At 57.5% G+C, this 110818-nt stretch carries 113 protein-coding genes and 1 pseudogene; 46 read left to right on the top strand and 68 right to left on the bottom strand.

Annotated features, from left to right (window positions below; genetic code table 11):
• Positions 1–77 precede the first annotated feature (77 nt).
• Entirely contained in the window at positions 78–743 is a 666-nt protein-coding gene (locus MT962_RS06740) for a MarC family NAAT transporter (protein WP_024561285.1), read from the bottom strand.
• Positions 744–1050: 307 nt separating this feature from the next.
• Here MT962_RS06740 and marR point away from each other — a divergent pair, with 307 nt between their 5' ends.
• The 3 genes from marR to marB all read left to right on the top strand — a co-directional run bounded on the left by marR (position 1051) and on the right by marB (position 2158).
• Positions 1051–1485 carry a multiple antibiotic resistance transcriptional regulator MarR gene (gene marR / locus MT962_RS06735; protein WP_024558376.1) on the top strand — a complete coding sequence of 145 codons (435 nt, stop codon included), beginning with the start codon at positions 1051–1053 and terminating at the stop codon, positions 1483–1485.
• Positions 1486–1503: 18 nt separating this feature from the next.
• The gene (gene marA / locus MT962_RS06730; protein ID WP_024555053.1) at positions 1504–1878 is read left to right on the top strand and encodes an MDR efflux pump AcrAB transcriptional activator MarA; all 375 of its coding nucleotides are present in this window, start codon (positions 1504–1506) and stop codon (positions 1876–1878) included.
• A gap of 64 nt (positions 1879–1942) precedes the next feature.
• Complete coding sequence (gene marB / locus MT962_RS06725; protein WP_024558375.1) at positions 1943–2158, top strand: multiple antibiotic resistance protein MarB; 216 nt, start codon at positions 1943–1945, stop codon at positions 2156–2158.
• 36 nt (positions 2159–2194) lie between these two features.
• On the opposite strand, the gene eamA is transcribed toward marB, so the two are convergent.
• A complete protein-coding gene (eamA, locus tag MT962_RS06720; protein WP_024561286.1) occupies positions 2195–3088 on the bottom strand; it encodes an O-acetylserine/cysteine exporter in 894 nt (297 codons plus the stop codon).
• 208 nt (positions 3089–3296) lie between these two features.
• On the opposite strand from eamA, the gene ydeE reads away from it, so the two are divergent.
• Positions 3297–4490, top strand: coding sequence for an efflux MFS transporter YdeE (gene ydeE, locus MT962_RS06715; protein WP_048887878.1), 1194 nt, complete (start codon positions 3297–3299; stop codon positions 4488–4490).
• Here the strand turns inward: ydeE and MT962_RS06710 are convergent.
• From MT962_RS06710 to MT962_RS06620, 19 genes are all read right to left on the bottom strand, one after another.
• A complete protein-coding gene (locus MT962_RS06710; RefSeq protein WP_188723479.1) occupies positions 4487–4771 on the bottom strand; it encodes a type II toxin-antitoxin system RelE/ParE family toxin in 285 nt (94 codons plus the stop codon). The genes ydeE and MT962_RS06710 overlap by 4 nt on opposite strands.
• A complete protein-coding gene (locus MT962_RS06705) occupies positions 4761–5009 on the bottom strand; it encodes a type II toxin-antitoxin system Phd/YefM family antitoxin (RefSeq protein WP_024558371.1) in 249 nt (82 codons plus the stop codon). The genes MT962_RS06710 and MT962_RS06705 overlap by 11 nt, the downstream gene beginning before the upstream one ends.
• A gap of 61 nt (positions 5010–5070) precedes the next feature.
• Entirely contained in the window at positions 5071–5769 is a 699-nt protein-coding gene (urtE, locus tag MT962_RS06700; protein WP_048887877.1) for an urea ABC transporter ATP-binding subunit UrtE, read from the bottom strand.
• 9 nt (positions 5770–5778) lie between these two features.
• The gene (gene urtD, locus MT962_RS06695) at positions 5779–6576 is read right to left on the bottom strand and encodes an urea ABC transporter ATP-binding protein UrtD (RefSeq protein WP_024558369.1); all 798 of its coding nucleotides are present in this window, start codon (positions 6574–6576) and stop codon (positions 5779–5781) included.
• Complete coding sequence (urtC, locus tag MT962_RS06690; RefSeq protein ID WP_024558368.1) at positions 6576–7649, bottom strand: urea ABC transporter permease subunit UrtC; 1074 nt, start codon at positions 7647–7649, stop codon at positions 6576–6578. Before urtC ends, urtD begins: the two co-directional genes overlap by 1 nt.
• A complete protein-coding gene (gene urtB / locus MT962_RS06685) occupies positions 7649–9214 on the bottom strand; it encodes an urea ABC transporter permease subunit UrtB (protein ID WP_247365225.1) in 1566 nt (521 codons plus the stop codon). Before urtB ends, urtC begins: the two co-directional genes overlap by 1 nt.
• 234 nt (positions 9215–9448) lie before the next feature.
• The gene (gene urtA, locus MT962_RS06680; protein ID WP_024558366.1) at positions 9449–10720 is read right to left on the bottom strand and encodes an urea ABC transporter substrate-binding protein; all 1272 of its coding nucleotides are present in this window, start codon (positions 10718–10720) and stop codon (positions 9449–9451) included.
• Between the two features lie 35 nt (positions 10721–10755).
• Positions 10756–11469, bottom strand: a complete 714-nt coding sequence (locus MT962_RS06675; RefSeq protein WP_024558365.1) for a GntR family transcriptional regulator — start codon at positions 11467–11469, stop codon at positions 10756–10758.
• A gap of 69 nt (positions 11470–11538) precedes the next feature.
• A complete protein-coding gene (gene uca, locus MT962_RS06670) occupies positions 11539–15162 on the bottom strand; it encodes an urea carboxylase (RefSeq protein WP_247365223.1) in 3624 nt (1207 codons plus the stop codon).
• A gap of 9 nt (positions 15163–15171) precedes the next feature.
• Positions 15172–16989: an allophanate hydrolase gene (gene atzF / locus MT962_RS06665; protein WP_247365221.1), complete on the bottom strand. Its 1818-nt coding sequence runs from the start codon at positions 16987–16989 to the stop codon at positions 15172–15174.
• A 561-nt stretch (positions 16990–17550) separates the two neighbouring features.
• Positions 17551–18741 (bottom strand): cytochrome c biogenesis protein/redoxin, encoded by a 1191-nt coding sequence (locus MT962_RS06660; protein ID WP_247365220.1) that lies wholly within the window; start codon positions 18739–18741, stop codon positions 17551–17553.
• A 10-nt stretch (positions 18742–18751) separates the two neighbouring features.
• Positions 18752–19507 carry an alpha/beta hydrolase gene (locus MT962_RS06655; RefSeq protein ID WP_024558362.1) on the bottom strand — a complete coding sequence of 252 codons (756 nt, stop codon included), beginning with the start codon at positions 19505–19507 and terminating at the stop codon, positions 18752–18754.
• A gap of 138 nt (positions 19508–19645) precedes the next feature.
• Positions 19646–20956 (bottom strand): ATP-binding protein, encoded by a 1311-nt coding sequence (locus tag MT962_RS06650; RefSeq protein ID WP_247365219.1) that lies wholly within the window; start codon positions 20954–20956, stop codon positions 19646–19648.
• Positions 20953–21693 carry a response regulator gene (locus tag MT962_RS06645; protein ID WP_024560323.1) on the bottom strand — a complete coding sequence of 247 codons (741 nt, stop codon included), beginning with the start codon at positions 21691–21693 and terminating at the stop codon, positions 20953–20955. Before MT962_RS06645 ends, MT962_RS06650 begins: the two co-directional genes overlap by 4 nt.
• A gap of 77 nt (positions 21694–21770) precedes the next feature.
• Positions 21771–22766 (bottom strand): alpha/beta hydrolase, encoded by a 996-nt coding sequence (locus tag MT962_RS06640; protein ID WP_247365218.1) that lies wholly within the window; start codon positions 22764–22766, stop codon positions 21771–21773.
• 18 nt (positions 22767–22784) lie between these two features.
• Positions 22785–23213, bottom strand: coding sequence for a DUF6130 family protein (locus MT962_RS06635; protein WP_229701832.1), 429 nt, complete (start codon positions 23211–23213; stop codon positions 22785–22787).
• Between the two features lie 430 nt (positions 23214–23643).
• The gene (locus MT962_RS06630) at positions 23644–24747 is read right to left on the bottom strand and encodes a cobalamin-independent methionine synthase II family protein (protein ID WP_024560325.1); all 1104 of its coding nucleotides are present in this window, start codon (positions 24745–24747) and stop codon (positions 23644–23646) included.
• Positions 24748–24951: 204 nt separating this feature from the next.
• Positions 24952–25719 carry an OBAP family protein gene (locus MT962_RS06625; protein ID WP_247365217.1) on the bottom strand — a complete coding sequence of 256 codons (768 nt, stop codon included), beginning with the start codon at positions 25717–25719 and terminating at the stop codon, positions 24952–24954.
• Between the two features lie 106 nt (positions 25720–25825).
• A complete protein-coding gene (locus MT962_RS06620; RefSeq protein WP_024554979.1) occupies positions 25826–25996 on the bottom strand; it encodes a general stress protein in 171 nt (56 codons plus the stop codon).
• Between the two features lie 309 nt (positions 25997–26305).
• Here MT962_RS06620 and MT962_RS06615 point away from each other — a divergent pair, with 309 nt between their 5' ends.
• The 3 genes from MT962_RS06615 to MT962_RS06605 all read left to right on the top strand — a co-directional run bounded on the left by MT962_RS06615 (position 26306) and on the right by MT962_RS06605 (position 28457).
• Positions 26306–26470 (top strand): hypothetical protein, encoded by a 165-nt coding sequence (locus MT962_RS06615; protein WP_167541511.1) that lies wholly within the window; start codon positions 26306–26308, stop codon positions 26468–26470.
• A 90-nt stretch (positions 26471–26560) separates the two neighbouring features.
• Positions 26561–27478: a bestrophin family ion channel gene (locus MT962_RS06610; protein WP_247365216.1), complete on the top strand. Its 918-nt coding sequence runs from the start codon at positions 26561–26563 to the stop codon at positions 27476–27478.
• Positions 27479–27656: 178 nt separating this feature from the next.
• Entirely contained in the window at positions 27657–28457 is an 801-nt protein-coding gene (locus MT962_RS06605) for a MerR family transcriptional regulator (protein WP_024558354.1), read from the top strand.
• On the opposite strand, the gene MT962_RS06600 is transcribed toward MT962_RS06605, so the two are convergent.
• On the bottom strand, positions 28443–28859 hold the full coding sequence (locus MT962_RS06600) for a rhodanese-like domain-containing protein (RefSeq protein WP_024558353.1): 417 nt from the start codon (positions 28857–28859) through the stop codon (positions 28443–28445). The genes MT962_RS06605 and MT962_RS06600 overlap by 15 nt on opposite strands.
• Before the next feature lie 98 nt (positions 28860–28957).
• Here MT962_RS06600 and ftrA point away from each other — a divergent pair, with 98 nt between their 5' ends.
• Positions 28958–29926, top strand: a complete 969-nt coding sequence (gene ftrA, locus MT962_RS06595) for a transcriptional regulator FtrA (protein WP_247365215.1) — start codon at positions 28958–28960, stop codon at positions 29924–29926.
• Between the two features lie 167 nt (positions 29927–30093).
• Positions 30094–30852: a trans-aconitate 2-methyltransferase gene (gene tam, locus MT962_RS06590; RefSeq protein WP_024558351.1), complete on the top strand. Its 759-nt coding sequence runs from the start codon at positions 30094–30096 to the stop codon at positions 30850–30852.
• 97 nt (positions 30853–30949) lie between these two features.
• Here the strand turns inward: tam and MT962_RS06585 are convergent, their stop codons facing one another.
• Positions 30950–31111 carry a hypothetical protein gene (locus MT962_RS06585; RefSeq protein WP_162531812.1) on the bottom strand — a complete coding sequence of 54 codons (162 nt, stop codon included), beginning with the start codon at positions 31109–31111 and terminating at the stop codon, positions 30950–30952.
• Between the two features lie 102 nt (positions 31112–31213).
• The gene (locus MT962_RS06580) at positions 31214–32092 is read right to left on the bottom strand and encodes a manganese catalase family protein (RefSeq protein WP_024558350.1); all 879 of its coding nucleotides are present in this window, start codon (positions 32090–32092) and stop codon (positions 31214–31216) included.
• Between the two features lie 479 nt (positions 32093–32571).
• On the opposite strand from MT962_RS06580, the gene MT962_RS22215 reads away from it, so the two are divergent.
• Complete coding sequence (locus MT962_RS22215; protein WP_268237248.1) at positions 32572–32697, top strand: hypothetical protein; 126 nt, start codon at positions 32572–32574, stop codon at positions 32695–32697.
• A gap of 4 nt (positions 32698–32701) precedes the next feature.
• Here MT962_RS22215 and MT962_RS06575 read toward each other — a convergent pair whose 3' ends face one another.
• Positions 32702–32896, bottom strand: a complete 195-nt coding sequence (locus MT962_RS06575; RefSeq protein ID WP_247365214.1) for a hypothetical protein — start codon at positions 32894–32896, stop codon at positions 32702–32704.
• Between the two features lie 404 nt (positions 32897–33300).
• A complete protein-coding gene (locus tag MT962_RS06570; RefSeq protein WP_024558349.1) occupies positions 33301–33474 on the bottom strand; it encodes an addiction module toxin, GnsA/GnsB family in 174 nt (57 codons plus the stop codon).
• 339 nt (positions 33475–33813) lie between these two features.
• Here MT962_RS06570 and MT962_RS06565 point away from each other — a divergent pair, with 339 nt between their 5' ends.
• Complete coding sequence (locus MT962_RS06565) at positions 33814–34017, top strand: glycogen synthesis protein GlgS (protein WP_071788501.1); 204 nt, start codon at positions 33814–33816, stop codon at positions 34015–34017.
• Between the two features lie 47 nt (positions 34018–34064).
• On the opposite strand, the gene MT962_RS06560 is transcribed toward MT962_RS06565, so the two are convergent.
• From MT962_RS06560 to guaD, 7 genes are all read right to left on the bottom strand, one after another.
• Complete coding sequence (locus MT962_RS06560) at positions 34065–34340, bottom strand: hypothetical protein (protein ID WP_024558348.1); 276 nt, start codon at positions 34338–34340, stop codon at positions 34065–34067.
• 723 nt (positions 34341–35063) lie between these two features.
• Entirely contained in the window at positions 35064–35513 is a 450-nt protein-coding gene (locus MT962_RS06555; RefSeq protein ID WP_247365212.1) for a hypothetical protein, read from the bottom strand.
• A 348-nt stretch (positions 35514–35861) separates the two neighbouring features.
• The gene (gene dcp / locus MT962_RS06550; RefSeq protein WP_247365210.1) at positions 35862–37907 is read right to left on the bottom strand and encodes a peptidyl-dipeptidase Dcp; all 2046 of its coding nucleotides are present in this window, start codon (positions 37905–37907) and stop codon (positions 35862–35864) included.
• A gap of 36 nt (positions 37908–37943) precedes the next feature.
• On the bottom strand, positions 37944–38717 hold the full coding sequence (gene xdhC, locus MT962_RS06545; protein WP_247365208.1) for a xanthine dehydrogenase accessory protein XdhC: 774 nt from the start codon (positions 38715–38717) through the stop codon (positions 37944–37946).
• Positions 38707–41070: a xanthine dehydrogenase molybdopterin binding subunit gene (xdhB, locus tag MT962_RS06540; RefSeq protein ID WP_247365207.1), complete on the bottom strand. Its 2364-nt coding sequence runs from the start codon at positions 41068–41070 to the stop codon at positions 38707–38709. The genes xdhC and xdhB overlap by 11 nt, the downstream gene beginning before the upstream one ends.
• Positions 41060–42493: a xanthine dehydrogenase small subunit gene (gene xdhA / locus MT962_RS06535; protein ID WP_247365206.1), complete on the bottom strand. Its 1434-nt coding sequence runs from the start codon at positions 42491–42493 to the stop codon at positions 41060–41062. The genes xdhB and xdhA overlap by 11 nt, the downstream gene beginning before the upstream one ends.
• On the bottom strand, positions 42490–43821 hold the full coding sequence (gene guaD / locus MT962_RS06530; protein WP_024561092.1) for a guanine deaminase: 1332 nt from the start codon (positions 43819–43821) through the stop codon (positions 42490–42492). The genes xdhA and guaD overlap by 4 nt, the downstream gene beginning before the upstream one ends.
• Positions 43822–44178: 357 nt before the next feature.
• Here guaD and ydfG point away from each other — a divergent pair, with 357 nt between their 5' ends.
• The 3 genes from ydfG to ydfZ all read left to right on the top strand — a co-directional run bounded on the left by ydfG (position 44179) and on the right by ydfZ (position 46034).
• Positions 44179–44928, top strand: coding sequence for a bifunctional NADP-dependent 3-hydroxy acid dehydrogenase/3-hydroxypropionate dehydrogenase YdfG (gene ydfG, locus MT962_RS06525; RefSeq protein ID WP_024557088.1), 750 nt, complete (start codon positions 44179–44181; stop codon positions 44926–44928).
• 95 nt (positions 44929–45023) lie between these two features.
• Positions 45024–45710 (top strand): GntR family transcriptional regulator, encoded by a 687-nt coding sequence (locus MT962_RS06520; RefSeq protein WP_024557089.1) that lies wholly within the window; start codon positions 45024–45026, stop codon positions 45708–45710.
• Between the two features lie 120 nt (positions 45711–45830).
• Positions 45831–46034: a putative selenium delivery protein YdfZ gene (ydfZ, locus tag MT962_RS06515; RefSeq protein WP_024557090.1), complete on the top strand. Its 204-nt coding sequence runs from the start codon at positions 45831–45833 to the stop codon at positions 46032–46034.
• A gap of 160 nt (positions 46035–46194) precedes the next feature.
• Here the strand turns inward: ydfZ and MT962_RS06510 are convergent, their stop codons facing one another.
• The 4 genes from MT962_RS06510 to MT962_RS06495 form a co-directional block, all read right to left on the bottom strand.
• Positions 46195–47661 (bottom strand): fructuronate reductase, encoded by a 1467-nt coding sequence (locus tag MT962_RS06510; protein ID WP_247365205.1) that lies wholly within the window; start codon positions 47659–47661, stop codon positions 46195–46197.
• Positions 47662–47877: 216 nt separating this feature from the next.
• Entirely contained in the window at positions 47878–49209 is a 1332-nt protein-coding gene (locus MT962_RS06505) for an MFS transporter (RefSeq protein WP_024557092.1), read from the bottom strand.
• A 53-nt stretch (positions 49210–49262) separates the two neighbouring features.
• Positions 49263–50477 carry a D-mannonate dehydratase ManD gene (manD, locus tag MT962_RS06500; protein WP_024561095.1) on the bottom strand — a complete coding sequence of 405 codons (1215 nt, stop codon included), beginning with the start codon at positions 50475–50477 and terminating at the stop codon, positions 49263–49265.
• 159 nt (positions 50478–50636) lie between these two features.
• The gene (locus MT962_RS06495; RefSeq protein ID WP_024557094.1) at positions 50637–50963 is read right to left on the bottom strand and encodes a YnfA family protein; all 327 of its coding nucleotides are present in this window, start codon (positions 50961–50963) and stop codon (positions 50637–50639) included.
• 121 nt (positions 50964–51084) lie between these two features.
• Between MT962_RS06495 and MT962_RS06490 the strand changes: the two genes are divergently transcribed.
• The gene (locus MT962_RS06490; RefSeq protein WP_024557095.1) at positions 51085–51420 is read left to right on the top strand and encodes a DUF1283 family protein; all 336 of its coding nucleotides are present in this window, start codon (positions 51085–51087) and stop codon (positions 51418–51420) included.
• Between the two features lie 57 nt (positions 51421–51477).
• Entirely contained in the window at positions 51478–52035 is a 558-nt protein-coding gene (gene speG, locus MT962_RS06485) for a spermidine N1-acetyltransferase (protein WP_024557096.1), read from the top strand.
• A gap of 99 nt (positions 52036–52134) precedes the next feature.
• Here speG and MT962_RS06480 read toward each other — a convergent pair whose 3' ends face one another.
• Positions 52135–52842 carry a YnfC family lipoprotein gene (locus MT962_RS06480; RefSeq protein ID WP_024557097.1) on the bottom strand — a complete coding sequence of 236 codons (708 nt, stop codon included), beginning with the start codon at positions 52840–52842 and terminating at the stop codon, positions 52135–52137.
• 106 nt (positions 52843–52948) lie between these two features.
• Between MT962_RS06480 and MT962_RS06475 the strand changes: the two genes are divergently transcribed.
• From MT962_RS06475 to dmsD, 5 genes are all read left to right on the top strand, one after another.
• Entirely contained in the window at positions 52949–53248 is a 300-nt protein-coding gene (locus MT962_RS06475) for a DUF1161 domain-containing protein (RefSeq protein ID WP_024557098.1), read from the top strand.
• Between the two features lie 175 nt (positions 53249–53423).
• Complete coding sequence (gene dmsA / locus MT962_RS06470) at positions 53424–55856, top strand: dimethylsulfoxide reductase subunit A (protein ID WP_247365204.1); 2433 nt, start codon at positions 53424–53426, stop codon at positions 55854–55856.
• A gap of 10 nt (positions 55857–55866) precedes the next feature.
• Entirely contained in the window at positions 55867–56484 is a 618-nt protein-coding gene (locus MT962_RS06465) for a DMSO/selenate family reductase complex B subunit (RefSeq protein ID WP_024557100.1), read from the top strand.
• Between the two features lies 1 nt (position 56485).
• Positions 56486–57343, top strand: a complete 858-nt coding sequence (locus MT962_RS06460; RefSeq protein ID WP_247365203.1) for a DmsC/YnfH family molybdoenzyme membrane anchor subunit — start codon at positions 56486–56488, stop codon at positions 57341–57343.
• Between the two features lie 44 nt (positions 57344–57387).
• Complete coding sequence (gene dmsD / locus MT962_RS06455) at positions 57388–57993, top strand: Tat proofreading chaperone DmsD (RefSeq protein WP_247365202.1); 606 nt, start codon at positions 57388–57390, stop codon at positions 57991–57993.
• A 26-nt stretch (positions 57994–58019) separates the two neighbouring features.
• Here dmsD and MT962_RS06450 read toward each other — a convergent pair whose 3' ends face one another.
• Entirely contained in the window at positions 58020–58355 is a 336-nt protein-coding gene (locus tag MT962_RS06450) for a GlpM family protein (RefSeq protein WP_188723458.1), read from the bottom strand.
• Between the two features lie 400 nt (positions 58356–58755).
• On the opposite strand from MT962_RS06450, the gene MT962_RS06445 reads away from it, so the two are divergent.
• Genes MT962_RS06445 through osmV form a run of 4 tightly spaced genes read left to right on the top strand, consistent with a single transcriptional unit; the run spans position 58756 to position 62187 of the window.
• A complete protein-coding gene (locus MT962_RS06445) occupies positions 58756–59469 on the top strand; it encodes an ABC transporter permease (protein WP_024557104.1) in 714 nt (237 codons plus the stop codon).
• A 55-nt stretch (positions 59470–59524) separates the two neighbouring features.
• Positions 59525–60385: a glycine betaine ABC transporter substrate-binding protein gene (osmX, locus tag MT962_RS06440; protein ID WP_235147550.1), complete on the top strand. Its 861-nt coding sequence runs from the start codon at positions 59525–59527 to the stop codon at positions 60383–60385.
• Between the two features lie 9 nt (positions 60386–60394).
• The gene (osmW, locus tag MT962_RS06435; protein WP_024557106.1) at positions 60395–61042 is read left to right on the top strand and encodes an osmoprotectant ABC transporter permease OsmW; all 648 of its coding nucleotides are present in this window, start codon (positions 60395–60397) and stop codon (positions 61040–61042) included.
• Positions 61042–62187: an osmoprotectant ABC transporter ATP-binding protein OsmV gene (gene osmV, locus MT962_RS06430; RefSeq protein ID WP_024561032.1), complete on the top strand. Its 1146-nt coding sequence runs from the start codon at positions 61042–61044 to the stop codon at positions 62185–62187. Before osmW ends, osmV begins: the two co-directional genes overlap by 1 nt.
• A gap of 61 nt (positions 62188–62248) precedes the next feature.
• On the opposite strand, the gene bioD is transcribed toward osmV, so the two are convergent.
• The 3 genes from bioD to MT962_RS06415 all read right to left on the bottom strand — a co-directional run bounded on the left by bioD (position 62249) and on the right by MT962_RS06415 (position 65306).
• On the bottom strand, positions 62249–62938 hold the full coding sequence (gene bioD / locus MT962_RS06425) for a dethiobiotin synthase (protein WP_024561031.1): 690 nt from the start codon (positions 62936–62938) through the stop codon (positions 62249–62251).
• A gap of 123 nt (positions 62939–63061) precedes the next feature.
• Positions 63062–64279, bottom strand: coding sequence for a sugar metabolism global transcriptional regulator Mlc (gene mlc / locus MT962_RS06420; protein WP_024557109.1), 1218 nt, complete (start codon positions 64277–64279; stop codon positions 63062–63064).
• A gap of 94 nt (positions 64280–64373) precedes the next feature.
• Entirely contained in the window at positions 64374–65306 is a 933-nt protein-coding gene (locus tag MT962_RS06415; protein ID WP_024557110.1) for a LysR family transcriptional regulator, read from the bottom strand.
• Between the two features lie 223 nt (positions 65307–65529).
• On the opposite strand from MT962_RS06415, the gene MT962_RS06410 reads away from it, so the two are divergent.
• Entirely contained in the window at positions 65530–66678 is a 1149-nt protein-coding gene (locus MT962_RS06410; RefSeq protein WP_229701830.1) for an MFS transporter, read from the top strand.
• 72 nt (positions 66679–66750) lie between these two features.
• Entirely contained in the window at positions 66751–68235 is a 1485-nt protein-coding gene (locus MT962_RS06405; protein ID WP_247365200.1) for a carboxypeptidase M32, read from the top strand.
• A gap of 167 nt (positions 68236–68402) precedes the next feature.
• On the opposite strand, the gene MT962_RS06400 is transcribed toward MT962_RS06405, so the two are convergent.
• Together MT962_RS06400 and MT962_RS06395 are read right to left on the bottom strand one after the other, a co-directional pair.
• Positions 68403–69860, bottom strand: a complete 1458-nt coding sequence (locus tag MT962_RS06400) for an MFS transporter (protein ID WP_247365198.1) — start codon at positions 69858–69860, stop codon at positions 68403–68405.
• Positions 69861–69997: 137 nt separating this feature from the next.
• Positions 69998–70744 (bottom strand): glucose 1-dehydrogenase, encoded by a 747-nt coding sequence (locus MT962_RS06395; protein WP_024557114.1) that lies wholly within the window; start codon positions 70742–70744, stop codon positions 69998–70000.
• 128 nt (positions 70745–70872) lie between these two features.
• On the opposite strand from MT962_RS06395, the gene MT962_RS06390 reads away from it, so the two are divergent.
• Positions 70873–71748, top strand: coding sequence for a LysR family transcriptional regulator (locus MT962_RS06390; RefSeq protein WP_247365197.1), 876 nt, complete (start codon positions 70873–70875; stop codon positions 71746–71748).
• Here MT962_RS06390 and MT962_RS06385 read toward each other — a convergent pair.
• The 4 genes from MT962_RS06385 to MT962_RS06370 all read right to left on the bottom strand — a co-directional run bounded on the left by MT962_RS06385 (position 71745) and on the right by MT962_RS06370 (position 74761).
• The gene (locus MT962_RS06385) at positions 71745–72284 is read right to left on the bottom strand and encodes a cytochrome b/b6 domain-containing protein (protein WP_247365196.1); all 540 of its coding nucleotides are present in this window, start codon (positions 72282–72284) and stop codon (positions 71745–71747) included. The genes MT962_RS06390 and MT962_RS06385 overlap by 4 nt on opposite strands.
• Positions 72281–73336, bottom strand: a complete 1056-nt coding sequence (locus MT962_RS06380) for a catalase family peroxidase (protein ID WP_247365195.1) — start codon at positions 73334–73336, stop codon at positions 72281–72283. The genes MT962_RS06385 and MT962_RS06380 overlap by 4 nt, the downstream gene beginning before the upstream one ends.
• A gap of 73 nt (positions 73337–73409) precedes the next feature.
• Positions 73410–73982, bottom strand: a complete 573-nt coding sequence (locus MT962_RS06375; protein WP_188723449.1) for a DUF308 domain-containing protein — start codon at positions 73980–73982, stop codon at positions 73410–73412.
• A 194-nt stretch (positions 73983–74176) separates the two neighbouring features.
• On the bottom strand, positions 74177–74761 hold the full coding sequence (locus MT962_RS06370; RefSeq protein ID WP_024557119.1) for a TetR/AcrR family transcriptional regulator: 585 nt from the start codon (positions 74759–74761) through the stop codon (positions 74177–74179).
• 344 nt (positions 74762–75105) lie between these two features.
• Here MT962_RS06370 and MT962_RS06365 point away from each other — a divergent pair, with 344 nt between their 5' ends.
• A complete protein-coding gene (locus MT962_RS06365; protein WP_247365194.1) occupies positions 75106–75387 on the top strand; it encodes a hypothetical protein in 282 nt (93 codons plus the stop codon).
• Between the two features lie 43 nt (positions 75388–75430).
• On the opposite strand, the gene MT962_RS06360 is transcribed toward MT962_RS06365, so the two are convergent.
• Complete coding sequence (locus MT962_RS06360; RefSeq protein WP_024557121.1) at positions 75431–76351, bottom strand: AraC family transcriptional regulator; 921 nt, start codon at positions 76349–76351, stop codon at positions 75431–75433.
• Positions 76352–76455: 104 nt separating this feature from the next.
• Between MT962_RS06360 and MT962_RS06355 the strand changes: the two genes are divergently transcribed.
• Positions 76456–77289 (top strand): oxidoreductase, encoded by an 834-nt coding sequence (locus MT962_RS06355; RefSeq protein ID WP_247365193.1) that lies wholly within the window; start codon positions 76456–76458, stop codon positions 77287–77289.
• 76 nt (positions 77290–77365) lie between these two features.
• Here MT962_RS06355 and MT962_RS06350 read toward each other — a convergent pair whose 3' ends face one another.
• Complete coding sequence (locus MT962_RS06350; RefSeq protein ID WP_024560813.1) at positions 77366–78097, bottom strand: SDR family oxidoreductase; 732 nt, start codon at positions 78095–78097, stop codon at positions 77366–77368.
• A 100-nt stretch (positions 78098–78197) separates the two neighbouring features.
• Between MT962_RS06350 and MT962_RS06345 the strand changes: the two genes are divergently transcribed.
• The gene (locus tag MT962_RS06345; RefSeq protein WP_024557124.1) at positions 78198–78593 is read left to right on the top strand and encodes a helix-turn-helix domain-containing protein; all 396 of its coding nucleotides are present in this window, start codon (positions 78198–78200) and stop codon (positions 78591–78593) included.
• Between the two features lie 491 nt (positions 78594–79084).
• On the opposite strand, the gene MT962_RS06340 is transcribed toward MT962_RS06345, so the two are convergent.
• Entirely contained in the window at positions 79085–79663 is a 579-nt protein-coding gene (locus MT962_RS06340) for a DUF4142 domain-containing protein (RefSeq protein ID WP_247365191.1), read from the bottom strand.
• A gap of 353 nt (positions 79664–80016) precedes the next feature.
• Between MT962_RS06340 and MT962_RS06335 the strand changes: the two genes are divergently transcribed.
• Positions 80017–80187, top strand: a complete 171-nt coding sequence (locus MT962_RS06335; RefSeq protein WP_217490491.1) for a YnfU family zinc-binding protein — start codon at positions 80017–80019, stop codon at positions 80185–80187.
• A gap of 323 nt (positions 80188–80510) precedes the next feature.
• Here the strand turns inward: MT962_RS06335 and pgaB are convergent, their stop codons facing one another.
• Both pgaB and MT962_RS06325 read right to left on the bottom strand, forming a co-directional pair.
• Positions 80511–82547 carry a poly-beta-1,6-N-acetyl-D-glucosamine N-deacetylase PgaB gene (pgaB, locus tag MT962_RS06330; RefSeq protein WP_281732648.1) on the bottom strand — a complete coding sequence of 679 codons (2037 nt, stop codon included), beginning with the start codon at positions 82545–82547 and terminating at the stop codon, positions 80511–80513.
• 660 nt (positions 82548–83207) lie between these two features.
• Positions 83208–83945, bottom strand: a complete 738-nt coding sequence (locus tag MT962_RS06325) for an alpha/beta hydrolase (protein WP_247365190.1) — start codon at positions 83943–83945, stop codon at positions 83208–83210.
• A 2-nt stretch (positions 83946–83947) separates the two neighbouring features.
• On the opposite strand from MT962_RS06325, the gene MT962_RS06320 reads away from it, so the two are divergent.
• The 3 genes from MT962_RS06320 (at position 83948) to MT962_RS06310 (ending at position 85861) form a co-directional block, all read left to right on the top strand.
• The gene (locus MT962_RS06320; RefSeq protein ID WP_247365189.1) at positions 83948–84241 is read left to right on the top strand and encodes an EamA family transporter; all 294 of its coding nucleotides are present in this window, start codon (positions 83948–83950) and stop codon (positions 84239–84241) included.
• 20 nt (positions 84242–84261) lie between these two features.
• Entirely contained in the window at positions 84262–85149 is an 888-nt protein-coding gene (locus MT962_RS06315) for an oxidoreductase (protein ID WP_247365188.1), read from the top strand.
• Between the two features lie 91 nt (positions 85150–85240).
• Complete coding sequence (locus MT962_RS06310) at positions 85241–85861, top strand: hypothetical protein (RefSeq protein WP_247365187.1); 621 nt, start codon at positions 85241–85243, stop codon at positions 85859–85861.
• Positions 85862–85902: 41 nt separating this feature from the next.
• On the opposite strand, the gene MT962_RS06305 is transcribed toward MT962_RS06310, so the two are convergent.
• From MT962_RS06305 to MT962_RS06295, 3 genes are all read right to left on the bottom strand, one after another.
• On the bottom strand, positions 85903–86313 hold the full coding sequence (locus tag MT962_RS06305) for a hypothetical protein (RefSeq protein WP_247365186.1): 411 nt from the start codon (positions 86311–86313) through the stop codon (positions 85903–85905).
• A 175-nt stretch (positions 86314–86488) separates the two neighbouring features.
• Positions 86489–86890, bottom strand: coding sequence for a hypothetical protein (locus MT962_RS06300; RefSeq protein ID WP_024559266.1), 402 nt, complete (start codon positions 86888–86890; stop codon positions 86489–86491).
• Complete coding sequence (locus MT962_RS06295) at positions 86887–87591, bottom strand: hypothetical protein (RefSeq protein WP_247365185.1); 705 nt, start codon at positions 87589–87591, stop codon at positions 86887–86889. Before MT962_RS06295 ends, MT962_RS06300 begins: the two co-directional genes overlap by 4 nt.
• Positions 87592–87755: 164 nt before the next feature.
• Here MT962_RS06295 and MT962_RS06290 point away from each other — a divergent pair.
• Positions 87756–88196 (top strand): annotated as a pseudogene (locus MT962_RS06290) (HlyD family efflux transporter periplasmic adaptor subunit); the annotation flags it as partial.
• Positions 88197–88339: 143 nt separating this feature from the next.
• Here MT962_RS06290 and MT962_RS06285 read toward each other — a convergent pair.
• Entirely contained in the window at positions 88340–88999 is a 660-nt protein-coding gene (locus MT962_RS06285; protein ID WP_048887835.1) for a YecA family protein, read from the bottom strand.
• A 436-nt stretch (positions 89000–89435) separates the two neighbouring features.
• Between MT962_RS06285 and MT962_RS06280 the strand changes: the two genes are divergently transcribed.
• A complete protein-coding gene (locus tag MT962_RS06280; protein ID WP_024560824.1) occupies positions 89436–90254 on the top strand; it encodes a serine protease in 819 nt (272 codons plus the stop codon).
• On the opposite strand, the gene MT962_RS06275 is transcribed toward MT962_RS06280, so the two are convergent.
• From MT962_RS06275 to mdtJ, 3 genes are all read right to left on the bottom strand, one after another.
• Positions 90207–92420: a bifunctional diguanylate cyclase/phosphodiesterase gene (locus MT962_RS06275; RefSeq protein WP_024560825.1), complete on the bottom strand. Its 2214-nt coding sequence runs from the start codon at positions 92418–92420 to the stop codon at positions 90207–90209. The genes MT962_RS06280 and MT962_RS06275 overlap by 48 nt on opposite strands.
• A 132-nt stretch (positions 92421–92552) precedes the next feature.
• Positions 92553–92879, bottom strand: a complete 327-nt coding sequence (gene mdtI, locus MT962_RS06270) for a multidrug/spermidine efflux SMR transporter subunit MdtI (RefSeq protein ID WP_024555451.1) — start codon at positions 92877–92879, stop codon at positions 92553–92555.
• On the bottom strand, positions 92869–93222 hold the full coding sequence (mdtJ, locus tag MT962_RS06265; protein ID WP_024555450.1) for a multidrug/spermidine efflux SMR transporter subunit MdtJ: 354 nt from the start codon (positions 93220–93222) through the stop codon (positions 92869–92871). The genes mdtI and mdtJ overlap by 11 nt, the downstream gene beginning before the upstream one ends.
• 589 nt (positions 93223–93811) lie before the next feature.
• Here mdtJ and MT962_RS06260 point away from each other — a divergent pair.
• Complete coding sequence (locus MT962_RS06260) at positions 93812–94729, top strand: SDR family NAD(P)-dependent oxidoreductase (RefSeq protein ID WP_024555449.1); 918 nt, start codon at positions 93812–93814, stop codon at positions 94727–94729.
• Positions 94730–95151: 422 nt separating this feature from the next.
• Positions 95152–95586, top strand: coding sequence for a translesion error-prone DNA polymerase V autoproteolytic subunit (gene umuD, locus MT962_RS06255; RefSeq protein WP_024555448.1), 435 nt, complete (start codon positions 95152–95154; stop codon positions 95584–95586).
• Positions 95587–95678: 92 nt separating this feature from the next.
• Here the strand turns inward: umuD and MT962_RS06250 are convergent, their stop codons facing one another.
• Positions 95679–96440 (bottom strand): DeoR/GlpR family DNA-binding transcription regulator, encoded by a 762-nt coding sequence (locus MT962_RS06250; protein ID WP_024555447.1) that lies wholly within the window; start codon positions 96438–96440, stop codon positions 95679–95681.
• 201 nt (positions 96441–96641) lie between these two features.
• Between MT962_RS06250 and MT962_RS06245 the strand changes: the two genes are divergently transcribed.
• The 3 genes from MT962_RS06245 to MT962_RS06235 are packed head-to-tail and all read left to right on the top strand — an operon-like array spanning position 96642 to position 100017.
• A complete protein-coding gene (locus tag MT962_RS06245; protein ID WP_024560982.1) occupies positions 96642–97655 on the top strand; it encodes an SIS domain-containing protein in 1014 nt (337 codons plus the stop codon).
• A complete protein-coding gene (locus MT962_RS06240) occupies positions 97652–98572 on the top strand; it encodes an ROK family protein (protein WP_024560983.1) in 921 nt (306 codons plus the stop codon). Before MT962_RS06245 ends, MT962_RS06240 begins: the two co-directional genes overlap by 4 nt.
• A gap of 32 nt (positions 98573–98604) precedes the next feature.
• A complete protein-coding gene (locus MT962_RS06235) occupies positions 98605–100017 on the top strand; it encodes a sugar porter family MFS transporter (protein ID WP_048887833.1) in 1413 nt (470 codons plus the stop codon).
• A gap of 188 nt (positions 100018–100205) precedes the next feature.
• Here the strand turns inward: MT962_RS06235 and MT962_RS06230 are convergent, their stop codons facing one another.
• Complete coding sequence (locus MT962_RS06230; protein WP_024555443.1) at positions 100206–100685, bottom strand: GNAT family N-acetyltransferase; 480 nt, start codon at positions 100683–100685, stop codon at positions 100206–100208.
• A gap of 84 nt (positions 100686–100769) precedes the next feature.
• On the opposite strand from MT962_RS06230, the gene MT962_RS06225 reads away from it, so the two are divergent.
• Both MT962_RS06225 and MT962_RS06220 read left to right on the top strand, forming a co-directional pair.
• Positions 100770–101681 carry a LysR family transcriptional regulator gene (locus MT962_RS06225; protein ID WP_247365183.1) on the top strand — a complete coding sequence of 304 codons (912 nt, stop codon included), beginning with the start codon at positions 100770–100772 and terminating at the stop codon, positions 101679–101681.
• Positions 101682–101842: 161 nt separating this feature from the next.
• Entirely contained in the window at positions 101843–102463 is a 621-nt protein-coding gene (locus tag MT962_RS06220; RefSeq protein WP_247365181.1) for a GNAT family N-acetyltransferase, read from the top strand.
• Positions 102464–102507: 44 nt separating this feature from the next.
• Here the strand turns inward: MT962_RS06220 and MT962_RS06215 are convergent, their stop codons facing one another.
• On the bottom strand, positions 102508–103269 hold the full coding sequence (locus MT962_RS06215) for a class I SAM-dependent methyltransferase (protein WP_188723433.1): 762 nt from the start codon (positions 103267–103269) through the stop codon (positions 102508–102510).
• Positions 103270–103374: 105 nt separating this feature from the next.
• Between MT962_RS06215 and MT962_RS06210 the strand changes: the two genes are divergently transcribed.
• Positions 103375–104169, top strand: a complete 795-nt coding sequence (locus tag MT962_RS06210; RefSeq protein ID WP_247365179.1) for a helix-turn-helix transcriptional regulator — start codon at positions 103375–103377, stop codon at positions 104167–104169.
• Between the two features lie 60 nt (positions 104170–104229).
• Here MT962_RS06210 and MT962_RS06205 read toward each other — a convergent pair whose 3' ends face one another.
• The gene (locus MT962_RS06205; RefSeq protein ID WP_188723735.1) at positions 104230–105198 is read right to left on the bottom strand and encodes a sensor domain-containing diguanylate cyclase; all 969 of its coding nucleotides are present in this window, start codon (positions 105196–105198) and stop codon (positions 104230–104232) included.
• Positions 105199–105712: 514 nt separating this feature from the next.
• On the opposite strand from MT962_RS06205, the gene MT962_RS06200 reads away from it, so the two are divergent.
• Complete coding sequence (locus MT962_RS06200) at positions 105713–106093, top strand: anti-adapter protein iraM (RefSeq protein ID WP_247365177.1); 381 nt, start codon at positions 105713–105715, stop codon at positions 106091–106093.
• A gap of 182 nt (positions 106094–106275) precedes the next feature.
• Here the strand turns inward: MT962_RS06200 and MT962_RS06195 are convergent, their stop codons facing one another.
• The 4 genes from MT962_RS06195 to MT962_RS06180 are packed head-to-tail and all read right to left on the bottom strand — an operon-like array spanning position 106276 to position 110778.
• Entirely contained in the window at positions 106276–107907 is a 1632-nt protein-coding gene (locus MT962_RS06195) for an FGGY-family carbohydrate kinase (protein WP_247365175.1), read from the bottom strand.
• Positions 107908–107949: 42 nt separating this feature from the next.
• Positions 107950–108678: an SDR family oxidoreductase gene (locus tag MT962_RS06190; RefSeq protein WP_029592845.1), complete on the bottom strand. Its 729-nt coding sequence runs from the start codon at positions 108676–108678 to the stop codon at positions 107950–107952.
• Between the two features lie 19 nt (positions 108679–108697).
• The gene (locus MT962_RS06185; protein WP_024560992.1) at positions 108698–109963 is read right to left on the bottom strand and encodes an ABC transporter permease; all 1266 of its coding nucleotides are present in this window, start codon (positions 109961–109963) and stop codon (positions 108698–108700) included.
• Entirely contained in the window at positions 109960–110778 is an 819-nt protein-coding gene (locus MT962_RS06180; RefSeq protein ID WP_024560993.1) for an ATP-binding cassette domain-containing protein, read from the bottom strand. Before MT962_RS06180 ends, MT962_RS06185 begins: the two co-directional genes overlap by 4 nt.
• Positions 110779–110818: the final 40 nt, after the last annotated feature.

Raw genomic sequence — 110818 nt, 5'->3', positions numbered from 1 at the left:
TTATCGACAATCCAGCCGCGAGTTTGCGGCTGATACCCCGCCAGAAAAACCCGGGTCAGGCTTCGCCTCTTCGCGCCTTAATGATACGTGGAGATAAGCTCCAGCACGCCGTTAATAATGAACTGCACGCCCATGCAGACCAGCAGGAACCCCATCAGCCTTGAGATAGCCTCGATGCCGCCCTTGCCTACCAGCCGCATTACGCCGCCGGAGCTGCGCAGGCAGATCCACAAAATGAGGCTCACCACGAGGAAAATCAGCGGCGGCGCGACGCTAATCACCCAGGCGGGAAACCCTTCGCCGTGGCGCACGGTGGAGGCGGAGCTGATTATCATGGCGATGGTGCCAGGGCCTGCGGTGCTCGGCATCGCCAGCGGCACAAACGCGATGCTCGCTTCAGGCTCCCGGGCCAGCTCTTCCGATTTGCTCTGCACTTCCGGCGCATGGTGCCCTTTCTGCGGCGGAAAGAGCATACGAAAGCCGATAAAGGCTACAATCAACCCGCCGGCGATACGCAGCCCCGGAATGGAAATGCCGAACGTGTCCATGACCAGCTGGCCGGCGTACCATGCCACCATCATGATGATGAAGACATAAAACGAGGCCATTTTCGCTTCACGGTTACGCTCTTCACGGCTCATGTTGCCTGCCAGCCCAAGGAAAAGCGCGACCGTCGTCAGCGGGTTCGCCAGCGGCAGAAGCACCACCAGCCCAAGCCCGAGCGCCTTAAATAAATCCACCATGGTTATTCTCCTCTTCTTCTTTTTGCAGTGTTGAGCTTGCGAAGCCACCGCAGGCCGCACCCCGTTTTCACCCGCCTGACTTCACAGCGATATTCCACTGCTTAAACCTATCACAACGATACAGCAAACCCATTAAAGCCGTGAATTTCAGTGAATAAGCCTCACTTTTCTTACGGCAGCAGCAGCAAAACGGCGACAAATTGAGTCGTTTTAACAGATCGTGTGATCGGCAATTTCATTCATTTGACTTATGCTTGCCTGGGCAATAATATCTGCCGTGACTAATCTACTTGCCTGAGCAACTATCGTGAAAAACACCAGCGATCTGTTTAACGACATTATCCCTCTTGGGCGTCTGATTCACATGGTGAACCAGAAGAAGGATCGCTTGCTCAACGATTATCTCTCTCCGCTGGATGTGACCGCGACGCAATTTAAAGTGTTGTGCTCCATTCGCTGCGAAGTCTGCATCACGCCGGTAGAGCTGAAAAAAGTCTTATCCGTGGACTTAGGGGCGCTCACCCGCATGCTGGATCGTCTGGCGTGCAAGGGCTGGATAGAGCGCCTGCCCAACCCCAATGACAAGCGCGGCGTGCTGATTAAGCTTACGCCGGAAGGCGCATCGCTGTGCGAAACCTGTCATCAACTGGTTGGGCTTAACCTGCATCAAGAATTAACAAAAAACCTGACGGCAGAAGAAGTGGCAACCCTTGAATACCTGCTCAAAAAGGTACTGCCTTAACAAAAAAGAGGTATGACGATGTCCAGACGCAATAATGATGCCATTACTATTCATAGCATTTTGGACTGGATCGAAGAGAATCTGGAAACCCCGCTGTCGCTGGAGAAAGTCTCCCAGCGCTCCGGCTATTCCAAATGGCACCTGCAAAGAATGTTCAAGAAAGAGACCGGCCATTCGCTCGGTCAGTACATTCGTAACCGCAAACTGACGGAAATCGCCCGTAAGCTTAAGCAGAGCAACGAGCCGATACTTTATCTGGCGGAACGCTATGGGTTTGAGTCGCAGCAGACGCTGACCCGGACGTTTAAAAACTATTTCTCCGTGCCGCCGCATAAGTATCGCGTGACTAATATGCCGGGCGAAGCGAAGTATCTGCATCCGCTAAATCATTAACAGCGACAGGCGTGAGCCTGCCGGTTTTAGTATCGCCGTCTGAGAAGACGTAACCGAGGAAATCATGAAACGTATTGCAAGCGCTACTCTGTTTTTGCTGGCGCTGGCCTCTGCTGGCGCTATGGCGGATCAAAACACCGCGCTGAGCCATAAAACGGACCGCGATGCGATGGTCCTGCCTTCCGCCACCAACCAGTCGCCCTTTGATTTTAACCACCGGGGCGCCGGCAGCGATAAATCCGACGAGTTAGGCGTTCCCTATTACAACGCCTCTCGCTAAACCTCTTGCCCGGCTGTCGCCGGGCTTTTTTTATCCTTACGCCCGCGCCGCCCGCCGGACGCGAAAGCCGAACACATTGATGTACAGCCCCGCCATAATCAGCAACGCGCCCAGCAACTGCAAAACGCTTAGCGTTTCGCCAAGCAGCAGCGCCGCGCTGGCAAGCCCCACGACAGGCACCAACAGCGAGAGTGGCGCCACGCGCCAGGTTTCATAGCGTCCGAGCAGCGTGCCCCAGATGCCGTAGCCCACAATGGTGGCGATAAACGCCAGGTAGACCAGCGAAAGCACCGTGGTGACATCCAGCGACACCAGGCTTTGCAGCATCACCGCCGGACCGTCGAAAATCAGGCTGGCGACGAAAAACGGGACGATGGGCACCAGCGCGCTCCAGACCACCAGCGACATGATGGCTGGCGGTTGCGGCAACTGCATAATTTTCTTGTTGAAGATATTGCCGCAGGCCCAGCTCAGCGCGGCGGCGAGCGTCAGCATAAAGCCGAGCAGCGCCACATGCTGGCCGCTCAGGCTGCCTTCAACCAGCACCAGCACGCCAAACACCGCAAGCGTTATCCCCGCCACCTGCTTCAGCTGCAGTCGCTCCCGGAAGACAAATGCGCCAAGAATGATGGTGAAGAACGCCTGCGCCTGTAATACCAGCGAAGCGAGTCCGGCAGGCATACCGAAGTTAATGGCGCAGAAGAGAAACGCGAATTGCCCGAAGCTGATGGTCAGGCCATAGCCCAGCAGCAAAGAGAGCGGCACTTTCGGGCGCGCCACAACGAGCAGCGCAGGAAACGCCACCAGCAGAAAACGCAGCCCCGCCAGCATCAGCGGCGGCATCGAGTGCAGACCCACTTTTATTACAACGAAATTCAACCCCCATGCCACCACCACCAGCAACGCCAGCAGCCCGTCTTTACGCGTCATACCCCTGCCCCTGTCTTTATTAAAATTTTGTTAATACTTCACCATACCGGAATCGGATGATGAGAGACAGATCACTAATTTATGGGAGGCAAAAAGGCGCGGCAGAACGCGTTTTGGAGTGTACAGCCTTTAAAGCGCATGTTATTGCTTAAAAAAACGAATCATGGCTTCTGCAGCCGCTCTCTCCTCCCGTTAAAAAGATAAGAAAATGCTCTCGAAAAAGAATAAATCGACCGCCACGCTGCTTTTCTCTTCTCTGTTGCTGACTATTGGACGCGGCGCCACGCTGCCCTTTATGGCGATTTATCTGTCGAAGGCTTATCAGATGTCTGTTGATGGCGTGGGTGCGGCATTGAGCCTCGCCATGACGCTTGGCGTGCTGTTCAGCTTAGGCTTCGGCGTGCTGGCGGACCGTTTTGATAAAAAGCGCTATATGCTGATAGCCATCGCGATATTTATCGCAGGCTTCGCCGCCATTCCGCTTGCGGGCAACGCCACGCTGGTAGTCCTGCTCTTTGCGACCATCAACTGCGCTTACTCGGTGTTCTCCACCGTGCTGAAAAGCTATTTTTCCGACACCCTGAGCGTGAGCGCCCGGGCGCGGATTTTTTCCCTTAACTACACCTTCGTCAACATCGGCTGGACCATCGGCCCGCCGATAGCCACCTGGCTTGTGCTTTACGGGTTGAATATGCCTTTCTGGCTGGCTGCGTTCACCGCAACGATGGCGTTAGTGATGATCTTGCTGTTTGTCCTGCGCGTCTCCTCGATGGCGGGCGCCGGCTCGGCGCCTGCGGCTGCGCCGCCGCTTTCTCTACTGTGGCGCGACCAGCGGCTGCTCTGGTTTACCGGCTCGGCGTTTCTGGGGTCGCTGGTGGCGGGGTCGTTCGCTATCTGTATTTCCCAGTACGTTTTAACCTTTTCCGACAGCGCGCTGGCCCAGCAGGTGGTCGCCGTGGTGCTGCCCGTTAACGCCGTTCTGGTGGTTTCGCTGCAGTACTTCGTGGGCAAGCACATTCGCGCCGATAACATTCGTCGGCTGATGTTTTACGGCACGCTCTGCTTCATGCTGGGGCTGGCCGGGTTTCTCTTTTCCGGCACGTCGCTCTGGATGTGGGGGCTGGCGGCAGCCATCTTCACCGTGGGCGAAGTGATTTATGTGCCGGGCGAATACATGCTTATCGACAATATCGCGCCGCCGGGCCTGAAAGCGGGCTACTTCTCGGTACAGTCGCTCGGCTGGCTGGGGGCGGCGTGTAATCCGCTCTTTACCGGCGTGATGCTGACCAACTTTCCCGCCTGGTCGCTGTTTGCGGCGCTGATGGTCTGCTCGTTAATCGCGTATCTGATGATGCTGAAAGGCATGCGCGTGAAGCCGGTGGGGGTAATGCAGGCGGGCTAGATCCGTTTATCAATTTGATTATAAACGGCATTACGTTCTCTTTTACCAACACTGAGTACCAGTACGGTAATGGTTTCATCCTTAACCTGATAAACCAGCCGATAGCCTGAGGCGCGTTGTTTGATTTTGTAGCAATCTTTGTAGCCATGCAGGCGGGCGGCAGGAACACGGGGATGTTCCAGCCGCTTCGCCAGCGCTTTTTTAAACTCTTCGCGGACGTTATGCCCAAGCTTCTTCCACTCCGCCAGGGCATGCACTTCAAAAAATAACTTATAAGTCATCCAGGTTGACCTCAACCGTATCGCCGTTTTTACGCGCCTCGACAATTTTCGCCAGTTCCGCGTCTTCAGCTAGCTCCATCAAATACGCGTAGAGCGCGGGCGGCACGCAATAAAAGGCAGGCTCATTACGGTTAAGGATAACCACAGCATCGCCGTCCCCTTCCTGCACTGTACCCATTGGGTTTCGCTTGAGATCGGTGATGCTGGCGGCGGTATGGGCCAGAATTCGAAAAGGCATAGTCACTCTCCTCTTAAAGCACTCAATATAACACTTTAAGAGAGGCTTCAAAAAGCACCTTTTAAATCGCCACCAGCCCTCGCACCCCGTCGGTTTCCATATTTTCACCCTGCCCGCGCTGGACTATCGCGCCGCGGGACATCACCAGATAGTTATCGGCAAGGCCGGCGGCGAAATCATAAAACTGCTCTACCAGCAAAATAGCCATATCGCCCCGTGAGGCGAGCTGGCGGATAACCGCGCCAATCTCTTTAATAACCGAAGGCTGGATCCCTTCGGTTGGCTCATCAAGGATTAACAGTTGCGGACGACAGGCGAGCGCGCGACCGATGGCGAGCTGCTGTTGCTGACCGCCGGAGAGATCGCCGCCCCGGCGCTGCTTCATCTCTTTAAGCACCGGGAACAGCGCGTAAATCTCCTCCGGCACCGCTTTCGCCTGCGCGCCGTTAAAGCGCGACAGCCCCATCAGCAGGTTCTCCTCCACCGTCAGGCGCGGGAAAATCTCGCGCCCCTGCGGCACATAAGCAATGCCTGCCTGCACGCGCTGGTGCGGCTTGTATCGCGTAATGGCTTTGCCCTGCCAGTTCACCGCGCCGGTGCGCGCCGGCACGAGCCCCATCAAACATTTCAGCAGCGTGCTTTTACCCACGCCGTTGCGCCCGAGCAGGCAGGTTACTTCGCCGATACGAGCCTCAAACGAGACGCCGCGAAGGATATGGCTACCGCCGTAGTACTGGTTTATTTCACTCACTTCTAACATCGCGGCTCCTTAGCGTCCGAGATAGACCTCAATCACCTGCTCGTTCTGCTGCACCTCTTTGAGCGAGCCTTCCGCCAGCACCTGCCCCTGATGCAGCACCGTCACCCGGTCGGCAATGGTTTCCACAAAACCCATATCGTGCTCCACCACCATCAGCGAGTGTTTGCCGGCCAGCTCGCGAAACAGCTCAGCGGTGTATTCGGTTTCCGCATCCGTCATGCCTGCCGCGGGCTCGTCCAGCAACAGCAGGTGCGGATCCTGAATCAGCAGCATGCCGATTTCCAGAAACTGCTTCTGGCCGTGGGAAAGCGCCCCCGCCTGTCGGCCCCGCTCCGCGCCAAGGCGAAGCGTGGCGAGCATGGCGTCGATACGGTCACGCTGTTCACAGCCAAGCTTTGCCCGCAGGCTCGCCCAGACCGACTTGTCGCCCTTTTGCGCAATCTCCAGGTTTTCAAACACCGTGAGCGCTTCAAACACTGTCGGCTTCTGAAATTTTCGCCCGATGCCTTTCTGCGCGATGGTGATAGGGTCGAGCGAGGTTAAATCGCTGGACTGATCGTAAATCGCCCTGCCGCTTTGCGGCCGCGTTTTCCCGGTGATGACATCCATCAGCGTGGTTTTCCCCGCGCCGTTCGGGCCTATCACACAGCGCAGTTCCCCTACGCCGATGTTCAGCGTTAAGTTCGTCAGCGCCTGAAAACCGTCGAAGTTGACGTTGATGTTCTCAAGCTGCAACACCGGGTCGGTCTGTTCCCGGAAGCGATCCGTCAGGTGCTGACGGGTAAAAAGCCCTTCATCCGGCTGCATTATTTTTCTCCTCTACGAAGCAAGCCAATCACCCCGCGCGGCAAAAAGAGCGTGACGAGAATAAAAATCAGCCCGAGAAAGAGCTGCCAGTACTCCGGCATCAGCACGGTGAAAAAACTCTTCGCGCCGTTAACCGCCAGCGCGCCGATTACCGGCCCCACCAGCGAGCCGCGCCCGCCGAGCGCCACCCAGATGGCGGCTTCGATAGAGTTGGTTGGCGACATCTCGCCGGGGTTGATTATCCCCACCTGCGGCACATAGAGCGCGCCCGCAAGCCCGCAGAGCACGGCGGAGAGCGTCCAGACCAGCAGCTTAAAGCCGCGCGGGTCGTAGCCGCAGAACATCAGCCTGTTTTCCGCGTCGCGCACCGCCGTCAACACGCGGCCAAACTTGCTGCGCGCAAGCGTAAACCCCAACGCCAGGCTCAGCAGCAACAGCAGCACGGTGGCGATAAACAGCGCGATGCGCGTGCCGGTCGCGGTAATGGAAAAGCCAAGCAGCGTGGTGAAGCCGGTAAAGCCGTTATTGCCGCCAAAGCCGGTCTCATTGCGAAAGAACAGCAGCATGCCGGCAAAGGTCAGCGCCTGGGTCATGATGGAGAAATAGACCCCTTTGATTTTGGAGCGAAAGGCGAACCAGCCGAAAAGCAGCGCCAGCCCGCCCGGAATGAGCACCACCAGCGCCATCGCCCAGGCAAAGTGTTGCGTACCCCACCAGAACCAGGGCAGCTCGCTCCAGGAGAGAAACGACATAAATGCAGGCAACCCTTCGCCCGCCGCCTGGCGCATCAGGTACATGCCCATCGCATAGCCGCCGAGCGCGAAGAAAAGCCCGTGGCCGAGCGACAGCATGCCGGCGTAGCCCCAGACCAGATCCAGCGCCACCGCGACGGTGGCGTAGCAGAGCATTTTGCCAAGCAGCGTCAGCGTATAGGTGGAGAGGCTCAGCGGATGGCTTGCAGGCAGCAGCGCCAGAAATGGCAGCAGCAACAGCGCCGCCAGCAGCAGGCCGCCAAGCCACAGGCTCAGGCGCGGCGCCTTACGCGCAAGTGTTAACGTAAGTGGCTGGCTCATTAGTCGATGACCCTCCCTTTCAGGGCGAACAGCCCCTGCGGACGCTTCTGAATAAACAGCACGATCAGCACCAGAATCAGGATCTTGCCAAGCACGGCGCCGGTCTGCGGTTCGAGAATTTTATTGAAGATGCCAAGGCCGAAGGCGGCGGCCACGCTGCCGGCAAGCTGGCCGACGCCGCCCAGCACCACCACCAGGAACGAGTCGATGATATACCCCTGGCCGAGCTCCGGCCCGACGTTGCCAAGCTGCGAGAGCGCCACGCCGCCGAGGCCCGCAATGCCGGAGCCAAGGCCAAAGGCCAGCATATCGACGCGCCCGGTAGGTACGCCGCAGCAGGCAGCCATGGACCGGTTTTGCGTCACCGCGCGCACGTTCATGCCAAGGCGGGTTTTGTTGAGGATGAGCCAGGTAAAAAAGAGCACCAGCAGCACAAAACCAATCACCACCACGCGGTTCCAGGGCAGGATGAGGTTAGGCAACAGCTGCACGCCGCCCGAAAGCCACGCCGGGTTCGCCACCTCGACGTTCTGCGCGCCAAAGGCCATCCGCACCAGCTGAATCAGCATCAGGCTGATGCCCCAGGTGGCGAGCAGCGTCTCCAGCGGGCGGCCATAGAGATGGCGAATAACGGTGCGCTCAAGCATCATGCCTACCCCGGCAGTGACCAGAAAAGCGACCGGCAGAGCGAAAACCGGATAAAGAAAAAGCCACTGCGGGGCAAGCTGCGCAACGGCGTTCTGAACAAGCCAGGTGGAGTAAGCGCCGAGCATGAGCATCTCGCCATGCGCCATGTTAATGACCCCAAGCAGGCCATACGTGATGGCAAGCCCCAGCGCCGCCAGCAGCAAAATGGAGCCGAGCGAAAGCCCCATAAACGCCTGGCCGAGCAGTTCCCCCAGCCACAGCCGGTGCTGGATGATGCGCAGGCTTTCCGTCGCCGCGTCGCGCACGCGGGCGTCCGGCTCGTGGCTGGCGTCGGTAAAGGGTTGCAGCCGCGCCTGGGTTTCCGGGTCGGCCGACTCTCCCAGCAGCGTGACGGCATTAAGGCGCACCGCGGCGTCGGGGCTTGCCAGCTGGAGCGCGGCAAGCGCGCTTGCCAGCGCCGATTTCACACGCGCATCGGGTTCTGTTTTGTAGCGCGCCGCCAGCAATGGCAGCATATCAGGCGTCGCATCGCGACCCAGCGCCTGTGCGGCCCGCAATCTTTGCGTGACGTTGTCACTTACCAGTCGGTGGCTTGCCAGCGCGCCCGCTACCAGATTGCGCAGACGATTTGTCAGACGCAGCTTTTTAACCTCGCCCTGCGGCGCTTGCGCCGAACCAAGCGGCGTTAATGCATCGCCGGTTTGCGCGAAAGGGTGTTTTTCGCCATCCAGCACCACGCTCTCCTGCGCCAGCGCGGCGAGCAGCGGGATACGGGCGGCATCCGGCGCGGCGGCCCAACGCTCCAGCAGCACCGTTTGCTGCGAACGGCTGGCGGCGGCGAAGGCGTCGGCGTCCGCGGCGTTGGCCAGACAGGGCAGCAGCCAGACGGCCATTATCAGCCAGCGTATCAGTTTCATAATGGTCTCCTTGTGAGCCCGTATAACGTGCAGGGCCTGTGGTGGGCGAGCTTTGCTTACCCGTCCACTGGCGCGGCGGCGTGAAAATGGCCGTTCACCCCGGTCCTCTCCCCAAAGGGGCGAGGGAGAAAAACGAGCAGGCCAGGGCCGTCCCGCCCCTCCTGCGTCGACCGCTTCCCTCTCCCCGCTGGGGAGAGGGTCAGGGTGCGAAGAAGCCGACCTGTAAACGGCAAATTAGTTGCTGGCGGTCTTGATCGGCTGGTCCGATTTTTTATCGTTGCCCGGAATGTACGGGCTCCAGGGCTGGGCGCGAACCGGCTCGTCGGTCTGCCACACCACGTTAAACTGACCGTTGCTTTCAATTTCGCCAATCATGACCGGCTTGTGCAGATGATGGTTGGTGGCGTCCATGGTCAGGGTAAAGCCCGAAGGCGCTTTGAAGGATTGCCCCGCCATCGCCGCGCGCACCTTGTCCACATCCGTCGTGCCCGCTTTTTCCACCGCCTGCGCCCACATATGGATGCCGACATACGTCGCCTCCATCGGGTCGTTGGTCACCACGGTATCGGCGTTCGGCAGCTTGTGCGCTTTCGCGTAAGCCTTGTAATCCGCCACAAACTTCTGGTTCGCCGGGTTATCCACTGACTCGAAGTAGTTCCAGGCCGCGAGGTTGCCGACCAGCGGTTTGGCGTCGATGCCGCGCAGCTCCTCTTCGCCGACCGAGAAGGCCACTACCGGCACGTCGGTCGCCTTCAGCCCCTGGTTGGCCAGCTCTTTGTAGAACGGCACGTTAGAGTCGCCGTTAATAGTGGAAACCACGGCGGTTTTGCCGCCTGCGGAGAATTTCTTGATATTGGCGACGATGGTCTGGTAGTCGCTGTAGCCAAACGGCGTATAGACCTCTTCAATGTCTTTATCCTGAACCCCTTTGGAATGCAGGAAGGCGCGCAGGATTTTATTGGTGGTGCGGGGGTAGACATAGTCGGTGCCGAGCAGGAAGAAGCGCTTCGCGCTGCCGCCATCTTCGCTCATCAGGTATTCCACCGCCGGGATAGCCTGCTGGTTCGGCGCGGCGCCGGTATAAAAGACGTTGGGCGACATCTCCTCGCCTTCATACTGCACCGGGTAGAACAGTAAGCCATTGAGCTCTTCAAACACCGGCAACACCGATTTGCGGGAAACGGAGGTCCAGCAGCCGAAGACGGCGGCGACTTTATCCTGCGTCAGCAGCTGGCGGGCTTTTTCGGCGAACAGCGGCCAGTTGGAGGCCGGGTCGACCACCACCGGCTCGAGCTTTTTGCCCAGCACCCCGCCTTTGGCGTTGATCTCATCGATGGTCATCAGCGCCACGTCTTTGAGCGGCGTTTCGGAGATGGCCATGGTGCCGGACAGCGAATGCATAATGCCGACTTTAATGGTTTCGGCGGCCTGCGCGCTGAAGGCGAACCCCATGCTGACCACCGACGCGGAAAGGGCAAAAGCTTTTAACAAGGTACGACGATGCATAACGATGACTCCCATAGTGTGTGCTGTGTGTACGGTTAATCTCGCGTCTCCCGCCGCGCCTGGTGCAGCGCGTGGAGCGTAATTTTGCGAACCTCTTTCTGGCTTTGGGCGATATGGTCGTGCAGCCGGGCGCGGGCCTCCTTCAGATTGCGTTCGAGAATGGCGAGCAGGATCTGGCCGTGCTCGGCGTAAGTGGCGCTGATGCGCGACGCCTGGGTGAAATCCATGCGGCGCACGATGCGAATTTTCTCGGTCACGTCGCGATGAACCCGCGCCATCTCCGGGTTGCCCGCCGCATCCAGCAGCGTCATATGAAACTGCTCGTCAAAACTCGCGACGGTCGCCCAGTCGGCGAGCGGCGGGCTCTCTATCCAGATGTGCCTGAGCATCTGCAGCGGCAGCGGACGCACGTCGGCGGGCAGCGCGCAAAGCCGCCCGACCGCCTCCATTTCCAGCACCACGCGCAGGTCGTAGAGCGCCTCAAGATGGTCGAAATCAATGGGCCGCACCTGCCAGCCGCTGCGCGGCTGCACGTCGAGATAGCCTTCCTGTTCGAGCCGGTGCAGCGCCTGACGCACCGGCGTGCGGCTCGCGCCCATCCGCGCCGCGAGGTCGTTTTCGCTGAAGCGATCGCCCGGCAGCAGCAGGAACTCGAAAATCTCCTGTTTCAGCAGTCGGTAGATACGCTCGCCCTGTCCCTCCGCGCGGCGTTGACCGGGTTGTTCTGACGTTTGCCAGGTTGGCTGCATGTGCGTTCTCTCTGTTTGCGCGGGCGGCGCGTTGCCCGCCCGCGGCCTGTTCGGGCTCAGGGTTCACTATCAGCTTGCGATATCGAGCCACAGCAGCGCGTCGCCGGGACCCACGGGCCGCCCCTGCTGGCAACTGATGCGCGAGACGGTGCCGTCGCAAGGCGCATGGACCATCAGCTCCATTTTCATCGCCTCCACGACCACCAGCGGCTCGCCCTGACGCACGCTCTGGCCCGGCTCGACGAGGATCTTCCAGATGTTGCCGTTGAGATCGGCGCTCACCAGATGACCGGTCTGATCCTCTTCGATCACTTCCTCGGCCTGCAGCGCCCGCTCTACCGCCGCGCTCTCCTGCGCCTGCCAGTGCGCCACTTCGGCGCTGAAGGCCGCCTGCTGGCGTTCGCGGAACGCGGCGATGTCGTCAGCGTTTTCATCAAGGAAACGGCGGTAAGCGGCGAAATCGAACTCGCTCTCTTCAATGCGGATCTGCGCGCGGCCTTCGCGGAAAGCGTCGCGCAGCGCCGTCAGCTCCGCCTCGCTCACCGGGTAGAAGCGCACCTGGTCGAAAAACGTCAGCAGCCACGGCGCCTCGCCAAACTGGGCGTTTTTCAGGAACTTGTTCCAGATAGGCAGCGTGCGCCCCACCAACTGATAGCCGCCGGGGGAGTCCATGCCGTAAATGCACATATACATGCCGCCAATGCCCACGGTGCCTTCGGCAGTCCAGGTGCGCGCCGGGTTATATTTCGAACTGAGCAGGCGGTGGCGCGGGTCAACCGGCACCGCGCAGGGCGCGCCGAGATAAACGTCGCCAAGCCCCAGAACAAGATAGCTCGCGTCGAAAATGATCCGCTGCACCTCATCACGGCTGGAAAGCCCGTTGGCGCGGCAGATGAAATCGGCGTTGTTCGGCAGCCACGGCGCTTCGCTTCTCACCGTTTGCTGATAACGCTCCACGGCGGCAAGGGTCGCGCTGTCTTCAAAGGCCATCGGCAGATGGACGATGCGCGACGGAATTTTCAGCTCGCTGACGTCGCCGAGCTGTTTCTCAAGGCCAAGCAGCAGCGTCATCAGCTGCGTTTGCGAAATGCGCTGGCTGTCGTAGCGCACCTGTAAAGAACGCACGCCCGGTGAAAGCTCCTCGACGCCCGCCACGCCGCTTGCGCGGATCGCCTGCATCAGCAGATGCACCCGCAGGCGCAGCGCCAGATCCATCACGTTGTCGCCATACTCGATCAGGATGTAGTTATCGCCCGCCTGTCGCCACACCGCGGCAGGGAGCCCGTTCTGCGCGGGCACTTCGGCTAAAATCGCCGCGCTCGAGGTGGCGCTGGGGGCAGTGGAAACACGGCCATCCGGCAGCGCGCCCACGGCGCAGAGGTTGGTTACCGCCACCTGCTGCGCTATCTCCAGCGACTGGGCGTGCTCAAAGCTGACGGGATGAAAGCGAATGCGGTCGCCAGGCTTTACCTGCCCCACCTTCCACAGCTCCGCTTTCGCGATAGTCACCGGGCAGACGAAGCCGCCGAGGCTTGGGCCGTCACGGGTGAGGATCACCGGGAAATCGCCGGTGAAGTTAATCGCCCCGATGGCGTATTCGCAGTCATGCACGTTTGAGGGGTGCAGCCCCGCTTCGCCGCCATCCGCCCGGGTCCACTCCGGTTTCGGCCCCACCAGCCGCACGCCAAGGCGGTTAGAGTTGTAGTGCACCTGCCATTCGGCGTCGAAAAAGGCGTTCATCGATGCCGGGGTGAAGAAATCCGGCGCGCCGTGCGGCCCGTAAAGCACGCCGATATCCCACACCTCGCCATAGTGTGGCAGCAGCGCCGGCTCCGGCTTTTGCGGCAGCGCGATGGGCGGCGGCGTGGTGCAGGCGGCGAGTTCCGGGCGCGAGATAGCCAGAATGTCCGCCACCTTCAGCGTGCGTCCGGCGTGGCCGCCGAACTGCCCAAGGGCGAAGGTGGAACGGCTGCCGAGGTATACCGGCACGTCAATGCCGTTGCGCACCGCAAGATAGGTGCGACAGCCCGCGCGGGCGCGACCGAGCGTCAGCGTCTGCCCCGCTTTCACCACCACCGGCTGCCAGTACTCCACCGGTTCGTCATCCAGCGTCGCCGGGCAATCGGCGCCCGTCAGCGCGATGGTGGCGTCGCTGTGAAAACGCAGCGTCGGCCCCTGCAGGGTAAATTCCAGCCCGGCGGCGTCCGGATGGTTGCCGACAATGCGGTTGGCCAGTCGAAAGGCGAAATCGTCCATCGGCCCTGAAGGCGGCACGCCGATGTCCCAGTAACCGGTACGGCCCGGATAATCCTGCACGCTGCTCCAGGTGCCCGGCTCCAGCACTTCGATGGCGTGAGCCTCATAGCTCACCTCATCAAGCAGCCGCGTCCACATAACGCCCGCGTTGAACTCCGGCAGCGTCACAATCTGGCGCAGGTAATCGAGGTTGGTGGCGATGCCGTGCAGGCGGGTGGCGTTAAGCGCGGCGTTGAGTTTTTCAAGCGCCTGCTGACGGTCTTCGCCGTGCACGATGATTTTGGCGATCATCGGATCGTAAAAGGCGCTCACCTCCGAACCGGTTGATACCCAGCCGTCCACCCGCACATCGGACGGGAAAGAGACATCAGTCAGAACGCCTGGGCTTGGCTGAAAGTTTTTCAGCGGATCTTCTGCATACAGGCGCACTTCAATGGCCGCCCCCTGCGGCGCGCGGTCGAGCGCCGCCCACGCCAGCGGTTCGCCCGCCGCGACGTTAACCATGCACTCGATAAGATCCAGTCCGGTAACGCATTCGGTCACCGGGTGCTCTACCTGTAAACGGGTATTGACCTCAAGGAACCAGAACTCATCGCTGCGGGCGTCGTAAATAAACTCCACGGTGCCTGCGCTGCGGTAGTTGACCGATTCGCCAAGGGCGACCGCCGCCGCGTGCAGCGCGTCGCGCGTCGCCTGCGGCAGGTTGGGCGCCGGGGTCTCCTCCACCACTTTCTGGTTGCGGCGCTGCAGCGAACAGTCGCGCTCGCCGAGCGCCGCCACGCGTCCTTTGCCGTCGCCTAAAATCTGCACCTCAAGATGACGGGCGCGATCGACGAAGCGCTCCAGGAAGACGCCGTCATCGCTGAAAAACTGTTGCCCCTGGCGCTTCACGCTTTCCCACGCTTCCCGCAGCGCAACGTCGTCGGCGCAGCGGGTCAGGCCGATGCCGCCGCCACCGGCGGTGGTCTTCAGCATCACCGGATAACCTATCTCCGCCGCCGCAAGGCAGGCTTCTTCCAGCGTCTGTAAAAGCCCCGTGCCGGGCGTCATCGGCACCCCGGCTTTGCTGGCAAGCGCGCGGGCGCTGTGCTTCAAGCCAAAGTCGGCAATCTGTTGCGGGGTGGGGCCGATAAAGACCAGCCCGGCCGCCTCGCAGGCGGCGGCGAACTCCGCCCGTTCAGAGAGAAAACCGTAGCCGGGGAAAATCGCCTGCGCCCCGCTCGCTTTCGCGGCGCTGAGGATTTTATCGACGTCGAGATAGCTTTCGCTCGCCTTCTCGCCGCCCAGCGCGATGGCGATATCGGCATCGGTAACGTGCTGCGCGTTGCGGTCCGCATCGGAATAGACCGCGACGCTTTTAATACCCATTTTCTTCAGGGTGCGAATGGCGCGACAGGCGATTTCGCCCCGGTTGGCGATTAAGACGGTGGTAAACATAGGCTCTCCTCAGGCGCTCTGGTGACGGGCGAGCCAGGCTTTCCAGCCGCCCCAGGGGGTGATATCCGCGGCGTCAGTCAGCGCCTGCGGCTCGCAAATAAACCCTTTCACCAGGCGCCCGTCGGCAAGCGTGAGCGTGCCGATGCCGAGCGGCGCGGGGATCTCCGCCACAAATTCCCCAAAACGGGCGAGCGGGATGTCCCACAGCTCCACCGCAATCGGCGCTCCCCCGGACATGCGCGCAAGGCCAGGCTTCGGCGGCGTGGTATTGGCAAGCGCATAGAGCCGGTAGCTGGCGTCGGTGGTGGTCTCTTCAATAAAGACCGCGTCGCGGGTGGTGAGCTGGAAATTAAGCGGCATGCCGCGCAGGTGCGCGCCGACCACCGCCAGGCGGACATGCGCGTCGCTGCGCAAGGCGGGCTGCGGCGCAGGCAGCGCTTTGTTCGTCGCGCCGAGCGGCAGCATCACGGCCTGCTGCCAGAGCACGCCAAAATGGGCCAGCGCTGCATCACGCCAGGCAGGGGCAATCAGCGTGATGCCCGCCGGCAGGCCGTCGTCGCGGAAATCGCCCGGCAGCGCCAGCGCGCAGAGGTCGGCAAGGTTGGTGAAGTTGGTGTAGTAGCCAAAGTGCGAGTTGTAGCGCACAGGCTCCTCTTTCATCTCTTCGAGCGTATGAATGGTTGGCGATGTCGGCACCACCAGCGCATCGAAATCAGCAAGTTGCGACTGGATAAGGCGTGAAAGCGCCGCACGGGCGTACTCGGCCCGCCAGGCGTCGCAGGCGCTAAAGCGCAACCCGCTTTCCACAATGCCGCGCACCGTCGGGTCCATCGCCTCCGGCTGACTTTGCAGGATAGCGCCTACCGCCACGGTGCGCTCCGCGACCCATGCGCCGGCGTAAAGCTGCTCCGCCAGTTCGCGAAACGGCGTGAAATCAATTGGCACCAGCTGTGCGCCAAGCGCCTGCAGACGCGCCACGCTTTTCTCAAACGCCGTCTGACTCTGGCTGTCGCCGTAGAACTCCAGCGTATCCGGGATGGCGAGACGGGGCGTCGCGGCGAAACGGGCGGGCGCAGTGTGCGGGTTGGCACGGGAATAGGCATCCTGCTCGTCGTAACCGCCCGCAATGCGCGCCACGGTATAAGCATCTTCAACGGTCAGCGCAAAGACCGAAACGCAGTCGTTCAGGCGGCAGGCGGGCACCACGCCGTGGGTGGAGAGCCAGCCTTTGGTGGGCTTCAGCCCGACAATATTGTTAAAGCCCGCCGGAACGCGCCCGGAACCGGCGGTATCGGTGCCCAGCGCGAACGCCGCAAGGCCGCGGGCGACGACCGAGGCGGAGCCGGAACTGGAGCCGCCGCTGACGTAGTCCGCATTAAACGTATTCGGCACCGCGCCATAAGGCGAACGGGTGCCCACCAGCCCGGTTGCGAACTGATCGAGGTTGGTTTTGCCAATGGCGATGGCGCCTGCGGCCTTGAGCTTCGCCACGACGGTCGCGTCCTGCTCCGCCAACCGGGTAAAGGCGGGACAAGCCGCGCTGGTGGGCATCTGCGCCACATCGATATTATCTTTCACCGCGAAGGGCACGCCGAAGAGCGGGAAATCCTCCAGCGTTTTTTCACCCGACGCCAGCGCCGTTAACAGGCGCTCAATCTGGCTTACGATAAGCGGCTGGGTGGCTTTGAAGATCCACGCCGGATCGTTATTTTCTTCGGTTGTATTAAACGCGGCGTAGATTTCCGTAATACGTTTCGGGTCGTTAAGAAATTCCCTGCGCCATTCAGTAAGGGTTAATGGCGAAAAAAGCGGTTGCGCGATTGTCATCTGCTGGCATCCCATCTGGTATACAAGATGAGATAGCTTTAGCAATTACAATGCCATAATTAATAAAATTATATTTTTCAAACAGATATTTAAAAATGATGGAAGCGTAGATTTATTTATTTTTATTACAAAGCATGAATAAAAAGGAATCGGGTGCGGCAATAGTGCAAAGGTGCTTCATAAATGTGCAAGGCCATGCCGCATAATTAAATAAGATGGAGGAGCAGGCTGGGAATAATCATTTCTTATAGGTTCAGGGCTGGCGGAAATAGTAAAGAGAGCGTCCCATGAACGGGCCAGGTAACGGCAATCCCACCGACCTGTAGCCAGATGACAGAACGAAAGATTTGTCCGGCAAGGGGCGCTTTTGCGAGCCGGGATGGCTAAAAGGGCTGCGGCGAGCCCTCTTAGCAGGTTTACGGGAAAGAAGGAGGCGCAGGTCGCCAATGCCCGGATGAACGAAACCCTTTACCGCCCTGCCACTCTCCCCAGCCTGGCGAAGATGCTGGCGGAGGGTTTATCCGCCCTACGTCAACCTGACATGCGGGCCGCCTGGTCTCCTCATGCCCGCCCTTCTTTCAACAATTGCTGAATCACCCTTTCCTGTTCCGCATAATTCCCTTCGCCAAACGCGGTATAGCGTAGCTGCCCGTGCGCATCAAAAAGATAATGCGCAGGCCAGTACTGGTTGCCGAAGCGGTTCCAGATGTTGTAGTGGTTGTCCGCCACCACCGCGTAGGGCAATTGCCACTGTGCGATGGCGCGCTTCACGGCATTGACGTCACGCTCCCACGGATATTCTGGCGTATGCACGCCGACCACCACCAACCCCTCAGCCTTATACTTATTGGCCCACTCTCTTACGTGCGGCAAGGTGTGCTGGCAATTAATGCAGTCGTAAGTCCAGAAATCCACCAGCACCACTTTGCCTTTGAGCGCATCGCGGTTCAACGGCGCGCCGTTCAGCCAGGCGGTGCCGCCATCGAGCGAGGGTAAGGCGCTGGAGGTTTGCGGCATCACCACCGGTTCGAGGCGAACCTTTGTCGTCGGCTCAGGCGCCCACTGGCTCAGGCGCTGTTCCAGGCGCTGCACAAACACCGGTCCATTTTGCAGCAGGTTTTGCGAACCGCTGGCTATCAACGCCACCGAGGCCAGCATCAGCACGCCCGCGACCTGCCGCAAACGGGCGGTGAAGGCCAGACCAGGGCGCAGACGGGCGGTCAGCCCACGGCCGGCGAAAGAGAGCAAAGCCAGCATCAGCGCCGCGCCGCTGCCGTACGCCGCCAGCAACACGCCCACTGCAAGCGGTTTTTCTCCTGTCGCCGCCAGGCTCAGAATCGCTCCCAGCACCGGTCCGGCGCAGGGCGACCACAGCATGCCCGTGGCTATCCCCGCGAGCAGCGCAGCCGGTAAGCCGCCACGGCGCTGGCTGGCGTCATTTATCTGGTTGCCAAGCGCAATGAACGGCCGGGCGGCGAGTTGCGCTATGCGCGGCGACAACAGCGTCAACGCAGTAACGGCAAGAAACGCCAGCGCGACCCAGCGCCCCACCGCAGTGATGCGGACTACCCAGTGGCTGGCTACGGACACCAGCAGCGCGACGACGGTAAACATCAGCACCATGCCGCCCAGCAACGCCAGCAGTTGCGCCTTGCTCCCACGTGCGCTGGCGAAAACAAACGGAATCACTGGTAACGTGCAGGGGCTGAGCAGCGTCAACATCCCCGCCAGGAATGCAATTGTCAGTGTCATAAAGGCCTCCTTATTTTGCCTGGCCGACAGCAGCGAGAATGATATTCGCCACGCTATCGGGCTGGCTCAGCATCGACACATGGCTGGCCGCCACCTCACGAGTTTGCGCATGGATTTTTTTCGCCATTGCCCGTTCGAGGTCCGGGTTAATCATTCGATCCTGCGTACTCACCAGATACCAGCTCGGCTTTTGCGCCCAGGCGGCGTGCGTCACCTTATCGCTAAAGGCGGCGGCGCGAATCGGCCCCTGCGTTACTGGCAGCAGGCGCTGCTGCGCTGAAGGGAGATCGGGCGCGAAATCCCGCGCCAGCGCCGGTGCAGGAAGGTAAAGAAAACCGTCGGACGTCGTAGCCAGCGCCGCGCTGCCCGGCGGCGCCGGATAGCTGCTGGCCAGTTCGCCAGTAGACTGACCTTTGTCAGGGGCGAACGCGGCGACGTAGACCAGGGCTTTCACTTTCGCGTTATCGCCGGCCTCGGTGATGACCGTCCCGCCCCAGGAGTGGCCGACCAGCACCACATCGCCGTGCGCCCGGGCAATGGCGCGCTGCGTAGCGGCGACATCGTCACGTAACGACGTAAGCGGCAGCTGGACGGCGATAACCTCATCGTTTTTGGCTTGCAGCTTCGCGATGACGCGTTCCCAGCTGCTGCCATCGGCGAAAGCGCCGTGCACCAGCACCACAGAGTGGGGAGACTGCGCGTGAACGGCCTGTGCGGCGCAGAGCGCCAACAGGCTGGCGGAGAAGAGTCTGGCAAATGCTTTCATAGTGAACCTCATAACGGTGGATTAACGACTGCGCTTGCTGGCAGTCCGCCCATTTAACCCACCGCATGTGTTCAGGCTGTTTCCGGTTGCGCCCGTTTTGTCAGGTTGTATATGTCACGGCGTCGGAGATACAAAAGGCTACAAATCGTTTTGCCGCAAAATGATGAGCGCCTCGAGCCCGCCTTCGGGGCGATTGGTTAGCCGCAGCGAGCCGGCCATCTGGCTTACCAGCTGTGCGGCTATCGCAAGCCCCAACCCTGTGCCGCCGGTGTGGCGATTACGGGAGCTTTCCACGCGATAGAACGGTTCCAGCACCGCCTGCAGTTCATTTTCCGCAATGCCCGGCCCGTTATCCCGCACGCTAATCGCCACGCAGTCGGCCTGCGGAAAATCAAGCTGAATTTCCGCCTTATCACCAAACTTAAGCGCGTTATCGAGCAAGTTCGTCATGATGCGGCGCAGCGCCTGCGGCCGTACGGCGAAAATATCGCGGCCGTTGCAGGGAACAAACGTCACCGCTTTTCCAACGTCCTGATAATCGCAAGCCACGCTGTCAAGGAAGGCGTTAAGGCTTACGCTCTGGCGCTCCTCCTGCGGCACCTGCGCCGATCGCGCATAGGCGATCCCCTCGCGAACCAACCGGCTCATGTTATCAAGATCCCCCAGCAGCTTATCGCGCAACTCCGGTTGATCCGTCATTTCAACGCGCAGCTTCATGCGGGTGATCGGGGTTTGCAGGTCGTGGGAGATTGCCGCCAGGATCTGCGCGCGCTCCCGGAGATGATCCTGAATGCGCGTCTGCATCGCATTAAACGCGCGCGCCGCCTGCTGCACCTCCGCCGGTCCCGTTTCAGGCATGATCTGCGCGCTGGCGGCAGCGGGCTTAAGCGCATCGACCGCCCGGGTAAAGCGCATAAACGGCCGTACCACCTGACGCACCGCCAGCCATGCGCAGCCCAGCAGCAGCAAAAGCTGCGCCGCCAGCACCAGCGGCAGCCAGCGCGCAATGGCTGGCATGCGCGGCCAGAGATCGAGTGTCAGCGGTGCGCCATCGTGCAGCGTTAAATGCACCTGGATATGTTCGCGCGGATCGGGGATCGCATGAATGCTCATCTGATACTTTCCGCCGAGCGTCTCCTGCAGTGAACGCACCGCGTCGCGCGCACGCCAGCTGGTGGGATAAGGCCCCGGCTCCCCCTGTGACAGTTCGTAGCGATAGTTGCCGCGCTCAAGTTTCGCAAGCCACGCCGGCCGTTCTGCGGCGGGAAGACGATCGAGGATCGCCACGCTGGTCGCTACGTCATATTCAAGATTACCGAGCATCACGGTTCTGGCGCTGCTCATGCGCTCGATCATCAGGCTGGCGAGTGTGGCGGCATTCGCGAGCAACATGCCGCCAAGAACGATGATCAGCAGGCGCGACAGTAGCGATCGCGGCCAGAGGGTCATGCGTTCGCCTCTTTGATGATGACGGGCGCGGCCAGCACGTAGCCTTCGCTGCGCACCGTTTTGATATAAACAGGTTCACGCGCATCTTCGCGCAACCGCTGACGCAGGCGACTCACCAGCAGGTCGATGGAACGCTCAAACAGTTCGGCGTCACGGCCCTGGGTCAGGTTCAGCAGTTGATCGCGATTAAGCACGCGCTGCGGATGGTCGAGAAATACGCGCAACAGACGGTATTCCGCGCCGCTCAGCGCAACAATCACCCCTTCTTTGTCAATCAGGTGACGCGCCGAAGTATCGAGCTGCCAGTCGCCAAACGCGATTAGACGTCCGGCTTCGGTGATTTGCAGGTTTGGCGGCAATGCGCGGGTACGACGCAAAATCGCCTTAATTCGCGCCAGCAGCTCGCGCGCGACGAAGGGCTTAATGAGGTAGTCGTCGGCACCCATTTCCAGCCCGAGGATGCGGTCAGTCTCTTCGCTGCGAGCGGTGAGCATGAGCACCGGCAGGTTGCGCTGGGTGTCGTTGCGCAGCTGGCGACACAGCGTCAGGCCATCATCGCCCGGCATCATGATATCCAGCACCACCAAATCGACGTGGGCTGAGGAGAGGATCGCACGCATTTCGCGACCGTTGGCGGCGCCGGTAGCGCGGTAGCCAGATTTAATCAGATAATCCGTCACCAGTTCCCGAATATCCCGGTCATCATCCACCACAAGGATGTGATCAATATGTTCCAAAACAACCTCCCCTCTGCGACCTGCACAAAAAAGACCGGCGCGCCATGGCCGGTCCGGAACGGGTGGCGCTTCGCCTGCTACAGCGAGGCGGCATCCACCACGGCTTTGACGAATTCCTGCGGCGCTTCTGCCGGCGGGTTGTGTCCGATATTGCCGGTGAAGGTGCGATGCTCATATTTGCCGCTGAATTTCGCGCGATACGCTTGCGGCGCCGGATGCGGCGCGCCGTTGTTATCCCCCTCAATGGTGATAGTCGGCACGCTAATAACCGGCAATGCGGCTAACTTTTTCTCATAAGCATCATACTTTTGCTCGCCTTTTTCCAGGCCAAGCCGCCAGCGGTAGTTGCTAATGGTGATGGCAGTCTGGTCCGGGTTATCCAGCGCTTTAGCGCTCTGGTTAAACATCGCGTCGCTGAATTTCCAGCCGGGCGAGGCCTGCTGCCAGATAAGCCGGGCGAAATCATGGGTATTGTTGGCATACCCCTGACGGCCTCGCTCGGTAGCAAAATAAAATTGATACCACCATTGCAGTTCGGCCTGCGGCGGCAGCGGCTTGCGGCCTGCTTCCTGGCTGCTTATCAGATAGCCACTGACCGACACCAGCGCTTTTACCCGTTCCGGCCATAACGCCGCCACGATATCGGCGGTGCGCGCGCCCCAGTCAAAGCCGCCAAACACCGCCTGCTTAATATTAAGCGCATCCATCAGCGCCACCACATCTGACGCCATCGCCGAGGGTTGACCGTTACGCGGCGTTTGATCAGACAAAAAGCGCGTGCTGCCGTAGCCGCGCAGATAGGGCACGATGACACGATAGCCTTTGGCCGCAAGCTCCGGCGCAACGCTTACGTAGCTTTGAATGTCATAAGGCCAGCCGTGCAGCAGGATCACCGCCTGCCCATCGCGCGGCCCGATATCAACATACCCGACGTTGAGCACTCCGGCTTTTATCTGATGAATATGGCTGAATTCGGCGGCGTAGCTGGCGGCGGATTCTGTGGCGGCGACGGCGGAATTCACCGCGGTTAAGGCCAGTGCGGCCAGTAATGATGAGCGGAAGAGGGTTTTCATGGCGTTCTCCTTAGCGCGTTAGTGATGTGCGCCCTGGGCTGGTACGGTGAAGGCAATAGTCTTGCTGTCGAGCGGTTTGTGAGTGGGATCGGCGAGGATAATGGTCACCTTGTGCTTCCCTGCGGGTAGCCCGACCAGAATTACCGGTTCGCCGCTGGCGTCCGCCCAGTGCCATGGATTGTCATCGACGATCACATGAATATGGCCGATACGCGGCGTGACCTTTAGCGCATCCGGTCCAAACACCGGTTCGATGCGCAAGTTCTCGGCGCGGTACTGGATGAACACCGCGCCTTTGCGCAGCGGCCCCGCCAGCGGCGCATCGACGATCAATCTGGCTGGCGGCTGGGGATGCTCCAGCGGCGCCACGGCGGCAGGCCCCAGCACATCCGCAGCGCTGAGTCCGTCCAGCCGTTCTGCCCATGCGCAGGTCGCCGAAGCGCCCATCAGGAAAGATGAAATCAACACTCGGGTTAACATTTACGCGATCTCCTCATCGTTAAGTGATGCCTACAGGAGACCATGGCGATGTACAGGGGATATTTGCAAAACAGCGCGTTATGCAACGGGGTGTAAGAGATTGGCAGGTTGATACAGTGCGATACAAAAAGAGGCGGGCCTCTGACAAATAACGGTGGGCGTACGCGCCAGCGTATTCTGCGCCCCGGGCCGCCTGATTCCCTTATTCTCCTTTTCCCAACGGGAAAAAGAAGAAAACCCCGGCAGGCGACGCTGCGCGATTTTCTCCTGCGATACTCGCTCTGTACAACAGTCCAGGCCAGTCAGCGCCAACCGCCATAAACAAAAAAGGCGAATAGCTCACGCTATCCGCCCTGCAAAACGCCTTATCTCATCCTCCCGCGGGAGAACAAACCGCTTACCAGACTTCGCTCGCGATGCCGGTCACCAGGCGTACTTTATCCCACTGCTGCTCAACGCTCAGGCTGTTGCCCTCTTCGGTGGAGGCAAAGCCGCACTGCGGGCTCAGGCACAGCTGGTTGATGTCCACATACTGCGCCGCTTCTTTCAGACGCGCCTTCACCAGTTCCGGGTTCTCCAGCTCGCCGTTTTTGGTGGTAATAAGTCCCAGCACCACCTGCTGCTTGCCCGGACGGATAAAGCGCAGCGGCGCGAAATCGCCGGAACGGTCGTTATCGTACTCAAGGAAGAAAGCATCAATGTTCACTGTGCCGAACAGCACTTCCGCCACCGGCTCGTAGCCGCCTTCGGAGATCCAGCTTGAACGGAAGTTGCCGCGACAAACGTGCAGGCCGATGGTTAAATCTTCCGGTTTGCCCTCCAGCGCCTTATTGAGCACGCGGGCGTAAATCTTCATCAGCTCGTCCGGGTCTTCGCCGCGTTCGCGAACTTTGGCGCGCTGCTCATCAGAGCAAAGGTACGCCCAGACGGTGTCGTCCAGTTGCAGGTAGCGGCAGCCCGCGTCATAGAACGCGCGGATGGCGTCGCGCCAGGTGGTGGCGAGGTCGTCGAAATAGTCGTTGAGATCCGGGTAAACGGTGCGGTCGATGGCTTTCGCGCCGCCGCGGAAATGCAGCACGCTCGGGCTCGGGATGGTCATTTTCGGTTCAGCATTGCCGCTTACGCTCTTCAGATAACGGAAATCTTCCAGCATCGGGTGGTTGCCAAAACCGACCTTGCCCACCACGCGCACGCTTTGCGCTTTGGTCTGAATGCCATTGAACTGAATGCCCTGCTCCACCTCATAAAGCTCCACGCCCTGAAGTGCTGCGAAGAAATCCATGTGCCACCAGGCGCGGCGGAACTCGCCGTCGGTCACCACGTGCAGGCCGCAGGCGCACTGCTGGGCCACGCTTTCACGGATAGCCTCATCTTCAACTTTACGCAGCGCAGCGGCGTCAATCTGGCCGGCGGCGAACTGCTGGCGCGCCTGTTTGATGGCGTCCGGGCGCAGAAAACTGCCGACTACATCGGCGCGAAACGGGGCGTGTTGACGTTGCATTTTTTTCTCCCAACCCTGCTTGATTAGTAACGCAGGGTGATAGTTGACTGTTTGAACTTTTGGCCGTCTGGATGGCTATATGTCCAGAGAATGGCATGAGCGGCGCTCATGAGCAAACGAGGAAATTTCATGGGTGTTGAAAAAAATTCATCTAAAAAAAATCCCCACCGAAGTGGGGAAAAAGAAGGCACATAACGAGAGAAATTAAGGGTTAGTTTTGGCATCGCTGTCGGTTACGCCGGGTATGGGCTGCGTCGGGCGCTTGTACTGGCCGTTCAGGGCGTCGACACCGCTCTGCGGTTTCGCGAGTTCCCGTAAGTCTTCACGAGATTTGCGGATCTCCTGAGTATTAACGTTGAGCTTTTTGTCGCGCTCGCTGACCAGTTCCGGCTTCGCTTCACCGTCGCGGCTAAAAGACCAGGCAAGCATCGGCGGACCCAGCGGCAGCGCCGTACCCTGTTCGCCAGATGCGCCGGTATGCCAGACGTGCCAGGTTTTGCCGTAGCTGTTCATTTTATCTTTCATCAAGCGGTGCTCGGCCATTTTTGGGATGCCTGGCGCGATAAGCTGCCCGCTGAGAATTTCGCCATTATGCGGGTGCCAGTACTGGCGCTCTTCCTGCGGCAAGGTCGCGAAAAGTTTTTCCGAGATAATATATTCCACGCCGGTCATATTGGCGTCTTTGGTATTGCCGTCAAATAAAACGCACTGGGCGAAATCCTGATTCACCTGATGGCAATAATGATGCGCTTCCATTTGATTTTCAGGGTTATCTTTCATGGGATGAAAACCCACCAGATAAATATCGAAATCGCTTAGCGGCGATTTACTTTGCAGCAGCGCTGCCCCGCTTTCCAGTACATGGGTGGTGGTGCTTTTATTTTCACCCGGCGGTGAGGTTTTTTCTGCGAACCCGGAAAAGGAAACGGCAAATAAAGTTAACGCACCGTACAGAGGTAAATAAGTTTTCATCGTTATCACTGTCTGTATAAGTAAGGGGCTGCTGAACGTAAACGGCCTCCGGTATGGGCAGACCCATACCGGAGGAACGTTAAGCCAGTCCAGACCGGCTCAGGCTTCAGGATGAAGAACGGCTGCTGTTCTTACCACCTTTACGGCCTGCTTCCGCGGCGCGCTCGCGGTCGTTTTTAAAATTCCCGCCGCTATTCTGCCCGCCTTTACGGCCTGCTGCAGATGCACGCTCACGATCTTGCGCAAAATTACCTGAACCACCACGATGCTGAGTCATAATATCTCCTCCTGGATCATCAGAATTAAATTCGCGTAAGCACTATTGCGTAACGCAGAAATAACTATAGGTAGGCCTCCCCGTTTCGCAAGTTACATAAGCAAGCGAAATCTTTTTCCAGGACTTTTCCCTAATACCGGCACCATAATCTGTTTCATGGCTCATGATAAATAACGAAATTTCGCATACTCTTTACTTAAATTAAGATTGTTCCTAAAAGCAAATCTTAATTATCTGCCGCTTCTCTTACTGGCTATTATTAATGCCGACGTCATCTCGTTGCGTTAATTCCCGTGAAAGGAGCGATTAATGAAACAGAAATGGTATTGTTGCCCCGCATTGCGTCGCAAAGACTGTTTTATGGTGATGGCTATGGGTCAGGATGTTTTTCTGCTGTTTAAGAGGGGTGGTTCGCTACGCCGCTCCCGCGAATGGCTATCGCGGGTTAAGGAGAAGTTTATCCGGGTGGGTTAAACGACACGGATAACCCTGCTTTATGCGGGGTTGCAGGCAAAAGCGCTATCTCGTTTAATGCATAGCGCTTTTGTTAACTCAGTGACTATTATGATCGTTCGTCCCCACCAGCACTGGTTTACCCGCCTTTTTGTCTGGCATGGTTCCGTACTGGCTAAAATTTCCACCCGCCTGCTGCTTAATGTTGCGCTTTCCGTCACCGTTATCTTTTTTCTGCCCTGGTATGAAGCCCTTGACATTAAGCTCACCATTGCGCCTTTCAGCATTCTTGGCGTAGCTATCGCCATTTTTCTCGGCTTTCGCAACAGCGCCTGCTATGCGCGCTATACCGAAGCGCGCCTGATCTGGGGGCAATTAGTGATCCAGAGCCGTTCGCTGTTGCGCGTATCCCGCACGCTGCTGACCGCCCACCCGCAGGAAATTCGCCATCTGGTTAACCTGCAGATCGCTTTTTGCCACTGTCTGCGTCTGACGCTGCGGCGCAAAAAGCTCGATAACGTGCTGGATCGCTACTTAAGCCAGGCGGAACTGAATGCCGTGTTGCACAGCCACTCCCCCTGCAACCGCATCATTCTGCTGATGGGTGAATGGCTGGCCGCCCAACGCGCCCGCGGCGCGCTGTCGGATATTCTGTTCCAGAGCCTGGATAACCACCTGAACGAGCTTTCCGGCATTCTGGCTGGCTGCGAGCGCATCGCCAATACGCCGCTGCCCTTCGCCTATTCGCTTATCGTGCACCGTACGGTCTATCTGTTCTGCATTCTGCTGCCTTTCGCGCTGGTGACCGACCTGCACTTCATGACGCCGTTTGTCTCGGTCTTTATCTCGTATACCTTCCTTTCGCTCGATACCCTGGCGGAGGAGCTGGAAGATCCCTTTGGTATGGAAGATAACGATCTGCCGCTCGATGCGCTGTGCAATGGCATAGAGATAGATTTGCGCGAAATGATCAACGACGAGCACAAGCCGGAAAAAATGCGCCCCGACCGGCGCTACCTGCTCACCTGATTCATAACGGTAAACAATTAGTTGCCAGCATTTATAGTTAGTAAGTTATAAATTCTGTGCTACTTTCCCTGTTCGCTTCCTGAGAAGTTGTCTGTGAACCCCGCCCTCCTGGCGCCGCAAAGGCCGGCGCAAGGAGATATTGCTTCTTCATGATTTTTCGGTCGTTAAAGGAATAGCCATGTCACATTTCACTATTGAAATGTTGTCCGATCAGTGCGGTGTCACTACGCCCAACCTGCGAGCCTGGCAGCGTCACGGCCTGCTTAAGCCCACCCGGGCCAGCAATGGGAAACGTTATTACGACTACAGTCATCTGCTGCGTATCCAGCTTATTCTCAAGTGGCTTAATGAAGGCGTGCCGATAACAGAGCTGGCGCGCCTGCTGAAAGGCGAACACGCTACGCTGAGTAGCCAGTGGGAGCTCTATCAGGAACAGCTGCTTTCCGCGCTGGAGAATCCCAGAACGGATAAGTTGCGCGCCCTGTTGCGCCGCTATGGCCGGGAATTGCCCGCAGGCGCGCTGCTGGATAAGGTGATTTGCCCGTTGCGCCTCTGGCTGCGCGAAGGCGCCAACGCCACGCAGATGACCCGCCGCGCGCGGTTTGATACACAACTGGTGGAATACGCCGCCTTTGTATTGCAGGGATTGCGCAAGCGCCCGGCGGATACGCTGGTGATGATCCCGCTGAATATGGAAGACCCGCTCGCTATCTGGCTGGAGGCGATTCGCTTCTCCGGCGAAGGCTTTCGCATTGACCTGCTCGCTCACCCGGTCGCCCAACCGGATCTTGATGAGTTTCAGGCCGAACACTATCTTCTGTGGAGCGATGCGCCGCTCACGCCGCTACAGCAGGTGCTTTACCAGCAGTGGCAGAATGAAGGGCGCCCGCTCTTTACCGCGGGCGTCGGGTTTAGCGCCCCGACGCCTGCCGAAGCGCCCGTCAGCGAAGCGCAAGCGGATATGTCAGACGCAGGCTGACAACGTCTCCTCGCCGGCGAAGGCATACCCTTCGTCGGCCCAGCCCGTAAGCCCGCCAATCATTATTTTTACCGGCAGCCCAAGCCGCGCCAGCCGCAGCGCCGCACGGTCAGCTCCGTTGCAGTGCGGGCCTGCGCAGTAAACCACAAACAGCGTCCCTTCCGGCCATTCAGCCATACGTTCCGCCGTCATCTCTCCCCACGGCAGGTGTTCTGCGCCAGGAATATGTTTACGGGCAAAGCCCGCCTCGCTGCCTACGACATGCAACAGGACAAAATCTTTTTCGCCCATGCGCATCGCCGCATGCACATCGGCACAGTCGGTCTCTACGCTAAGCCTTGCCAAAAAATGGGCTTCGGCACTGGCGGAAGGGGCGGCGGGAAACTCGGTTACATAGCTCATTGTCTGCTCCTGCTGGTTTGTGTTAACAATACCTTAACTCGCAGGCGCGACGATGACCGCCCTGCCCGCTGCCAGAAATCGCAAGGATTTTGACAATCATGCATCAACCTTTAACCAACCCGCTGGTTGTGGCGCTCGCCTATGACGGACTTTGTACGTTTGAATTCGGCGTAGCCGTGGAGATTTTCGGTCTGCCGCGTCCGGAGATGGGGCCGCAGTGGTATCGGTTTGCGGTGGCGAGCGTTGATGACGGCCCGCTTCGCGCCACGGGCGGCGTGAAAATCATGACCGACGGCGGGCTGGAGCTGCTGGCGCAAGCGGGAACCATCGTCATTCCCGGCTGGCGCGGCAGCGAAGCGCCGGTGCCGCAGGCCTTGTGCGACGCGCTGCAGCAGGCGCACAGTCGCGGCTGCCGGATTATCTCTATCTGCTCCGGCGTGTTTGTGCTGGCGGCAAGCGGGTTGCTTAACGGTCGTAAAGCGACCACCCACTGGCGTTATCTCGACGCGCTCGCCCGCCGTTACCCGCAAACCGACGTGGTGCCGGATGTGCTCTATCTCGACCAGGGGGATGTGCTCACCTCCGCAGGCAGCGCGGCGGGCATCGATCTCTGTCTGCATCTGGTGCGGCGCGACTTCGGACGCGAGGCGGCGAACAGCGTGGCGCGACGCTTAGTGGTGCAGCCGCATCGCGACGGCGGCCAAACGCAACATCTGGAACGCCCGGTGCCGCGCGCCCGCGAAAGCCAGCGGCTCGGCCTGCTGTTTGATTTTCTCCACCAGCAATTAGCGCACAACCACACGGTGGCGGCGCTGGCGGAAAAAGCAGGAATGAGTCCGCGCACCTTTTTACGCCGTTTCCAGGAGGCGACCGGCACCACGCCAGGCCGCTGGCTGCTTAACGAACGCCTGCTGCGCGCCCGGGAGCTGCTGGAAACCACCCGCTTCTCGCTTGAGCAGATTGCAGGCGAAGTGGGGTTTGGCAGCGCAACCACCCTGCGCTACCACTTCCAGCGCCAGTTCGCGCTTTCCCCGATGGGCTACCGTAAGCGATTTGCCGCCCGTTAAAGCAAAAAAAAAACCGCCAGCGAAACTGGCGGCAATGCTTGCATGGATAAATTTATTATTACCGTGTGCATGAATCGGCTACGGTTTGAGGTAACGATCTCACCTCTGGATCTTCACTCTGACACAACTTTCCTTAACCGCAGTTAAACGAACCCGACGGAGGCACCATGCAGGACTGGAACCCCGAGCTTTATATGCAGTTTTCAGCCGAGCGCACCCGTCCGGCCCAGGAGCTGGTGGCGCGCATCGCCGCGCGGCTCAACGTAAAGCAGGCATACGATCTGGGCTGCGGGCCTGGCAACAGTACAGAACTGCTGCGCAAAGCCTGGCCGCAGGCGAACATTACCGGCGTCGACACCTCGCCCGCGATGCTTGCGAAAGCCCGTCGGGCGTTGCCGGATTGCCACTTCGTCGAACAGGATGTGCTGCGCTGGCGGCCCGACGAGCCGGCTGACCTTATCTATGCGAATGCTTCGCTGCAATGGCTGCCCGATCACGCCTCGCTGTTTCCCCGGCTCGCCAGCCTGCTGGCGCCGCAGGGCGTACTGGCAGCGCAGATGCCCGACAACTGGCAGGAGCCTACCCATGCCGCTATGCGGACCGTCGCAAAGGCGATGGGGATGACGGTAAAAGAGCGCGAGCCCCTGCTTGCCGTGGAAGCCTATTATGATTTGCTGAGCCAGGCGGGTTGCGAGCTGGATATCTGGCGCACCACCTATTTTCATCTGATGCCCTCGGTCGACGCGATAGTAGAGTGGCTGCGCGCCACCGGCCTGCGCCCTTTCCTGGACGCGCTGGATGAAACAGGACAGCAACACTTCCTTGACCGCTATCGCCTGCTGCTCTCTCAGCACTATTTGCCGCGCGGCGATGGCCGGTTATTGCTCGCTTTCCCGCGGCTGTTTATCGTCGCCCATAAGAAATAGCCTGTTGTTCAGTCAATAAAAAAGACCCCGCAGGGTCTGCTTTTTCCTTTTCGGTTTCGGTGCGCGTCGGCGCACCGTTACGTAAAGCCGCTGTGGGTTAACCGTGTTTATACGGGTCCACTTCATCATCTTTACTGTCGTCCCGTTTACGCGGAATTTCCCCTTCCTGGCCGGGGTTATCCCGCGTTTTCTTCACCGATTCGGGAGCGGACGGCGCCTTCTCTTTATCTCCTTGCGGGGAGTTCGCACGTTCAACCATAAACACCTCCTGACTCTTTATGTTGTCCTGTAAGTGTAGGACATACTTACCGCTTATGCGGCCAGGCGTCAGGCGCTGTAGAAAAGAAGGCAGCGCTCAGGCTTATGAGCCCGTTACGGAATCATTGCCAGAGCTGGTGGTGGATGACATCGACGTGCCTATCTGTTCAGCCTGCGCGCCGGACCCCGGACGGGCTTTGCCGAGCATCGGCTCTTCGCCCAGCAGGTCTGGCTGCTCTTTGGCGGTGAACTGGCCTTTGCCGTCAAAAGATGGGCCATCGCACCAGCGGCCCTGCGGCAGCGGTTTGTCCAGCGAGGTGTTAAGGCAGTAATAGGAATGCTCATTTGCTTCCTGTTCCTGCGGGAAGCTGTTCGGAATAGGCAGCGAAGCAGAAAGCCCGCCCATATCCTCAATGACCGCCAGCCACTGCTGCTGGTGCATGGTGTCGCGGGCTATCAGGAAGGAGAGAAAATCTTTCATCCCTTTATCTTCCGTCAGGTTGTACAGCCGCGTCGCCAGCACGCGCCCTGTTGCTTCCGCGGTCACGTTGGCCAACATATCCGCCGCCACGTTGCCGGATGCGTAAACATGGCTCATATCAAACGGCACGCCGTTGGCGTTAACCGGCAACGCGGCAAGTCCTGACGAGAGTACATGGCGCGGGTTCATGCCGCCCAGAATGGCGTTGACCACCGGATCTTTGGCTGACGCTTCCTGATAAGAGAGCGGCGCGCCTTCCAGGTTCAGCGCGACCGCGTGGCCGAGCATTTCAATGTGCGCCAGCTCTTCGGTCGCGGTCGAGATCAGCAAGTCTTTGATGCGAGCGTCACCGCGGGCGCCCATCGCCTGAAAGAAATACTGCATGGCGACGCGAATCTCCCCTTCAACGCCACCGATAGCCTGCTGCAACAGCATGGCGAATTCCGGATCGGGTTTTTCCACGCGAACGGGATACTGAAGTTTCGAAGAGTGATGAAACATACTACCTCCTGTCTGTGGTTATTGATTTTGAGAAACAACTCCACAAGCCTGGAAGCGCCCTTATGAATTAGCAAACAAAGATGAGAATTATTTTCATTAACGAGGCGGTGGGGCGTCACGCTTTAACCGGGCGTCGCTATGCGTTTTTTTGCTGATAGTTAACAGATTTTTTTGAAACGAAACGCTTAAAAATTTAGTAACAAAAAAGAGGCAAGCTCATTGCGAAACAACAGCCGAAACAGCAGTTTTCGTTATGTTTTTGTGCCTGTAGCGCAGAAATTACGCGCTGTACAGCTGAATCACAGTTGCGCCTGAATGTCACCGGCTCGCGCCATTTTTGAGCAAAATTCCTAAAGCAGAGCGGCATTCTGTGACCAAGACTTATTACTACAAAACGAAGAGCAGGCAGCAAACGACATGAACTGATGCAATGTGACCCGTGGATTCCGGCAGGATCCCGCCAATGGTGGAGGTGAAGAATGGTGAACCAACATCTGATGAAAAAAGCCCGTCGCGCCGCGCGTGAAGCGATAACGAAACGTAACTCCCGCAAGTGGGATGAGGCGAATCGTATGATGCGCCAGGCCGCCGCCGGCGCTTTCTGAAGCCTCAAAAATGAAACGCTGAAGGGCGGCGCTCTGCAAAATACGATTGAGGCGATACGCGCCTGTCGCTTGCAGAGAATGAAAGCATAAAAACCGGGCTGCACGCCCGGTTTTGCTTTATCTGCTTCTTTTTTAATACTTTTGGCGGATATCCGAGATTTGCCGGTGCGGTAAAGTGGCCTTCGTAGCGATTTTGCATTTGCATACCCCGGAGCCGGCGGATTTCACTGCTCCGGGGCCTTTTCTCTCACTTATTTTGCGATATCGCGGCCCTGCTTCGCAGGCATAAAAAAACCCGCCTGTCAGCGGGTTTGAGGTTTTACCCCTCCCGGCGCTTATCTCCGGCACTCACTTAAGTGGCTTAGCTCTGTAAGGGGTAAAGCAAGAGTGCCACATCAGATTTATCCGAACAACGCTCATGTTTTCGTATTACTATCTGGATCACGCTTCATACTGCAAACAGCATGCGTCACTTCAGTAAAAAGCGTTTTATGCGATGAAATTGGATTAGGTAAGCAGACTCGTGCGATTACAGAAAGCATGCAGAGTAACACAGGCATGAAAAAGCCACCCGAAGGTGGCCGTTTTGCTCTCGGGTAAGGGTTAAATCAATTTTATTTTGACGTCATAACCTGCAAGGCCAGTCATCGTCTCACGCGGGATCAACTCTATTTCGGCGACCTCTTTTTCAGAATGCTTACGCAGCTCGGCTATTTTCTCGGTAATCAGCGCCGAGATCTCCTCTTCAGCCTGCCGTTTAAGTTCGTCAATATTCATTTTGACCTCGTCTGGTTATTCATCAGAATCAATGCGCCAGTACGGTGTAGATTCCTTTATCTCTTAAAATGCAACCGCTTATAAAGTATAGACGATTGCCAGGGGTGCTGTTTGCCAAAGGCTCGCCTGGCGCAGGATAAATCTTTTTTGCGCGATAAAACCGCTGCCGCCTGCGGGATTTCCTTAACAGTTTCAGGCGTTGAGGGTACGGGTGAGCGAGAGCGCCACGCTTGCTGACGGTAACTTAAGCATATTCTGTAAGCCGTATTGCTGCTTGTGAACCATACTTAATGCAAACGGCATATTTCCTTTTCACCCATTTTAACGAAGGAGGAAGGTATGCAGTCTGTGAAACAACAAGATGTGATGTCATTGCAAAATTTCGATTTTCTGGCGTTAAGCTTCGCCCAAATGCAGTCTCAAGGGAGACGTGTTGATACGGAGGCCATAACAGGCAACATGGACAGGGATGGAAAAACGTGGTTTCTGAAGCGTTACAATTACTATCTCAACCACTTACGTAACGAAGCGCTGACGGAATAACACCTGGCGGGTAGCGAAAGCTGCCCGTTTTTATGTCCGACGCCCGCTCACTCATCCCCTTCAATAAGAAAACCCGCCTGCCGTATCGCCGTTTTACAATCACTGACGCCAGCGGCATACCCCGCCTCGATTTCACATACCGGGCTTGCGCTGATGAAAGGCAGCTTAACGGGCGTCATCAGTTGTTTCTCAAGCGCGGCTATTTGCCGTCTCGCCTTTAGCAACTCTGCTGCCATCACCGCATAGTCAGCGAGGCCTGGCGCGACGGCGTCTGGCTTCGCATCAGCTACCGCTTGCAAACGTTCATCACTTAAAGCAGTCATCGTCACGGCCTTTGCGTGTGGGTAGGTTTTACTGCGTAACGGCCTACGTATTTGTCAGCTTCCCCGTAAGCGCGTCTTTTTGTCCTGTATGGGCGGAGGCGGCATAGGCATCCAGTGCGTCACTTCAAGCCCGTAATAGTTCAAACCGCCTATCAGTATAGGATCGCAGAAGCCGCTTCTGGGGTTATATTTCGCCACGCCGACCCCTTCAGTAGTGTTTACTATATAGCTGAGAATGTGTTCCGAAACGTCAGGCAATCTGTGCTTTACCGGTGTCCACTGCATGGCCTCACCCCCGTCATTTCTGGCTCAGAGGGAAGTATAAAATTGCATTCCGGTCCGCCCGATTCATCCGTTTGTATTAGTTCTGCTAACCTGTGAGTCGTATCGCTTAACCGGGGTAATTATTGCATTCCTGCATAATAAGCCTGAAAGCAATTTTTATAGCGACACCGTGACCCGCGTCGTTTTCGTTGCCAGAGCATGGGGTTTAATCGCTCCGGGGAACGGACAAATCGGCCTCAGCCGCCCTGGAATGAATACATGTGGAGGTGGTTATTATGCGTTATTTTTAACAACGGTAACGTTATATCAATGCGAATAACTCTGACGTAAATACCAGGGTATTGCTGCCGATTTCACTTAGCAACGCTATTATGGCGCTGAGTGTAAAATATCACCCTCTTTTCGTTATAAAGATCCGCAACGGATATTTTAAAAATGTCAGAAAGGCGAACCCATGCCGTATCTCGGCGTTCTTATATTACTCGCCAGAACTTTAATATCCTTTTGCAGCAGGATATAAGCGTTGGTGTTGAGTTTTTTTACCAGTGAGTTTACGCACCCTGCGTCTCCGACAAGGAAGTGTTCTATTTTATCTGCCCCTTGTTGTGAACACACATATCGGGAAGGAATTTGCCGCCTGTCAACCTCAAGCTGGATTGGCTCTGCCGGGCATTTGCCTGATGATAGATAAGAGATGGTAAGGTTTGCAGCCTTAAATCCGGGCTGTGAGATACTTACCATAACCGGGCTACCGTCAGCTCTTTGGGTAATATTATATAAAACGGCATCTTTTTCATACCATACGTTATATTCATGTTGTTGTGCTGTAGCGTTAAAAGTGTGGCTTAACAACAAGACAAAGCCAAACAGTTTAAATAAATTTATCATTCTTTTATAATTGCAGTTTTAGATCTGCTAATCATTAAAAAAGCACTGCTAACATTCAAGCGAGATAAGACTACCCCTACCATTTTTTGTAGCTTTCTATGCCTGATAATTGTTCCAGAACAAATATTAAGCCTTACTGCTTGAGATTATGCTGGAATGCAGGCTGGAAAGTAGGGTTAACGGTTTTATAAGGTGAGTGTTACAAGGCGCCCGGTAAAGACAAAATCTACCTTTATTCTTTTTTCCTCTGATTTAACATTAATAGACTTTCTTACTTGCTGATTATTGCGCTAACAGATAAAAAAACCGGGCCTGCTGCCCGGTTTTAATTTTACAGGGGAACGCGGCTTACTCACTTAACCCACGGTTTTTCAGCATCGGCTCGATAAGCGGATCGTGGCCGCGCCAGTCGCGATAAAGCGCCTCTAAATCCGTACTGTTGCCGCGGGATAAAATCGCATCGCGGAACCGCTGGCCGTTCTCAGGCGTTAATCCGCCCTGTTCCACAAACCACTGGTAGCCATCGTCCGCCAGCATTTGCGTCCAGAGATAGGCGTAATAGCCCGCCGCATAACCGCCGCCGAAGATATGCGCGAAATAGCTGCTGCGATAGCGCGGCGGGACGGCGGGCAGCGCCACCTGCTCTTTTTCAAGCGCGGCAGCTTCAAAACGCGCTACATCGCCCACCTTTGTTTGCGGCGCAATGCTGTGCCAGTTCATATCGAGCAGCGCGGCGGCCAGCAGCTCGGTCATATCGTAGCCCTTGTTGAACTGCGCGGCGCGCAAGAGTTTTTCCCGCAGCGCCTCGGGCATCGGCTCGCCGGTCTGGTAATGACGGGCATAGCGGGCAAAGACCTGCGGATGACTCGCCCAGTGCTCGTTGATTTGCGACGGAAACTCGACAAAATCCCGCGGCGTGTTGGTGCCCGAGAGCGTGGCATAGCGCTGGCGGGCAAACAGCCCGTGCAGCGTGTGGCCAAACTCATGGAACAGCGTAATAACATCATCCCAGGAGATAAGCGCAGGCTGCCCCGCAGCCGGTTTCTGGTAATTACAGACGTTGTAGATCACCGGTCGGGTAGCGAACAGGGTGGATTGTTCGACAAAGTTGCCCATCCACGCCCCGCCGCTTTTGCTGTCGCGGGCAAAGAAATCGCCGTAAAAGAGCGCCAGCCCCTCGCCGCTTTTATCGAAAATCTCCCAGACCCGCACGTCCGGATGATAGGGCGGAATGTCGAAACGCTCGGTGAAGGTGATGCCGAACAGATCGCTTGCCGTGCGAAACACCCCTTCGGTGAGCACGCGGTTCAGCTCGAAGTAAGGCTTAATCTTCGCTTCATCGAGATCGTATTTCGCAAGGCGCACCTGCTCAGCATAAAAGGCCCAGTCCCAGGCCTGCGCCTGAAAACCGCCCTGCTGCTCATCAATCACCTGCTGAATATCCGCCAGCTCCTGGCGGGCGCGGGCCGTGGCGGCAGGCACGATGCCGCGCATAAAGCGCAGCGCCGCTTCCGGCGTTTTGGCCATCTGGTCGGCGATTTTCCAGCTGGCGAAATCGTCGAAGCCCAGCAGTTGAGCCTGCGCGGCGCGCAGTTCGGCAAGGCGGGAAACGATCGCCCGGGTGTCGTTAGCGTCATTTTTTTCGCTGCGCGACCAGCCCGCCTTAAACAGCGCTTCGCGCGTCGCGCGGTTTGCCAGCGACTGCAGCGCGGGCTGCTGGGTCGTATTTAGCAAGGGAATGAGCCATTTATCTTCCAGCCCTTTCTCTTTCGCCGCCTCCCGGGCCGCGAGTATTTCCGCCTCGCTTAAGCCCGTCAGCGCCTGCGCATCGTCCACTATCAGTCCGCCCGCTTTGGTGGCGGCAAGCAGGCGATTATTGAACTGGCTGGTGAGCTGCGCCGCTTCTTTATTAAGCGCCTTTAGCTGTGTTTTTTGCTCCTCGCCAAGCGTGGCGCCCGCGAGCATAAACTGCTGCCAGACGACCTCCAGCAGACGACGCGATTCCGCATCCAGACCCAGCTCCTGCCGCTGCTGGTAAACCGCATCAAGGCGGGAAAAAAGGTGGGCGTTAAGGTGAATGTCATCGGCGAGCTCCGCCAGCTCGGCGGAAAACTCCTCATCCAGCTTTTGCAGGTAGTCGTTGGTGTGCGCCGAGGTCATGGCGAAAAAGGTGCTGCTGACACGCCCGAGCATGCCGCCGCTCTTCTCAAGCGCCAGGCAGGTGTTTTCAAATGTCGGGGCATGCGGGTTCGCGGCGATAGCGGCGACCTCCTGGCGCTTGCGCCGCACCGCCTCATCAAACGCCGGGCGGTAGTGCTGATCGGTTATCACATCGAAACGCGGCGCTTCATAAGGCAGCGTGCTTGTTTCAAAAAAAGGGTTTTGCTCCAGCATGGTCACTCCCGTTTATGCAGTGAGGATTACGCTAGCTTATGCATCCCCCTGATAAACAGCAATGATTTCTCCGGCGATAGCGACGGCTATCTCCGCCGGCAGCTTGCCCTTAATATCCGGGAGCCCCACCGGGCAGCGCAGCTGTGCAAGCTGCGCCTCGCTGAGTCCTTTGCCGACGAGGCGATAATCGAAACGCTGGCGCTTCGTCTGCGAGCCGATAAGCCCGACATATTTCGCGTCGCCGCGTTTCAGTATGGCCTCGGTGAGTTCCAGATCGCGCGGGTGAGAATGGGTCATCACCACGTAATAACTGCCCGCCGCGCTTTGCGTTACCGCATCAACAGGCTCCTCCATCTGGCGCGTCGCCACGCCAGCGGGAATATGGCTGAACTGTCCTTCACGCTCGTCCACCCAGGTGATGCAAAGCGGCAAGGTGGCGAGCAGGCTCACCAGCGCCTGGCCGACGTGGCCTGCGCCAAAAACGATAACCTCGGGTTGCGGGCGCAGCAGCGGTTCGAACAGCACTGTAGTCATGCCGCCGCAACACTGCCCCGCCCGGGCGCCAAGCTGGAACGGCTCGCAGCGCGGACGCGTTTCGCGGTTCGTCAACATTTCGCGGGCAATCTGCACGCACTGGTGCTCCAGATTGCCGCCGCCGATGGTTAAAAAGCAGCCGTCGCGGGTAACCACCATTTTGGTGCCGCCGCTGCGCGGCACCGAGCCTTTCTCGTCCAGCAGCGTGAGTAAAACACACGGCTCGCGTTTTTTTCGCAGGTCGGCCAGCACCTCCAGCCAGTCGTCAAAATGCATCTGTCCCCTCCCGCTGCGCCTGCACAGCCCAGAAGACGCGCTCCGGGGTCGCCGGGGTATCCAGATGAGGATGTATGTTGTAACTACTCACGCTTGCTATCGCGTCCTGTATCGCGCACCAGACAGAAATCCCCAGCATAAACGGCGGCTCGCCCACCGCCTTCGAGCGGTAAACCGTCTGCTGGGCGTTAGCATGGCGCGCCAGCAGTTGCACATTCAACACAGGCGGCACGTCGCTGATGGCGGGGATTTTGTAGCTCATCGGGCTGTCCGTCACCAGTCTGCCCGTATCGTCCCATACCAGCTCCTCGGTAGTGAGCCAGCCCGCGCCCTGCACAAATCCGCCCTCAATCTGGCCGATGTCGATAGCCGGGTTCAACGAGTTGCCCACATCGTGAAGGATGTCGGTGCGCAGCAGCCGGTACTCGCCGGTCAGGGTGTCGATAAGCACCTCCGAACAGGCCGCGCCCCAGGAGAAGTAATAGAATGGCTCGCCCCGCCCCGCCTGGCGGTCGTAATGAATGCCCGGCACCTTGTAAAACCCGGTGGCGGAGAGCGGCACCTGGTTGAGCCAGGCAAGGTTCGCCACCTCCGCAAAGCTGAAATAACGCCCCGCCGCGCTCACTACGCCGTTGCTGAAATGCACCTCCTGCGGCTCGCAGCTATGCAGGCGGCAGAGCATCTCCACCAGCCGGGTTTTCAGCGTCAACGCGGCTATCTCCGCCGCCTTGCCGTTGAGATCGGCGCCTGAAGAGGCCGCCGTAGGCGACGTATTGGGCACTTTGCCGGTGCTGGCGGCGGTCACCTGAATGTTTTCCAGCGGCAGTTGCAGCACATCCGCCACGACCTGCGCCACTTTGGTGTTCAGCCCCTGCCCCATTTCAGTGCCGCCGTGGTTAAGCTGTACGGTGCCGTCGGTATAGATAAGGATCAGCGCCCCGGCCTGGTTGAGAAAACTGGAGGTAAACGAGATGCCGAATTTCACTGGCGTGAGCGCCAGCCCACGCTTCAACACCGGGCTGTGGGCGTTAAACGCGGCGATGCGCTCGCGGCGCGTAACGTAATCGGCAGATTGCATAAGCTGCCCGGTGATCGTCTGCAGTAAATTTTGCCGCACCGTCTGGCCGTAGTGGGTCACGTCACGGCCCTCGCCCCCGTAATAGTTGCGCTGGCGCACCGTTAACGGGTCAAGACGCAGCTTACGGGCGATGCTGTCCATAATCTGTTCAATCGCCACCATGCCCTGCGGCCCGCCGAAGCCGCGATAGGCGGTATTGGAGGCGAGGTTGGTTTTACAACGGTAGCCCGTCACTTTCGCATCGCCCAGATAGTAAGCGTTATCGGCATGAAACATGGCCCGGTCGCAAATAGAGCCGGAGAGATCGAGCGAGTAACCACAGTTGGCGGCAAGCTCGATTTTCACGCCGTGCAGCACCCCTTCGTCAGTAAAACCGACATCGTAGCGAACAAAAAACGGGTGGCGCTTGCCGGTGATGCGCATGTCGTCACGCCGGGCGAGCCGCAGCTTTGCCGGCCTGCCGGTAAGCGCCGCCGCCAGCGCCGCGTGACAGGCGATACCCGCCGCCTGGGTCTCCTTGCCGCCGAAGCCGCCGCCCATACGGCGCATATCGACCGTTATCTTATTCATGGTAAGGCCCAGCACCGAGGCCACCAGCTTTTGTACCTCCGTCGGGTGTTGCGTGGAGGAGAAAACCTGCACGGCGCCGTCTTCGCCGGGCAGCGCCATGGCAATTTGCCCTTCCAGATAAAAATGCTCCTGGCCGCCGATATGAAACGCGCCCTGAAGGCGGTGCGGCGCACGGGCCAGCGCGCTGTCAGCGTCGCCGCGCTGCTGAACATGCGGCGCCTCTACATAGCTTTCCCGCGCCAGCGCGGTTTCAACATCCAGCACCGCCTCAAGCGGCTCGTAATCAATCACCGCGGCCTGCGCCGCCGCTCTGGCCGCCTGCGGGGTTTGCGCGGCCACCATTAACACCACCTGCCCGTGGTACTCCACTTTCTCTCTGGCGAACAGCGGGTCGCCGGGCGCCAGCGGGCCGATATCCAGCTCGCCCGGCACATCCTGCCAGCTAAACACCCGCACCACGCCCGAAACGGCGTAACAAGGCGCCGTGTCCACATGCAAAATTTTGGCGTGGGCATGCGGGCTCAGCACCGGGCACAGGTGCAGCAGACCCGGCGGCGCAAGCTTATCGTCGATATACTCCGCCTGGCCGCACACTTGTTTATCCGCGCTTTCATGCTTGCGGCTGCGCCCGACGCCGCCCGCCAGCTCGCGCCGGAACTGTTCGATAAGCGCCTGTTCCGAAAGCCGCACAGGGTTAGTAGACATAAGAGACCTCCAGCGCAGCGGGTTGCGTTTGTTGCAGGTAAAAGCGTCTGAGCAGGTTTTGGGCGACGGCCAGGCGGTAAGCGCCGCTGCCGCGAAAATCGGTTAGCGGCTGGTAATCAAGACTCAGCGCACGCCCGGCGGCGGCAAGAGATTCATGCGTGAAGGGCTGGCCGATAAGCGCCGTTTCGGCGTTCAGCGCCCGGGCGGGCACGGCGGCCATCCCGCCAAAGGCAAGCCGCGCGGCAGTAATCACGCCCTCTTCGATATGAATGTTGAACGCCGCAGAGACGGTGGAAATATCATCTTCATGCCGCTTAGAGACTTTCCAGGCGGCAAACAAAGGTGACACTGTCACCAAAGGAATAATGATCGCTTCAATAAACTCGCCAGCCTGCAAGGCGGTTTTGCGGTAACCCAGGAAGAAATCATCCAGCGGCAAACGACGCTGCGTCTCGCCGCAACGCAATATCAGAGTGGCGTTGAGCGCCAGCAGCAGCGGCGCGATGTCGCCGATGGGTGAGGCGTTCGCCAGGTTGCCGCCTGCGGTGCCCTGATTGCGCACTGGCTGAGAAGCAAAACGTTCCAGCAGCTGACTAAAAGCCGGAATGATATCGCCAAGCCGTTCGCGGCAGGCGTTGAGGCTTGCCGCAGCGCCGATAACAACCCGCTCATCGTCAACATCGATGCGCCTGAGTTCCGCCACCTCGCCCAGAGAAATCATGAGCGGCAGCGTCTGGTGCTGCTGCGTAATGGCGAGCGCCAGGTCGGTGCCGCCTGCCAGCAGACGGGCCTGCGGATGGCGTTGACAGAGCGATGCCAGCTCGTCCACCGTTTTGGGCGCAAGTACGCGGTTGCGCCAGGCCAGTTCATCGGTGGCGTGAGACGCTAAGGCTTGTAGCCGCGCCACGGTCTGCGCCTCCTGCTGCGTAAAGATATCGGGCTCGCTGAGCGCGCATGCGCGCTGCGCGGCTTCGATAATCGGCCGGTAGCCGGTGCAGCGGCAGAGGTTGCCGCCGAGGTGCTGCTCTACGGTGCGACGGTCGCTCCCCGCCCCTGACTTTTGCAGCGCAAAGGCGGACATCACAAAGCCCGGCGTGCAGAAGCCGCACTGCGAGGCGTGATTATCGGCAAAATGCTGCTGAACCGGATGCAGCGCGCCGTTGTGCGCCAGGTCTTCCACCGTCAGCAGCTGTTTGCCGTTGAGCTGGCTTACCAGCAGCAGGCAGCTGTTGGCGGTTTCATAGCGCATCCGTCCCGCTTCCACGCGCCCGAGCGCCACGGTGCACGCGCCGCAGTCGCCTGAGGCGCAGCCCTCTTTGGTGCCGCTGCGCCGGGCGGTTTCCCGCAGCCAGTTGAGCACGGTGGTATTCGGGTCAGTCTCTTCCAGCGTAACGAGCGTCTGGTTTTGCAGAAAACGGATCATGCCGCCACCTCCAGCGCGTCACGCTGCCAGACGCATTTGCCGTTCACCCAGGTGCGCCAGATGTTGCGGTCGTCGCCAAGCGTCATCAGGACGAAGAGCTTCTCGTAAATGTCGCGGCTGTTGTTAAAGCGCAGCGTTTGCAGCGGCGTGACGGCCGGGTCGAGCACCACGAAATCCGCTTCTTTGCCAGGCTGGAAATTGCCGATTTTGTCATCCAGATCCAGCGCATGCGCCCCGCCGAGAGTGGCATGATAAAACGCTTCGCTGGCGCAGAGCCGGTAGCTTTGCAGCTGCGCTACTTTGTAGGCTTCGCCAAGCGTTTGCAGCATGCTGAACGTCGTGCCTGCGCCGACATCGGTGCCGATGCCCATACGCACCCGCTTTTGCTGACAGGTCTGGAGGCGAAACAGCCCGCTGCCTAAAAAGAGATTGGAGGTGGGACAGAACGCCACCGAAGAGTCCGTGTTGCGCAGGCACTCCCACTCCTGCTCCGCTAAATGAATGGCGTGGGCGAAGACGCTGCGTTTGCCGGTGAGCTGGTAATGATGGTAGACGCCAAGGTAGCTTTCATGCTCCGGCCACAGCGCCTGCACCCAGGCGACTTCGTCCAGGTTTTCGCTAAGATGAGTATGCAGCCAGGTGTCGGGGTACGCTTCGCGCAACGCCTGGACCGCCGCCAGCAGCTGCGGCGACGACGTGGGCGCAAAGCGCGGCGTCAGCGCATAGCCAAGCCGTCCGTTATTGTGCCAGCGCTCGATAAGTTCACGCGTTTGCTGGTAACTCTGCTCCACGCTTTCCGTGAGATAGTCCGGCGCGTTGCGGTCCATCATCACTTTGCCGGCGATAAGGCGCATCTCAAGCCTCTGCGCGGCGCTGAACAGCGCATCCACCGATTGCGGATGCACGGTGCCAAAGACCAGCGCGGTCGTCGTGCCGTTCGCCAGCAGTTGATTCAGGAAAAAAGCGGACATCCGCGCCGCGTGATCCGGGCTGTGATACTGCCCTTCGACCGGAAACGTGTAATTCTCAAGCCATGTCAGCAGTTGCTCGCCGTAGGCGCCAATCATTTCGGTCTGCGGGTAGTGGATATGGCTGTCGACAAACCCCGGGACAATCAGCTTGCCGCGATAGTCGAGATAATCCTGCTCATGGCGCAGTTGCGCGCGCCCCTCTTCCCAGGGCAACAGGCTGACGATGCGCCCTTCGTCGAGCAGCAGCAGGCCATCCTCTATATTGCGGGCGCGTTGCGCAATCGCCTCCGCCCCCTCCGCTACGGCGGTAATATCGAAAAAGTGGCCGCGAATGGCCGTGGTCCAGGGCATCGCCATAGCAATTCCTCATCGTATGCGTTTTATGTGTACGTCGCAGGTGACTTGATAAGAAAGCTTTTGCAAAGTCGATGCCAGTTTTGTTTTTTATTAATCTCCTTATATAACAGCAAGATGCGTGATTTTAAGTCTCGTTGCGCAACAAACCCCAGCAATTAAAGGGTGGCAAACGGTTGCTAAAATAAGCAATCGATTTCGATTTAACATGGCGCGCTGACGCTGCACCATTGCTCTGCGCGTTAAGCGCGCATTTGCACCATCGCAAGGCAAGACGTGGGGAAACTTAAACTTCCTTGACCGACAGCGGAATGGGCGTGCTAAGGTAATACGACACAAAAAGCGTTGAGGAACAGAGAGATGATTATTCTGGTTACCGGTGCGACGGCAGGTTTTGGTGAGTGCATTACCCGTCGTTTTATTCAAAATGGTCATAAAGTCATCGCCACGGGGCGCCGCCAGGAGCGGTTAAAGGAGCTCAAAGATGAGCTTGGCGATAACCTCTTTACCGCGCAGCTCGACGTGCGCAACCGCGCCGCCATCGAAGAGATGCTGAGCAGCCTGCCGCTGGAGTGGCGCGAAATCGACGTGCTGGTTAACAACGCGGGCCTGGCGCTGGGTCTGGAACCCGCTCATAAAGCGAGCGTGGAAGACTGGGAAACCATGATCGATACCAACAACAAGGGGCTGGTCTATATGACCCGCGCGGTGCTGCCGGGCATGGTAGAGCGCAACCGCGGTCACATTATCAACCTGGGCTCAACGGCGGGCAGCTGGCCTTATGCAGGCGGGAATGTCTATGGCGCGACCAAAGCGTTTGTTCGCCAGTTCAGCCTTAACCTGCGCACCGACCTGCATGGCACGGCGGTTCGCGTGACCGATATCGAGCCGGGTCTCGTGGGCGGCACCGAGTTCTCTAACGTACGCTTTAAAGGCGACGATGATAAAGCGGGCAAAACCTATGAAAATACCAACGCCCTGACGCCGGAAGATGTAACCGAGGCGGTCTGGTGGGTCGCCACCCTGCCTGCGCACGTTAACATCAACACGCTGGAGATGATGCCGGTCAGCCAGACTTACGCCGGGCTTAGCGTTCACCGCAAAGCATAAATCGCTTTCCCTCCCCGGCCGCCCGGGCCGGGTATGGGCGAGGTAATAAAAAAATGGTAAATTGAATCGGTTACTCGCTGAAAAAGTAGAAATCGATGGCCGCTGAAACCCCGCTTAACCCCACCCAACCGGTGAACCAACAGATCTATCGCATTCTGCGTCGCGATATCGTCCACTGCCTTATTCCCCCTGGTACGCCGCTTTCGGAAAAAGAGGTTTCGGTGCGCTTTGATGTTTCGCGCCAGCCGGTGCGTGAAGCGTTCATTAAGCTTGCGGAAAACGGCCTGATTCAAATTCGCCCGCAACGCGGCAGTTTTGTGAATAAAATCTCGCTCTCCCAGGTGCGCAACGGCTGTTTTGTCCGCCAGGCGATTGAGCGCGCGGTCGTGCAGCGCGCCGCCACCATGATTACCGATGCTGACCTCTACCAGCTGGAGCAAAATCTCAACCAGCAACGCACCGCCATTGACCGCAAACAGCTTAACGATTTCTTCCTGCTTGACGACGAGTTTCACCATAAGCTCGCCCAGATGGCGGACTGTCAGCTCGCCTGGGATACGGTGGAAAACATCAAAGCGGCGATCGACCGGGTGCGCTACATGAGCCTTGACCATGTTTCCCCGCCGGAAATGCTGTTGCGCCAGCACGCCGATATTTTTCACGCTCTGGAAAAACGCGACCCGCAGGCCGCAGATGACGCCATGCGCGTACATTTGCAGGAGATAAGCGAGTCGGTGCAGCTAATCCGTCAGGAAAACCGCGACTGGTTCAGCGAAGAGTAACGCCTGTGATATTCATCACACAAATGCGTCGGTTTTGATCGAGATTAACGTTTTTCACCGCTCGCTTTTTAAAATGGGGCTCGTCTGAATTGCCGACAATCGTTCAGAGGAGAAACCACAATGATGACATACGATCGTAACCGCAATGCAATCACTACCGGCAGCCGCGTCATGGTAAGCGGCACCGGGCAGACCGGCGTGATTACCGCCATTCACAGCGAAGGCCTGAGCGCCGAGCAGGTTCGCCGCGCCAAAACGGTGGAAGTGGAAGGTTGCGAAGGTAAATTTGAACCGGTTGAGCTGATTCGTCTCGGTTTGCATTAATCGTGGTGAATGCCGCTGCGGCGGCATTTTTTCTCACGCTCCCCGCTCTTTTTTATCCGCCATTTTCGGGTGTTGGCCTTACGCTGTTTTAGACGCTGAAAGAGATGAAGCAGCGCGGTGCAGCATACAATGCCGCCCAAAGACGGCATTGCCAACGGCCTCAGGAAAGCGCTTTCGCGTACTGCGCCACCGTGGTTTTCGCCCCTTTCTCCAGCAGTAACTTATATGCTTCGCTGACCTGCGCGACAAACTCCGGCTGCGTCGCCAGATCGTCGCCGAAAATAGCCTTCAACCCCAGCAGCGCCTTAACGCGCGCGTCGCCCTCCTCGCTGTTGCGTACCGCCTGCTGAATGGCGTCAAGCAGCGGATCGCAGACGTCGATCGCGTCTCCCTGCTCATCCACGCCGCCGACGTAGCGCATCCAGCCCGCCACGCCGAGCGTCAGCAGATCGTGGCGGCTGCCGTTCGCCCGGTGCCAACGAATGGAATCGAGCCAGCGCTGTGGCAGCTTCTGGCTGCCGTCCATGGCGATTTGCCAGGTGCGGTGGCGCAGCGCCGGGTTGCTGTAACGTTCAATCAGCAGACGGGCGTAGTGTGCCAGATCCACGTCCTGCACGTTTAATGTCGGCGCCTGCTCTTTCAGCATTAGCGCGTGCGCGGCGCGGCGGAAATTCTCATCTTCCATGCACGTATTAATGTGCTGATAACCCGCCAGGTAGCCGAGGTAAGCCAGGAATGAGTGGCTGCCGTTGAGCATGCGCAGCTTCATCTCTTCAAACGGCACGACATCACTAACCAGCTCCGCGCCGGCTTTTTCCCACGCCGGACGGCCCGCCACAAAGTTATCTTCAATCACCCACTGGCGGAACGGCTCGCAGGCAACGCCCGCCGGGTCGCGCACGCCGGTGAGCTGTTCGATTTTATCCAGCGTTTCGGTTGTGACGGCGGGAACAATGCGGTCCACCATCGTGGAGGGGAACGTGACGTTCTGCGCAATCCATTCTGCTAGATCCGCATCCAGCGCGCGGGCATAAGCCAGCACCACGTTGCGGGTGACATGACCGTTTTCCGGCATGTTGTCACATGACATAACGCTAAAAGGCGCAAGGCCCATCTTCCTGCGCGCCGCCAGCGCGGCGACGATGACGCCCGGCGCAGATTTCGGCTGCTGCGGATTTTTAAGATCGGCGGCAATCAGCGGATTATCCAGCATCAGTTGCCCCGTTGCCGGCGCGTGGCAATAACCCTTTTCGGTAATGGTCAGTGAGATGATAGCGACCTGCGGTTCGCACAGCGCGTCCATGACGCGCGCAAACCCGTCGACCTGCGCATGCAGCGCTGTTTTTACCACGCCGACGACGCGGGCGCGCCAGGCGTCGGCCGACATCTCCGCCACGGTATACAGACACTGTTGATGATTGAGATCCGCAATCTGCTGTTCGCCGCCGATTAAATTGACCTCGCAATAGCCCCAGTCGCTGTTGTGCTCCGCCGCGAGAATATCGGTGTAAACACCCTGATGGGCGCGATGAAATGCGCCAAAGCCGAGGTGCACAATGCGGGTTGTCAAACGGTTGCGGTTATAGGCAGGCAGAATAGCCTTTGCCGTTAAGAGACTCTTTTCCATTTTATAATCCAGGGTGAATGAAAAGACCAGGTCAGATTACATCTTGTATGGTTGTAGACTTTGATTTGTATTAACCTTTGCTCGATTGGTACAACATCATAAAAAGTTGTGTGACAGCTTTTACGGGATGAGCTTATCCAATGAACGCGCGGGTTCTGGCTGGCTGCCGGGATGCGGGCGCATCCCGGTGATTTATGAAACGCCGTCTCCTGGTAACTAGTGTTCCCAGCGCTGGTATTCACCCTTACGCCGCTTCGGGGCGGTTTCCGGCATGGTAAGCAAACCAATGATGGAGACAATGCCCAGCACAATGACATATGCCGCCATGCCGTAGTAATGCCCACCGGTCATTTGCAGAATTTTAACCGCCACCAGGCCAAGCACCCCACTCCCCACCAGCGAGCCAATTTGCCAGATAAGCGCAATACCGCTACAGCGAATATGCGTAGGAAAGAGTTCCGGAAAGTAAGACGCTTGCGGCGCATAACACATGCTATGGCCAAGCGTAATAACGACAATCATCGCCATTTGCGTCAGCCAGTAAACATCCTGATTGATAGCCATAAAGAAAGGAATAATGGCTATGACCTGGAGTAACGCGCCAGCAATATAGACAGGTTTACGCCCTATTTTATCGCTTAACGCGCCCATTGCCGGAATAGCAAAAATTTCCAGCAGGACTGCAACAATCATGCTGTCCATGAGAATAGTGGCGTTCAGATTATTTGCTTTACCGTAAGCCAGTACGATTACGGTAAACATAGCGAACGTGCAGGCTTCGATTAATTTTGCGCAGACGCCTTTTGTGACAATACCGGGATAATTACGGATAACCTCAATAACCGGTCGTGATTCCGCGGCTTTGGTTTCTCTTATTTGGGCAAACACGGGGGATTCATCAATGCGCAACCGAATAAACAACCCGACAATGACCAGCAAAGCGCTGAGTAAAAACGGAATACGCCAGCCGTAATCCATCATAGCGTCCGGCGAGAGAAAACTGTTCAACAAGGCGAACAACGCCATAGGTAAAAGGAAGCCTGCCGGCGCGCCAATCTGTACCCAGCTTGAAAAAAAGCCGCGCCGCGCCGGCATGGAATATTCGGCAGTCATCAGTACCGCGCCCGCCTGCTCGCCGCCCACGCCAAAACCTTGTAATACCCTTATTAAAATCAATAACACAGGCGCCCATATACCGATCTTTTCATAGGTCGGCAGCAGGCCAATACAAAATGTGCCCAGCCCGACGATAAGGATAGTAATAACCAGCGCTTTTTTACGCCCGACTTTATCGCCAATATGGCCGAAGACAATACCGCCTAAAGGACGGGCTAAAAAACCGACGGCATAAGTGGCAAAGGCGGCAAGCGTACTAATAAGCGGATCGCTGCTCGGGAAAAAAAGGTGGCCAAAAAAGAGCACCGCTGCGGTGCCATAAGCAAAAAAATCGTAATATTCCGCAGCGGTGCCTATGGCAGAGGCAGAAGCAACCCGTTTTATTATTGGGGTATTATCAACATTATTCTTAATATCTGTTGTGCTAACCATAATGTTCTACCTGTGTCAGATTAAAAATTAATTCCGGCGTAGGGTTGATTGATTTACCAGTTCCACAGCGTGCCGTCTTCAAGGCGGGCGACTGGCAGATAAGCCGGATCGTAGGGGTATTTTGCCGCCCGCTTTTCGTCGAATTCGATCCCCAGGCCCGGCTTCTCGCCCGGATGCATATAGCCGTTGTCGAAGCGCCAGCTGTGCGGGAAGACTTCCAGCATTTGCTCGGAATAACCCATGTACTCCTGTACGCCAAAATTCGGCACCCAGAGATCGAAATGGAGCGCAGCGGCATGGCAAATCGGCGACAGATCGGATGGGCCGTGCGAGCCGGTGCGCACCTGGTAAAGCGAGGCAAAATCGGCGATGCGTCGCATGCCGGTAATCCCCCCTGCGTGGGTAATGGTGGTGCGAATGTAGTCGATAAGCTGCTCTTCAATCAGTTGCTTGCAGTCCCAGATGCTATTGAAAACTTCACCTACCGCAATCGGCGTGACCGTATGCTGGCGAATCAGGCGGAAGCAGGCCTGGTTTTCCGCAGGCGTCGGGTCTTCCATCCAGAACAGGCGGTAATCTTCAATGCTTTTGCCAAAACGCGCGGCTTCAATCGGCGTCAGGCGGTGGTGCATATCGTGAAGCAGGTGCTCATGGAAGCCGAATTTGTCGCGCACCGCGGCGAAGAGCTTCGGCGTAAAGTCGAGGTATTTTTCGCTGGACCAGAGCTGCTCTTCCGGCCACTCGCCTTTCGTGGCGGGCTCGTACGCCAGCCCCTTGCCTTTCGCCATGCCGTAGGTGGTTTTCATTCCCGGCACGCCGCACTGCACGCGAATCGCTTTGAATCCCATCTCTTTGTGGCGCGCGTAGTCATCCAGCACTTCATCAATGCTGTGGCCGGTGGTGTGGCAGTAAACCATTACGCCCTCACGCGAAGCGCCGCCGAGCAATTGATAAAGCGGCATATTGGCGGCTTTGGCTTTGATGTCCCACAGCGCCATATCAATGGCGGAAATAGCCGACATCGTCACGGGCCCGCGACGCCAGTAAGCGCCCTTATAAAAAAACTGCCAGATATCCTCAATGCGCTGCGCATCGCGCCCCACCAGCTGCGGACAGAGATGATCGCGCAGGTAGCTTGCGACAGACAGCTCGCGCCCGTTAAGCGTCGCGTCGCCAAGCCCAGTCAGGCCATCTTCGGTCGTGATTTTCAATGTGACGAAGTTGCGGCCCGGGCAAGTGACAAAGACTTCAGCCTTGCTGATTTTCATGAATACCTCCTTCTGAATGGCGCATTCAGGCCTCTTCTGAATACGCAATGACCAACTGACCTAACTACCATACAAGTTATATTACAAAAAGAATGCGTCCCGGCTCACAAAGCAACAAGGCGGACGACGCGCAGAGGCACTCCCCGCTGCGCCTTATTTTCAGGCTCGCCCCCAGCCTGCGACGATAATCAGCATGCCGCAAAGCGCCACGCCTGCACCCAGCCAGTCGTAAACGCTGAGCCTGACGCCGTCCACGACGCGCAGCCATAACAGCGCGGTCATGACATAAACGCCGCCGTAGGCCGCATAGACTCGTCCACTCGCCGCCGGATGGAGCGTAAGCAGCCAGACAAACAGCGCAAGAGAGAGCGCGGCAGGCAGCAAAAGCCACGACGACGCGCCCTTTTTCAGCCACAGCCAGGGCAAAAAGCAGCCGACGATTTCCGCCAGCGCGGTGACGAAAAAAAGCAGCGTTGTTTTGATCATATTGAGGTCCATCGTGGATAATTATCACTGTCGCCGGGCGCTGTGCGCGCTAAAAAGGCGGTGATATAGTAAAGCCTGCCGGTTAACCGGCAAGTGTTGCTTCATATAAAAGGAAACCGCAATGAAAACTCTCCTTCGCCACTCCCTGCTGATGGCGCTGGTGGCCGGCGCGTTCAGCCTGGCGTTACCGGCGCAGGCGGAAACCAGCAAGCTGATTATCGAATCTGGTGACAGCGCGCAGAGCCGTCAGAACGCCGCGATGGACAAAGAGCAATGGAATGACACCCGTTCTTTACGCCACAAAGTGAATACCCGCGCCGAAAAAGAGTGGGATAAAGCCGATGTCGCGTTTGATAGTCGCGACAAGTGCGAGCAGAGCGCCAACCTCAACGCCTACTGGGAGCCTAACACCCTGCGTTGTCTTGACCGCCGTACCGGTCGCCCGCTCGCGCCCTGACGCCAACGCCAAAGGCTTCCGCCCGGAAGCCTTTCTCTTCGCTAAAAAGGATTTGTCATGTCTGAACTGACTGTGAAACTGCGCCCGCTTGAGCGCGAAGATCTTCGCTTCGTCCATCAGCTTGATAACAATGCGAGCGTGATGCGCTACTGGTTTGAAGAGCCGTACGAGGCCTTTGTCGAACTCTCCGATCTCTACGATAAACATATCCACGACCAGAGCGAACGGCGGTTTGTGGTGGAGTGCAACGGCGAGAAAGCGGGTCTGGTGGAGCTGGTTGAAATCAACCACGTTCACCGCCGTGCGGAGTTTCAGATAATTATCTCTCCCGACCACCAGGGCCGCGGGCTTGCTTCGCGCGCCGCGAAGCTTGCCATGGATTACGGCTTTACGGTGCTCAATCTCTATAAGCTGTACCTGATTGTCGATAAAGAGAACGAGAAAGCGATTCATATCTATCGCAAGCTGGGTTTTCAGGTGGAGGGCGAACTTATCGATGAATTTTTTATCAACGGCGAATACCGCACCACTATTCGCATGTGCATTTTCCAGCACCACTATCTGGCGAAGCATAAAACGCCCGGCAGCAGCCTGCTGAAGCCCACCGCGCAATAAAGCCTGCCGCGTTGCGGTGGGTGGCGTTTCGCTTTATCGCCCTACGCGGGTTTCGAGGCGCGGGCAAGTAGAGCGTCACCCGCCCGCGAGACGCCGTTCTCAATAATAATCAATGGTGTTTTCGATGGTGTACTTATGGTGCACCGGCGGGGTGGCGCTCTCGTCAGTAATCTCCAGCTCGCAGCTCACCGGATTGAAATGGTTGTCATAATCGCAAGTCTGCTTTACGCGCCCCATGGTCTTATCGTTAAGCGTGCTGACAGCGGTGTAATCGAGCTTTTTACGGTTATCGGCAACGGTCGAAGCCACCGTCAGCCTGAGTTTATCCGCCACGGTCGTTTTGCCGAGTGGGTAGCCTTCCGCATCGTAACGGTAATCGATGGTTGTGCCTTTACCGCGCGCCTTCACCACAAAGCCGCTGTCGTTAGTGTCGTAAACGACGCCCGCCGCGGGCAATTCCGCCAGCTGGCATTTACCCTGCAGTTTTACCCGCTTCTCCTGCGAGGCGGCGTCGAGGTAGTAGTTCGCGTTCAGCACCAGCGCCGCGCCGGAGTTATCTTCAAGGTTATGAAACTCGAGCGTGTCGAAGCACCCCTCCTGCGAGAGCGTGCCGGTTACCCGCTTCGCCACCTCGCCTTTTTCATTCATGAGCGTCTGGCTGAAATCTTTAACCGGGCCGCGCAGGGGATCAAAGTCAAATTCATTCGAAAAGCTCGCCATTTCCGGCGTAAAGGCCTGCGGGGTGGAAGCACCGTCGCAGCCTGCCAGCAGCCAGAGGGCTGAAAGCGTCATCAGGGCTCGTTTCACGCTAATATCCATTCGTCCTGTCAGGGGGTTACATACACGTTAATACAAGGATTTACGTTCTGTCTGCTATGCTTAGTTTAACCGCTTTGCACAGAAGGAGCGCAATATGAAACGTCACGTTCTGGCCAGCACTATTCTGCTTATCGCCGCCGCGCCTGCGCTGGCGCAGCAAAATTCTTGCGAACGGGTCAGAGATGAAATCCAACAGCGAATCATCAATAACGGCGTGCCGGAGTCGGGTTTCACCCTTTCCATTGTGCCTAACGATCAGGCCGATAAGCCCGATGCGCAGGTCGTGGGCCACTGCGCTAATGATACACAAAAGATCCTCTACACGCGCACCAGCAGCGGCAACACAACAAACGCCGCGCCAGCCCAGGAAGGCGCCCCCAGCGAACCGCAATAACTTTCCGGGCGCATAAGCGCCCTTTTTGTTTTTTATTCCCCTTCTTTGACCATCGTTAATACCCCCTACCTCATAATGGTTAATACTCCCGCCGCGCGTCACAGATGATGACGTCGTTAATAACGCTAAAAACGCCTTCACACCTTCCTTTTGCAGGAAGCACTAAGGAGTGAGCATGTCGAACGTTCAACACCCCGGCGGGATAAGCCGCCGTACCCTTGTAAAAACCACTGCCCTCGGCGGCCTTGCCCTTGCCGCTGGCGGATTTCCACTTCCCTTTATCCCCAAAAGCCTTGCGGCGCAGACCAGCCTGCCGCCTTCGTCGCCCGAGCGTATTATCTGGAGCGCTTGCACAGTCAACTGCGGCAGCCGCTGCCCGCTGCGCATGCATGTTGTTGATGGCGAAATACGCTACGTTGAAACGGACAACACCGGCGACGACAACTATGACGGCTTACATCAGGTGCGCGCCTGTCTGCGCGGTCGTTCGATGCGCCGCCGGGTTTATAACCCCGATCGTCTGAAATACCCGATGAAACGGGTGGGTAAACGCGGTGAAGGCAAGTTTGTCCGCATCAGCTGGGAGGAGGCTTTCGATACGCTCGCCAGAGAAATGCAGCGTATTATAAAGACTTATGGCAACGAGGCCATTTACCTGAACTACGGTACCGGGACGCTCGGCGGCACAATGACCCGCTCCTGGCCGCCCGGTAAGACGCTGATAGCGCGCCTGATGAACTGCTGCGGCGGCTATCTGAATCATTATGGCGACTACTCTACCGCGCAGATTGCCGCCGGGTTGAATTACACCTACGGCGGCTGGGCGGAAGGCAACAGCCCCTCTGATATTGAAAACAGCCAGTTAGTGGTTCTGTTCGGCAACAACCCCGGCGAAACGCGCATGAGCGGCGGCGGCGTGACTTATTACCTTGAACAGGCGCGTGAGAAATCCAACGCCCGCATGATAATCATCGACCCACGGTACACCGACACCGGCGCCGGGCGTGAAGATGAGTGGATCCCCATTCGCCCGGGCACCGACGCCGCGCTGGTTTCAGGGCTCGCCTGGGTGATGATTACCGAGAATCTCGTCGACCAGGCATTTCTTGATACGTACTGCGTTGGCTACGACGGAAAAACGCTGCCTGCGGGCGCGCCCGCCAATGGCCATTACAAAGCCTATATTCTCGGCCAGGGCGACGACGGTATCGCGAAAACGCCGCAGTGGGCCGCCGCAATTACCGGCATACCGGCCGCGCGGATCGTGAAGCTTGCACGGGAAATAGCCTCCGCGAAACCCGCTTTTATCTCTCAGGGCTGGGGCCCTCAGCGCCACTCAAATGGCGAACTGGTCTCGCGCGCTATCGCCATGTTGCCTCTTCTCACCGGCAACGTCGGCATTCACGGCGGCAACAGCGGCGCGCGGGAAGGCGCTTACGCCATGCCGTTTGAACGGATGCCGACGCTGGAAAACCCGGTGCAAGCCAGCATTTCGATGTTCATGTGGACAGACGCCATTGTACGGGGACCGGAAATGACCGCCCTGCGCGATGGCGTTCGCGGTAAAGCGAAGCTGGATGTGCCGATTAAAATGATTTGGAACTACGCCAGCAATTGCCTGATTAACCAGCATTCGCAAATCAATCGCACCCATGAGATTTTGCAGGACGACAATCTGTGCGAACTGATTGTGGTTATCGACAATCACATGACCTCGTCGGCGAAATATGCCGACTTGCTACTGCCCGACTGCACCGCCTCTGAGCAGATGGATTTTGCCCTGGATGCCTCCTGCGGCAACATGGATTACGTCATTTTTGCCGATCAAGCCATCAGCCCGCGCTTCGAGTGCAAAACGATTTATGAGATGACCTCTGAGATTGCTAAACGCATGGGCGTTGAGCAGCAGTTCACCGAAGGACGCACGCAGGAAGAATGGCTTCGTCACCTTTACGAACAATCCCGCAAGGCGCTGCCGGAACTGCCGGACTTCGATACGTTCCGTCAGCAGGGCATTTTCAAAAAACGCGATCCAGACGGCCATTTTGTCGCCTACAAAGCGTTTCGCGACGATCCGCAGGCCAACCCGCTGTCCACGCCCTCCGGCAAAATTGAAATTTACTCCAGCCAGCTTGCACAGATTGCCGACAGCTGGACGCTCGAAAAAGGCGACGTTATTCATCCTCTGCCTGTTTATAGCCCCGGCTTCGAGCACTACGACGACCCGCTGCGCGAGAAGTACCCGCTGCAGTTGACCGGCTTTCATTACAAAGCGCGAACCCACTCTACCTATGGCAACGTCGACGTGCTGAAGGCGGCCTGTCGCCAGGAGATGTGGATGAACCCAATCGATGCAACACCTCGCGGCATTGTCAGCGGCGATACGGTGCGTATTTTCAACGATCGCGGCGAAGTGCGTATTGAGGTGAAGGTCACGCCGCGCATTATCCCGGGGGTCGTGGCGTTGGGCGAAGGCGCATGGTACGACCCGGACGCGCAAGGCATTGACCATGCGGGATGCATTAACGTTCTCACCACCCAGCGTCCCTCACCGCTCGCCAAGGGCAACCCTTCGCACAGCAATCTGGTCGAAATCGAGAAGGTTTAAGGAGTAACCGATGACCACCCAGTATGGCTTTTTTATCGATTCCGCCCGCTGCACAGGCTGCAAAACCTGCGAGCTGGCGTGCAAGGATTACAAGGACCTCACCCCGGAAGTGAGCTTTCGCCGCATCTATGAGTACGCGGGCGGCAGCTGGCAGGAGGATAACGGCGTCTGGCGCCAGGATGTGTTCGCCTACTACCTCTCAATTGCCTGCAACCACTGCACCGACCCGGCCTGCACGAAAGTCTGCCCGAGCGGCGCAATGCACAAGCGCGACGACGGCTTCGTGGTAGTGGACGAGGATATCTGCATCGGCTGCCGTTACTGCCACATGGCCTGCCCTTATGGCGCGCCGCAGTACAACGCGCAGAAGGGCCACATGACCAAGTGCGACGGCTGTCATGAGCGGGTGGCGCAGGGGCAAAAGCCCGTCTGCGTTGAATCCTGCCCGCTGCGCGCGCTTGATTTCGGCCCCATCGACGCGCTGCGCCAGAAGCACGGCGCGCTCGCAGCCGTCGCGCCGCTGCCCGCCGCGCGATTCACGCAGCCGAACATTGTAATTAAACCCAACGCCGGCAGCCGACCCTGTGGCGACGCCACCGGCTACCTGGCCAACCCGAAGGAGGTGTGAGATGGGCAACGGATGGCATGAATGGCCGCTGGTGCTGTTTACGGTGCTCGGCCAGTGCGTGGCGGGCGGGCTTATCGTGAGCGGCCTCGGCTGGCTGACGGTGGCGCGCGAGCGCCCGGCGAGAACCCGGCTGGCGCGGGCGATGTTTCTGCTGTGGCTGTTGATGGGCGTGGGCTTTCTCGCCTCGGTGATGCATCTGGGCTCGCCGCTGCGGATGTTCAACTCCCTTAACCGCGTCGGAGCGTCTGCGCTGAGCAACGAAATCGCCGGCGGCGCGCTCTTTTTCGCCGTGGGTGGGTTGTGGTGGCTGGCGGCGTTTCTGGACAAACTGCCTGCGGCGTTCGGCAAGGCGTGGCTGGTTATCAGCATGGCGCTGGGGCTGGCGTTTGTCTGGATGATGAGCCGCGTCTACCAGATTGAAACGGTGCCGACCTGGCGCAACGGCTACACCACGGCCGGTTTCTTCCTCACCGTCCTGCTGGGTGGGCCGCTGCTCGGCTCGCTGGTGTTGCGCCTGGCGCGGGTGCGCGTCAGCCCGGTGGGTTTCGCAAAGATAAGCGCGGCGGCATTGCTGCTCAGCGTGGCGGTCATCGTGATGCAGGGCCAGACGCTTGCCGCCATACACAGCTCGGTGCAGCAGGCGGCGATGCTGGTGCCGAATTACGCCTTATGGCAAACCGCACGCCTTGCCATGCTTGCGCTGGGTCTGGGCTGCTGGCTCTGCCCGCTTATCCGGCGTACTGAGCCGCGCACCCTTTCCCTTATCGCAGGCTTCGTGCTGGTGTTAACCGCAGAGATAGTAGGCCGCATTTTGTTTTACGGGCTGCATATGACCACAGGCGTGGCGATCGCAGGATAATTCTGGCGCGGGGTAGCCCGCGCCGCTTAACAAGGTAAAAAGCAGTGAAGACAACGCTGAACGACATCGCCCTTTGCGCCCGCGTGCTCGGCGCGCTCTTTTATTATTCACCCGCTTCGGCTGAAGCCGCGCCGCTGGTGCAGTCATTGCGCCAGGAGGACTGGCGCGCGCAATGGCCCCAGAAAGTGCCGCAAGCAATAACCTGCGGGTTTCGCGCGCCGGAAAGTGAAGAGACGCTTGAGCAGGCCTGGCAACGGCTGTTTATTGGGCCGTGGGCGCTGCCCGCGCCGCCCTGGGGCTCGGTCTGGCTTGACCGTGAAAGCGTGCTGTTTGGCGACTCCACCCTCGCGCTGCGCCAGTGGATGCGGGAGAACGAAATAGACGCCGGGGCGGCAAGCAGCGAGCCCGAAGATCATATCGGGCTGCTGTTGCTGATGGCGGCGTGGCTTGCGGAAAACGGCAGAGCGCAGGCGCTTGAGCAGCTGCTGGCATGGCACCTGTTGCCCTGGGCGGGCCGCTTTCTGGAGGTGTTTTGCGAAAACGCTGGTCACTCTTTTTACACGGCGCTTGGCGAATTAACGCGCCAGACGCTGGTGGGCTGGGGCGAAGGGCTGGTCACGCCCGTAGCGGTAAAACCGCTCTACCGCTGAGCGTATGGCTCCTGGGCAACCTTATCTCAGTGAAAGCGCGTCCAGAGCGCAATCAACAGCCATGCGCTCAGGCACCAGAGCGTGACGGCGCCAGCCAGCGCCAGCGGCGCCCGCATCATGGCGCTAAAAACCCACAGCGAAGCCAGATAGACAAAATAGGGAATAATCGACCACATGCCGAAAATCACAGTGGCGCGCAGCGCTTCGACGCCGCGCTCTGTGACGACGATATAATGAGCAATAAGCGCGAAGGTCGGAAAAAGCGGGATCAGCCCGGCGATATAATAATTTTTCGTCTTCGCAAGGATCCCAATCAGCACCACCACCAGCGCGCCAATCAGCGCTTTTATCAGTAATCCCATCGCCCGCGTCCCGGCTTGAAAATGTAAGAGACGTGAAACTATCACACCTTACTGGCCACAGAAAAATGAAACCTTTTCTGCTGCTTATGCGACGCGCTTTCTCAAGCTGTTCGTTTATTTATTCAGCAACTTTATTGTTGCTAATATAAATTACTTTTCACGCATTGTTACGGTGTCACTTTGGCTTGTCGCTTTTTAAGATAATTCTACTCATAAGGAAATAAGCGAGACGGCATAAGGTATAACGCTTATTACTACGGAGAATATGCGCCTGGAGCGTTCCCGCTCCGACTGGAATCCTTCCCATTGCATTGCTATAGCACTTTACACCGTAATGAAACACGGGATAACAACAGGAAATACTTTTGTTGCCCGAAAACGTGCATACAGGGAGCGCGCCATGCAAACGGCTTCACTTGCTAAACGTACTTTTCTCGCGGTCGCGGGATTGCTTATCGCTGTCGGATTGCTGGTCTGGGGCATTGGCATGGACGTTATCAAAACCCGTCAGGAAGATTTGCTTTATCTGGGTAAACAGCATCTGTGGCTTGTTTTTAGCTCCATGGCGCTGGCATTGCTGGTCGGCATTCCAAGCGGGATAGCGCTAAGCCGGCCCGCCGCGCGTCGTTGGGCGGAATATGTCATGCAGATTTTTAACGTCGGCAATACCCTGCCGCCGCTTGCCGTGCTGGCGCTGGCGATGGTGATTATCGGTATTGGCGACAAACCGGCCGTTGTGGCGCTGTTCCTCGCCTCGCTGCTGCCTGTCGTGCGCAACACGTACGCGGGGCTTTGCGCCGTGCCGGGCTCGCTGATTGAAGCGGCCAACGGCATTGGCATGACCAAACGCCAGCGCCTGTTGCAGGTCGAGTTGCCGAACGCCTGGCCGGTTATCCTTTCAGGCGTGCGCATCGCGACCGCCATTAACGTCGGCACCGCCCCGCTCGCCTTTCTTATCGGCGCCAGCAGCTACGGCGAGCTTATCTTCCCGGGAATTTACCTGAACGATTTCCCGACCCTTATCCTTGGCGCGTCGGCTACCGCCCTCTTCGCCTTGATCCTGGATATGGCGCTGGCCGCGCTGGGCCGCCTGCTCAGTCCGCACACCGCCTGAAATAAGGAGCGTTGAGATGAAACTACCCCGACTGTGCGCCCTGCTGGCCGCCGCCATGCTCTTTACCGGCGCGGCGGCGGCCCGTCCGCTGGTGCTGGCGTCGAAAGGCTTTACCGAACAGCATATTCTTTCCGCCATGACGGTGGAGTACCTGCAAAAGAAAGGCTTCCAGGTGGAGCCGCGCACGAACATCGCTGCGGTGATTTCCCGTAACGCGATGGTCAATAAACAGGTGGACATGACCTGGGAGTATACCGGCACCTCGCTGATTATCTTTAACCGCATTAAGGAGCCGATGACGGCGCAACAATCTTACGACACCGTAAAAAAGCTCGATGCGAAACTCGGGCTGGTCTGGCTGAAGCCCGCGAAGATGAACAACACCTATGCCTTCGCCATGCAGCGTAAGCGCGCCGAAGCCGAGCAGATCACCACGATGTCGCAAATGGTGGAAAAGATTGAGCAGCTGCGCAAAACCGACCCGGATAATAACTGGCTGCTGGGGCTCGACCTGGAGTACGCCGGGCGCAGCGACGGCATGAAGCCGCTGCAGCAGGCCTACAACATGCCGCTTGACCGTTCGCAGATCCGCCAGATGGACCCGGGCCTCGTCTATAACGCCATTCGCGACGGGTTTGTCGACGTCGGTCTGGTCTACTCAACCGACGGGCGCGTGAAAGGGTTTGATCTGAAAGTGCTGGAGGATGACAAGGGGTTCTTCCCAAGCTATGCCGTCACGCCGGTCGTGCGCAAAGAGGCGCTGGAGGCTAACCCCGGCCTTGATGAGGCGCTCAATACCCTTTCCGGTCTGCTTGATAACGACACCATTACTACGCTCAATGCGAAAGTGGATATCGATCACCAGTCGCCGCAGCAGGTCGCCCACGACTTCCTGCGCAGCAAAGGTCTGCTTTAAGGAGAGCCGATGGATACCCTTCATTACATGATTGATAACGCAGGCTACCTTGGCATGCTGACGCTGCAACACCTGTGGCTGGTGCTGCTCGCGGTAGGTCTGGCGATTATCACCGGCGTGCCGCTCGGCATCCTCATTGTGCGCCATAAATGGCTGGCGACGCCGGTGCTGGGTCTCGCCACGCTGCTGCTGACCGTACCCTCCATCGCCCTGTTCGGGTTGATGATCCCGCTTTTCTCGATGATAGGCCAGGGGATCGGCGCGCTGCCCGCCATCACCGCCGTCTTTCTTTATTCGCTGCTGCCGATCGTACGCAATACCCATACCGCCCTCGACAGCCTGCCGCCAGGGCTGCGTGAAGCGGGCCGCGGCATCGGCATGACTTTCTGGCAGCGCCTGCGCTGGGTGGAAATTCCCATGGCCCTGCCGGTGATTTTCGGCGGTATTCGCACCGCCGTGGTGATGAATATCGGGGTAATGGCTATCGCCGCCGTGATTGGCGCGGGCGGTCTTGGCCTGCTGCTGCTCAACGGCATTGGCGGCAGCGATATCCGCATGCTGATTGCTGGCGCCTTAATGATTTGTCTGTTGGCGATTGTGCTCGACTGGCTGCTTCACCGCCTGCAAGTAATGCTTACGCCTAAGGGGATTCGATAATGATAAAGCTGGAAAACCTCACCAAACAGTTCACGCAGAAGAACGGCCAGACCGTGAACGCGGTCGACAACGTTAACCTGAACGTGCCCGAGGGCGAAATGTGCGTGCTGCTCGGCCCTTCCGGCTGCGGCAAAACCACGACGCTTAAGATGATTAACCGTCTCATCGCCCCCACCAGCGGCAAGATCCTCATCAACGGCGAAGACACCACCGGTCTTGATACCGTGACGCTGCGCCGCAACATCGGCTATGTCATTCAGCAGATCGGCCTGTTTCCGAACATGACCATTGAAGAGAACATCACCGTGGTGCCGCGCATGCTGGGCTGGGATAAGGCGAAGTGTAAAGCGCGCGCCACCGAACTGATGTCGATGGTGGCGATGGACCCGAAACGCTTTCTCAACCGCTATCCGAAAGAGATGTCCGGCGGGCAACAGCAGCGTATTGGGGTGATTCGCGCGCTGGCGGCGGATCCGCCGGTGTTGCTGATGGATGAGCCTTTCGGCGCGGTCGACCCTATCAACCGCGAAGTTATCCAGAACCAGTTTCTGGAAATGCAGCGCCAGTTAAAGAAAACCGTGATGCTGGTGAGCCATGATATTGACGAAGCGCTGAAGCTTGGCGACCGCATCGCCGTGTTCCGCCAGGGAAGAATCGTTCAGTGCGCCAGCCCTGACGAGCTGCTGGCGAAGCCGGCGGACGAATTTGTCGGCTCTTTCGTCGGCCAGGACCGTATCCTGAAGCGTCTGCTGCTGGTGCAGGCGGGCGATGTGACAGAGGCGCAGCCGACCATTACCGTGCGCCGCTCCACCTCGCTTGCCGAAGCCTTCGCCCTGATGGATGACAACGATATGCGCTCTATTACTGTCGTGGATGAAAACGAAAAGCCGCTGGGCTATGTAAAACGCCGGGAGGCGCGCGGCGCGACCGGCGCATGCGCCGACCTGCTGCATCCGTTTCGCGTCACGGGCAAAGCGGAAGATAACCTGCGCGTCGTGCTCTCCAGACTTTATGAGCACAACACCGTCTGGATGCCGATTGTGGATGAAGAAGGCCGCTACAGCGGCGAGATTTCGCAGGATTATATCGCCGATTACCTGAGCTCGGGCCGCACCCGCCGGGTGCTGAACACCCCTGCCGGCTAAGCGACGTAGCCCCTAAAAAAACGCCTCCCGCGGGAGGCGTTTTCGTTATGGCGGAAACAGGTCAGACGGCTTTCGCGCACGCCGTCAGCCCCAGCGCGGAAATATCCACATAGTGGCTCAGCTCCCGCTGCTCGGCGCGCGGCAGATAAGGCAGCTCGCCCACCAGCGGACCGGGCAGCTTTTTGCTCAACACGTCGATGATTTCCGCATAGTGCGCCAGGCCGGGATTAATACGGTTCGCCACCCAGCCGATGAGCGGCAGCCCGTCGTTGGTAATGGCCTGCGCCGTTAACAGCGCATGGTTGATGCACCCTTCCTGAATACCCACCACCATCAGCACCGGCAACTGTTCCTGCACCACCCATTCCGAAAGCGGCCGCAGATCGTTCATCAGGCTGCGCCAGCCGCCGGTTCCCTCTATCACGACATGGTCGGCCTGCATGCTCAGACGCGCCAGTCCGTCGGAAAGCAGGGTGTAATTAATCGGGCAACTGTGCGCCACGCTGCTCTCATCTTCGCTCAGGGCGATGGGGTTGATGGCGTGGTAAGGGAGTTCGAGGGTTGAGACGCTTTGCAGCACCAGGGCATCCCGGTTGCGTAATCCTTCCGGCGTCTCTTTGCTGCTTTTGGCGACAGGCTTAAACCCCACCACGCTTTTGCCGCTGGCGGCCAGGGCCTGCAGTAGCGCGCGCGACACCACTGTCTTCCCGACAGAAGTATCCGTACCGGTTATAAAGAAACGCTTAAGCATCACTGACTCCACGGTTATGCTCAGATAAATACAAACGAGAATAATTCAGTGGCGAAAGTGTAAAATAAGACGGTTGGCCTCAGATTGAGGTAGCGCAATTTTTGGTGGATGAGGTAAAAATTGTTACCCCTGCAACAGACGAATCAATAACGAACCGTTATACATCGCATCTTTCACCAGCGCGGCGCCCGCCATGGTGCCCCGGTTAGAGAACTGCGTGCTCTCGACGCTGATATGGTTGCTGTAGGCTGGCAATGCCTGCTGGCGAATGCAGTTTTCAATGGCGGGAAAGAGAATATCGGCCGCGCGGTTTAGCGGCGAGCCGATTAAAATTTTCTGCGGATTAAACAGGTTGACCATAATGGCCAGAATGCGCCCGACGTTGGTGCCAACGCCGAGGATAATGTCGCGGGCCAGCAGATCGCCGCTTAGCGCCGCGTCGCAAAGCGATTCAACGCTAAGCGGCTGACCATGCAGCATAGAGCCCATCGACTGGTTCATCCGCTGCTGTGCCAGCTCCAGCACGCTGTCGATGCTGGCGATGGTTTCCAGGCAGCCGTGGTTGCCGCAATAGCAGCGTTTGCCGTAAGGGTCTACCTGAGTGTGGCCAATTTCGACCAGCGAACTGCTGCCCGCGTGCAGCAAGCGCCCGTCGGTTATCACCCCGGCGCCCACGTTGTGGTCAATCACCACCTGAATAACATCCCGCGCGCCGCGCGACGCGCCGAACAGCGCCTCGGCCATGGTCCAGGCGCTGATATCGTGCTGAATGAACACCGGCACGCCGGTATGCGTTTCCAGCGCCTCGCCGAGCGGCATATCGGTGATGTCATAGAAAGGCATCTGTCGGACCAGGCCGCTTTCGGTATCAATGACGCCTGGCAGCGTAATGGCGATGGCGGTCAGCCGCTCCAGCTTCTGCTGGTGACGGATGAAAAAGGTATCGACATGCTGGATGATGCGCGCAAGCAGCGGCGCTTCGGCCGTCAGCGGCAAGTCGAGCTGCTCCTCCACCACCAGCTTGCTGCTTAAGTCACGCAGCGCGAGGTTGATTTCGCCACGGTTGATGCGCACTGAAAGGTAATGCCAGGCCTCGGTTTCCACCGCCAGCCCAACGGCAGGCCGTCCGCGGCTGCCCGGCTCCTGAATTTCCGTCTCCTGCACCAGATGCGCTTCGAGCATCTCACGAACAATTTTGGTTATGCTGGCGGGCGCGAGTTGCGCGAGGCGAGAGAGGTCGATACGTGACACCGGGCCGAGCTGATCGATCAGACGATAAACTGCGCCTGCATTGGTTTGTTTTATTTGATCAATATGGCCCGGCTGGCTATCAGCAACCACGTCTTGCTTCCTTATTTTCACGCTGCGAAATAAACCTTCGGCTATGGTGAAGCACTTCTACACATATCGTCAAATATTTCACCATGCTTGTGATTTACCGCACATTTTTTAGCGCCATCGCTGTGGGAGAGAGCGTTAACGCCGCTTCGCTGACCAGCGTCATAAAGCGCTCGCTGGCGGCGCTTATCTCATGGTGCTTAGACCAGACCAGCCACATCTCCGATACCGCGTCCGGCTCTTCAATCGCCACCCAGCGCATCTCCTCCAGCCGCACCCGCTGAAACGAGGCGGGCAGAATGGAGACGCCAAGCCCCGCCGCCACCAGCCCGATGATGGTCATCGCCTCTCCCACCTCCTGGGTTATCTGCGCCTTTACGCCGTAGCGGCGCAGCAGACCAATAATGTCGTCATAAAGCCCGGTACCGACGTGCGGGTCGAAAAAGACGAACGGCTCATCCGCCAGCTCGCGCAGCGAGATTTTCTCCCGGGCGGCCAGCGGGTGTTCGCGGTGCAGCATCGCCATCAGCGGCTCACGCAGGATGAGCCGCCAGGCCAGCGTATCCGGCAACGGCGTGTTGCGCATCAGCCCGACATCCAGCGCGCCTTCGTTAAGCGGCGCTATCTGCGCGCGGGTGTTTATCTCCAGCGTCTGCAAATGCACGTCCGGATAACGCTGACGAAAAAGCGAAAGGCTGTCTGAAATGGCGCGGATAAAAGGCGCCGAGGAGGTAAAGCCGATGCGCAACTCGCCCGTCTCCCCCGCATGCAGCCGCCCGGCGCGCACGGCGGCGGCCTCCACCTGGCTTAAGATTTGTCGACTGTCGGCCAGAAACTGCAGCCCCGCCGCCGTTAAGCTGACGCTGCGGTTGGTGCGCGCCAGCAACCGGGCGCCAATCTGCGCTTCCAGCAGCTGGATCTGCTGGCTCAGAGGCGGCTGGGAGATATTCAGCCGGGCGGCGGCGCGGCCAAAATGAAGCTCTTCGGCGACTGCAACGAAGTAGCGTAAATGACGCAGTTCGATATTCATATTTTTAAAATATCATTTGAGATTATTAATATATTAGACAGAAGATTACACGCTTTCTACCCTGAAAAGAAGGCGATACCCGTGGCCTGCAACAGCGGGGATGATGATTCAGGACATAACTTTGAGCCGTACCACTACAGCCAGCGAACTGACCCCCGCGCGCGCTGACGTTCAGGGCGTTAAAACGCCGGTCACCCACATCAAGCGCGGCACGCCGCTGTTTATGCGCGTCACGCTGGCCCTCTTTTCGGCGGGCCTCGCCACTTTCGCCCTGCTCTACTGCGTCCAGCCTATTCTGCCGGTACTCTCACATGAGTTCGGCGTAACGCCTGCCGAAAGCAGTATTTCGCTTTCCATCTCCACCGCCATGCTCGCCGTCGGCCTGCTCTTTACCGGCCCGCTGTCCGACGCCATTGGCCGTAAAAATGTGATGGTGACGGCGCTGCTGCTCGCCTCGTGCTGTACGCTGCTTTCCACCCTGATGACCAGCTGGCATGGCATTTTGTTAATGCGCGCGCTGATTGGCCTCTCCCTGAGCGGCGTGGCGGCGGTGGGCATGACCTATCTTTCTGAAGAGATCCACCCGAGCGTGGTCGCCTTCTCAATGGGGCTTTACATCAGCGGCAACTCCATCGGCGGCATGAGCGGACGACTGCTGAGCGGCGTGGTGACCGATTTCTTTGGCTGGCGCGTGGCGCTCGCCGCTATCGGCTGCTTTGCCCTCGCGGCGGCGCTGATGTTCTGGAAGATCCTTCCCGCCTCGCGTCATTTCCGCCCCTCTTCCCTGCGCCCGAAAACGCTGTTTATTCACTTTCGCCTGCACTGGCGGGACGAAGGGCTGCCGCTGCTTTTCGCCGAAGGTTTTTTACTGATGGGCGCGTTCGTTACCCTCTTTAACTACATCGGCTACCGGCTGATGCTTTCGCCCTGGCACCTGAGCCAGGCGATGGTGGGGCTGCTTTCTGTGGCCTATCTCACCGGCACCTGGAGTTCGCCTAAGGCGGGCGCGATGACCGCGCGCTTTGGCCGCGGCCCGGTGATGTTAGCCTTTACCGGCGTAATGCTCTGCGGCTTGCTGATGACGCTCTTCTCCTCGCTGTGGCTGATTTTCGCAGGCATGCTGCTCTTTTCGGCAGGCTTTTTCGCCGCCCACTCGGTCGCCAGCAGCTGGATTGGCCCACGGGCGAAGCGCGCCAAAGGCCAGGCTTCTTCGCTCTACCTGTTCAGCTATTATCTGGGTTCAAGCCTTGCCGGCACGCTGGGCGGCGTGTTCTGGCACGCCTGGGGCTGGAGCGGCGTGGGCGGTTTTATCGCCCTGCTGCTGGTGATGGCGCTCGGCGTCGGCGTACGTTTACACCATCGCGCCCATTAACGGGCGGTGGGCCTCGTGTTTCAACGTGGTTAATGGTAGTTTCTTGCTTTGCCCATTCTGTCACGAGGCCTTATGAAAATGACAAATTATCAGCAGCTTACCCGCACTTGCCTGCGGCTTTCCCGCTTCTCTCATCTCTCTTCCATCGCCAGCTGGGACATGTTCACCATGATGCCGCCCGGCGGCAGCCAGGCGCGCGGCGAAGCGCTGGCGGAGATGAGTGTGCTCACGCACCAGATCCTCACCGATAAACAGGTCGGCCAGTGGATTGCGGGCGCGGAGCAGGAAAACCTCAACGACGTTGAGCGCGCTAATCTGCGGGAAATCAAACGTCATTACGAGCAGGCCTCGCTGCTGCCGGAAGCGCTGGTGGAAGCGAAATCGCTGGCGGGCAGCCGCTGCGAACACGCCTGGCGCACGCAGCGCCCCAATAACGACTGGGAAGGCTTTTCACAAAACCTGAAAGAGGTGGTGAAGCTGAGCCGCGAAGAGGCGAAGTTGCGGGCTGAAGCGAAAGGCTGCTCGCGTTACGACGCCCTGCTCGACATCTTTGAGCCGCAGATGACCAGCGCGCGCCTCGACGCGCTTTTCGCCGATCTCAAAAGCTGGCTGCCGGACTTGCTCGCCCGGGCCACGGAGAAGCAGGCGCAGCGCACGCTTATCGCCCCTGAAGGGCCTTTCCCCACCGCCACACAGCGCGAACTGGGGCTGGAAGCGATGAAGATGCTCGGCTTCGATTTCAACGGCGGGCGGCTGGACGTGAGCGCACACCCTTTCTGCGGCGGCGTGCCGGAAGATGTGCGTATCACCACCCGTTATAATGAAAACGAGCTTTTCAGCGCGCTGTTCGGCGTTATCCACGAGACCGGACATGCCCGCTATGAGCAGAACCTGCCGCGCGAATGGCCGGGCCAGCCGGTACAGCTGGCGCGCTCCACTGCGATTCACGAATCGCAAAGTCTTTTCTTTGAGATGCAACTGGGCCGCAGCGAGGCTTTCCTTACGCGTCTTTTACCGCACATTGTTCAGCGCTTTGGCGACCAGCCCGCTTTTGCGCCGGAAAATTACGTGGCGTGGAACCAGCGCGTGAAGCCGGGCTACATTCGCGTAGACGCCGACGAGGTAAGCTACCCGGCGCACGTCGTGCTGCGCTATGAGATAGAGCGAGCGCTGATCGACGGTGATATCGAAGTAGAAGATATTCCGGCGCTGTGGGATGAGAAAATGCAGGCGTGGCTGGGGCTCTCAACCAAAGGCAACTACCGCGACGGCTGCATGCAGGATATTCACTGGACCGACGGCGGCTTTGGCTATTTCCCGTCGTACACGCTTGGCGCCATGTATGCCGCCCAGCTGTTCCACGCCGCCCGCGCCGCGCTGCCGCAGCTTAACGCCGATATCGCCCAGGGCGATTTCAGCGCGCTGTTCGACTGGCTGCGCCAGAATATCTGGCAGCACGGCAGCCGCTTCTCCACCTCGCAGTTGATTACCAATGCGACGGGTGAAGACCTCAGCGCGCGTTATTTCCGGGCGCATTTAGAAGCGCGCTATTTGTAAGCGTTCCAACTGGCGGGTGGGCGCTGCGCCTACCCGCCATCAGACCGTTGCAAGCCCTTCTGTGGGGGCATCAAGCATTGACGTGACATGCCCACACTTTAACGTAAACACTCCCACGCTAACGGCCATCCTGCAAAAACACGCTCAGCCGCTTGACCTTCGTTACGTTACTTGAGGGAAAGGCTGGCCTGCGCTGAAGACAGCCCAGAGGAGCGCCGGATAAGCCGGATACTTAGCCCGGCGCCACCGGCGAGGCATACCGCCATCGCCAGAAGCGCGACGATAAAGGCATGGGTGATATTTGCTCCGCTTTTGTCGTTATCCAGTATGCTGTAAAAAATGCCGCCGATTACGGCGACGCTCAGCGCGGTGCTGATTTGTAACGCCGCGCTGGTGACGCCGGCAATCATGCCTGAGAACGGTGGCGCAACGCGGCCGGTCACCATCCGCACAAGCGTAGGCATCGCCAGCCCCTGGCCAAGACCGGTAACAAAAAGCAGTACGGCGAGCGGCAGCATAGCTGGCGGGTTGCCCGTCATGGTATTGGCAATCAACCATGCCAGGCCTGCTAACCCCAGGGTCTCGCATCCCATTCCGATTGCGCTCAGATAGTTTCCGACAAAACGCCTCAGGTAAGGCGTCAGCAACGGTCCGATCAGAAAGCCGACGCCAAAGGGCAGAAATACCAGGCCCGCGGACAGGGCGTTTAACCGCAACGCGCCTTGCAGATAAACAGAAAATAAAAGAAAGAAGGCGCCGATGGAATAAAGCAGTAAAACGATCGCCAGTCCCTGGCCCAGCCCCGGCGCGCGCAACACAGCCGGATCAAGCAGCGGCGAGCCGCCCTTCTGGCTAAGACGACCTTCATAACGCCATAACAACGAGGCCAGCAGCGGGAATGCAAGAAATGACAGCCACGTCCACCAGGGCCACCCCGCCTCACGGCCTTCAATTAACGGCACAATCAGCGCGCTCAGCGTGACGGTTGCCAGCAGCGTGCCGACGGGGTCCAGTTTCTGTGCAGATTGCGCCCTCGTCTCTTTCAGCAGCGGCAGGCCAAACAGAATGACCAGCAGCGCCACCGGCAGGTTAACAAGAAAAATAGCCCGCCACCCCAGGTGAAACAGGTCCGCTGAAATCAGAATGCCGCCCAAAACCTGTCCGATAACCGAGGCCAGGCCAAACACGGCGCCATAGATACTCAGCGCTAACGGTTTTTCCGCTTCCGGGAAAATGGCCTGCACGGAGGCCAGCGCCTGGGGCGCCATAATGGCGGCCGTGGCGCCCTGTAAGATGCGTCCGGTAATCAGTACCCACGGTGACCAGGCTAAACCGCACAGCAGCGATGCAGCGGCAAAACCGATAAGCCCAAGGAAAAACATCTTCCCACGACCATAAATATCGCCCAGCCGGCCGCCGGTAATTAATGTCACCGCATACACGGCAGCATAGGAGGAAATAACCAGCTGTTCAGCGGAGGAAGAGGCGCCCAGCTCGCCCTGAATGGCAGGCAGCGCAACATTAACGATAAAAAAATCGAGCGGCGGCAAAAATGCGCCGACCAGTAAAATGACAAACATTGCCCAGCGACGCGGCTCGGCTGGTGTGATGGCATGTGTCGACATAGAACACTCCCTATGTAACGGTTGCGTCCCCCGCAAGAGACGCTTTTGTTATGGCAAAATGTGCGGTTAACCTGTTTTGCATGCTGGCGCGGGGCGAGCCGTACCGACGCCGAATCGCCCCTACCGCGTACGGTCTGTCAGCGCATGCCGCCTGAGGCCAGAATCACCTCACCGGTGACCCACCCCGCGTCGTCTGATGCAAGAAATGAAACGATCGGGGCAACATCCTGCACCTGGCCGATGCGGCCAAGCGGCGTCTGCTTTTCATTCCAGGTCTGGAAATCGGAGTTCATCGCGCCTGCACGATGGCTGCCTTCCGTTTCGATAAGACCCGGGTTGACCGCGTTGACGCGTATTCCCCGGGGGCCGAGTTCTCGTGAGAGTACGCCGGTGATAGCGTCAATCGCCCCTTTGGCGCCGCTGTAGATGGCGCTCTCGGCGATAAAGACACGGGTGACGAACGAACTGATGTTAATGATGCTGCTGCCTTCTTTGAGGTGCGGCGCGGCGGCGCCAGTTAACAACAGCGGGCCCAGGACATTGATGTCGAACTGCCTGCGGTAGAGCGCTTCGGTGCTCTCTTCAATCCTGGCGAACTGATAAATACCGGCGTTGTTCACCACAATGTCCAGGCGCCCGAAATGGTCGATAGCCGAGTTGACCAGCGCCTCTACCTCCGCCTGGTTGGTGACATCCGCCGCTACCGCCACGGCCTGCCCGCCAGCGGCTTCAATCTCGGCAACGACCTTATCGGCGCCGCTTCTGTTTGAGGCGTAATTGACAATGACCTTCGCGCCGTCAGCCGCCAGCTGACGGGCAATGCCTGCGCCAATGCCGCTGGAGCCGCCGGTCACAATGGCAACTTTGTTGTTTAATTTGTTCATCTCTTTCGCTTCCTGTATTGCCGCCCGGGGCGCCTTAGTTGAGGAAGCTATAGTGATATCGACAAAGTTGTTTTGGAACTGACACTTTTGTATATTCGATGTTCATTTTTGAACGGCGGGACGATGACATGGAATGGGGCGACGTCCGGATATTTCTTGCAGTCCTTCGCAAGGGCTCTTTCGGTGAGGCGGCCCGAAGCCTTGGCGTGAGCCATCCGACCGTTGGGCGCCGGATAAAGGCGCTTGAGGCTGAGGCGCAGCAAGCGCTATTTCGTCGGACTAGGGATGGTCTGGTGCTGACGGATGCCGGCGACAGGGTTCTGGCGCTGGCAGAAGCGGTGGAAAATTCCGCGCTGGCGATGGAACGGCGCCTGGCAGGTAATCACGAACGTCTTGAAGGGATATTGCGGATATCGTCAGCGGAGTGGTTTGCTAACTATGTTCTGGCACCGGTCCTGTGCGAGCTGACGCGCCGCCATCCGGCGATTGTGCCGGAAGTCATCGCAAGCTACCGTTTGCTTAATCTGTCGCGCCGTGATGCCGACATCGCGTTTCGCATTGTTCCCTTTACCGAACCGGATATTGTCCAGCGCCGCCTGATGAGCATTCCCTATGCGCTGTATGGCTCGCCGGAAACCGCGCATATTGCGCAACACAACCCGGCCGCGGTGGGGCTTATTCTCATGAACACGGCGCAATCCCACTTTTCAGACGTCGCCTGGCTGCTCGACAGGTTCCCCCTGTCACGACGTGTGTTTACCAGCACCAGCCGGGCCGTTCAGGCGCAGATGTGCCAGCGGGGTATGGGGATAGCCGTGCTGCCGCGGCCGATTGGCGACGCCATAGCCGGATTGCAGAGCATTCCCATGCCGGAGTCGCCGCCATCCAAAGATATCTGGGTGGGGTATCACTCTGACCTCCGGCATATGGATCGCCTGCGTGTCATGCTGGATATCGCCGATGCGATGCTTGCGGACCCCGCGACGTCAGCGACACGAACTTAGGGTTTACGGATGCCCGTCATACTGCTGAACACGCCGTCACGCAGCACTAAAGCATGCAGCAGCGCAGCGGCAAGATGAAGCATGACGGTTGCAAATAACGCCAGGGCAACCCAGGTGTGAAGCGGCCTAAATATCGCATACCAGTCGTTATTTACCGGCATAATGGGTGGCAAAACCAGCCCATTACCTAAAGTGATGGGATACCCTGCTGCTGAGAGCATTGCCCACCCTATCAGCGGCTGCGCCAGCATCATCAGATAGAGCGCCCAGTGCGAAAGATGGGCCATTGCGCGCTGCCAGGCAGGCAGGGATACGGGCAAAGCGGGTGTGGCCGTGGTGAAGCGCAACCACAAGCGCACGATCACCAGAAGCAATATCATCACGCCCAGAGGCTTGTGGATAGAGACCAGCACGCTGTGCAGGGAAGATACTGTCGAGACCATCGCCACACCGATAAACAACATCGCGAGAATCGCTGCGGCCATCAGCCAGTGCACAATGCGCAGAGCCGGATGAAAATAAGCTGTCTTGTTCATAAATGCGCTCCTGCCTGTTGCGCCTGTTCATGGGTGCGCAGATTATAGGATTTAGCATAAGCCGATGAGCGCGCGTTAAGTATCGGGTCATCAGATGCCGCCATCCCGTCGGGTAAAATCAACGGATCGTAGTTGATGTCGTTACAGGGTCCCTGCTGTTGAGGTAAGGCCTTATTTAATACTAACGTCCCGGCATTGATCGTTTTCCGGTCATCTGGCCATGCTTTTGTAGCGTCGTTACCCTTATCCCCCGCCTGAGCCAGCGTGAACACGAGATCCCATTCCAGCGCGCCCTGCTCCAGACGATGCGCAAGATCCTGTTGCAGAAAATCTTTGTTCTGTTTATCGGCGTCGCTTAGTGGTGAAAAACGGGTATGCGGCACCATGCTCCAGCGCACCAGATGTTCATTGCCCGCCCGATCGATCAGGCGAAAAGCATTGAGGCTGTTAAAACGATCGCTGGCCCAGCTTGAAGAAGGCGTGTATTGCTTTGCCCACGCAAAAAACGGTTTTACTTCCGGATGCTTCATGACAAAGGCGTGCAATTTTTCCGGATTCGGTTTTCCGGTTGCAGGATCCGGCAGGGTCGCAGCTTGAAGTTCATAAAAACTTTCAACGGAACTGACGGGGAAAAACGGCATGGCGTTCATGCCGGTGCGCCACTGCTCACCATTAGCCTGTTGAAAGGATAGCGCCATACTCCGCACGGGCACGGCATAATCCGGCGCGCCCGGATTACCGCCCGCAATGGCAAAACGCCCTGTTACCGCGGTTTCACCTTTGCTGAATATTGAAGCACGTGACAGCGTGCTGGCATTGCCGTTTGAGATAAAATTGCCAAGCACGCATATGCCTTTAGCATGATTACGGCGATAGCCTTTATGTATTCCACCCGATTGTTGTAAGACGTTGATAAGCTTATCCGAAGTCAGGCGTTCAGGCGTAAGCCAACCGCCAGTCCACAGAAATAACAAACAGAGAATCAGCGGAATAATGCCGACCAGCGCCAGACGCACCAGTGTCTGTTTGTTTATGTGTGCTTTGATATTCATATTATTAACTCATTCTGCGCACGATATCTTTAAAAAGAAAAGTGCAGTGATTTAATCAGCGTCGCGCCTGTATTCAGCCTGGCTGTTTCGCTTCTCTTTTTTGTCGAACAGTAAGCGACACGGCGGATATGCAGAAATAGACGGCGCCAAACGCGGCATAGCCCGCAATATTGACTATCGACGGCGGCTCTGGCGTCCGGGCCTGAAAGATAAAAAATGCGCCTGCAAACGCTGACTGAGCGCCACTTAATATCATGCTCCATTGCGCGCCATACTGTTTCCAGCGTTGAGCAGCCGCACCCAGTTGCAGCAGGCCGGATAATATTGCCCAGACACCGAACAGGCGAATCACATTATCTATGCCGCTTTTAATGGTTAATATCACGGCAAGGGTAGTGACGGCGCTGACGATAATATTTATTGTCTGCATCCGGCTACGACCGAATCCACCGCTTTTAACTGCATCAGTATAATTCGCCAACGCATCCCATGCTGGATAGAGAATTAACAAAATCATCGCCCAAAAATAGGAGGACTGCCCAGCGGTAAAAACGGCAATAACCCATAAAACCGAGAAAACCGTACGGGTAAAATAATAGTGCTTGAGCCAATTCTGCTGATTCTCGTAATGAATACTATCTGACATATAACCCTCTCAACCTGGCAAGTTGAATAAACGAAGCCGTATTTTACGCTTCTCCTCGCCAACAAACCTACTAGTTGGTAGGTAAAAGATCAACAGGTTTTGTTGTGAATCAGGTTATCTCATAACAGGGGAACAGGGAGTAATGAGGAGGTTTAGCAAAAAGCGCTGCCCGGTTACGTCAAACCGGGCAACCGTCAGGCTACTTTTACCATCTTGTTTATCAGCGGCCAGGCAATCTGATCAAACACCTGCGGATTATTAAATGCCCGTGCTGCCAGCATAGCGCCATGCATGCCAGCCATCAGCGTTTTGGCTTCGACTTCCGCCGTTTCATTTAGCTGGAACACGCCCTGCTCTTCACCAGCGCTGAGTAATGATGCCAGCCAGTCAGAAAGATCGCTGAAATGACCCGTGACTTCAGCGGCAATATCCTCAGGCAGAGTCGGAAGTTCAACGGCAAGCATCACGCAGATGCAAAATGGCGATACGCCATCTTTGATACACGCCGACCAGAAATCGGCATACCCTTTCAGTTTGGCAAGCGGATCGTTTATTTGCTGATCCATGGCCGCCATACCCGCCTGCGCTTCTGCGCGGTAGTCCTGCACAACAGCCTTAACTAAATCTTCTTTACCTGGAAAATGGTGATGGATACTGGCCTTGCGGATGCCCACCCGCTCAGCAAGATCGGCATAGCTAAAACTCTTATATCCTCCAGCGGTGAGCAGTTGCCTCGTATTTGCCATAATTTCACGCGCTTTTGGCGAACGTTCGATCATTTCATTCTCCAGTAATCAATCCAGACGAAAAAAAGAGGGGCTATCAGCGTCATGGGCAACCTACTGACAGGCAGCGACATTGTCAAACCGCCTGCGCTGATGCGAGCTGAACGCGATCAGGGTCGTCGTATCATCCCTCCCCTTTTCTTTTAAAACCGTTGCAGCCGCGCTTTCAGGTGCGTCTGAACGACATTGACACCCACCCATCCTACTACTAGGATGGCTGCGATTCAACTATACCACCGGGATGGCACCGGCCTGCATAGTGATACACCAGGCATGCCTGAACACTGAGCAAAAAAACGTCATCGCATTAAAAATAAACCGAGAAGTGGAGAAAATTCATGACGGTTATCCGTTTTCCCGACAGGCAAAAGTTAGCGACAGCAGAAGTCCAGAACCGATCATTTTCCGGCTTAAGTGAAACGAAGAAAGAACAAGCGCAGGTGGCTGAACCTTTACAGCGAAGCCGCAGAACGGAGTATGCAGGTGATAACGAAGCCGTTCGCCACTTCGCATTGATGATAGCCGACAAACTTTTACGCGATCCGGAGCTTAATCATGCTGCGCCCTTTATGGTGGACAAAATAATCAGGATGTTGGTTATTGCATCTCATGATCTTTAGCAACAGCCCTTTCACACTGAAGATGTGCAATACCGGACAAGCTTTAATGCGAGGAAACAAAGAGCGACGCTTGCTGCGCGGGTGGAACGGCGAAGTTACGCTGCATGCGTTTGATCTCCTCTGCCGGCGGCAGACCAAACAGGCGTTTGAACTCGCGATTAAATTGCGACGGGCTTTCATAGCCGACGGCATAGCTCGCGGCGGCAGCAGTCATATGCTCACGCACCATTAACATCCGCGCCTGGTGCAGGCGTACCGATTTCACATACTGCATCGGCGGCACTTGGGTTATCGCTTTGAAATGGCTATGAAACGTCGGCACGCTCATTCCGGCTTCCATCGCCAGTTGCGTCAGCGTTAACGGCTCAGCATAGGCGGCATGAATGCGTTGTAACGCTTTGCCGATTTTGCCGAACTGCCCCTGCAAGGTCAGTGCGGCGCGCATTGCGTTGCCCTGTGCGCCTGTCAGTACGCGGAAATAGAGCTCACGTACCCGCGCTGGGCCGAGGATCGCCGCCTCAAGCGGATTGTTCAGGACTTCAAGCAAGCGCAGCACGGCTGTTTTTATCGTGTCGTCCATCGGGCTCGACATCATGCTTTGCGGCGCAGCGGGAGGATGCGGGATGTCATGCTGTTCAATCTGCAATATCAGTTCAGCGGCAAGCTGAAAATCCAGATGCATATAAATCGCCAGCAACGGGTGTTCTGCCGAAGCGTCGGTCTCCATCACAAACGGCACCGGCACCGAAACCGCCAGGTAGTGCTGCTCATCATATAAATAGGTCTGCTGGCCGAAGAAACCGCGTTTGCTGCCCTGGCAGACAATCACAATCCCCGGGTCGTAAAGCACAGGCGTTCTGGCAAGCGGACGATCGGCACGCAAAATTCGCACATCAGGCAACGCAGTGAGGTTATACCCCTCCTGCACCGCAAGGGCTTTCACCAGAGCAATCATCCCGGACATCACTACACCTCATAAGATCAGGCAATAAAACGAGAAAATACGGCCTAAAAATGCGCCAGTACAGAGAATAACATGCAGTCTCGACTGTTCATGGGAGTTCTTTTATGACATCTGCAAAAACCCTTTTAATTACCGGCGTCAGCAGCGGCTTTGGTCGTGCGCTGGCGCAGGAAGCCCTCGCTGCAGGCCATAAAGTCATCGGTACGGTGCGCAATCGCGAAGCACAGCAGGCTTTCGAGGCGCTTGATGCGCAGCGGGCTTTCGGCCGCCTGCTTGATGTCACGGACGTTGAGCGGATTGATAAGGCAGTGGCAGAGATTTCATCCGCCTTCGGCCCGGTTGACGTACTGGTAAACAATGCCGGTTACGGCTATGAAGGCATTCTGGAAGAATCCCCGCTCGCCGAGATGCGCCGCCAGTTTGATGTCAATGTGTTTGGCGCAGTGGCGATGATCAAAGCCGTGCTGCCGGGCATGCGCGAGCGTCGCAGCGGGCACATTATCAATATCACCTCAATGGGCGGGTTTATCACCATGCCGGGGATCGCTTACTACTGCGGCAGCAAATTTGCGCTGGAAGGGATATCAGAAACATTAAGCAAAGAGCTTGCCCCGTTCAACATACAGGTGACCGCCGTGGCGCCTGGCTCGTTTCGTACGGACTGGGCCGGGCGTTCAATGGTACGCAGTACCCGCAGCATCCCGGACTATGATGCTTTATTCGACCCCATCCGGCAGGCGCGCAAGGAAAAAAGCGGTAAGCAACCCGGCGACCCCGTTAAGGCCGCACGCGCCATGCTGGCGTTGATTGAGAGCCAGTCACCGCCCACGCACTTGTTGTTAGGCAGCGATGCGTTAGAGTTGGTGCGGCAAAAGCTTGCGGCATTAGGTAAGGAAATAGACCAGTGGGAAAAGCTGACACGTTCTACGGATGGTTAATATACAGAGCGTAACGGGATAACCGAGGGTGGCCGTCGCACGCGCGGCCATCCCGGGATGGCCGCCGTGTTATCCCTTAAACCTGTGTCATTCCGCCATCAATACAAATCTCGGCGCCTGCAATATAGCTGCTCTCATCACTGGCGAGGAAAAATGCCGCGTTTGCCACCTCTTCAGGCCGGGCCATTCTGCCCAGCGGTATTGCGCTGGTTAATCCTTTACGCACCTCATCAGAGACAGCGGCCATCATGTCAGTGTCTACAGGGCCGGGCGCGACAACGTTAACCCGGATGCCCTGCCCGGCAAGTTCACGTGTCCAGGTGCGGGCGAAAGAGCGCAATGCAGCTTTGCTGGCGGAGTAGACGCCATATCCCGGCGTGCCGATAACATCAGCAATTGAACCGATGAGCACGACACTGCTGCCGGGCTTCAACAGGGGCAATGCTGCCTGCAGGGCAAAAACGGGCGAGCGAACGTTCAGGCCAAACGTCTTATCAAAATGCGGCTCATCGATTTCTTCAAGCGTGGCGTATTCCGAGATGCCAGCGTTGATGACCAATATATCTATCTGGCCCGATTTCTCTGCAATCGTCTGCATGATACGGCTCAGTTCGCTCTTCTGGCTGACATCTGCCCGCAGTGGCAGCGCGGTACCGGCTATTTTACTTTTGGCCGTCTCAAGCTCTTCATCCCGTCTTGAGGTGAACCAGGTGATCGCCCCCTCGGTTGCTAAACGTTGACTGATAGCAAGCCCAATTCCTTTCGCGCCGCCAAGCACCACAGCGACTTTTTTTTCAATGTTGCCCATCTGTTTTTCTCCGTTTAAGGTCGAAAACCGATGGTATAAAATCTATACTTAATATCAATTACGCACTTTGCTTATACCAACGATAAGTGACTATATCGCCATGCAAGATAGAGATAACAACTGCCTGAAAGACATCGGAAAAACCCGACCAGTGTTAGAAAACATCACCAATAAATGGTCGATATTAATTCTTACGGTGCTGTGTACTGAACCTTGTCGGTTCAATGAAATTCGCAGACGCCTGAACGGGATTACTCATAAGGCGCTGGCCGATGCGCTGAAACGACTGGAGCGCAACGGTTTAGTCAATCGTCAGGTTCTGCCAACCTCTCCTGTAAGTGTGGAATATTCTATTACGCCGCTGGCGCAGTCATTGCAGCAGCCTTTTGCGGCGCTGACGAATTGGGCGCTGGAATTCGGTCCGGCCATGGAATTAGCTCAGATTGAGTACGATCGTGCTCATGCAGATGAAAAATTAATGCGCGACTCCGCCTGACCCCCTGAATCATCACAGAGGGCAGCGGTGGCCTGCCACGGGGGTAGTGAGAAATTATGAAGGCGCAGATTTATGATGAGTCTGGCCTTTATCGGTTACTACTACATTGGTTACTGCTGCATTGAGACAACGCGGGCCGCCAGGGTCAGGACGTACTGCGCAGTAACCCTGCCGTGGTCATTCCGGCAATGCAAAAAATCGGTGGCGGCAGGAGGTCAAAAATGCGGGCTCTCCGTTTTGTGCCAGAAGCGGTCCTTCGCACTATTTACGCCATGCAGCCTGTCGAGCGGCTGCTTGCGTTAATTCCAGTCGTCGGCACGTAGAGTGAGCGTCAGCGCGTGACGGCGCCCAGGCGAGCATCGAACGGCACACATCCCCTGGTCATCGCCGTTCTTAAACACTGTCACGGTGACACTCCCCCCGTGATTTTCTGCAACCCGTTGAACAAAAGGTTGCCCGGATGCAGAACCTGTTCCCATCGTGCAACCGGGTTACTTACCGGAATGCATCGACATCTGCTGGGCGGACTGCAGGTGCTGCTCAACGACCGGCGTATGCGCGTCGGCCAGCGCCTTCACGTCCGAATCCTTGATACTTCCGGCGTCACGCTTAAGCGTTGACAACACCATCTGGTGGTCTTTCGTGCCAGCGTTTTCCATATACATCTTGTTAAAGGCGTCGCCGCTCTGCTTTTCCAGCTGGGCAGCCATGGCCTTATGACTGGCGTCCGGCTGAGTCGGCAGCGTTACGCCTTTTTGCTGTGCGACCGTCTGTACTTTGGTCAGGGCGGCGCCATGGTCGTCGACCATCTTCTGCGCGAAGGCTTTGACATCGCTGCTTTGGGCCTTGCTCAGGGCTATCTTAGCGGCAGCGATTTCATTGATATTGGCCTGCGCCATGTCCTTTAACGCTTTTTCGTCGCCGGCGCTGAGCTTAGCGCTCGATTCGCTCTGGCCTGCGGCGCTATTTTGCGCGGCGCTCGTCGCCTGCGCTTGCACGCCGGCAGTGCTGAACATTGCTACAACTGCCGATACGGCCAGCAGCCCTTTTAACGTTTTATTCTTTTGCATTTTGTTCTCCTGAGGGTCATAGGTAAGGTTGGCGGCAGGTTAGTTACTGCGCGCAGCCTCGTCGATAAATAACAACTGCAATGGTCAGTATAGTGCATCAACAATTCGAGACAGCAGGTTACGCCAAATCTTCCACGGAGGACGACAGGAAATAACGACAAAAGCGAAGCGGAAATTACACAATTCGGCATTAACGGCGAAAGCCGGATTTAGGGCATGAGCGCGCCGACGCACACCTGCTCCTCGCCTGCCGGGACGCAGGAGCCTCACTATCTGCGGCGCCAGGAGAAGCATTACGGGCTATATGCGCAGGAATCGTGTATGGTGGCTGCCCCTCCATCAGGAATTATTCAATGTCACAACGCAAAGACGCAAAAAATAGCCGTAATTATCTCGTGAAATGTACCTGCCCTCATTGCAATCAACAGTCCGAACACAGCTTCTCCCGGGTTCAGAAAGGCGCAATGCTCATGTGCCCTCGCTGCAGTAAGCTTTTCAGTCAAGGTAAAACTGCTTTCGCTTAATCCCCTGTCGGGTCATTAACGCCCGGCTACAGCACAACGCGCCCCCCTTAACACAGAGTGAGTCACGGTGACCTGATGCTCAAAGCAGGCGCCAGTGCGGAACGCCTACCGCAGCCCGGCCTGTGGGTTTGGTTCGGGGAGTTCGACAAGCGTTGCGCAAGAATTGTCAGAAAAAACCGGGCTGTCGCCCGGCTTTTTACTTTCGCGCTACCCTGCTTACGTCCTCAGCCCAGGGTTTTCCGCCCAGGCTTGATAAGCGAAGGGGGACGACGCCCGCTCAGTGAAGCGAACTCGCGCGTTAAGCAACCAGTCAGTCAATGCGCTTAGTTACCTGTCAGAACGGCCGTTTTTTGTGGGTACCACCAGGCGGAGAATGAGGGACGAATCTCATCCATGCCTGGCTGACCATTAATAAAATCGTCGGGATAGTAGCCAAGGCTGTTGGCGCCGCTTATCTTCAGTTGGTCCATCCATTGCGCCAGCTGTTTGCCACTTATCCTTCCCTGGTTTTCGGTCTGCAGCCAGTTTCTTGCCTGGAGTTCAAAAATGGTTTTGCGCAGCGCATCAGGGTGCTGATTCACGGCCGTCACCATGCTATCGAGCCAGGCGCCGCTTTCGTTAAGCGGCACGCCTTCCCTCAGCGGCATCGCCATCGGGGCCGTCCAGTCGTAGGTGGTGAGGAAGTCGTTGAGGTTTTGCGCATACCGGGATTCGCTCTTCGGATCGAGCACCGGCATGGCGTAGATATTGCGCGCCGTTCTGACTTGCGGACCGCGAATCGAATGGACGGTTTCTGTTAACGATTGAGTGAAATCGATAAGCTCCCGGCTCTTGAATCGCGTCCAGCGCGCAAATTCCTGCGGGTTGTTGCGAATGTCCGTAATCGTCCCTTTAAAGCCCGCCTGATGATAGGCGGTCATGGCGTCCGGGCTGGCGTCTTCAAACTCCGTCAGCAGCGCGTCGTCATGGAAGAGAATACCGGCAAAGTTGGAATAACGGGACAGGTCTTCATAGATTTCGGTGATGCGCTGGCGCGCCACGGCGTTGAAGGGCGACAAGCGTTGGTACTTTTTCGGGTCCACTTTCACCGTACCGGTTTTCGGGTCCCAGGCCTGCACACGCGGCAACGACTTATCCAGACTGAAGGCCAGCACCGGCATCGAGGCATAGACTTTCGCCCCGGCCCGGGTTTGCAACTGCCACGCCACAAAGTTAAAGAGATCGGAGCGGACCGGCAGCCAGCGGTTCTTGAAGTATACCTCTCTCACCGTACCGTCGCCCGCCGGGTCGGCGTACGCCTGGAGAAAAACATGTGACGCTCTCATGTCATAAACGCGCTGGATAAGCTTGTCGATGTTCTTTTTCTGCTGCGCCGGGTTCGGGTCGTAAACATCATCCAGATCGATATGCATCGCCCGCATGGCGTTAGGCTCGCGAACGTCTATTATGCCCTCCGCGAAGTTTTCGAGCGAAGGGTTGCCGTTAATAAGCTGGCGAGGAATGCTGTCCAGATTGTTCACATTGCCAAGTCCATCCTCCAGGGTAAAGGCCATCTGATAGCCATGCTTTTTGATTATCGACAGCGACACGCCGTTGGCCGCGCCATAAGGCCAGACCCAGGCGCGCGGCGCCTTGCCGGTCACTTCCTCAATTTTGGCGGTGATCGTGGCTACGTCCTTATCGATACGCGCCTGATACTCTTCATCTGTCTCATACTGGCCGGTCTTTTTGTTAAACATGCGGTTCGCGGCCGCAGGCTGCGAGCTGCCCTGCGGGTTAGCCACGCCGCCATAGTGCGAAGCCCAGGTATGCGAACCGATCTCCACCAGCGGCGAGCGGCTCACTTCGCGCACCATATCCCAGGTGGCGAACTTCTCACGGGCGGTCGGCAGGCCGCCGAAATCGACCTTTTTGTTCTCCGGCGTGCTGACCCAGATGCCGACTGGCGCCCACAGGGCGGGCCAGTTATAGGCTTTCAGCAGCGGCCAGACGCGGGTATAGAAACTGCTGTAGCCGTCATCGAAGGTCAGCAGCACCGCTTTTGGCGGCAGGGGCGCGCCGCCGTTGCGGGCATCCAGGATCTGCTGCACGCTCACCGGCCGGTAGTCGTTGCGCTTAAGCCAGACCATCTGATCGTTGAGCGCGCTGGTACGCACTGACATGTAGCGCTGGTCCGCCCCGTCGTCTTCCACATCGTGATAGGCAATCACGAGAAAGCGGTTAGGCGGCCAGGGGCGGGACGCTATTGTCTCAGGCCTCTTCGCCGGGGCGACAAAGCGCGAATTTACCGAATGGCTACAGGCGGTGAGCAACATCCAGGCTGCAATCAGCAGACTCGTATGCAGTACATATCTCAGCATGATAAGGCCCTCACATCTCATGTTTTTTCAACGGATACGGGCTGCTGCATTCACTTGCGACGCGGCGGCACAATGTGCTCTACGAGGGGCAGCTTCGTCGTTGTTAGTTGTGTTAAAACCGGACATAGCGTCCGGCTGCGGAAGTGGTATGACTCTGCTTGCGCGTTATTCCATACGCAGCAGCCTGCATTTGAATGGGTAGACAGCTCAGGAGGATATTGTGATGGTGAATGTCTTATCGTTTTACGGCCAGAGCTGGGTCTGCGACACACCCGCCAAGCCTGGCATCATCAAATATGACAGGGCTTCACGGTGTGTTCAGCAAGTGAAACTGGCTGAAGGATATGCGTTGCTAACCGGGGTGGCACTAATAGAAACGTCTTATTCATGGCAGGCTCCGTCCAGGAGAAAAGTCTTACCAGGTAGTTTCATTAGCGGAGTTCATTGTCGATGACGGTTTTGCGACGGTCTGAACGCCGCCCCCGGGTTTCGCTACAACATGTTTTCCAGGATATTAAAACTGCGCGGCGCATTGCTTATTAAATGATGTACATACGAAGATATTGCTTTTTAATTGCTGCTGACAGTGAGCTAACGGCCATGCGCCAGAAACGGACAGGGCGCGACTCAACAATATTACGCGTTGAGCAACAGGTTAATTCAAAAAGACAAACACCGTTCAAACGCAGAACATGTTTTTTTATATAACGCTTGTGAACGCATTACGTTTTCCCAAATAGTATTATGGCCAGCCCCGGAAATAGTCAGCAGTTCCTTTCTGCAAGCGCGAGAAGCGCAAGCCACGAGTTTATCGGGTATTTCAGCCGGAATAATTGCGTCATTCTCTGCGGCAATCACAAGCAAATTCCCGGTGAACTCAGCGGCTATCGACCAGGCGTCCGTTTCTTCCCAGCTTCGGAACTTGCGTATAATTTCAGAAAAATCAGGACCGAATTTAACCTTACAGGCTAACGGTGAATAAACGCCAGGGACCATGAGGATAAGAGAGTGGAGTTTGATTGTTTTACTAAGATGCAGAGCGTTATAGGCTCCCATGCTTATCCCCATACAGCCTGTAATAGGTTGATCATGAAAAGCAATAACCGCTTTTGCCTGCATAGTACGGCTAAAAAGAGAAGACGCATGAATATCACCGCCTGTCTCACCATGACCTATAAAGTCAAATAACGTCGTGCCAAAGCCTAACGTGTCCATCAGCGCACGATATTTATAGAAAACCTTTCTATCTTTACCGCCGCCATGGAGCATCAGGATATGTCCATTACGCCCGAAAGTACTTTCAGCACAAATCGTCGTCCCCTGGAAAGGCACCTTGAAAGAGCGGCTTAACATCATAAAAGGATATTTTTTGAAGTATTGATTTCTTTGTTTTATCAAACATGATAGTCAACTGCAATCCAGCGCCAACCGGAACCGTCTGCCGACGCCAGCAGCCTGCTGCGCTGGCGGCCAGGGCTATCCCTGCGGCGGTCGGCGGCCTTATTTCGCTGCTGGCATACGGCATTATTATTTACGCCATGGCGAGCGCGCCGCTGGGAGCCGTATCGGCGCTGCCTGAAACCAGCGTGCTGTTTGCCGCGGTACTGGGTTATCTGTTTCTCGGCGAAACGCTGACGTTGAGAATAATAGCGGCGTGCGCAGTGATTGTCGCCGGCACACTGATAATGGGTTAAATGAATCAGGAGAACTAACGATGTCACATCCGACAATAGCATTGATTGGGCCTGGGGCGATTGGCACGACCATCGCCGCGATGCTGCATGAAGTGGGCCGTGCGCCGTTACTTTGCGGGCGTTCTGCGCATCAGCGCTTACTTTTGCGTTACGACGGGGCCGACATCGTTGTTCCAGGCCCGGTATTAAACTCTCCGACATCTATCAACTCGCCCTGCTTTCTGGTCTTTGTCGCCGTGAAAACCACGCAGAACGCCGACATCGCCGGTTGGCTAAGCGCGCTGTGCGATGAAAATACGGTCGTCTGCGCGCTGCAAAACGGCATCGAACAGAAAACCCAGCTTGAACCCTGGGTCAATGGCGCAACGGTGTTGCCATCAGTGGTCTGGTTCCCGGCTCAGCGCGAGCCGGATGCGTCGGTCTGGCTGCGCGCCAAACCGCGTCTGACGCTGCCGGACCTCCCCCAGGCAAACCGTGTAGTTGATGCGCTGAGCGGCTCGCGCTGCCAGGTCGAACTGGCGGCGGATTTTTCCTCCGTGGCCTGGCGCAAGCTGCTGCAAAATGCGGTTGCTGGTCTGATGGTGCTTGCGAACCGCCGCGCCGGTATGTTCTCCCGTGAAGATATCACCGGGCTCTCCCTGGCGTATCTGCACGAGTGCCTCGCTGTCGCCCGTGCCGAGGGGGCGGTGCTGGACGACAGGGTGGTGCAGGAGATCGTAGAGAATTTGCAGCGTGCGCCTGCGGATTTAGGCACCTCGATTCTCGCCGACCGTCAGGCCAACCGCCCAATGGAGTGGGATAGCCGCAACGGCGTGATACAGCGCTTAGGTCACGCGCACGGCATCGCCGTGCCCATCAGCGATGTGCTGGTTCCCCTGCTGGCGGCTGGCAGTGAAGGGCCGGGTTAAGGCGCAGAAGCAGCCGGTTCATAAACCGCTATCAATCAATAGCATCTTTAACCGGGACTGTTGGCGCTACTACAGTTTAATGGAATATCCTATGAAAGAGCTTATTAAAGCGCGTTTACTTCTGGCGGACCTGAAAGAAATCGATAAGCATTATGAAGAGACAGGTTTTAGCACTATGACAAGTATCGTCATGTTTAAACAGGTGCTTATCGCTACGGCCAACCTGGTTGATTTTGAACAAAAAATCAAGCCGCTTTATGCTAAGCATCGCCACCTGTCAGCCTCATACCGCGACACAGCCAGAGAGTTTGAGTTTGCTAAGTACCTAAGAAATAAATTTGTCGGACACATCAAGCCCGAGCTTATTGAAAAAGCGGTAGAATGGCGGCCTGAGCTAAATTACCTGCTCAAGAGAGACGATGCGCTGAGCATGTATTTCATGAATTTATTTGTCCTGGAAACAGCCATAAATACCTATGTTAACGTTGATGGAACCCATAAAGTTTTTGATTCCAACATACACCTGATTTACACGCCCGATCTGGACAGGTTCGTCGTTTTCCTGACTGGTATTGTCAAAGCGGGTATAGCCTATCTTCAGAAGCTCATCGCGACACTGAGCAAAGACATTCAGTTCCCTGATGAAAATAAAATGGATTTGAAACTATGGGTTGCCGCAGGCAGGACGGAGTTCAAGTTCATCAGAAAATAGACTTGCCATATAATAACTTCCGATATCCATACTGATCCTTATTAGCGCTGGCCTGGGAATAACGGATATTGCGGGCCGTATTCGTAGTCGTGCGGGTCTGGCTCAACTGTCCAAAAAGGACGCCCGCTAATGGTCTTCGGGCCGCGCTCGTTTACGATGTCCTCTACGTCTTGGATATGATCCGGCATTGTTGCCAGTAAAATTTGATCTTCGGGTGTCAGCGTCACAGTTGCACCGTTGAGACGGCTATAAAGATCGGCAAACTTTTTACCCGTGCCGTGTAATCGGTGCTCCGCTACGCTGCGAATTGCATGCAAGTCCAGCTCCGCCGCTTCCATGCGATCCATGTATAACTGCATTTCCTTACGTAGTGCGCTCAATTCGCGGGCTTTAATAAATCCGTATGCGTACCCGCTCAGGGCGATAACTACAATGATTGCTGAAACTGCCATTTGTTTACTCTCCAGTGGTAGCTGTCTTTTCGGCTCTGCGTCTCGTTGATGTGGTAACAGGGCGCAGTTTGGAGGTGAGCTAAACGTATAATAATTTGCGATATCCAAACTGCCCCCCCAAATAGTGCCTGAACAGCATAAAGCCGCTTGTATACCAAACACACTTAAGGCCGGGTTATTCCGTAAAGGTCAGCAAAACCGAGCTGTCCGTTTTAGCTATAAAGGCGCTTATTGAACTTCCATCCTTAACCCAGCGTTTACCGAAAACGGGATCGTCGGATTGACGGTAGCCTAACGATATCAGGTAGTTTTCCAGCGCGCTGGTGGCAACGTCCGGCTTATACTCAATTTCATCAACTTGCGGTGAGTTGCCGTCGGCAGCACGGTAATGAATAACGCGAGCGTCATCCAATTGCGGCGCACTTTTGATTGAATCCGGCGCAAGTAATTTGAATTTCAGCCAGTCCGTCTTTGTGTAATCGGCACTGTCAGAAAGCATCACTGAGCCAATCTGGTAGAGTGGAACCATAAGCAGAATGATAACGGCTATAAGTGCGCCCTTTAACTTTATGCTCATTTATATTCCCTCATGGGCGCGTTCCCAATATTCATATGCGCCCCGTTATTGGTTATCACCTTCACCGCACCGTCAGAAAAGCTATTGTAAGGGGTAATAGAGGTCATAAACGCAGGGAGTGAACCAAAATAAGGTTTAGCGTTGTTGCCTGCTGTTGGGGCCGGGAAAAGGAGCGGGCGAAACATCTTATTTTTGTAATTCCCGATCGGGCCATAGTGATCCCATCGCTTGAGCGCGTCCTCTTTGCTGACAATCCGTAACTGCGCGAAATAATTCATTGGCCGTACTACGCGGTAAAAACCCAGCAGGTCCGATACCAGGTCTTCTGCGCTGTATCCGCTATCCGTTGTCCAGCTAAAGGGTAAAGACGCCTGAAGAGATTCAAATTGCGTACCCGTTCGCATCATCATTGCCAGAACTATGCTGTGTTTGACCTGTTGGCTTAATCCTTTTCTTACCGACCAGCGGATATGGCGCCCTATCCCCACTGCGTGACGAAACTTATACATCGACTGCGAATAAATCACCTCGTAGTAGTCGCTTGCGCCTTTCTCGCCAGCCTCCATTTGCGCTAGCGTCCTGCGAATGTCTTCCCCACCAGCATGACCTAAATCTATCCAGCCCAACACTTCCGAATATACCAGGCCGAATTTGGCTACTGGCAGCTTAGAAAGCTCAATGATATCCCCTCTTTTACTCACCGGTTTTCCTCCATTATCGCGGTTGGTTTATTGTACGTTTGCTCGGATTATAAAGAATGCAACCCGCTCTATTTAAGATAAATCTCACCTATGGTGTAAGTGCTTTACCGCAACTGTTTGCTGGTAAAGCAGCGTTAACTTCTGCGCTGGTTCGCCGTGTTCCGGCAGCGCTGGAACTGGCGCAGCTTAATTTAGCGCATGCCAGCGTTCGGTCACCGGTTGCGGGCTATGTCACCCATCTTCGGCTGCGCCCTGGCGACTACGCCACGGCGGGAGAAACCAAAGTCGCCATTATTGATGCGCACAGTTTCTGGGTAGTGGGCTATTTCGAAGAGACCAAACTGCGTCATATTCGCGTGGGCAACACGGCGCACATTTCGCTGATGGGCCAGGCGCCAGCGATTGCGGGTCATGTGGAGAGTATCGGTCGTGGAATCGGTGACAACAATGACGAGACGGGCGGGCTCGGCCTGCCGGATGTTGAACCGACATTTAGCTGGGTGCGGCTAGCGCAGCGCATCCCGGTTCGCATTCACATAGACACGTTGCCGGAAGGTGTCGAACTGGTCGCGGGATTATCCGCCAGTATAGCCATCACGCCATAATCACACGCCCCTCCGTTTTCGCGAAAAGCGGACTTAACACCTCGGCTGACCCTCTTAAACAAGAGAACGCCTCCATCGCCAAACGACAGAGGCGTTCTTGCAAAGCCAGACGAGAAAAGAGCCTGACCCGACGCCGTAGCGGCTTAATGCAAGCAGCAGTTTTTATACTTTTTGCCGCTGCCGCACGGGCACGGGTCGTTACGGCCCACTTTCGGTTCGGCGGTCACCGGCGTTTGCCGCATTTCAGGCTGCGAGCGCCAGTATTGATAGAGCTGCAACGCGGCCGGTCCGATGGCGTGCTGGCTCTGCGCGTACGCCTGCTCCGTCATCTGCTCAAGCGTTTGCACATTCTCTTGCTGGCCGTGCAGGGCGATGGCGTCCAGCGCCGGTTTCATCTCCTGTGCAAGCGTTGACCAGTCGTCCAGCGCCACGCCGCGCATGTAGCCGAAACACCAGTCTTCCACCACCACATACTCCCGGCCGTTTTCTTCACGGTAGCCAAACAGCGGTTCGAACTGGTCCGGCGCATCGCTTAAGCGATCGGCGATATCGTTCATATGCTGGAACGTCAGGTTCATAAAGCGCGTCATCTCGCGCTCGGAAGACCAGCGCGGGATGTGCTTCTCGCCGCCCCACAGCGCCGTCAGCCACTGTTCGGGCTCTATTTCACGCGGGCCGGAGAGCAGCGCCGTGAGCATGCCGTCCAGCTCAGACACATCCAGCACGGCATCGTCGTTGCCATATTTCGCCAGCAGCTCGTCCAGCCATTCCAGCTCTTTTTCGTTAAGCGGACCTTGATTCATAAATCTGCCTCCTCAGGCGTGTTGACCTTTTTTCGGCATCTGCCGCTTTCCTGTTAAAACGGGCGGGATGATAAACGCATTGCGCCACAGAGAAAAGGCGCGCAGCTCAGCGCGTTGCGGCGGTTGTACATATCGTTACAGGCCGATACCAATCTCTCACTGAAACCATCCGCACCGCCGCTTATAGTCTGTCCCTACGCCCGCGCTTGCGGGCATACCGCGTTCGCGGTTATCCCGTATTTCAGGAGGCCGGAATTATGCGCCGTTACCGGTTTGAGTTCATTCTGACGTTACTGATTCTGTGCGGCGTCATTGCTGGCGTTTTCTATTTATAAGCGGGCTAGTGCGCTGATTTTATTCCCGCTTTCACCGCGTCCCGTCTATAGTTACAGGGCAGGGTTACTTCTATAATCATAATTGCCCACCAGAGAGTGATATGCATAAAACCGTTGTCTTATTGCTGGGAACGTTTTTTTTGCCGGTCTTTTTCGCCCGTGCGGATGTCGGCGAAGCGCCGGAGGCGGCAAATGAGATCGCCACGCTTTTTTTTGGTCATGACGACCGTGTGCGCGTTGAAAAGCCCACAGACGCGCCGTGGGACGCTATCGGCCAGCTGGAAACCGAAAGCGGCAACCTGTGCACCGCCACGCTTATCTCCCCTCACCTTGCCCTGACCGCCGGCCACTGCCTGCTGACGCCGCCGCGCGGCAAAATCGACAAACCGGTGGCGCTGCGCTTTGTGTCGCTCAAGGGCCGCTGGCGCTATGAAATCCATGATATTGAAGGTCGGGTTGAATCGTCGCTGGGCAAGCGTCTGAAAGCGGACGGCGACGGCTGGATCGTGCCGCCTTCCGCCGCGCCGGATGATTTCGGCCTGATTGTGCTGCGCAATCCCCCGTCCGGCATTACGCCGCTGCCGCTGTTTACCGGCGATCGCGACGCGCTGACCGAGGCGTTAAGCAATACGGGGCGTCGCGTTACCCAGTCGGGTTACCCGGAAGATCATCTGGAAACGCTCTACAGCCACCGCGATTGTCTGATAACCGGCTGGGCGCAGCGCACCGTGCTTTCTCACCAGTGCGATACCCTGCCCGGCGACAGCGGCTCGCCGCTGATGCTCAATACCGGGACAGGCTGGCAGCTTATTGGCGTGCAAAGCTCCGCGCCGGCGGCGAAAGACCGCTACCGCGCCGATAACCGCGCTATCTCAGTGACCGGCTTCCGGGAGCGCCTCGAGGCGCTCGCCAGCCGCTAGCGGTTTATCGCCCCGCTCCCGGCGCAGGCGCAGCAGCGCCTCTATCGGCATCGGCTGGCTGAAATAGTACCCCTGCAGCGCATCGCAGCCCGCCTGGCGCAGCAGACGTTTTTGCTGTGCGTTTTCCACCCCTTCGGCGGTAACCGCCATGCCGAGCGCGGTGGCGATGCGGATAGTGCCGCTCACCAGCGCGGCGGCCTGCGGGTCGCTATCCACCCGTCCCGCCAGGGATTTATCAATCTTGATAGTATCGAAGTTAAAGCGCCGCAGATAACCGATGCTGGAATAACCGGTGCCGAAGTCATCCAGCGCGATGGCGGTGCCAAAGCTTTTCAGGTTGGCGATGGCCGCCGCCGCCCGTTCCGGGTTCTCCAGCACGTAAGTTTCCGTCACTTCCAGCTGCAAGCGCGCCGCCGGAAAATGGTTCTCGCGCAGCCCGCGGGCAACCTTGTTTTCAAACTCCGGGTCGCGAAACTGGGCGGGTGAAATGTTCACCGAGAGCTTGAGATCGTAAAGCGGCTGCAGATCGCGGCAGGCGCGGCGCAGCACAAATTCCCCCAGCGCGTGGATAAGCCCGCAGGTTTCGGCGATGCCGATGAACGTATCGGGCGGCAGCGGCCCCGCCGGGCGGCGCGGCCAGCGCATCAGCGCCTCCACCCCCGCCATTTTCCCGCTGCAGGCGTCGACGATGGGCTGATACCAGACTTCAAACTCATCCCGCTCCAGCCCGCTGCGGATCTCGTTCTCGACGCGAAGCTGGAACTCGCGCACCCGGTTGAGTTCCCCGTCATAATGCATCACCCTGCCCTTGCCGTTGAGCTTGGCGTGATACATGGCGATATCGGCCCGGCGAAACAGCTCTTTGCTGGTGCAATCCTGCAACGAGCCGGAAGCGATGCCGATGCTGGCGCTGAGGTGAATAACCCGCTCCCCCAGCCGCACCGGCGCGTTCAGGCTTTCAAGCACTTTATTCGCCCAGACGACGGCTTTTTCGTGCGCCGCTTCCCCCTCCTGCAACATGGCGAACTCGTCGCCGCCCATCCGCGCCAGCATGCCGCCTTCCGGCACGTGCTGGCGAAAGGCATCGGCAAGCGTGACAATCAGCTGGTCGCCGGTATCGTGGCCGTAAATATCGTTGACATCCTTAAAGCCGTCGAGATCGACAAACACCACGCTTATCACTTCACTTTCAGCGCGCTGGCTGCTTTGCGCCATCCGCTCTATCAACGCCCGACGGTTCGGCAGGCGGCTTAGCCAGTCCAGCCGCGCCACTTCCCGCGCCCTTTTCTCGCCGCGCGCCAGCCGATAGAGCCCAACGCTGCTGAATAAAATAAACAGCAGGATCAGCCCCACGGCGGTGATCACGATTTGAATAAAATTGCCGGAAGAGGCTTTCGCCGCTTCGACGCCTGGCTGCGTGGGCCGCCAGTGCAGGTAGCCGAGGGTTTCCCCCGCCGCGCTTTGCAGCGGCACGCTGGCAGGCGACGTTTTTTGGGCAGTAAACGTCAGGTCCGACGCCTGGAAGGTTTCCCCAAGCTCGCGCAGCAGACCGGGGTTTACGTGACGGGTGAGCAGTAAATAGCGCCGCGTCCTTTCTCCTGCCTGCAACGGCCCGGTTACCGGACGCACCAGGCCAATCGCCACGAAGGCGACGCCTTCCCGGGTGCGGGTGAGGCCGGAATAAACGACCTGCTTATCGCGCAGCGAACCGGCGTGCTGGCGGATAATCGCCCCCAACCCCTCGCCGAAAAAATCGAGCCGTTTTTCGCTTGCCGTCGCCCCCCTGAATGCGCCCCAGAGTACGTGGAAATGTTCATCAAGAATAAACGTGCCGTCATAGAGGTTGCCGACTTTAAATCCGGTGCCCCAGGTGCTGTAAAGCCAGCTTTCATTAAGCGTCGGTCGATAGAGCTCTCTCGCGGCGTCGTCCCAGACGGCGTTATCGATGACCAGCGCCGACATTTTATTGACCGTGGTCTGAATGGCGCCGTTTACCGAAAGCGCGGTGCGATGTTCGTCTATCTCGTTCGTTTTACTGCTGATTAAGTTGAGTGAAAGGTACAGCAGCGTCACCACGGAAAAAATCAATCCAACGCCCGACAGAAATATCATCACAAAAAGCGCCCATGCGCTGGGCACCATACGACCCCGGAACGGCTGATGCATCGGTTTTCTTTTTCTCGCTTCCGACAACTTTTTCAGAATTCATATATATACATTAGCAAAACATCGTTCCAGCTAATCTATTTAACCGTAAGCGAGACGTTTCGCCGTCACGGAGTTCTGACGGCGATCACATCAGGCGAGCTTAATCACCACCATACCAACCAGCAGCAGCGCGAGCCCCGCCCAGCCTTTGCCGTTAAGACGCTGGCCAAACAGCACCCAGCCCGCCGCGACAGTCGCGGCGATGCCAAAGCCGCCCCACAGTGCGTAAGCCACTGACAGTTCGATGCCTTTTACCGCCTGCCCGAGCGCCGCGAAGGCGCAAAGCACCGCCGCCAGCGACAGCACGCCGTAAACCGGGCGTCGAAAACCGTCTGAAAGCTTAAGCCAGATATTGGCGATAATTTCGAGCGCGATGGCCGCCAGCAGCCAGGCGCCATGGATCCATTCAAACGCCATGCTGCACCTCCTGCGCTTTTTGCTGTCGGGTGCCGGTTTTAATCAGCGCAATTCCGCTAAGTAATATCACCAGACCGATAATTTTATTTACCGACAGGCTCTCATTAAATAACAGCACGCTGAAAAGCGTAATTAACACGATGCCGACGCCTTCCCACATGGCGTAGGCAACGCCGAGCGCGATTTTTTTAACCGAAAAGGCGAGCAAAATATAAGAGAGGGAAATCATCACCATCATTAAAATAAAACCTGCCGGCGAATCGCCCTGACTTGCCCATTTTAATGACAGCGTGCCGGTTATTTCGGCCACAATGGCCAGTGCTAATAAAATCCAGTAAAACATGCTTTCTCTCCTGCTTGAGAAGCGCGCCTGTAACCTTTCGCCACAGGGCAAAAATTGATAGAACCAAGCGGTAAGCCGCATCGCCAGACGGCGTGGGCAGAAGAAAAAGGGACTACAGCGCGCTGCGCCAGTGCTGCTCGCCGTGATGAAGAGAAAATGAAATTGAAGAGGTGAAAAGCGAAGCGTTCTTCCTGAATAACCTGCTCATATAAATTCAATTTATCCGCGATGTTGCTTCTCGTCGTTGCGGATGAAAATTGTCTCCGGTAGTTAAACACACGGTAATTAATAACATGCGGCTTTGCTTAACTCAACTTTCTTGCATTTCTTTACGTTTGAGCTATTTCTCAATGACGCCTATTATTTTGTTAATATCTTTTTATAAAAATGTTTTCGTCAGACCGTTTAAGTTTGCTCTTTTCAGCGCTGAGTAATTCCGTTCGTTTTTCCCTGTGTTTTTAACGTCTCAATGGATGCGCTTTTTCTTTGCCGTCCCGCTCATCTTTTGCGCAGGAAACTAAACTCAATGAGATAGTTTTCAGGGCGCGCCGTGCGGGGCTCCTTATGTTTTCTTTTTCGAGGTTAGTTTATGGGCAGAAAAAATCTGGTTAACGCCACCATCGTCATTACGGGCGCCTCCAGCGGGTTTGGGCGCGGCGCGGCGATACGGTTGGCGGAAATGGGCGCAAACGTGGTGCTGGGCGCCCGGCGCGAGGCGGAGCTCAAGGCGCTCGCCGCCGATATCACCGCCTCTGGCGGCAAGGCGCTGGCGGTGGCGGTGGACGTGAGCGACCCGGAGCAGGTGGCGACGCTTGCAGACAGCGCCATCCAGCGCTTCGGTCATATTGATATCTGGATAAACAACGTCGGCGTGGGGGCGCTGGGCTTTTTCTGGCAGATCCCGGTCGCCGACCACGCGCGGCTTATCGACGTCAATCTGAAAGGGCTTATCTACGGCGCGCATGAAGCTATCAATCATTTTATTTCGCAGGGGTTTGGCGTGCTGGTTAACGTAGGCTCTGTGGACAGCGAAGTGCCGCTCGCCTACCAGGCTTCTTACGCCGCGTCCAAAGCGGCCGTGCTGAGCCTGAGCCGCACGCTGAATGAAGAGCTGCAGCTCAATCAGTTCAAAGAGATCAAAGTAGCGACCGTCATGCCCTGGGCGGTAGATACCCCCTGGTGGACGCACGCCGCTAATTATACCGGCCACGCGCCGCGCATGGCGGCCATGGATGACCCGAAAATTGTCATCGACGCGCTGGTGGAGGCCTGCCTGAACCCGAAAGAAGAGATGCCGGTAGGCTGGAAAGCCCACGCCTCGACGATTTCCCACAACCTCTTTCCGGATACGACGGAAAAAATGTCGGCCACTGTCGCCCGGCGTTCAATTGAAAAAGCGCAGCCGCAGCCGCACAGCACCGGCGCGATTTACGAGCCGATGAAAGGCACAGCGACGATTGAAGGCGGCATCCGGGCGCGGATGAAGCAGGAGGATGAAAAGAAATAAGCTTTCAGGAAAGCACGCGACCGCCCGCTGCGGTCGCTGACGGACGCGGCGCTTTACGCCGCGATACCCGGGCTGCGTTTTCTGTTTTACGCCTCTTCAGTGTTCTGGCGGTATTCAACGTGGCGCTTACCCCCTCCAGACAGGCGCTTTACCCGCCGAAATGCCCTTATCATTAATATGCCATTAAACCGGCGGCGTTGTTTCCGCCCGCCCGTTAAGGCGAAAGTAAATATGCTTTTCGTCTGATAACCCGCCGCTCAAAATAGCGCCGCGCGTTTCTCACTTTTTTATCTTTGATTTTTTATTTTTTATTTCAAAGGGTTATTTTTATCGTCTGGCTAAAGCGAAGCGGCAGCCATTGCTAATCGCGGCGAGCCAATTATACTGGTTATACATACAGTATAAATAATCAGGCCGTTAATATGGATTGGTATAAGATTGACGCCTCCGCTTCACTTGATTTGCCGTTTTATTTAGAACGGATTTCCGCCGGCTTTCCCAGCCCGGCGCAGGATTACCTGGATGGCGCGATTGACCTGGTGCGCCAGCTGGTCCCGCATCCTTCCGCCACCTATGTGCTGCGGGTAACGGGAGACTCCATGCGCGACGCCGCGATAGTTGAAGGCTCGCTGCTGCTGGTGGATTTCAGCCTGCAGCCGCGCCATGGGGATATTGTGGTCGCCCGTCTGGATGACGGTTTTACCGTCAAGCGCCTGCAACTCTGGCCCCGCCCTCGCCTGTGGCCGGAAAACCCCGCCTACGCCCCGATCCCGCTGCATGAAAATGCGAACGTAGAGATAATCGGCGTGGTGACAACGGTTATTCAGACGCTGCAAAACCCGGTGCGCGCGCGTTAGCATGCCGGGGCGTTCGGGCAAGGCCGACCTGAAAGGGCGTAACGGGAGATGAGGGATAGTCAGGCGGCGGCGCTGTTTGCCCGCCGCGCCCCTCAGACCTCAACGGAGCGTAATTTATCGCCGTAAGCGCCCGTCGTTTTCTCGCTTTTCTTTTTGTCGGTGATAATCATGTCGATGTCATCAATGCCGCAAACGTGCGAAAGCGCGCGATAGCCAATTTTCGACGAATCCGCCAGCACCACCCGCGTTTTAGCCGCCTTAAGAATGGCCATTTTGGTTGGCAGCTCAATCGCATTGACGTTAGTGATGCCCGCTTCGGGATGCACCCCTTCTGCGCCAAGAAAGGCCCAGTCGGCGTAAACCTCGCCGAATTTTCGCGTGGTGTCCGGGCCCACCAGCGTATAGGAGTTGCCAACGACCGCGCCGCCGGTGACGTTCAGGTTAATGGCCGGATACTGGCTTAACAGCATCGCAATGTTCAAATCGTTGGTGATGACCGTCAGGTTCTTTTTGCTGGTGAGCTGTTCGGCCAGTTCATAGACCGTTGAGCCGTTATCCAGAATCACCGACTCTCCATCCGCAATAAGCGAAGCGGCATATTTGCCGATGGCCGCCTTCTGCTCATGGTGGCGATGTTTACGGATGCTGTAAGGCGTATCCTGCTCTTCCGATAAGAGTACGGGCAGCACGCCGCCATGCGTCCGGATAATTCGCTGCGTTTTTTCCAGATGAATTAAGTCCCGGCGGATGGTCGAGCTGTCCACAGCAAAGGCTTCCGCCAGCTGGTTGGCATTCAGATAGCCCGTCGCACTCAGCAGGGAAAGGATCTTCTCCCGTCGCTCTTTTGCCTGCATTACTCCCTCCCTTGCACAGTTAAGTGCAGTCGATTTTACCACATTATTCAGCCAGGTAGCCCTTGCGACCGCGCTTTTAACGAGTTGTCTCACAAATCAGTAATAAGTTAACCCTATCACATAATCGATATCGTGCATTGACTTGCACGATATCGTGCATATAGGGTGTAACGGTTCTGTTAACGTTATGAAGAGGTTTCCATGTCTACGCCCTATGAAAATGATATCGCCATGCAGCCGCAAGCCATCAACGCGCAGCTCGCCAACCCGCTGCCGCAGGCGCTGCATGATGTGCAGCTTGCCAGTTACGACCGGATAATCCTGACCGGGATGGGATCGTCTGACTACGCGCTGATTCCGGTTGAGCGCGCGCTGGCCAACCGCGGCTATCCGGTCTGGCGGATTGACGCCGGCCGGTTGCTGGATATGCCCGGGCTTATCACCGAAAACACCCTGCTCTGGGCGACGTCCCAGTCCGGGATGAGCGGCGAAGTGGTCGCATTGCTGGCGCAGGGCAACCGTCCGCGCACGCTGATTGGCTTAACGAACGATCGGGAAAGCGTGCTGGCCAAAAAGGCGGATATCCTCGTTACGCTGGAGAGCGGCGATGAGGCGACCGTCAGTTCTAAAAGCTATCTCAATACCCTGATTGCCTGCCACCGGGCGCTCGCCGTCCTGCTGGGCGAAGACGACGCGCAAGCCTGCGCCGCGACAACGCATGTGCTTGCCGCAGTGCAGTCGCTGGTGGGCGACAGCGAGTCCGTGGTTGATATGGCAGAGCAACTCTTCACGGCCCGCCGCCCCCGCATTGCTTACATCGGCACGGGATCGTTTGCCGCCAACGCGTTGACCGGAGCGCTCATCACCAAAGAGGCATCGAAAGTCAGCGCCGAAGGGTTTATTGGCGGCGAGTTCCGCCATGGCCCGCTGGAAACCTCCGGCGAGGGTATGCTGGCGGTATTGCTTGGCAAACCGGGCGACGAAACGCTGGAAAAACTCGCCGCGGAAATGCTGGCGAACGGCACCCAGGTGGTGACCATCGGGTCGGCGCCTTATGCCGGTTCGCGGCTTTTGTCCGTGCCGGAGGGCGACGAACTGGGCCAGCTGCTGTGCGGGTTTATCTACATTGAACATCTGACGGTCGCGCTGGCGAGAAAGAACGGCTTTATCCCGGGGCATTTCCTCTATGGGCAAAAAATTACGGTGGCGGTATGAATCCTTCAACGTCAACGGTAACGGCGGGTATCGATCTCGGGGGCACGGGCACCCGCATCATCATTCGCGGTGAAGAGGGAACGATAAGCACACGGACGGTTCCTACCGTCCTGTTCAGCAACATCGAACAAAGCCAGCGCGCGGGGGCGCTGGCATCACACGTGCTTGAGCTGGTCCCGCCCGGCATGACGCTTGTCAGCCTCGGCATCGGCGCCAGCGGCCCCGTCGATACCGACGCCGGTGTCATTACCAATAAAGATACGCTTGAATGCTTCTCCTTTTTCCCGCTTGTGGAAGCGCTTCGCAACCACCTGCAGGTCAAGGTCAGCATTGATAACGACGCGGTTGCCGCGGTGCTTGGCGAATATCACTTCGGTGCGGGCATCAACAGTAAACGCCTGCTGATGGTAACGCTTGGCACGGGCATCGGCGTCGCGCTGCTGGAAAACGGCAGGCCGTTTCGCACCAGCAACGGCGCGCATCCGGAAGCGGGACATATCCCGATTTCCGGCAACCCTGCGCCCTGTTACTGCGGGTTGCACGGCTGCTGGGAAACGCTGGCGTCGCGAAGCTGGCTTCAGCAGAACCTCGAGAGCCTGCTGCCGGGCATCGCTTTTGAAAAGCAGGATCTGAATTTTTATCGCGAGATGGCGGCGCAGCGCGACGAGGTAGCGGCGCTGTTTCACCGCTACGGGAATTATCTGGGCCGGGGCCTGGTTACCTTATTAACGCTATATGGACCCGACCTGACTATCCTGAGCGGCAGCGCCGCCCATTATTACCCGCTGTTTAAAACGGGGCTTGAACAAGCGTTAACCCGCTCGGAAGCCTATGCCGTTAATACATTGATCGTACCGTCTGAATTAGGAGACGTTGCTGGCGCGCTGGGCGCGACGGTTATTCCGTCTTTGAACTAAAACATCTCTTTTACTTATGGCAGGTGAATATCATGGTGCATTCACAAAATAAACATGCGTTGAGCAAGCCTGTAAAAATAAAGACCAGCATTTTTATCATTCTCTCGGTTATTATCTCCTCGGTCGGCGGCATTATATTTGGCTATGACACCGGGATTATTGGCGGGGCGATTGTCTATATCGGCAAAGAGTTTCAAATAAACGATCTGATGCAGGGCGTGATTGTCAGCACCTCGTTATTGGGTGCGATGATTGGCGCGCTCGCCGCCGGGCCGCTCGCCGATAAATATGGCCGAAAGCTGGTGCTGTTTATTTCCGGCCTCTTTTTCGCCATCGGCGCGGCGGGTTCCGGCTTCAGCCACAGCATTGAAGCGCTCACCGTGGCCCGCATCCTTCAGGGCATTGGCGTGGGGGCCTCGTCGGTTCTCGTCCCGGTCTATATCGCCGAGTTGTCGCCTGCTAAAATTCGCGGCGTTCTGGTCACCTCTTTTCAGCTGATGATTACGGTAGGAATTGTGCTGGCCTATGGCGTTAACGCCGGCGCGGAAAGCAGCGGCGGCTGGCGGTTTCCGGTAGGCATAGCCGGCGTTTTCGGCGTCATGCTGGCGGTAGGCGTTATGTTTGTGACGGAGTCTCCCCGCTGGCTGATTGCCGTCAAACGTCGCGACGACGCGTTCACGACGCTTAAGAAGCTCAGAGGAACCGCGAGCGTTGAGGCGGAAATGCAGGAAATTGAACGCCTGGAAATAATTGAGCAGGATACCCTGCGCTGGCGCGATTTATTGCGCGGCCACGTGCGGCCAATGATAATTATCGGCGTTCTGGTCGCTTTCTTTTCCAACGCCTGCGGCATCAATCTGGTTATCTATTTCGCCCCGCAAATCCTGCAATCCAGCGGCTTTACCTCCTCGGTATCCTGGATGGGCACCATCGGTTTAGGCATCGCCAACGTCATTTTCACCGTCGTGGGTATGCTGATTGTCGATAAAGTGGGTCGCCGTCCGCTTTTGATAGCAGGCGCCATCGGGTTAACCCTCAGCCTGGTTATTCTGGCGGTGCTGTTCTCCGTCCCGGCGTTCCCGGGTAGCAACTGGCTCGCGCTGGCTTCTCTGCTTTTTTATATTGTGATGTACGCCATTAGCCCCGGGATGCTTGGCTTTTTAATGATCTCGGAAATATCGCCGTTAAGAGCGCGCGCAAAAGTCACCAGCCTTTCCATTTTTATTATCTTTGCGACCAACCTGGTTATCGCCCTGCTCTCTTTACCGATGTTAAATGGCCTGGGCGTCTCGCAAACCTTCTGGATATTCTCCGCTATCTGTGTAGCGTTCACCTTATTCAGTTTTTACGTGCCGGAAACGAAAGGAAAAAGTCTGGAAGAGGTCGAACTCTGGTTTAAAGAGAAATACAGCGGTATTCAGGAAACCCATAACGCCGTCAATTAATTTACTTACGACGTTAAAAGAGGCTTTATTCTTTATTACATCGAGGCGTAGGCAGCAGGGTCGGTTTATTCCTGCCGCAAAGGATTTTTACGCCTGAATCATGCCATTAAACAGGCCTGCCCACGGCAGGCCTGCGTGATTACCACCCCTCAACGACGCGGATTTACATCTTCAGTGGCTTTGCGCGTTTAACGCTCTGCGAAATTAAGCAACGCTTCGCCATCCAGGCGGTAGCGCACCCATTCGCTCTGGGGCAGCGCGCCGATGCTGAGATAAAAATCAATCGCCGGCTGGTTCCAGTCGAGCACGCTCCACTCCAGTCGACCGCACTTGCGCTGCACCGCCAGACGGGCGATGTGCTTGATAAGCGCTTTGCCCGCCCCCTGGCCGCGGGCGTCAGGCGAGACATAGAGATCTTCCAGATAAATGCCGTTGCGGCCAAGCCAGGTGGAGTAGCTGGTAAAGAAGACGGCATAGCCTATCGTCACGCCATCCGCTTCGCAGATCAGCGCTTCCGTTTTACTCTGGGCGCCAAACAGCGTCTCGCGGATCTCCTGCGGGCTGGTCACCACCTCTTGCGGCGCTTTTTCGTAGACCGCCAGTTCGTAAATCATGTTGTAAATCACTTCTGCGTCGGCGGGGCGCGCTTCACGGATGCTGATACTCATGGCTTTTCCTGTCTTTCCTGAATTGAGGCTGACAAGCATAAGCGCTATTGTGCCCTGCATGAAGTGCAACTATCTCAACAAAAGATGAATGTTATGCATCCGGCGCTCCGTAAACTCGATCTCAACCTGCTGCCTGTGTTTGATGCGGTGTTTCGCCACCGCTCTGTGAAGCGCGCCGCGGATGAACTCTTTATGAGCACGTCGGCGCTAAGCCATGCCTTATCAAGACTGCGCGCCTTTTTTAACGACCCGCTCTTTTACCGTGAGGGGCACAACATGTGCCCCAGCGTTTATGCCTGCGAACTGGCGCCGTCGATAGCCTCAGCGCTGGGCGCGCTGAACCAGCAGCTTTCGCCCCGTCCCGCCTTTGATCCCTCAACCAGCCGCCATTGCTTCCAGATTGCCATTACGGACTACACGGCATTCTGCATCTTCCCTACACTGATAAGCGAACTTGAGCGCAGCGCGCCAGGCGTGCGCTTTGAGCTGCGCTATTTGCCGCACAGCCCGGCGCTGAACGAACTGCTCGCCGGCGAAGTGGACCTGGCGCTGGGCTTTAGCGCGCCTGACGACGTCACGCCGCCTGAACTGGACGCGATTGACTGGTTTGAGGATGAATATGTGGTCATCAGTCATGCCCGCCGTACGCGCATGACGCTGGAGGATTATCTGGCGGCCCGCCATCTGGTGGTCACCCCGTGGAATGAAAGCCAGGGCATTCTGGATTTACAGCTGGAGCGCATGGGCTATACGCGGCAGGTCACCCTGAAAACGCCCTCCATGCTGAGCGCGCCGTTTATTGTCGCGCAGAGCGATCTGTTGATGGCGATGCCCCGCTTCGCCGCCGCCCGGCTGGCGTCGGCGGCCAGTATCACGCTGTTTGCGCTGCCTTTCGCCGTGCCGCCTTTTGAGGTGAAAATCTACTCGCATCAGCGCAGCGGCAAAAGTGAGGCCACGGACTGGTTAAAGCGTGTGCTGCGAAGCCTTATCAGCTAGCTATCCGGCAAAATAAGGCTGGAGCATCTCATTGTTCTGTATTTAAAAAATGTCGCAAAAACAGGTAGCCATAACGGCGGCGGGACAGTAGGTTTTATCAGTGCGCTCAATAAGCATCGCCACCTGCAAAACGCTATAAAACGCTATAAAAGGAAACGCGTATGACGCATTCAGACAGCACACTGCCCGTTGGGTATTCCCGTGTCGCGCCCGGCCACGTCGCAAGCGTGGTGACCTGCCTCGAAATGCTGAGCAAGCCGGAAACAGCAACCGCCCCGCTGCCCGCAGGCGTCACGCTGGTGAAGCTGCGTAACCCGGAGCTTGAGGCTTACCGGGCTCTGTTTCACCAGGTCGGCTCCGCCTGGCTATGGTACTCACGCATTCTGATGGAAGATGAGAAGCTTCGCGCCATCCTGAACCGCGAAAGCGTGGAGGTGTATGTGATTAAAGAAAAGGAAGAGGATATCGGCATTCTGGAGCTCGATTTCAGCGAGCCGGACGCGTGCGAACTGGCGTTTCTCGGGCTGACGCCAAATACGACCGGCAAAGGTTTTGGCCGGGCGATTATGAATCAGGCCATTGCACTTGCGTGGTCGCGGCCCATTAAACGCTTCTGGGTGCACACCTGCACGTTCGACCACCCTTCAGCACTGGGCTTTTATATCCGCTCCGGCTTTCGCCCTTACGCGGTGCAGGTCGAGGTGCAGGAAGATCCGCGGCTGACGGGACACCTGCCTGCCGACGCCGCGCCGCATATTCCGGTTATCAGGCCCGCTAAATAACGCAAAAGCCAGTCCAGGACTGGCTTTTAAACGATAAGGCCCGTCTATCGCGCCCGGAACATAATGGTATCCGGCGTAAAAGACCCATCGTCCTCAATGGCGAAGTAGGTTTTGACGTCATCGGAAACGGTTTGCTGCAACAGGCGAATCGCCTCCACCAGCGCGGCGGGCGTTTTCATTCGTTCAACCCAGGCGCTGAATTCCAGCGCCTGGCGGCCCGCCACCATCTCCTGCACCGTCATGCCGCTCTCGTTGACCAGCCGCAGCCACTCTCCCTGCGAATAGTTATGTACATGCGAAGGGTCGCGCAGCATCTCCACCGTCTGTAACCAGACGTCGCGCACCGGCTGGCCGGGGGACGCGATGTCCATCAAAATAAACTCGCCGCCCGGCTTCAGTACCCGCTTTACCTCGCGCAGCGCCATGCCGACGTCGTGCCAGTGGTGAGCGGAATAGCGGCTTATCACCACGTCGAAACTCGCCGCCGGGAAAGGCAACGCCTCCGCCTGGCCCTGACGGGTGGCAATATTATTTAACCCCCGCGCCAGCGCCGCCTCCTGCACCACGGCCAGCATACTGTCTGACAGATCGTAAGCGGTGACATGAGCCGCTTTCTGCGCGGCGGCAAAGCTAGCGTGCCCTGCTCCGCAGCCAATATCCAGCACCACGGCGTCCGGCTTATCGCTGAGCCAGACGGCCAGCCGCTCTAAATCTTTACCCTGCGCATGAACGCTGCTTTGCAGGTAGGCCTGCGCCTGGCCGCCAAACTGGGCGCCGACTAATGCTTCGTGTGTTTTTGCTGTCATTTTTATCGCCTTATGGTGAGGAAAACCGCTCTGTGAAATGACTATACTGCGCGCTTTATACGGGTACAATATTGCTACTTATACTGGTATCAGGGAGTACCACGCATGGAAACCACCCCGCTTTCCGGCCCGAAAGCGTTGGGCGCTTTTTTACGCACCCAGCGGGAAAACACCTCGCCCGATATGCTCGGGTTGCCCGTGACGGCAAGGCGACGCACGCGCGGCCTGCGGCGCGAAGAGGTGGCGCAGCTCAGCGGCATCAGCACCACCTGGTATACGTGGATTGAGCAAGGCAGAGAAATCTCGATTTCTGCGCAGACGCTTTCGAATATTGCTGCGGCGCTGAAGATGAAACCGACGGAAAGAAGCTATCTTTTTCGCCTCGCGCTGCAAAATGACCCGCTCGAAGAGGCGGTGCCGGTCGTTGAGGAGGCGGTGCTGGCGGCGGTGAATCAGGTGAGTGAGCCCTGCTATCTGCTCGATTTAACCTGGAACATGCTGGCGTGGAACCCGCAGGCGCAGGCGTTGTTCAGCGGCTGGCTCGATAACGACGCCGTGCCGAATATGATGCGGTTTATGTTTCTGCATCCGCTGGCGAAGCAACTGGTGATGGACTGGGAGGCGCGCGCCAGCCGCATCGTGGCGGAGCTGCGGGCCGACGCCATGCACTACCCGCATGATGAAACGCTCAACCGCTTTGTGCGCCAGATGACCCAGGAGAGCACGCCGTTTCAGGCGTTCTGGCAGCGTCAGCAGGTGATAGCGCGCGAAGGGGGCGAGCGCCTCTTCCGGCATGCGCAGCAGGGCCTGGTCTCCTACCGCCAGGTCAGCTGGCAGCTCGCCAGCAACCGCACGCTGAAGATGATCATGCTGCTCCCTGAAGAGGCGGCGCAGCGCTAGCGCCGCCGCATCCCGGATAACCCGCGCACGGCTTGCGCGGTTAAAAGGCGCGTCATGGGATTACCGGCGCTGCTCAAGCTGTTTCCTGCGCTTCTGGGAATACATCACGCTGTCGCTCTCTTTTACCATCTCGTGCAACGAGTGATATTTTGCGCCGTCGCTGTCGAGAATGCCGTAAGAGTAGTTGATGTTATAAGGCTTACCGGCGCGCTGGTTGTGCGCCTCCAGGCTTTCATGAAGCGAAGCCAGAAAGCGCCGGGCGTCGCTATGGCTTGCCAGCAGCACGGCGAACTCATCGCCGCCGAGCCGCCCCACGACATCTTTCGGGCCAAGATGCTGTTGCAGATGCGTCGCGAAAACCTTCAGCACCTGGTCGCCCTCGGCATGACCCCACAGGTCGTTAATCGGCTTAAACTTATCCAGATCAAAAAAGAGCAGGCTAAAAGAGGCGCCGTGATTTCGCAGGGCGTGAAAGCGTTTCTCTGCGCGGCGGTAAAAGCCGCGGCGGTTAGGAATACCGGTCAGGCTGTCGGTCATCGCCATGCTGATGACCTGAAATTCATCTTCCACGATAAACGCCAGGTCCTGTAATGCGTCGATATCTTCCTGACTGAATGTGCGAGGCGTTGAGTTAACCAGGCAAATCGTTCCCACCACTGCGCCATCCGGCAGATGCACCGGGTAGCCTGCGTAAAAGCGAATATAGGGTTCGCCAGTCACCAGCGGGTTATCGTAAAAGCGCTCATCCTGGCGCGCATCGTTAACAATAAACGGACCTTTTTGCAAAATAGCATGCCCGCAAAAAGAGACATTCCGCGACGTTTCTCGCTCGCTAAGCCCCTGGCAGGCCAACAGCCACTGCCTGTCGCGGTCAAGCAAACTAATGAGCGCGACAGGCACCTGAAAAAGTTTTTTCGCCAGTCGGGTTAAGCGTTCGAAACGCTCATCGTCCCGGGTATCCAGCAGATCCATCATGTAGAGCGATTGCAGCCGCTCCTCTTCATTTTCAGGAAGACCGGGAAACTTCATCATTACACTCCACATCAATTACGGTGCGCGGGCCTGCGTAACAAAAAACGAACCTGCCAAAAATACCTCAGGTGAAACGGCAGGTATAGAAAGGAATGCGCTCCCTTCCTGGAAATAGGGTTTCGATCCGCACCTTCATGCGCTGTCGGCGCAGTACCCGCACGGACAATGCGGCCATGGCGCTTTATAAAAGCCTTTCTGAGTTTAAAACGGTTTAGAGATCCAGAGCGGCTCGGAACCCTGTCCAGCCCCTTTGTTTGCCCGGCGTTTTTCGTCGGGCTTTTTTTATGGTCTGAAACATACTGCCTGCGCCCTGCCGCCACACGCAAAAAATAGCCATTCTTTTTGTAAGGCTGTTGGAAAAAATCGCACTTTGTTCTACTCTTTTTTCACGATGCGAATTTTCTTAAACACTTAATACAAACTGCACTATTTTCGCCTGTTTCAGGCGACCTGCTGCAACACAACACAACAACATTAACACCTGGTAAAAAGCCAAAAACCAAGGAGTTCTATGAACTGGAAAATTATTGATTCACTGGCAAGCCCGGATACTGGTTCGTTTTTTTCGATCGCGCAATCGTCCAGAAATCTTAAGCTTATCTTGTGGTGTAAAGGGGATTACTTCCTTCGCCAGGGCAATATACTGACTACCGCAGCGCTGGGACTGCTGGTTGATGGCCGCCCGAGAAATATTTCGGTTATTCATGCTTCGCCTTACAACCCTGACATCTGGCAGAACCTCGTACACAAGACCAACTGTCCAGGTAATACAAAAGCGGCCTTAACCTTTTGCCAGAAAGAAAACGGCTGCCTGTTTGCGCTTTGCCCTTATGGTTTAAAAGCGTATAACCCGCATTCCGGGCAACAGAATGAGAACAGGCAACAGGTTTAGACGCAGAATAAAAGCCTGACGGTTGGCAGCGCTACGCTTGTGCGATACGCAACGCTGCAGTGAATGACGGCAGGCTCGTTGAAAGCATGACCTCATTAAGGCTATCGCGTTATGCCGGGTTAAGCCCGTCTGGCGTGAAAAGGTTCGCCTTTCTGTTAATGGCGCTGCCGGGGTACCGACGGCTAGCCGTCAAGCCCGCGCGCAGCCTCCTGAAGCCGCAGGAAGCTCGCGTAGCGTCGCTGGTGACGCTCGCTCCAGGCCGCCGCGGGCGTATACTCCCCGGCAACGGCGCAAAAACGGCTCATCCCGTCGCTAACCGAGTCAACCACCCCGCCTGCGACCGCAGCCAGAATAGCCGAGCCGAGCAGCACCGGCTCGCGGGCTTTGGTGGCGATCACCGTCCGCCCGGTCGTGTCGGCCAGCAGTTGCCGGATGAGGGGATGTTGACCGGCGCCGCCGCTTATCACAATAGCCTGGGTATCCACGCCCGCCTGCTGCTGAACATCCATAATCTGGCGCAGCCCGTAGCCAATACTGCAAATGCCGGCAACGTAGAGCGACAGCAGGCTTTCCGTCTCGTTTTCCATCCCGAGCCCGGCAATCACCGCCCGGGCATGCGGGTCGGCAAAAGGCGAACGGTTGCCAAGAAACTCCGGCACGACGTGGATCCCCCGGGTATAGTCCACCGCCCCGGACGCCGAACCCACCTTTTCGAGCACGCGATCCGCCAGCCAGACCGGCAGCGGGACGCCGCGCTGATTTGCCTGCGCCTGGGCGTCGCGCGCTGCCGGATGGAGCGACAGCAGCCTGTCGATGGCCGCCCCCGCCGCGCTCTGCCCCCCTTCGTTCAGCCACATGCCCGGCACCATGGCGGAATAGTACGGCCCCCATATGCCGGGTATAAAGACCGGTTCGTGGGTTGAGGTCATCGTGCAGGAAGAGGTGCCAAACACATAGGCCAGGTTCCCGGCAGGGCCGCCTTTTACGCCCGCCGTCCCGATGCCGCCCGCATGCGCATCGATAATGCCGGCGGCGACGGGCGTGCCGGGCAGCAGACCAAGCTGGACGGCGGCCTCTTCGGTCAGGCCGTTTGCGCAGCGCGTTCCCGGTTCGACAATATGCTGGCCGATGCGGCTGAACCCTTCGTCAGCCAGCTCCTCAAGACCAACCTGGCGGAAATAGCTTTCGTCCCAGCGTTGCTCATGGCTGAGATAAGTCCATTTGCAGGTGACGGTGCAGCTGGAACGGGCAAGGTCGCCCGTCGCCCGCCAGGTAAGAAAATCAGCCAGGTCAAAAAACTGCCACGCGTTATCAAACGTTGCCCGGCGGTGCTCTTTCAGCCAGAGAAGCTTAGGGGTTTCCATTTCCGGCGAAATAATGCCGCCCACATAGCGCAGCACCGGGTGATTCAGCGCAGTAATCCGCTCCGCCTGTTCAGTGGCGCGATGATCCATCCAGACGATAATATTGCGATCCGGGTCGTGGCTGTCGCCCACCGCCAGCGGCGCGCCCCCTTCGCCCAGCACCACCAGCGAACAGGTGGCATCAAACCCAATGCCGGCAACCTGGCCGGGCTTCACCCCGGCAAGCCCGAGCGCCTCTTTTACCGCATCGCAAACCGCCTGCCAGATGTCCCGGCTCGACTGCTCAACCGCCTGTCCATCGCCATAAAACAGGGAAATGTCCCGTTTCGCCGTCGCCAGCATCTCGCCTTCGGCGTCGAACACGCCGGCGCGCGCGCTGGCGGTGCCGACATCCACGCCAATAAGAATATTATCGTCGACGTTGCCCCTGTTCTGCGCTTCGTTATTCATCGTTTCTCCGTTGTCATCCGGCCAATGGGTTACAGTGTCACTTCATAGATCCACGCTGTTAGGCAGAATGACCAGATCGCGCACCGTGACGTTTCGCGGTCGGGTCACCATAAACAAGATAGCCTCCGCCACCTCTTTCGGCTGCATCAGGCTGCCGTTCGCCAGCGCCTCTTCCATTTTCTCTTTCGGCCAGTCATCCAGCAGCGCGGTCACCACCGGGCCGGGCAGCACCGCCCCCACGCGTATGCCATACTTCGCGACCTGCCGACGCGTGGTGTGAACAAACGCCTGAACGGCAAATTTCGAGGCTGTATAAATCGGCTCCCAGATAACCGGCACGACGCCCGCTATCGAGCTGGTGAAGATAATGTCGCCCGATTTTTGCGCGATCATATGCGGCAGCACCGCGTGCACGGAGCGAAACGCCGCATTGATATTCAGGTTGAGCATGCGGTCCCAGTCGTCCGGGTTGCCCGCTTCAATCGGCCCGCCCACATAGGCGCCGGCATTAGCGTGGAAAATATCCAGCCCCCCTGCCGCATCAAGGATGCCCTGCAACATGCCGGAAACCTCCTGCGGCTTTAGCAGGTCGATAACCAGCGCAAACGCCCCGTCGCCCATCTCGCGGGTGAGCTGCTCCAGCCTGTCGCGCGCCCGGTCAATCAGCACCACTTTCGCCCCTGCGGCGAGAAAGGTGCGGGCGCACTCAAGGCCAATGCCTGAGGCGGCGCCGGTGATGGCGACAACTTTATTCTCAAAGGGATCAAGCATGGGTTTCTCCTGTAAAGACTCAGGCGCGGCCGTGCGAGACGCGCGTGCGCCGGGCGAGGGAATCGACGATAACGGCGATAGCGAGCACGCCGCCCGTAATCATGTAGCGCAGGGAAGACGGCAGGTTCAGCAGCGTCAGGCCGTTGGAGATGGACTGAATAACGATAATCCCCAGCAGCGCAGACCAGGCGCTGCCCCGCCCGCCGAACAGGCTGGTGCCGCCAATCACCGCCGCCGCGATGGCGTTAAGGTTCACGTCGCCCGTCCCCGCCTGCTGGCTGGCAGAGGCGAGCCGGGCGGCGGCCAGAATTCCGCCTGCGGTGGCAAAGGTGGTGCAGAGCATAAAGGCGCTAATGTAAATGGCCCGCACGTTGATGCCCGAACGACGCGCCGCTTCGCGGTTGCCACCGATAGCGAACATTGAGCGTCCCCATTTGGTGCGCTTAAGGGCGTAGTTAAGCAGCGCTGCAAACACCACGAACAGGCCGAAAATCCAGGGCACGCCGCGCCCGAGGTTGAGGTAAAACACGGCGAATTCAAAGATAGCCGTCAGCACAATGGCGCGAATCAGCAGCGCGCTCATCGGCTCCGAAGAGAGGTTGACCTGCTCGCGTCGGGCGCGGGTTTTCAGCCCCTGCGCTATCATCACCACTCCCGGGATCAGGGCCGCCAGGTAGGCGAGCGCATCGGGCATCACCATCACCTGGCCAAAGCGCACCAGCGGCGAAATATAGGGCAAGTTAATGCTGCCGGACGGCCCCAGAATATAAAGCTGCATCCCCAGCAGGGCCAGCAGCCCGGCAAGCGTCGCGACAAAGCTTGGCATGCCGAGGCGGGTATAAAGCTGGGCGTAAACCAGGCCTACCAGCGCCCCGGTTATCAGCGCCGCCACAATAGCCCCCGCAACAGGCCACCCGTGGTTGACCCACAGCACCCCGATAATGGCGGAAGCCAGGCCGCTCATCGAACCGACGGAAAGGTCAATTTCGCCGAGCATCAACACGCACACGATGCCAAGCGAGATAAACCCGACGGTGGCGCAGTCAAACAGCATATTCACCAGATTATTGGGCGCCAGGTAAACCGGGTTAAGCAGGCTGAACGCCGCCGAGATAAGAATCAACCCCAGCACCACCGGAATCATCCCAAGGTCGCCGCTTTTAATCCGGTCGATAAAGGTATAGAGAATGGCGGTAAGGCCCTCGTTATGGCGCAACCGTTCGTCGCTGCGGTCGAGCGCGGCGCGCGGGTTTGGGACAGGCGTTTTTTTGGCAGGCGTCGTCATGGGCTAACCTCCCTTCCTGCGGGATGGGGGGCGGATTTTCTCTCCACCCGGCGCGATACGGCGTTTTCCGTGGCGCCGGTAATGGCCGCCACCAGCTCCTGGTTCGACGCTTCTGGCGTAAAGATGCCGGTGTTGCGCCCCAGGCGCAGCACCACGATGCGGTCCGCCACCGCCCGTACGTCCTCCATGTTATGGCTGATAATAATCACCCCCAGTCCGCGGGCGCGGATGCGCTCTATCAGGTTAAGCACTTCAGCGGTCTGGGCGACCCCCAGCGCGGCGGTAGGCTCATCGAGCATGACGATTTTCGGATCCAACAACAGCGACCGGGCGATGGCGACCGTCTGCCGCTGGCCGCCGGAGAGCGAGGCGACAGGCTCGCGCACGGAAGGAATACGGGCCGCCAGCTCCTGCAACAGCGTCCAGGCGCGCACCTCCATCGCCACTTCATCCAGTTGCCAGGCGGAAAGCTCATGGCCTAAAAACAGATTGGCGACCACATCCAGGTTTTCGCACAGCGCCAGATCCTGAAACACCGTGGCGATGCCGTACTCCAGCGCTTTGCCCGGGCTGTCGAGGTTCACCTCCTGCCCTTCAAATTCCACCCTGCCCGACGTCGGCTGATGCACGCCGGCGAGGATTTTAACCAGCGTTGATTTGCCTGCGCCGTTATCGCCCACCAGCGCGACCACTTCACCGGCGTAAATTTCCAGATCGATATCCGTCAGGGCTGATACGGCGCCGAAGTTTTTTGAAACGCCGCTGAGCTTCAGTATCGGTCGCCCGTGACCGGACGCTTTGCCTTCATTCACCATAACGCCCCCTGACGTGGATGGCGGCAGACCGGCCTCGTCC

This window comes from Franconibacter sp. IITDAS19, from assembly GCF_023079515.1.
In the GTDB taxonomy this organism is placed as follows: Bacteria; Pseudomonadota; Gammaproteobacteria; order Enterobacterales; family Enterobacteriaceae; genus Franconibacter; species Franconibacter pulveris.
This window is presented reverse-complemented; position numbering and strand designations above follow the sequence as displayed.

Excerpts from the sequence above, each read along its gene's own strand:
- MT962_RS06740 (WP_024561285.1), bottom strand. The coding sequence starts at position 743 with ATGGTGGATTTATTTAAGGCGCTCGGGCTTGGGCTGGTGGTGCTTCTG.
- marA (WP_024555053.1), top strand. The coding sequence starts at position 1,504 with ATGTCCAGACGCAATAATGATGCCATTACTATTCATAGCATTTTGGAC.
- marB (WP_024558375.1), top strand. The coding sequence starts at position 1,943 with ATGAAACGTATTGCAAGCGCTACTCTGTTTTTGCTGGCGCTGGCCTCT.
- eamA (WP_024561286.1), bottom strand. The coding sequence starts at position 3,088 with ATGACGCGTAAAGACGGGCTGCTGGCGTTGCTGGTGGTGGTGGCATGG.
- ydeE (WP_048887878.1), top strand. The coding sequence starts at position 3,297 with ATGCTCTCGAAAAAGAATAAATCGACCGCCACGCTGCTTTTCTCTTCT.
- MT962_RS06710 (WP_188723479.1), bottom strand. The coding sequence starts at position 4,771 with ATGACTTATAAGTTATTTTTTGAAGTGCATGCCCTGGCGGAGTGGAAG.
- MT962_RS06705 (WP_024558371.1), bottom strand. The coding sequence starts at position 5,009 with ATGCCTTTTCGAATTCTGGCCCATACCGCCGCCAGCATCACCGATCTC.
- urtE (WP_048887877.1), bottom strand. The coding sequence starts at position 5,769 with ATGTTAGAAGTGAGTGAAATAAACCAGTACTACGGCGGTAGCCATATC.
- urtD (WP_024558369.1), bottom strand. The coding sequence starts at position 6,576 with ATGCAGCCGGATGAAGGGCTTTTTACCCGTCAGCACCTGACGGATCGC.
- urtC (WP_024558368.1), bottom strand. The coding sequence starts at position 7,649 with ATGAGCCAGCCACTTACGTTAACACTTGCGCGTAAGGCGCCGCGCCTG.
- urtB (WP_247365225.1), bottom strand. The coding sequence starts at position 9,214 with ATGAAACTGATACGCTGGCTGATAATGGCCGTCTGGCTGCTGCCCTGT.
- urtA (WP_024558366.1), bottom strand. The coding sequence starts at position 10,720 with ATGCATCGTCGTACCTTGTTAAAAGCTTTTGCCCTTTCCGCGTCGGTG.
- MT962_RS06675 (WP_024558365.1), bottom strand. The coding sequence starts at position 11,469 with ATGCAGCCAACCTGGCAAACGTCAGAACAACCCGGTCAACGCCGCGCG.
- uca (WP_247365223.1), bottom strand. The coding sequence starts at position 15,162 with ATGTTTACCACCGTCTTAATCGCCAACCGGGGCGAAATCGCCTGTCGC.
- atzF (WP_247365221.1), bottom strand. The coding sequence starts at position 16,989 with ATGACAATCGCGCAACCGCTTTTTTCGCCATTAACCCTTACTGAATGG.
- MT962_RS06660 (WP_247365220.1), bottom strand. The coding sequence starts at position 18,741 with ATGACACTGACAATTGCATTCCTGGCGGGGATGTTGACGCTGCTCAGC.
- MT962_RS06655 (WP_024558362.1), bottom strand. The coding sequence starts at position 19,507 with ATGAAAGCATTTGCCAGACTCTTCTCCGCCAGCCTGTTGGCGCTCTGC.
- MT962_RS06650 (WP_247365219.1), bottom strand. The coding sequence starts at position 20,956 with ATGACCCTCTGGCCGCGATCGCTACTGTCGCGCCTGCTGATCATCGTT.
- MT962_RS06640 (WP_247365218.1), bottom strand. The coding sequence starts at position 22,766 with ATGAAAACCCTCTTCCGCTCATCATTACTGGCCGCACTGGCCTTAACC.
- MT962_RS06635 (WP_229701832.1), bottom strand. The coding sequence starts at position 23,213 with ATGGGCGCTTCGGCGACCTGCGCATGGGCAGAACGGCTGGACGGACTC.
- MT962_RS06630 (WP_024560325.1), bottom strand. The coding sequence starts at position 24,747 with ATGCAACGTCAACACGCCCCGTTTCGCGCCGATGTAGTCGGCAGTTTT.
- MT962_RS06625 (WP_247365217.1), bottom strand. The coding sequence starts at position 25,719 with ATGAAAACTTATTTACCTCTGTACGGTGCGTTAACTTTATTTGCCGTT.
- MT962_RS06620 (WP_024554979.1), bottom strand. The coding sequence starts at position 25,996 with ATGACTCAGCATCGTGGTGGTTCAGGTAATTTTGCGCAAGATCGTGAG.
- MT962_RS06615 (WP_167541511.1), top strand. The coding sequence starts at position 26,306 with ATGAAACAGAAATGGTATTGTTGCCCCGCATTGCGTCGCAAAGACTGT.
- MT962_RS06610 (WP_247365216.1), top strand. The coding sequence starts at position 26,561 with ATGATCGTTCGTCCCCACCAGCACTGGTTTACCCGCCTTTTTGTCTGG.
- MT962_RS06605 (WP_024558354.1), top strand. The coding sequence starts at position 27,657 with ATGTCACATTTCACTATTGAAATGTTGTCCGATCAGTGCGGTGTCACT.
- MT962_RS06600 (WP_024558353.1), bottom strand. The coding sequence starts at position 28,859 with ATGAGCTATGTAACCGAGTTTCCCGCCGCCCCTTCCGCCAGTGCCGAA.
- ftrA (WP_247365215.1), top strand. The coding sequence starts at position 28,958 with ATGCATCAACCTTTAACCAACCCGCTGGTTGTGGCGCTCGCCTATGAC.
- tam (WP_024558351.1), top strand. The coding sequence starts at position 30,094 with ATGCAGGACTGGAACCCCGAGCTTTATATGCAGTTTTCAGCCGAGCGC.
- MT962_RS06585 (WP_162531812.1), bottom strand. The coding sequence starts at position 31,111 with ATGGTTGAACGTGCGAACTCCCCGCAAGGAGATAAAGAGAAGGCGCCG.
- MT962_RS06580 (WP_024558350.1), bottom strand. The coding sequence starts at position 32,092 with ATGTTTCATCACTCTTCGAAACTTCAGTATCCCGTTCGCGTGGAAAAA.
- MT962_RS22215 (WP_268237248.1), top strand. The coding sequence starts at position 32,572 with ATGGTGAACCAACATCTGATGAAAAAAGCCCGTCGCGCCGCGCGTGAA.
- MT962_RS06575 (WP_247365214.1), bottom strand. The coding sequence starts at position 32,896 with ATGCAAAATCGCTACGAAGGCCACTTTACCGCACCGGCAAATCTCGGA.
- MT962_RS06570 (WP_024558349.1), bottom strand. The coding sequence starts at position 33,474 with ATGAATATTGACGAACTTAAACGGCAGGCTGAAGAGGAGATCTCGGCG.
- MT962_RS06565 (WP_071788501.1), top strand. The coding sequence starts at position 33,814 with ATGCAGTCTGTGAAACAACAAGATGTGATGTCATTGCAAAATTTCGAT.
- MT962_RS06560 (WP_024558348.1), bottom strand. The coding sequence starts at position 34,340 with ATGACTGCTTTAAGTGATGAACGTTTGCAAGCGGTAGCTGATGCGAAG.
- MT962_RS06555 (WP_247365212.1), bottom strand. The coding sequence starts at position 35,513 with ATGATAAATTTATTTAAACTGTTTGGCTTTGTCTTGTTGTTAAGCCAC.
- dcp (WP_247365210.1), bottom strand. The coding sequence starts at position 37,907 with ATGCTGGAGCAAAACCCTTTTTTTGAAACAAGCACGCTGCCTTATGAA.
- xdhC (WP_247365208.1), bottom strand. The coding sequence starts at position 38,717 with ATGCATTTTGACGACTGGCTGGAGGTGCTGGCCGACCTGCGAAAAAAA.
- xdhB (WP_247365207.1), bottom strand. The coding sequence starts at position 41,070 with ATGTCTACTAACCCTGTGCGGCTTTCGGAACAGGCGCTTATCGAACAG.
- xdhA (WP_247365206.1), bottom strand. The coding sequence starts at position 42,493 with ATGATCCGTTTTCTGCAAAACCAGACGCTCGTTACGCTGGAAGAGACT.
- guaD (WP_024561092.1), bottom strand. The coding sequence starts at position 43,821 with ATGGCGATGCCCTGGACCACGGCCATTCGCGGCCACTTTTTCGATATT.
- ydfG (WP_024557088.1), top strand. The coding sequence starts at position 44,179 with ATGATTATTCTGGTTACCGGTGCGACGGCAGGTTTTGGTGAGTGCATT.
- MT962_RS06520 (WP_024557089.1), top strand. The coding sequence starts at position 45,024 with ATGGCCGCTGAAACCCCGCTTAACCCCACCCAACCGGTGAACCAACAG.
- ydfZ (WP_024557090.1), top strand. The coding sequence starts at position 45,831 with ATGATGACATACGATCGTAACCGCAATGCAATCACTACCGGCAGCCGC.
- MT962_RS06510 (WP_247365205.1), bottom strand. The coding sequence starts at position 47,661 with ATGGAAAAGAGTCTCTTAACGGCAAAGGCTATTCTGCCTGCCTATAAC.
- MT962_RS06505 (WP_024557092.1), bottom strand. The coding sequence starts at position 49,209 with ATGGTTAGCACAACAGATATTAAGAATAATGTTGATAATACCCCAATA.
- manD (WP_024561095.1), bottom strand. The coding sequence starts at position 50,477 with ATGAAAATCAGCAAGGCTGAAGTCTTTGTCACTTGCCCGGGCCGCAAC.
- MT962_RS06495 (WP_024557094.1), bottom strand. The coding sequence starts at position 50,963 with ATGATCAAAACAACGCTGCTTTTTTTCGTCACCGCGCTGGCGGAAATC.
- MT962_RS06490 (WP_024557095.1), top strand. The coding sequence starts at position 51,085 with ATGAAAACTCTCCTTCGCCACTCCCTGCTGATGGCGCTGGTGGCCGGC.
- speG (WP_024557096.1), top strand. The coding sequence starts at position 51,478 with ATGTCTGAACTGACTGTGAAACTGCGCCCGCTTGAGCGCGAAGATCTT.
- MT962_RS06475 (WP_024557098.1), top strand. The coding sequence starts at position 52,949 with ATGAAACGTCACGTTCTGGCCAGCACTATTCTGCTTATCGCCGCCGCG.
- dmsA (WP_247365204.1), top strand. The coding sequence starts at position 53,424 with ATGTCGAACGTTCAACACCCCGGCGGGATAAGCCGCCGTACCCTTGTA.
- MT962_RS06465 (WP_024557100.1), top strand. The coding sequence starts at position 55,867 with ATGACCACCCAGTATGGCTTTTTTATCGATTCCGCCCGCTGCACAGGC.
- MT962_RS06460 (WP_247365203.1), top strand. The coding sequence starts at position 56,486 with ATGGGCAACGGATGGCATGAATGGCCGCTGGTGCTGTTTACGGTGCTC.
- MT962_RS06450 (WP_188723458.1), bottom strand. The coding sequence starts at position 58,355 with ATGGGATTACTGATAAAAGCGCTGATTGGCGCGCTGGTGGTGGTGCTG.
- MT962_RS06445 (WP_024557104.1), top strand. The coding sequence starts at position 58,756 with ATGCAAACGGCTTCACTTGCTAAACGTACTTTTCTCGCGGTCGCGGGA.
- osmX (WP_235147550.1), top strand. The coding sequence starts at position 59,525 with ATGCTCTTTACCGGCGCGGCGGCGGCCCGTCCGCTGGTGCTGGCGTCG.
- osmW (WP_024557106.1), top strand. The coding sequence starts at position 60,395 with ATGGATACCCTTCATTACATGATTGATAACGCAGGCTACCTTGGCATG.
- osmV (WP_024561032.1), top strand. The coding sequence starts at position 61,042 with ATGATAAAGCTGGAAAACCTCACCAAACAGTTCACGCAGAAGAACGGC.
- bioD (WP_024561031.1), bottom strand. The coding sequence starts at position 62,938 with ATGCTTAAGCGTTTCTTTATAACCGGTACGGATACTTCTGTCGGGAAG.
- MT962_RS06415 (WP_024557110.1), bottom strand. The coding sequence starts at position 65,306 with ATGAATATCGAACTGCGTCATTTACGCTACTTCGTTGCAGTCGCCGAA.
- MT962_RS06410 (WP_229701830.1), top strand. The coding sequence starts at position 65,530 with ATGCGCGTCACGCTGGCCCTCTTTTCGGCGGGCCTCGCCACTTTCGCC.
- MT962_RS06405 (WP_247365200.1), top strand. The coding sequence starts at position 66,751 with ATGAAAATGACAAATTATCAGCAGCTTACCCGCACTTGCCTGCGGCTT.
- MT962_RS06400 (WP_247365198.1), bottom strand. The coding sequence starts at position 69,860 with ATGTCGACACATGCCATCACACCAGCCGAGCCGCGTCGCTGGGCAATG.
- MT962_RS06395 (WP_024557114.1), bottom strand. The coding sequence starts at position 70,744 with ATGAACAAATTAAACAACAAAGTTGCCATTGTGACCGGCGGCTCCAGC.
- MT962_RS06390 (WP_247365197.1), top strand. The coding sequence starts at position 70,873 with ATGGAATGGGGCGACGTCCGGATATTTCTTGCAGTCCTTCGCAAGGGC.
- MT962_RS06385 (WP_247365196.1), bottom strand. The coding sequence starts at position 72,284 with ATGAACAAGACAGCTTATTTTCATCCGGCTCTGCGCATTGTGCACTGG.
- MT962_RS06380 (WP_247365195.1), bottom strand. The coding sequence starts at position 73,336 with ATGAATATCAAAGCACACATAAACAAACAGACACTGGTGCGTCTGGCG.
- MT962_RS06375 (WP_188723449.1), bottom strand. The coding sequence starts at position 73,982 with ATGTCAGATAGTATTCATTACGAGAATCAGCAGAATTGGCTCAAGCAC.
- MT962_RS06370 (WP_024557119.1), bottom strand. The coding sequence starts at position 74,761 with ATGATCGAACGTTCGCCAAAAGCGCGTGAAATTATGGCAAATACGAGG.
- MT962_RS06365 (WP_247365194.1), top strand. The coding sequence starts at position 75,106 with ATGACGGTTATCCGTTTTCCCGACAGGCAAAAGTTAGCGACAGCAGAA.
- MT962_RS06360 (WP_024557121.1), bottom strand. The coding sequence starts at position 76,351 with ATGTCCGGGATGATTGCTCTGGTGAAAGCCCTTGCGGTGCAGGAGGGG.
- MT962_RS06355 (WP_247365193.1), top strand. The coding sequence starts at position 76,456 with ATGACATCTGCAAAAACCCTTTTAATTACCGGCGTCAGCAGCGGCTTT.
- MT962_RS06350 (WP_024560813.1), bottom strand. The coding sequence starts at position 78,097 with ATGGGCAACATTGAAAAAAAAGTCGCTGTGGTGCTTGGCGGCGCGAAA.
- MT962_RS06345 (WP_024557124.1), top strand. The coding sequence starts at position 78,198 with ATGCAAGATAGAGATAACAACTGCCTGAAAGACATCGGAAAAACCCGA.
- MT962_RS06340 (WP_247365191.1), bottom strand. The coding sequence starts at position 79,663 with ATGCAAAAGAATAAAACGTTAAAAGGGCTGCTGGCCGTATCGGCAGTT.
- MT962_RS06335 (WP_217490491.1), top strand. The coding sequence starts at position 80,017 with ATGTCACAACGCAAAGACGCAAAAAATAGCCGTAATTATCTCGTGAAA.
- pgaB (WP_281732648.1), bottom strand. The coding sequence starts at position 82,547 with ATGCTGAGATATGTACTGCATACGAGTCTGCTGATTGCAGCCTGGATG.
- MT962_RS06320 (WP_247365189.1), top strand. The coding sequence starts at position 83,948 with ATGATAGTCAACTGCAATCCAGCGCCAACCGGAACCGTCTGCCGACGC.
- MT962_RS06315 (WP_247365188.1), top strand. The coding sequence starts at position 84,262 with ATGTCACATCCGACAATAGCATTGATTGGGCCTGGGGCGATTGGCACG.
- MT962_RS06310 (WP_247365187.1), top strand. The coding sequence starts at position 85,241 with ATGAAAGAGCTTATTAAAGCGCGTTTACTTCTGGCGGACCTGAAAGAA.
- MT962_RS06305 (WP_247365186.1), bottom strand. The coding sequence starts at position 86,313 with ATGGCAGTTTCAGCAATCATTGTAGTTATCGCCCTGAGCGGGTACGCA.
- MT962_RS06300 (WP_024559266.1), bottom strand. The coding sequence starts at position 86,890 with ATGAGCATAAAGTTAAAGGGCGCACTTATAGCCGTTATCATTCTGCTT.
- MT962_RS06285 (WP_048887835.1), bottom strand. The coding sequence starts at position 88,999 with ATGAATCAAGGTCCGCTTAACGAAAAAGAGCTGGAATGGCTGGACGAG.
- MT962_RS06280 (WP_024560824.1), top strand. The coding sequence starts at position 89,436 with ATGCATAAAACCGTTGTCTTATTGCTGGGAACGTTTTTTTTGCCGGTC.
- MT962_RS06275 (WP_024560825.1), bottom strand. The coding sequence starts at position 92,420 with ATGCATCAGCCGTTCCGGGGTCGTATGGTGCCCAGCGCATGGGCGCTT.
- mdtI (WP_024555451.1), bottom strand. The coding sequence starts at position 92,879 with ATGGCGTTTGAATGGATCCATGGCGCCTGGCTGCTGGCGGCCATCGCG.
- mdtJ (WP_024555450.1), bottom strand. The coding sequence starts at position 93,222 with ATGTTTTACTGGATTTTATTAGCACTGGCCATTGTGGCCGAAATAACC.
- MT962_RS06260 (WP_024555449.1), top strand. The coding sequence starts at position 93,812 with ATGGGCAGAAAAAATCTGGTTAACGCCACCATCGTCATTACGGGCGCC.
- umuD (WP_024555448.1), top strand. The coding sequence starts at position 95,152 with ATGGATTGGTATAAGATTGACGCCTCCGCTTCACTTGATTTGCCGTTT.
- MT962_RS06250 (WP_024555447.1), bottom strand. The coding sequence starts at position 96,440 with ATGCAGGCAAAAGAGCGACGGGAGAAGATCCTTTCCCTGCTGAGTGCG.
- MT962_RS06245 (WP_024560982.1), top strand. The coding sequence starts at position 96,642 with ATGTCTACGCCCTATGAAAATGATATCGCCATGCAGCCGCAAGCCATC.
- MT962_RS06240 (WP_024560983.1), top strand. The coding sequence starts at position 97,652 with ATGAATCCTTCAACGTCAACGGTAACGGCGGGTATCGATCTCGGGGGC.
- MT962_RS06235 (WP_048887833.1), top strand. The coding sequence starts at position 98,605 with ATGGTGCATTCACAAAATAAACATGCGTTGAGCAAGCCTGTAAAAATA.
- MT962_RS06230 (WP_024555443.1), bottom strand. The coding sequence starts at position 100,685 with ATGAGTATCAGCATCCGTGAAGCGCGCCCCGCCGACGCAGAAGTGATT.
- MT962_RS06225 (WP_247365183.1), top strand. The coding sequence starts at position 100,770 with ATGAATGTTATGCATCCGGCGCTCCGTAAACTCGATCTCAACCTGCTG.
- MT962_RS06220 (WP_247365181.1), top strand. The coding sequence starts at position 101,843 with ATGACGCATTCAGACAGCACACTGCCCGTTGGGTATTCCCGTGTCGCG.
- MT962_RS06215 (WP_188723433.1), bottom strand. The coding sequence starts at position 103,269 with ATGACAGCAAAAACACACGAAGCATTAGTCGGCGCCCAGTTTGGCGGC.
- MT962_RS06210 (WP_247365179.1), top strand. The coding sequence starts at position 103,375 with ATGGAAACCACCCCGCTTTCCGGCCCGAAAGCGTTGGGCGCTTTTTTA.
- MT962_RS06205 (WP_188723735.1), bottom strand. The coding sequence starts at position 105,198 with ATGAAGTTTCCCGGTCTTCCTGAAAATGAAGAGGAGCGGCTGCAATCG.
- MT962_RS06200 (WP_247365177.1), top strand. The coding sequence starts at position 105,713 with ATGAACTGGAAAATTATTGATTCACTGGCAAGCCCGGATACTGGTTCG.
- MT962_RS06195 (WP_247365175.1), bottom strand. The coding sequence starts at position 107,907 with ATGAATAACGAAGCGCAGAACAGGGGCAACGTCGACGATAATATTCTT.
- MT962_RS06190 (WP_029592845.1), bottom strand. The coding sequence starts at position 108,678 with ATGCTTGATCCCTTTGAGAATAAAGTTGTCGCCATCACCGGCGCCGCC.
- MT962_RS06185 (WP_024560992.1), bottom strand. The coding sequence starts at position 109,963 with ATGACGACGCCTGCCAAAAAAACGCCTGTCCCAAACCCGCGCGCCGCG.
- MT962_RS06180 (WP_024560993.1), bottom strand. The coding sequence starts at position 110,778 with ATGGTGAATGAAGGCAAAGCGTCCGGTCACGGGCGACCGATACTGAAG.